Annotated in this window: 85 protein-coding genes and 1 other annotated feature; of the genes, 45 read left to right on the top strand and 40 right to left on the bottom strand. The window is 56.3% G+C overall.

The genetic code is table 11. The features are described 5' to 3' along the window. Positions 1-533 precede the first annotated feature (533 nt). The 9 genes from FQK12_RS03335 to FQK12_RS03295 all read left to right on the top strand — a co-directional run bounded on the left by FQK12_RS03335 (position 534) and on the right by FQK12_RS03295 (position 9,186). Entirely contained in the window at positions 534-1,034 is a 501-nt protein-coding gene (locus tag FQK12_RS03335) for a helix-turn-helix transcriptional regulator (protein WP_014229988.1), read from the top strand. Between the two features lie 39 nt (positions 1,035-1,073). After that, positions 1,074-1,616: a type 1 fimbrial major subunit FimA gene (gene fimA / locus FQK12_RS03330; RefSeq protein ID WP_014229989.1), complete on the top strand. Its 543-nt coding sequence runs from the start codon at positions 1,074-1,076 to the stop codon at positions 1,614-1,616. Positions 1,617-1,688: 72 nt separating this feature from the next. Further along, positions 1,689-2,228 carry a fimbrial protein gene (locus tag FQK12_RS03325; protein ID WP_014838896.1) on the top strand — a complete coding sequence of 180 codons (540 nt, stop codon included), beginning with the start codon at positions 1,689-1,691 and terminating at the stop codon, positions 2,226-2,228. A gap of 46 nt (positions 2,229-2,274) precedes the next feature. Then, positions 2,275-2,985, top strand: a complete 711-nt coding sequence (locus FQK12_RS03320) for a fimbria/pilus periplasmic chaperone (protein ID WP_014229991.1) — start codon at positions 2,275-2,277, stop codon at positions 2,983-2,985. Between the two features lie 74 nt (positions 2,986-3,059). Beyond that, complete coding sequence (locus tag FQK12_RS03315; protein WP_038423095.1) at positions 3,060-5,687, top strand: fimbrial biogenesis usher protein; 2,628 nt, start codon at positions 3,060-3,062, stop codon at positions 5,685-5,687. A 10-nt stretch (positions 5,688-5,697) separates the two neighbouring features. Next, positions 5,698-6,225: a fimbrial protein gene (locus FQK12_RS03310; RefSeq protein ID WP_014229993.1), complete on the top strand. Its 528-nt coding sequence runs from the start codon at positions 5,698-5,700 to the stop codon at positions 6,223-6,225. Positions 6,226-6,237: 12 nt separating this feature from the next. Further along, a complete protein-coding gene (locus tag FQK12_RS03305) occupies positions 6,238-6,741 on the top strand; it encodes a fimbrial protein (RefSeq protein WP_014229994.1) in 504 nt (167 codons plus the stop codon). 17 nt (positions 6,742-6,758) lie between these two features. Then, positions 6,759-7,664 (top strand): fimbrial protein, encoded by a 906-nt coding sequence (locus tag FQK12_RS03300; protein ID WP_014229995.1) that lies wholly within the window; start codon positions 6,759-6,761, stop codon positions 7,662-7,664. Further along, the gene (locus FQK12_RS03295) at positions 7,651-9,186 is read left to right on the top strand and encodes an EAL domain-containing protein (protein ID WP_171817011.1); all 1,536 of its coding nucleotides are present in this window, start codon (positions 7,651-7,653) and stop codon (positions 9,184-9,186) included. Before FQK12_RS03300 ends, FQK12_RS03295 begins: the two co-directional genes overlap by 14 nt. Here FQK12_RS03295 and FQK12_RS03290 read toward each other — a convergent pair. Both FQK12_RS03290 and FQK12_RS03285 read right to left on the bottom strand, forming a co-directional pair. Continuing rightward, the gene (locus tag FQK12_RS03290) at positions 9,165-10,493 is read right to left on the bottom strand and encodes a 6-phospho-alpha-glucosidase (protein WP_004852346.1); all 1,329 of its coding nucleotides are present in this window, start codon (positions 10,491-10,493) and stop codon (positions 9,165-9,167) included. The two genes, FQK12_RS03295 and FQK12_RS03290, sit on opposite strands and share 22 nt — an antisense overlap. Positions 10,494-10,504: 11 nt before the next feature. Continuing rightward, positions 10,505-12,037, bottom strand: coding sequence for a PTS transporter subunit EIIC (locus FQK12_RS03285; RefSeq protein ID WP_014229997.1), 1,533 nt, complete (start codon positions 12,035-12,037; stop codon positions 10,505-10,507). 259 nt (positions 12,038-12,296) lie between these two features. Here FQK12_RS03285 and FQK12_RS03280 point away from each other — a divergent pair, with 259 nt between their 5' ends. After that, the gene (locus FQK12_RS03280) at positions 12,297-12,995 is read left to right on the top strand and encodes a GntR family transcriptional regulator (protein WP_014229998.1); all 699 of its coding nucleotides are present in this window, start codon (positions 12,297-12,299) and stop codon (positions 12,993-12,995) included. Positions 12,996-13,087: 92 nt separating this feature from the next. On the opposite strand, the gene FQK12_RS03275 is transcribed toward FQK12_RS03280, so the two are convergent. From FQK12_RS03275 to FQK12_RS03260, 4 genes are all read right to left on the bottom strand, one after another. Beyond that, positions 13,088-13,426 carry a DUF1869 domain-containing protein gene (locus tag FQK12_RS03275; protein ID WP_014229999.1) on the bottom strand — a complete coding sequence of 113 codons (339 nt, stop codon included), beginning with the start codon at positions 13,424-13,426 and terminating at the stop codon, positions 13,088-13,090. 8 nt (positions 13,427-13,434) lie between these two features. Next, a complete protein-coding gene (locus FQK12_RS03270) occupies positions 13,435-13,767 on the bottom strand; it encodes a DUF1971 domain-containing protein (RefSeq protein ID WP_014230000.1) in 333 nt (110 codons plus the stop codon). 205 nt (positions 13,768-13,972) lie between these two features. Then, on the bottom strand, positions 13,973-15,898 hold the full coding sequence (locus FQK12_RS03265; protein ID WP_014838905.1) for a putative bifunctional diguanylate cyclase/phosphodiesterase: 1,926 nt from the start codon (positions 15,896-15,898) through the stop codon (positions 13,973-13,975). A 10-nt stretch (positions 15,899-15,908) separates the two neighbouring features. Continuing rightward, on the bottom strand, positions 15,909-16,406 hold the full coding sequence (locus FQK12_RS03260) for a molybdopterin-dependent oxidoreductase (protein WP_014230002.1): 498 nt from the start codon (positions 16,404-16,406) through the stop codon (positions 15,909-15,911). Positions 16,407-16,709: 303 nt separating this feature from the next. On the opposite strand from FQK12_RS03260, the gene shiA reads away from it, so the two are divergent. Together shiA and FQK12_RS03250 are read left to right on the top strand one after the other, a co-directional pair. Continuing rightward, positions 16,710-18,035 carry a shikimate transporter gene (shiA, locus tag FQK12_RS03255; RefSeq protein ID WP_014230003.1) on the top strand — a complete coding sequence of 442 codons (1,326 nt, stop codon included), beginning with the start codon at positions 16,710-16,712 and terminating at the stop codon, positions 18,033-18,035. Between the two features lie 18 nt (positions 18,036-18,053). Beyond that, positions 18,054-18,785, top strand: a complete 732-nt coding sequence (locus FQK12_RS03250) for a lipoyl protein ligase domain-containing protein (RefSeq protein WP_014230004.1) — start codon at positions 18,054-18,056, stop codon at positions 18,783-18,785. Here FQK12_RS03250 and FQK12_RS03245 read toward each other — a convergent pair. After that, positions 18,778-19,695 carry a LysR family transcriptional regulator gene (locus FQK12_RS03245; RefSeq protein WP_004852363.1) on the bottom strand — a complete coding sequence of 306 codons (918 nt, stop codon included), beginning with the start codon at positions 19,693-19,695 and terminating at the stop codon, positions 18,778-18,780. The two genes, FQK12_RS03250 and FQK12_RS03245, sit on opposite strands and share 8 nt — an antisense overlap. Positions 19,696-19,807: 112 nt before the next feature. On the opposite strand from FQK12_RS03245, the gene FQK12_RS03240 reads away from it, so the two are divergent. Beyond that, positions 19,808-20,197 carry a tautomerase family protein gene (locus FQK12_RS03240; RefSeq protein WP_014230005.1) on the top strand — a complete coding sequence of 130 codons (390 nt, stop codon included), beginning with the start codon at positions 19,808-19,810 and terminating at the stop codon, positions 20,195-20,197. On the opposite strand, the gene FQK12_RS03235 is transcribed toward FQK12_RS03240, so the two are convergent. From FQK12_RS03235 to FQK12_RS03210, 6 genes are all read right to left on the bottom strand, one after another. Further along, positions 20,194-21,198 (bottom strand): LacI family DNA-binding transcriptional regulator, encoded by a 1,005-nt coding sequence (locus FQK12_RS03235; protein WP_014230006.1) that lies wholly within the window; start codon positions 21,196-21,198, stop codon positions 20,194-20,196. The genes FQK12_RS03240 and FQK12_RS03235 overlap by 4 nt on opposite strands. A 123-nt stretch (positions 21,199-21,321) precedes the next feature. After that, the gene (locus FQK12_RS03230; RefSeq protein ID WP_014230007.1) at positions 21,322-22,263 is read right to left on the bottom strand and encodes a sugar phosphate isomerase/epimerase family protein; all 942 of its coding nucleotides are present in this window, start codon (positions 22,261-22,263) and stop codon (positions 21,322-21,324) included. Further along, on the bottom strand, positions 22,260-22,709 hold the full coding sequence (locus FQK12_RS03225; RefSeq protein WP_014230008.1) for a PTS sugar transporter subunit IIA: 450 nt from the start codon (positions 22,707-22,709) through the stop codon (positions 22,260-22,262). Before FQK12_RS03225 ends, FQK12_RS03230 begins: the two co-directional genes overlap by 4 nt. 23 nt (positions 22,710-22,732) lie before the next feature. After that, positions 22,733-23,743, bottom strand: coding sequence for a Gfo/Idh/MocA family protein (locus tag FQK12_RS03220; protein ID WP_014230009.1), 1,011 nt, complete (start codon positions 23,741-23,743; stop codon positions 22,733-22,735). A gap of 21 nt (positions 23,744-23,764) precedes the next feature. Next, complete coding sequence (locus FQK12_RS03215; protein WP_014230010.1) at positions 23,765-25,189, bottom strand: sugar porter family MFS transporter; 1,425 nt, start codon at positions 25,187-25,189, stop codon at positions 23,765-23,767. Between the two features lie 380 nt (positions 25,190-25,569). Further along, entirely contained in the window at positions 25,570-26,301 is a 732-nt protein-coding gene (locus tag FQK12_RS03210; protein ID WP_014230011.1) for an HPP family protein, read from the bottom strand. Positions 26,302-26,486: 185 nt separating this feature from the next. On the opposite strand from FQK12_RS03210, the gene FQK12_RS03205 reads away from it, so the two are divergent. Next, a complete protein-coding gene (locus FQK12_RS03205) occupies positions 26,487-27,596 on the top strand; it encodes an adenosylhomocysteinase (protein ID WP_014230012.1) in 1,110 nt (369 codons plus the stop codon). A gap of 487 nt (positions 27,597-28,083) precedes the next feature. Here FQK12_RS03205 and cobS read toward each other — a convergent pair whose 3' ends face one another. From cobS to dacD, 7 genes are all read right to left on the bottom strand, one after another. Beyond that, positions 28,084-28,824: an adenosylcobinamide-GDP ribazoletransferase gene (cobS, locus tag FQK12_RS03200; RefSeq protein WP_014230013.1), complete on the bottom strand. Its 741-nt coding sequence runs from the start codon at positions 28,822-28,824 to the stop codon at positions 28,084-28,086. Positions 28,825-28,894: 70 nt separating this feature from the next. Beyond that, positions 28,895-29,107, bottom strand: coding sequence for a bifunctional adenosylcobinamide kinase/adenosylcobinamide-phosphate guanylyltransferase (locus tag FQK12_RS03195; RefSeq protein ID WP_014230014.1), 213 nt, complete (start codon positions 29,105-29,107; stop codon positions 28,895-28,897). Positions 29,108-29,300: 193 nt separating this feature from the next. After that, complete coding sequence (locus tag FQK12_RS03190; protein WP_004103624.1) at positions 29,301-29,636, bottom strand: DUF496 family protein; 336 nt, start codon at positions 29,634-29,636, stop codon at positions 29,301-29,303. Between the two features lie 168 nt (positions 29,637-29,804). Then, a complete protein-coding gene (locus FQK12_RS03185) occupies positions 29,805-30,863 on the bottom strand; it encodes an FUSC family protein (RefSeq protein WP_004103626.1) in 1,059 nt (352 codons plus the stop codon). Positions 30,864-30,961: 98 nt separating this feature from the next. Then, entirely contained in the window at positions 30,962-31,435 is a 474-nt protein-coding gene (gene sbmC, locus FQK12_RS03180) for a DNA gyrase inhibitor SbmC (protein ID WP_014230015.1), read from the bottom strand. A gap of 126 nt (positions 31,436-31,561) precedes the next feature. Beyond that, positions 31,562-32,998, bottom strand: a complete 1,437-nt coding sequence (locus tag FQK12_RS03175; RefSeq protein WP_014230016.1) for a capsule assembly Wzi family protein — start codon at positions 32,996-32,998, stop codon at positions 31,562-31,564. 153 nt (positions 32,999-33,151) lie between these two features. Continuing rightward, on the bottom strand, positions 33,152-34,318 hold the full coding sequence (dacD, locus tag FQK12_RS03170; protein ID WP_014230017.1) for a serine-type D-Ala-D-Ala carboxypeptidase DacD: 1,167 nt from the start codon (positions 34,316-34,318) through the stop codon (positions 33,152-33,154). Positions 34,319-34,498: 180 nt separating this feature from the next. Between dacD and sbcB the strand changes: the two genes are divergently transcribed. Then, complete coding sequence (sbcB, locus tag FQK12_RS03165) at positions 34,499-35,923, top strand: exodeoxyribonuclease I (RefSeq protein ID WP_014230018.1); 1,425 nt, start codon at positions 34,499-34,501, stop codon at positions 35,921-35,923. A 105-nt stretch (positions 35,924-36,028) separates the two neighbouring features. On the opposite strand, the gene fusA is transcribed toward sbcB, so the two are convergent. After that, the gene (fusA, locus tag FQK12_RS03160) at positions 36,029-38,131 is read right to left on the bottom strand and encodes an elongation factor G (RefSeq protein WP_014230019.1); all 2,103 of its coding nucleotides are present in this window, start codon (positions 38,129-38,131) and stop codon (positions 36,029-36,031) included. Positions 38,132-38,369: 238 nt separating this feature from the next. On the opposite strand from fusA, the gene FQK12_RS03155 reads away from it, so the two are divergent. After that, positions 38,370-38,681: an ArsR/SmtB family transcription factor gene (locus tag FQK12_RS03155; protein WP_014230020.1), complete on the top strand. Its 312-nt coding sequence runs from the start codon at positions 38,370-38,372 to the stop codon at positions 38,679-38,681. Between the two features lie 17 nt (positions 38,682-38,698). Here the strand turns inward: FQK12_RS03155 and nifJ are convergent, their stop codons facing one another. Continuing rightward, positions 38,699-42,214, bottom strand: coding sequence for a pyruvate:ferredoxin (flavodoxin) oxidoreductase (gene nifJ, locus FQK12_RS03150; protein ID WP_014230021.1), 3,516 nt, complete (start codon positions 42,212-42,214; stop codon positions 38,699-38,701). Between the two features lie 404 nt (positions 42,215-42,618). Here nifJ and nifH point away from each other — a divergent pair, with 404 nt between their 5' ends. From nifH to nifM, 14 genes are all read left to right on the top strand, one after another. After that, positions 42,619-43,500: a nitrogenase iron protein gene (nifH, locus tag FQK12_RS03145; protein WP_004852391.1), complete on the top strand. Its 882-nt coding sequence runs from the start codon at positions 42,619-42,621 to the stop codon at positions 43,498-43,500. 16 nt (positions 43,501-43,516) lie between these two features. Continuing rightward, positions 43,517-44,965, top strand: coding sequence for a nitrogenase molybdenum-iron protein alpha chain (gene nifD, locus FQK12_RS03140; protein WP_014230022.1), 1,449 nt, complete (start codon positions 43,517-43,519; stop codon positions 44,963-44,965). 55 nt (positions 44,966-45,020) lie between these two features. Continuing rightward, positions 45,021-46,583: a nitrogenase molybdenum-iron protein subunit beta gene (gene nifK, locus FQK12_RS03135; RefSeq protein WP_014230023.1), complete on the top strand. Its 1,563-nt coding sequence runs from the start codon at positions 45,021-45,023 to the stop codon at positions 46,581-46,583. A gap of 39 nt (positions 46,584-46,622) precedes the next feature. Then, positions 46,623-46,841 (top strand): putative nitrogen fixation protein NifT, encoded by a 219-nt coding sequence (gene nifT, locus FQK12_RS03130; protein ID WP_014230024.1) that lies wholly within the window; start codon positions 46,623-46,625, stop codon positions 46,839-46,841. A gap of 10 nt (positions 46,842-46,851) precedes the next feature. Beyond that, positions 46,852-47,514, top strand: coding sequence for a NifB/NifX family molybdenum-iron cluster-binding protein (locus FQK12_RS03125; RefSeq protein ID WP_014230025.1), 663 nt, complete (start codon positions 46,852-46,854; stop codon positions 47,512-47,514). A gap of 337 nt (positions 47,515-47,851) precedes the next feature. Continuing rightward, positions 47,852-49,225 carry a nitrogenase iron-molybdenum cofactor biosynthesis protein NifE gene (nifE, locus tag FQK12_RS03120; protein WP_014230026.1) on the top strand — a complete coding sequence of 458 codons (1,374 nt, stop codon included), beginning with the start codon at positions 47,852-47,854 and terminating at the stop codon, positions 49,223-49,225. A gap of 10 nt (positions 49,226-49,235) precedes the next feature. Beyond that, entirely contained in the window at positions 49,236-50,621 is a 1,386-nt protein-coding gene (nifN, locus tag FQK12_RS03115) for a nitrogenase iron-molybdenum cofactor biosynthesis protein NifN (protein ID WP_014230027.1), read from the top strand. Beyond that, the gene (locus FQK12_RS03110; RefSeq protein WP_014230028.1) at positions 50,608-51,078 is read left to right on the top strand and encodes a NifB/NifX family molybdenum-iron cluster-binding protein; all 471 of its coding nucleotides are present in this window, start codon (positions 50,608-50,610) and stop codon (positions 51,076-51,078) included. The genes nifN and FQK12_RS03110 overlap by 14 nt, the downstream gene beginning before the upstream one ends. Before the next feature lie 194 nt (positions 51,079-51,272). Then, on the top strand, positions 51,273-52,097 hold the full coding sequence (gene nifU / locus FQK12_RS03105; protein WP_014230029.1) for a Fe-S cluster assembly protein NifU: 825 nt from the start codon (positions 51,273-51,275) through the stop codon (positions 52,095-52,097). A 30-nt stretch (positions 52,098-52,127) separates the two neighbouring features. Then, complete coding sequence (gene nifS, locus FQK12_RS03100) at positions 52,128-53,330, top strand: cysteine desulfurase NifS (RefSeq protein ID WP_014230030.1); 1,203 nt, start codon at positions 52,128-52,130, stop codon at positions 53,328-53,330. A gap of 14 nt (positions 53,331-53,344) precedes the next feature. Next, positions 53,345-54,487, top strand: a complete 1,143-nt coding sequence (gene nifV, locus FQK12_RS03095; protein ID WP_014230031.1) for a homocitrate synthase — start codon at positions 53,345-53,347, stop codon at positions 54,485-54,487. Continuing rightward, positions 54,487-54,747 carry a nitrogenase-stabilizing/protective protein NifW gene (locus FQK12_RS03090; RefSeq protein ID WP_014230032.1) on the top strand — a complete coding sequence of 87 codons (261 nt, stop codon included), beginning with the start codon at positions 54,487-54,489 and terminating at the stop codon, positions 54,745-54,747. The genes nifV and FQK12_RS03090 overlap by 1 nt, the downstream gene beginning before the upstream one ends. Then, positions 54,744-55,190: a nitrogen fixation protein NifZ gene (locus FQK12_RS03085; RefSeq protein ID WP_014230033.1), complete on the top strand. Its 447-nt coding sequence runs from the start codon at positions 54,744-54,746 to the stop codon at positions 55,188-55,190. The genes FQK12_RS03090 and FQK12_RS03085 overlap by 4 nt, the downstream gene beginning before the upstream one ends. Continuing rightward, a complete protein-coding gene (gene nifM / locus FQK12_RS03080) occupies positions 55,187-55,987 on the top strand; it encodes a nitrogen fixation protein NifM (RefSeq protein WP_014230034.1) in 801 nt (266 codons plus the stop codon). The genes FQK12_RS03085 and nifM overlap by 4 nt, the downstream gene beginning before the upstream one ends. A 22-nt stretch (positions 55,988-56,009) precedes the next feature. Here nifM and FQK12_RS03075 read toward each other — a convergent pair whose 3' ends face one another. After that, complete coding sequence (locus FQK12_RS03075; protein ID WP_014230035.1) at positions 56,010-56,540, bottom strand: flavodoxin; 531 nt, start codon at positions 56,538-56,540, stop codon at positions 56,010-56,012. 320 nt (positions 56,541-56,860) lie between these two features. Here FQK12_RS03075 and nifL point away from each other — a divergent pair, with 320 nt between their 5' ends. From nifL to FQK12_RS03055, 4 genes are all read left to right on the top strand, one after another. Then, positions 56,861-58,348 carry a nitrogen fixation negative regulator NifL gene (gene nifL / locus FQK12_RS03070; protein ID WP_014230036.1) on the top strand — a complete coding sequence of 496 codons (1,488 nt, stop codon included), beginning with the start codon at positions 56,861-56,863 and terminating at the stop codon, positions 58,346-58,348. Next, the gene (gene nifA / locus FQK12_RS03065) at positions 58,345-59,919 is read left to right on the top strand and encodes a nif-specific transcriptional activator NifA (RefSeq protein WP_014230037.1); all 1,575 of its coding nucleotides are present in this window, start codon (positions 58,345-58,347) and stop codon (positions 59,917-59,919) included. The genes nifL and nifA overlap by 4 nt, the downstream gene beginning before the upstream one ends. A 164-nt stretch (positions 59,920-60,083) precedes the next feature. Beyond that, on the top strand, positions 60,084-61,490 hold the full coding sequence (nifB, locus tag FQK12_RS03060) for a nitrogenase cofactor biosynthesis protein NifB (RefSeq protein WP_014230038.1): 1,407 nt from the start codon (positions 60,084-60,086) through the stop codon (positions 61,488-61,490). After that, complete coding sequence (locus FQK12_RS03055; protein ID WP_014230039.1) at positions 61,490-61,993, top strand: nitrogen fixation protein NifQ; 504 nt, start codon at positions 61,490-61,492, stop codon at positions 61,991-61,993. The genes nifB and FQK12_RS03055 overlap by 1 nt, the downstream gene beginning before the upstream one ends. Positions 61,994-62,082: 89 nt before the next feature. On the opposite strand, the gene FQK12_RS03050 is transcribed toward FQK12_RS03055, so the two are convergent. From FQK12_RS03050 to FQK12_RS03035, 4 genes are all read right to left on the bottom strand, one after another. Beyond that, positions 62,083-63,441, bottom strand: a complete 1,359-nt coding sequence (locus FQK12_RS03050; protein WP_004103635.1) for an APC family permease — start codon at positions 63,439-63,441, stop codon at positions 62,083-62,085. Continuing rightward, entirely contained in the window at positions 63,431-63,493 is a 63-nt protein-coding gene (yoeI, locus tag FQK12_RS27965) for a membrane protein YoeI (protein WP_096335043.1), read from the bottom strand. Before yoeI ends, FQK12_RS03050 begins: the two co-directional genes overlap by 11 nt. 235 nt (positions 63,494-63,728) lie before the next feature. Continuing rightward, positions 63,729-64,619, bottom strand: coding sequence for a LysR family transcriptional regulator (locus FQK12_RS03040; protein WP_014230040.1), 891 nt, complete (start codon positions 64,617-64,619; stop codon positions 63,729-63,731). A gap of 38 nt (positions 64,620-64,657) precedes the next feature. Further along, complete coding sequence (locus FQK12_RS03035; protein ID WP_014230041.1) at positions 64,658-65,482, bottom strand: SDR family oxidoreductase; 825 nt, start codon at positions 65,480-65,482, stop codon at positions 64,658-64,660. Between the two features lie 175 nt (positions 65,483-65,657). Between FQK12_RS03035 and hisL the strand changes: the two genes are divergently transcribed. The 9 genes from hisL (at position 65,658) to hisIE (ending at position 72,897) form a co-directional block, all read left to right on the top strand. Then, positions 65,658-65,708 carry a his operon leader peptide gene (gene hisL, locus FQK12_RS03030; protein WP_009654477.1) on the top strand — a complete coding sequence of 17 codons (51 nt, stop codon included), beginning with the start codon at positions 65,658-65,660 and terminating at the stop codon, positions 65,706-65,708. Beyond that, positions 65,684-65,806: a sequence feature (His leader region), on the top strand. Its footprint overlaps the gene before it by 25 nt. Before the next feature lie 47 nt (positions 65,807-65,853). Beyond that, positions 65,854-66,753: an ATP phosphoribosyltransferase gene (gene hisG, locus FQK12_RS03025; RefSeq protein ID WP_014230042.1), complete on the top strand. Its 900-nt coding sequence runs from the start codon at positions 65,854-65,856 to the stop codon at positions 66,751-66,753. Positions 66,754-66,792: 39 nt separating this feature from the next. Next, entirely contained in the window at positions 66,793-68,097 is a 1,305-nt protein-coding gene (gene hisD, locus FQK12_RS03020) for a histidinol dehydrogenase (protein ID WP_014230043.1), read from the top strand. Beyond that, positions 68,094-69,155 carry a histidinol-phosphate transaminase gene (gene hisC / locus FQK12_RS03015; protein ID WP_014230044.1) on the top strand — a complete coding sequence of 354 codons (1,062 nt, stop codon included), beginning with the start codon at positions 68,094-68,096 and terminating at the stop codon, positions 69,153-69,155. The genes hisD and hisC overlap by 4 nt, the downstream gene beginning before the upstream one ends. Further along, positions 69,152-70,219, top strand: coding sequence for a bifunctional histidinol-phosphatase/imidazoleglycerol-phosphate dehydratase HisB (hisB, locus tag FQK12_RS03010; protein ID WP_014230045.1), 1,068 nt, complete (start codon positions 69,152-69,154; stop codon positions 70,217-70,219). Before hisC ends, hisB begins: the two co-directional genes overlap by 4 nt. Further along, entirely contained in the window at positions 70,219-70,809 is a 591-nt protein-coding gene (gene hisH, locus FQK12_RS03005) for an imidazole glycerol phosphate synthase subunit HisH (RefSeq protein ID WP_014230046.1), read from the top strand. The genes hisB and hisH overlap by 1 nt, the downstream gene beginning before the upstream one ends. Continuing rightward, entirely contained in the window at positions 70,809-71,546 is a 738-nt protein-coding gene (gene hisA, locus FQK12_RS03000) for a 1-(5-phosphoribosyl)-5-[(5-phosphoribosylamino)methylideneamino]imidazole-4-carboxamide isomerase (protein WP_014230047.1), read from the top strand. The genes hisH and hisA overlap by 1 nt, the downstream gene beginning before the upstream one ends. Then, a complete protein-coding gene (gene hisF, locus FQK12_RS02995) occupies positions 71,528-72,304 on the top strand; it encodes an imidazole glycerol phosphate synthase subunit HisF (protein WP_014230048.1) in 777 nt (258 codons plus the stop codon). The genes hisA and hisF overlap by 19 nt, the downstream gene beginning before the upstream one ends. Next, positions 72,298-72,897 (top strand): bifunctional phosphoribosyl-AMP cyclohydrolase/phosphoribosyl-ATP diphosphatase HisIE, encoded by a 600-nt coding sequence (gene hisIE, locus FQK12_RS02990; RefSeq protein WP_004122447.1) that lies wholly within the window; start codon positions 72,298-72,300, stop codon positions 72,895-72,897. The genes hisF and hisIE overlap by 7 nt, the downstream gene beginning before the upstream one ends. 83 nt (positions 72,898-72,980) lie before the next feature. On the opposite strand, the gene FQK12_RS02985 is transcribed toward hisIE, so the two are convergent. From FQK12_RS02985 to FQK12_RS02955, 7 genes are all read right to left on the bottom strand, one after another. Beyond that, positions 72,981-74,300 carry a glycosyltransferase family 2 protein gene (locus FQK12_RS02985; protein WP_014230049.1) on the bottom strand — a complete coding sequence of 440 codons (1,320 nt, stop codon included), beginning with the start codon at positions 74,298-74,300 and terminating at the stop codon, positions 72,981-72,983. Positions 74,301-74,431: 131 nt separating this feature from the next. After that, positions 74,432-75,577, bottom strand: a complete 1,146-nt coding sequence (locus FQK12_RS02980; protein ID WP_162097176.1) for a glycosyltransferase family 4 protein — start codon at positions 75,575-75,577, stop codon at positions 74,432-74,434. Further along, on the bottom strand, positions 75,578-76,471 hold the full coding sequence (locus tag FQK12_RS02975) for a glycosyltransferase (protein ID WP_014230051.1): 894 nt from the start codon (positions 76,469-76,471) through the stop codon (positions 75,578-75,580). It abuts the gene before it with no gap. Beyond that, entirely contained in the window at positions 76,468-77,622 is a 1,155-nt protein-coding gene (glf, locus tag FQK12_RS02970) for a UDP-galactopyranose mutase (protein ID WP_004852435.1), read from the bottom strand. The genes FQK12_RS02975 and glf overlap by 4 nt, the downstream gene beginning before the upstream one ends. 18 nt (positions 77,623-77,640) lie before the next feature. After that, positions 77,641-79,533: a DUF4422 domain-containing protein gene (locus tag FQK12_RS02965; RefSeq protein ID WP_014230052.1), complete on the bottom strand. Its 1,893-nt coding sequence runs from the start codon at positions 79,531-79,533 to the stop codon at positions 77,641-77,643. 13 nt (positions 79,534-79,546) lie between these two features. Beyond that, positions 79,547-80,287, bottom strand: a complete 741-nt coding sequence (locus tag FQK12_RS02960; protein WP_014230053.1) for an ABC transporter ATP-binding protein — start codon at positions 80,285-80,287, stop codon at positions 79,547-79,549. Beyond that, entirely contained in the window at positions 80,287-81,054 is a 768-nt protein-coding gene (locus FQK12_RS02955; RefSeq protein ID WP_004138730.1) for an ABC transporter permease, read from the bottom strand. The genes FQK12_RS02960 and FQK12_RS02955 overlap by 1 nt, the downstream gene beginning before the upstream one ends. Positions 81,055-82,359: 1,305 nt before the next feature. On the opposite strand from FQK12_RS02955, the gene FQK12_RS02950 reads away from it, so the two are divergent. Both FQK12_RS02950 and FQK12_RS02945 read left to right on the top strand, forming a co-directional pair. After that, a complete protein-coding gene (locus tag FQK12_RS02950; RefSeq protein ID WP_014230054.1) occupies positions 82,360-83,364 on the top strand; it encodes an NAD-dependent epimerase in 1,005 nt (334 codons plus the stop codon). Positions 83,365-83,837: 473 nt separating this feature from the next. Continuing rightward, complete coding sequence (locus tag FQK12_RS02945; RefSeq protein ID WP_004138729.1) at positions 83,838-83,960, top strand: small membrane protein; 123 nt, start codon at positions 83,838-83,840, stop codon at positions 83,958-83,960. Positions 83,961-84,533: 573 nt separating this feature from the next. Here the strand turns inward: FQK12_RS02945 and ugd are convergent. The 6 genes from ugd to gndA form a co-directional block, all read right to left on the bottom strand. Further along, positions 84,534-85,700, bottom strand: coding sequence for a UDP-glucose 6-dehydrogenase (ugd, locus tag FQK12_RS02940; protein ID WP_014230056.1), 1,167 nt, complete (start codon positions 85,698-85,700; stop codon positions 84,534-84,536). 173 nt (positions 85,701-85,873) lie between these two features. Next, positions 85,874-86,428, bottom strand: coding sequence for a dTDP-4-dehydrorhamnose 3,5-epimerase (rfbC, locus tag FQK12_RS02935; protein WP_014230057.1), 555 nt, complete (start codon positions 86,426-86,428; stop codon positions 85,874-85,876). Positions 86,429-86,443: 15 nt separating this feature from the next. Then, a complete protein-coding gene (rfbD, locus tag FQK12_RS02930) occupies positions 86,444-87,334 on the bottom strand; it encodes a dTDP-4-dehydrorhamnose reductase (RefSeq protein WP_014230058.1) in 891 nt (296 codons plus the stop codon). A 31-nt stretch (positions 87,335-87,365) separates the two neighbouring features. Then, positions 87,366-88,235: a glucose-1-phosphate thymidylyltransferase RfbA gene (rfbA, locus tag FQK12_RS02925; protein WP_014230059.1), complete on the bottom strand. Its 870-nt coding sequence runs from the start codon at positions 88,233-88,235 to the stop codon at positions 87,366-87,368. Positions 88,236-88,248: 13 nt separating this feature from the next. After that, entirely contained in the window at positions 88,249-89,313 is a 1,065-nt protein-coding gene (gene rfbB, locus FQK12_RS02920) for a dTDP-glucose 4,6-dehydratase (RefSeq protein WP_014230060.1), read from the bottom strand. Positions 89,314-89,525: 212 nt separating this feature from the next. Next, entirely contained in the window at positions 89,526-90,932 is a 1,407-nt protein-coding gene (gene gndA / locus FQK12_RS02915; RefSeq protein WP_004122486.1) for an NADP-dependent phosphogluconate dehydrogenase, read from the bottom strand. Between the last annotated feature and the right edge of the window lie 149 nt (positions 90,933-91,081).

Below are 91,081 nucleotides of genomic sequence, written 5' to 3'. Positions count from 1 at the left end.
GTCCTGAAGCTGTGAGAACCGAGGAGATAAATGATGATTAAATAATACCATCACGCAATCAACTACCTGATACATGAAATGGCCAGGGATGATATTTTCACCGCCTGAATTAGCGTCCTGAAGGCAGCGTAAAAGCGAGAATCCGGACATCTCTATAATGGATATGCACAGGCAGATAAAAAGAAATCTGATTGGCTAAAGATAAAGATGTCAGACATTTATCAAGGAATGTTCCCTAAGAAAATTCCAATACAAAGAGTGTGCCTATTGTTCAGGGGTTAACGATAACTCAACCCTATCATTTTTAATTTACAAAAACCTATAAAAAAACAAATTATAAACCTTTAACGCCATTTATAATGAAAATCACAAACAAAACACCCACAAAATTATAACTTTGCAGTGGTTACATCTTTTAGAGCCTCAGCCGCATGCTTCATTGAGACGGGTGATGTTAGATTACTCTCAATTCGCTGAATGGTTTTATTAACGATGAGTTAAAGGTCAACCCAAGGATGAGATCGCGTTCAGATATGAATCTATCAACTAATATTTTATCTAAGGATAAATATTTTACTCTGGGCCTGATTGAACTGCTTGGAGAAGAATTTATTGACAATTTCTTTTTGATTATAGATTTGGACTCTAACGACCTTTCGGGTTCGGAGTGGATTTATTTTTCAAATAAAAACATTGTTGCCTTCGCCTCCAGCGACTTAGCTTTTTATAAGTCCGAGCTATTTGAAAAAATAACCGTACTGGACAAAAAAAGTAATACCAGAAGCATCCTGAATTTCTTTTTAAAGAAAGAAACCTCAGGAAATTATCATACAAAGTACCGGCTAAGCCTGCGTGAAAAGCAGATGTTAAGCATGTTAAGCAGAGGGGAAAGCAACCAGGAGATCGCAGAAGAGTTTGGCGTGAAACTTAAGACTATTTATACGCACCGCCGCAACCTGATGAATAAATTAGGTTGTAAAAACAGGATTACGTTTCAAAAGTTATTTTTCAACAATAAATGTTTTTTTAAGTGAAGCATAGCTTCAGGATTATTCATAAACAGGAGTTTTATCATGAACAAATTAGCACTTATCGTTATTTCAGCACTGTCCCTGAGTTCTGCTGCGGCTCTGGCCGATACCGTTACGGTGAACGGCGGTACGGTGCATTTTAAAGGGGAAGTGGTTAACGCGGCCTGCGCGGTTGATGCCGGTTCTATCGACCAGACCGTTCAGTTAGGCCAGGTTCGTTCTGCAAAGCTGGCGACCGCAGGCAACACCAGCACGGCTGTCGGCTTCAATATCCAGCTGAATGATTGTGATACCACCGTCGCCACCAAAGCCTCCGTCGCGTTTACCGGCACGGCGATTGACAGCGCCAACCCAACGGTACTGGCCCTGCAGAACTCCGCCGCGGGCGGCGCGACTAACGTCGGCGTACAGATCCTTGACCGTACCGGTACCCCGCTGGCGCTGGATGGTGCCGCCTTCGGCGCGCAAACCACGCTGAACGATGGCACCAACGTTATCCCGTTCCAGGCTCGCTACTACGCGACTGCCGCAGCCACTGCCGGTACCGCTAACGCTGACGCCACCTTTAAAGTGCAGTACGAGTAATTTTTTCATCAGGCAGGGAAGCGCGTCGGGCCAGGACGGCCCGTTATCCGAATAAGAGTAAGGGTGATAATGATGCAAAGAATGAAGTCTGGTCTGTTGATTTTATTGCTCCCACCGCTGGCGCTGGCAGGAAACCAGTGGGACACCATGCTGCCCGGCGGGAACATGCGCTTTCAGGGGATAGTCATTGCCGAGTCCTGCCGCGTTGAAGCGGGCGACCGGCAGATGACGGTCAAGATGGGGCAAATCAGCAGCAATCGGTTTCATTCGGCCGGGGAGGACACCAACCCCGTCCCCTTCGATATTCACCTGCAGGAGTGCAGTACCGCCGTGAGCCAGCGCGTTGGCGTGGCGTTTCACGGCGTCGCCGATGGTAAAAATCCGGACGTCCTCTCGGTTGGCGAGGGTCCGGGGATCGCGACCGGCATTGGCGTTGCCCTGTTTGATAAAACCGGCAGTCAGATCCCGCTCAATGCGCCCGCAGGGGCATGGACGCAGCTGCACACGGGGCCAACGACGCTGCATTTTGTCGCCAAATATCGTTCCACCGGGAATCAGGTCACCGGAGGAGCGGCAAATGCTCAGGCCTGGTTCTCCCTGACCTACCAGTAATCAGCGCCGGTAACAGGAATTCACCGTGAGAAAGAAAGAGATAAGCATGAAAAATAGACGGGCTACCACGCGCGGGATGCGCGGTTTACTGGCAGGACTCCTGCTGCTCTCCACCGCCGGTTTTACCGCTCAGGCGCAGGCCGGCGTGGCGCTGGGCGCGACCCGCGTGATTTATCCGGCCGGACAGAAACAGGCTCAGCTGGCGGTGACCAATAACGACGACAGCACCTATCTGATCCAGTCATGGGTAGAGAACGCCGATGGCGCGAAAGACGGGAGCTTTGTCATTACCCCGCCGCTGTTCGCCATGCAGGGGAAGAAAGAGAATACTCTGCGCATCCTCGATGCCACCAATGGCCGGCTGCCGCAGGACCGGGAAACGCTGTTCTGGATGAACGTCAAAGCAATTCCATCGATGGATAAATCAAAGCTCAGCGAAAACACGCTACAGCTGGCGATTATCAGCCGTATCAAGCTTTATTACCGCCCGGCCAAACTGGCGCTACCGCCGGATCAGGCCGCGGAAAAGCTGAAGTTCCGCCGCAGCGGAAGCTCACTCACGCTGATTAACCCAACCCCTTATTACCAGACGGTCACCGAGCTCAACGCCGGAACCCGGGTGCTGAAAAATGCGCTGGTCCCGCCGATGGGCGAAGCCAGCGTCAGTTTACCGTCCGATGCAGGTCGCGAGATTACATACCGGACGATTAACGACTACGGCGCACTCACCCCGCGTATGAAAGGCGTCATGCAGTAACTGACCGGGGAGCAGCGCTCTCCCCCTGAACGAAAAAAATAACGATGGCCGGGCGACTTTGGACCGGAGGGACTATGTCACATCTGAAATATGGACTCGACCACTTGGGCTCCCGGCGAATGACTCCAGGATCTGCTCGCGTATTCGCGCAGATCCCCCTTGCCCTTTTACTTTCCTCACCGGCTTTTTACGCGCAGGCGGAGCTCTATTTCAACCCACGCTTTCTGGCGGACGATCCCGCCGCCGTGGCGGATCTGTCCGGTTTTGAAAAGGGCCAGGAGCTGCCGCCGGGTACCTATCGCGCGGATATCTACCTGAATGACGGGTATATGACCACCCGCGATATCACCTTTAATGCCGCTGAAAAGGGCCACGGGCTGGCCCCCTGCCTGACCCGCGGACAGCTGGCCAGCATGGGCGTGAATACCGCGGCCATTGCCGGAATCGACGTGCTGGCGGCGGATGCCTGCGTACCGCTAACCGAGATGATCAAAGACGCCACCACCCGCTTTGATGCCGGGCAGCAGCGGCTGTATCTGACCGTGCCCCAGGCGTTTATGGGCAACCGCGCCCGCGGCTATATTCCGCCTGAGCTCTGGGACCACGGAATTAACGCCGGGCTACTGAACTACAACTTCACCGGCAACAACGTGCACAACGACGTCGGCGGCAGCAGCAACTACGCGTACCTGAACCTGCAGAGCGGGCTGAACCTCGGCGCCTGGCGCCTGCGCGACAACACCACCTGGAGCTACAGCAGCAGCGGCAGTTCGACGACCAATGAAAACAAATGGCAGCATATCAACTCGTGGCTTGAGCGTGATATTACGCTACTGCGTTCGCGCCTCACGCTGGGCGACAGCTACACCAACGGCGACGTCTTTGACGGCATTAACTTCCGCGGCGCGCAGCTAGCTTCCGACGACAATATGCTGCCGGACAGCCAGAAGGGTTTCGCCCCGGTCATTCACGGGATTGCCCGCGGCACGGCTCAGGTATCGGTCAAACAGAACGGCTATGAGATCTACCAGAGCACGGTGCCGCCCGGCCCGTTTACCATCAACGATCTCTACGCCGCGGGCAACGGCGGCGACCTGCAGGTGACCATCAAAGAGGCCGACGGCAGCAGCCAGGTGTTCACCGTCCCCTACTCGTCCGTTCCGGTGCTCCAGCGCGAGGGCCATACCCGCTATGCCGTTACCGCCGGTGAGTACCGCAGCGGCAGCAATCAGCAGGAAAAACCGAAGTTCTTCCAGGGCACCCTGCTGCACGGCCTTCCGGCGGGCTGGACGCTGTATGGCGGCACCCAGCTGGCGGACCGCTACCGCGCCTTTAACCTCGGCGTGGGGAAAAACATGGGTGACCTGGGCGCGCTGTCGCTGGATATCACCCAGGCTAACGCCACCCTGCCCGATGACAGCGAGCATCAGGGGCAGTCGGTGCGCTTCCTCTATAACAAGTCGCTGACGGATACCGGCACCAATATTCAGCTGGTGGGCTACCGCTACTCGACGCGCGGCTACTTCAGCTTCGCCGATACCACCTACAGCCGGATGAGCGGCTACAACGTCGAGACCCAGGACGGGGTGATTGAAGTGAAGCCAAAATTCACCGACTACTACAACCTCGCTTACAACAAGCGCGGCAAAGTGCAGCTTAGCGTCACCCAGCAGCTGGGGCGCACCGCCACGCTCTATCTGAGCGGCAGCCACCAGACCTACTGGGGCACCGGCAAGGCCGATCAGCAGCTCCAGGCAGGACTCAACGCCGCCATCGACGATATCAACTGGACGCTCAGCTACAGCCTGACCAAAAACGCCTGGCAGCAGGGGCGCGATCAGATGCTGGCGGTCAACGTCAATATTCCGTTCAGCCACTGGCTGCGTTCCGACAGCAAGTCGGCCTGGCGGCACGCCAGCGCCAGCTACAGCATGTCCAACGATCTGAACGGCAGAACCACCAGCCTCGCCGGGCTGTACGGCACGCTGCTGGAGGACAACAACCTGAGCTACAGCATGCAGACCGGCTACGCCGGCGGCGGTGAGGGCAACAGCGGCGGCACCGGCTACGCGGCGCTGAACTACCGCGGCGGCTACGGCAACGCCAACGTTGGCTACAGCCGCAGCGACGGCATCAAACAGCTGTACTACGGCCTGAGCGGCGGCGTGCTGGCTCACGCCGACGGCGTCACCCTGAGCCAGCCGATGAACGACACGGTGGTGCTGATCAAAGCCCCCGGCGCAGACAACGTCAAAGTGGAAAACCAGACCGGGGTTCAGACCGACTGGCGCGGCTACGCCGTGCTGCCCTACGCCACCGAATACCGGGAAAACCGGGTGGCGCTGGACACCAACAGCCTGGCCGATAACGTCGACCTGGACGATGCGGTGGCCAGCGTGGTGCCGACCCACGGCGCGATTGTCCGCGCGGAGTTTAAGGTCCACGTCGGGCTCAAGCTGCTGATGTCTCTCATCTACAACGGTAAGCCGGTTCCCTTCGGCGCGCTGGTGACTTCTGACGGCAGCCAGGCCAGCAGCATCGTCGCCGATAACGGCCAGGTCTACCTGAGCGGGATGCCCCTGGCGGGCAAAGTGCGGGCGAAATGGGGCGAAGGTCCGAACGCCAGCTGCGAGGCTGACTACAGCCTGCCGCCGGAAAAACAGAACCAGATGCTGATCCCGCTGTCCGCCGAGTGCCGCTAAGGAGACCATGATGAGAAAAACCCTGTATCTGCTGAGCGCCCTCGTATCGCTGGCGGTCAACAATGCCAGCGCGGCGGACAGCACCATCACCATCAGCGGCTACGTTCGGGATAACGCCTGCGCCGTGGCGGGTGAGTCGAAAGATTTTACCGTCGACCTGATGGATAACGCCGCGAAGCAGTTCCATGCGGTTGGGGCGACCACGCCGCTGGTGCCGTTTCGTATCGTGCTGTCGCCCTGCGGCAGCTCGGTTACCGCGGTGAAGGTCGGCTTTGTTGGCGTTGCCGACAGCATCAATACCGACCTGCTACAGCTCGACGGCGGCGCCTCAGCGGCGGCGGGGATGGGCGTGCAGATCCTTGACGCGCAGCAGACGGCGCTGCCGCTCAATGCCGCATCGTCAGCGATCCCCTGGACCACGCTGACCCCCGGCCAGACCAACACGCTGAACTTTTACGCCCGGCTGATGGCCACCCGGGTACCGGTGACCGCCGGACACGTTAATGCAACCGCAACATTCACGCTTGAATTTCAGTAACCGGAGGCGCTGATGAACCCGACCTATTCCGGATGGCTGCTGGCCGCGATGCTGGCGGCGTCCTCCCCGACGCTACAGGCCGCCGACGTCACCATTACCGTTAACGGTAAAGTGGTGGCCAAACCCTGTACCGTTTCCACCGTTAACGCCACCGTCGATCTCGGCGATCTCTATACCTTTAGCCTGGTCTCCGCCGGCGCCGCTTCGCCCTTGCACAGCGTGGCGCTCACCCTGAGCAACTGCCCGGTCGGCACGTCGCGGGTCACCGCCAGCTTCAGCGGTACGGCGGACGCCACCGGCTATTACAAGAACCAGGGTACCGCCGGCAACATCCAGCTTGAGCTGCAGGATGAGGGCGGCACCACGCTGAACACCGGCGCGAGAAAAGAGGTACAGGTCGACGACGCCACCCAGTCCGCCAGCTTCCCGCTACAGGTCAGAGCGCTGACGGTCAACGGCGGTGCGACGCAAGGAACTATTCAGGCGGTGATTAACGTCACCTATACCTACGCCTGAGCCAGGAGAACAGAGTAATGAAAAAGATAATCACCCTGCTGTTAACGCTGCTGCTGGCGGGCTGGTCGCTTAACGCCTGGTCGTTCGCCTGTAAAACCGCCGCCGGGGTGACAATCCCCATCGGCGGCGGATCGGCGAACGTTTACGTGAACCTCGCGCCGGCGGTCAGCGTCGGGCAGAACCTGGTGGTGGATCTCTCGACGCAGATTTTCTGTCATAACGACTTTCCGGATTCCATGATCGACTACGTAACGCTGCAGCGCGGCTCGGCCTACGGCGGGGTGCTGTCGAGCTTTTCCGGCACCGTCAGGTATAACGGCATCAGCTACCCGTTTCCAACCACCAGCGAAACGGCGCGTATGACCTATAGCTCCATTGTTGATAGCCCCTGGCCTACCGTCCTCTATCTGACGCCCGTCAGTAGCGCAGGCGGCGTCGCCATTTCCGCCGGGTCGTTGATCGCGGTCCTGATCCTGCGTCAGACCAACAATAAGGATAACGACGACTTCCAGTTCGTGTGGAACATTTACGCCAACAATAACGTCGTGGTGCCAACCGGCGGCTGCGACGTTTCTGCTCGCGATGTGACGGTGACGCTGCCGGAATATCCCGCATCCGCCGCCATTCCGCTGACGGTTTACTGCGCGCAAAACCAGAATCTCGGCTATTACCTCTCCGGCACCACGGAGAACGCGGGCAACTCGATATTTACCAATACCGCCTCAGCGTCCCCTGCCCAGGGGGTGGGCGTTCAGCTGACGCGTAACGGTAGCGTCGTACCCGCCAACAGTACGGTGTCGTTAGGCAACGTAGGCACCTCGGCGGTCAGCCTCGGATTAACCGCCAACTACGCGCGCACCAGCGGGCAGGTGACCGCGGGTAACGTGCAGTCGATTATCGGAGTGACTTTTGTTTACGAATAATCTCCCGCCCCCCGGCGGCGGGCAGCCGCTCGTCGCTATCCTGTCGCCCTGTTCGCTGGCTGCCGAGGGGCTGAGGGGGATAATAGCGAAGGGAGGAGCCCGGCCCGTTGTGCTGCCCACGGAGACGCCGCCCCTGCCTGCCGGCGTTCGCCGCGTGGTGGTTTTTCTCCCGGAAGGCCCCGCCGGGCTACTGGCAACCCTGAAGCGGGCCGCCGCGCTGCTGGCGCGGTCCACCACGCCGCTGCCCATGCTGTTCCTGAGCCGCAGCCCGGCAAGCTGGCTGTGGCCCACCCTGGTGCATCAGGTCGCAGACCGGCGTTTGCTTACCGCCGTACGGGCCGCCGCTTCCGATTTGCCGGTCCCCTGCCTGGCGGCGCTGCTGCGCGACGCCGTGCTCGAAGAATACCCCTCTCTTGAGCAGCTGGCAGAGGATGAAACGCGAGCGCTCGGCAAGCGCCCCGCCGGGATCACCCGGCCAGAGCTGGACGCTATCCTCGGTTTACTCTGCGGCTACCGCGCCAGCGCTCAGGCTCAACGCCGCGGCATCAGCCACAAGACGCTCTACAATCAAAGAACCGCAGGATTAAAAAAAATGGTGGAACACCACCCTGAAATGGCCGCCCGCTTTCCCGGCAGCCAGATAAGAGACCAGAAAAGCGAGAGCATCGCCGCCCTTTCCGCTTTCGAGCGTGAACTTGTGCATGCGATCCACAGCCGCCAGATTTTTCCGGTATTTCAGCCCATTACCGATGAACACCATCAGGTAAAGGGAATGGAGATCCTCTCCCGCTGGAACCGAAACGGCAGCGTGCTGGCTGCCGGCGATTTTTTACCGCAAATACGCTCGGAATATGCCTGGCTGGTGCTCACCGCGTTTGTCCTTCAGGAAGCGGTGCAGAATATTAATCAGCATTCCGGCGAGTGTTATTTCGCCGTGAATATTCCCGCCGCCGTCGCCGGCAACGAGAACCTGCTTCGCATGATGGAAACCGCGCGCCAGCAGCTGCGTCAGCCGCACAGGTCGCAGAGGCTGGTGCTGGAGTTTGCTGAAAATACCGACCTCAACGGTCACGGCAAAATCGCCGAAAATATCGCCCGCCTGCAAAAGCGCGGCTTCCCTATCATGCTTGATGATTGCTTCTCGCAAAGCAGCGTGATGTTTCCGGTGCGCACGATGAGATTCAGCGCTTACAAGCTGGATATGAGCATCGTCAACGATATGCAGCGCGATCCGCACGCGCTGGCGCTGATCAGAAGCCTTATCTTCTACTGCCAGCTGACCGGCAGCCGCTGTATTGCCGAAGGCGTAGATAGCCTTGAGAAATTCAACAAACTGCAGGCGTTGGGAGTCGACCGCTTTCAGGGCAGCTACCTCTCGGCGCCGGTAGGCAGGGAGAACGTGGCGGAGCTTCTTCTGCCGCTTTCGGGCGAGGCGGAGCATCGCGCCGGCATCGCGATACCGGTAACGCCCGATGGACAACATCGGGCATTGGCGACACTTCAGCGCAGCTCCGGCCAGTAGCCACGGTTGGCGACGATCAGTTCATCAAGGATAGCTTTTGCGACCGAAGCGCTGGGTACCGTTTTGGACAGGGTCATCGCCTGCCAGAGCTTCTGATAGCTTCCTTCAACCCAGGCATCGACCACCAGTTTTTCAACCGCCACCTGCTGCTCCATCATCCCCTTTTGAAACAGCGGGATCTTACCCATCGCCAGCGGCTCGGGGCCATTAACGCCCACCAGGCAAGGCACTTCAACCATCGCGGTATCGTCAAAATTCGCGATAGCGCCGTTGTTTTCCACAATCAGCAGCATTCTCTCCTGGGTGTTAAAGGCGATGGCGCAGGCGAGGTCGACAATAAAGGTCGCATGCGCCCCGGCATGGAAATGCGCCTCTTTGGCACTTTGCCGGGCGACGATCTCTCTGGCCATATCAAACACCTCCTTCTCTCTCCCCGCCATCACTTCATTGGCGCGAGTAAAGTCAGGGTCTGAATGGGCAACCTCATAGTCGGCATAAAAATAGTACTTCAGATAGGTATTGGGTAACGTATCGGTATCCAGCGCAAAAACGTCCTTCACCTTTTTGAAGGTCTCAATCCAGCTCGGCGCTTTATGCTGAAAATCCTCTTTCGGACTGCAATAGCCCAGCTCGGCAACGTGGTTTTTTAACGCCGGCATTAAATCGTTGCCGGCCTTATCGGTAATGCTGGTCCACCAGCCGAAATGGTTGAGGCCAAAATAACGGACGTTCATCTCTTTACGCGATTTCAGCCCGAGAATATCGGCGAATAACCCTTCAATAGCCACCGGCATATCGCAGATATTAATAATTTTGGCCGTCGGGCGTAGCCGACGCGTGGCCTCGGCAACGATCGCCGCCGGATTGGAATAGTTGAGCATCCACGCGCCCGGCGAATACGTTTCCATGTAGTCAACCAGCTCAAGGACGCCGGCGATAGAGCGCATACCATAAGCGATACCGCCCGGGCCGCAGGTTTCCTGGCCAATCACGCCATGTTTAAGCGGAATTTTCTCGTCTTTCTCGCGCATCTCATAGAGGCCGACGCGAATATGCGCCATTACGAAATCGACGCCCGTAAAGGCTTCCTGCGGGTCGGTGGTGAAGCTAAAAGCAACGTGCGGATAATGTTCAGCCACCAGAATCGCACAGGCTTCGCCAATCACTCGCTGGCGATCGTGATGATTATCATAGAGACGAATTTCGCTTAACGGAAACCTGTCCATATTTTCCAGCAGCATCATAACAATCCCTGGGGTATACGTACTGCCGCCGCCGGCTATGGTCACAACGAATTTATTTTTCATCTTCCACCTCATTATTCATGTACATCTAAATAGCGATTCACGGCATTACGGATTTTATTAACCCCTAAACCATAAATAACCTGAACGTGATTGCCTTTGATAATGACGCTGGTACCGCCGCTGGTCTTCAGAATGTGTTCCTGAATTAATGCGGGGTCCCGCACGTCAACCCGAAGCCGCGTAAAACAGTTCTCGACCGAACAGACATTTTCTTTGCCGCCAAGGCCAAGAATGACCTGCTCGCCGGAAGCCTTGTCAGGCGCGCTTACGCTTGCCGGTTGGTTAGCCCCCTCCCCCTGCTGCTCCTGGCCCGGCGTACGCATTTTGAAACGCAGAATCAGAAACTTACCGATATAAAACATCGTCGCGGTTTCCATTAACCCCAGCGCGACAAACACAGGCCAGCGCGTGAGGTGCGCTCCCGCCGGAATGTTGTAAACAATAAAATCGATAATGCCGTTGGTGGCGCAGACCCGCACATCCAGCAGCCACGCCAGCATCTGGAAAAAACCGTCCAGTAATGAATAAACCAGCCATAGCAACGGTGCGGTAAAGATAAATAAGAACTCAAAAGGTTCGGTGATCCCCACCAGGAATGAAGTCACAATCAAAGGAATCAGCGTGATTTTCAACTTTTGCTTATTTTCCGGCCTGGCGGTTGTATAAAAGGCCAGGGCCATTCCGGCGGTACCGAAAATTTTCACCATGCCGTAGGTGAGAAATCGCGCCGAGTCGCTTAACGGCCCAGCGCTATGAGCAATTTCAGCGAGGAAAATCGGTTTTGCCCCCACCACCGTCTGACCATCAATCAACAGCTGTCCGCCAATGGAGGTAAAGACAAAGGGCGACCAAATCAGGTGGTGTAGCCCGGTCGGGATAAGAAAACGATTGAGAAAACCGTACAGAAAAACGCCGGCGGCGCCGAAGGTTTTCATCACCCCGGTCAGCGCCGATATGCCGTGTTCAACAATCGGCCAGACGTACACCGTGGCGATGGCAAACACGCCGACCAGCGGGATCATCATCATCAGCACCAGCTTGCTGTTGCCGTAGATAGAGAAGGCGCCGCGAAACTCAATGTCGACAAACCGGTTGTGAATGCAGGCGACCGCGCAGCCAAGGATAATGCCAAGAAACACGCCCATATCAATGACCTGGAAGCCAAAAATAAAGGTTTGTCCGCTGCCGTAGAGCTGCGCGTTGCTGCTGCCGGCGGCCAGGCGCTGCGTCAGGGTTAGCCAACTATTATTCGCCGCCAGGTACATAAACCAGGTCATTGCGGCAACAAAAGCCGCTTCCGCTTTTCGGGTTTTTGCCAGCCCGCTGGCCAGCCCGAGGCAAAAGAAGAAGCCAAGATTGTTCATGATGGCCCAGAGCATGCTGGAAACGTATTTCCCCAGCAGATAAAGCGAGCTCTCTTCTGCGACCCAGATTTTATTGGTTGTCATACTAAACAACGCAATCAGCAGACCAATAACCGGCAGATACAAAACCGGCCCAATCATGGCCTTCGAAAAATCCTGTAATTTTTTTACCCCGATCATCCTCACCCCCTGTCCCGCACATCGGCCGTCAGCGCCCGATACATGCGTTTCAGCCTATGCGCCGGCAGACATAATTCAGAGCGGTGAAATCGTCATCTGTGATGAAAGTCATATCTCTCTTGCGGCAACAGATATATAAGTAAAAGCAGATAAATAGATGACAGAGACAAAACAACGCCCCGCAATGATAAAAATACGTTAATTATTAAAAAGATAAAATTATAATCCGCTGACAGAACACACCACGAGAAATCTATAAGTGATATATAAAACAATCGCAGACAGGCTAAAAAATCGCATCAATAGCGATGAATTCGAGGTGGGAGATGCGCTACCGAGTGAAAAAGCGCTGGCCGGGGAGCTACAGGTCTCCGTCATGACCCTGCGCAAGGCGCTCACGCTGCTGGAAAGTGAGAAGCTGATCGTCAAACGCCACGGCAGCGGTTCATACGTGGCGCGTAAGAGCAATTATCGCGGCGGGGAACTTGACGGCTTCAACTACCAGATGCACATCGGCGGCGTCACCAACTATCGCAATAAGGTCATTGAGTTCACGATGCTTGATGCGCCTTTGGCTATCGCACAACAGTTGAAAATTGAGCCGGGAGAGAAGGTCTATTACGTCAGACGCATTCGGATGATTGACGACGTACCTATTCTGATTGAGAACAGCTATATACCGGTGGCGATTTTTCCCTGGCTAAGCGTTGGAAATCTGGAAAGATCGAAATTTAACTATTTCAAGAAAGAGTGCAATATCACCATCCTGGAGAGCCACCGCAGCTATACCCCGGTTCTGGCCACCCGGGAGCAAGCAGAGCTCTTACAGGTTCCACAAAACAGCCTGCTGCTACGGGTGCAGTCGATCAGCTATGCCCATAACAATACCATTGTTGATTTATCCGATATTTACCAGAATACCAACAAATACAATGTTAAACATATTACGCGCCGCTAAATACCGCGGGATACGGCTGACGCAGGCCACCGAGAGCCGTCCAGCGTCAGCTGACGATAGACGACAGCTGACGATTCTGCGTCGGCAAACGACTACCAGCCGCAGACGTTAGTCTCTTCGTCGGACTCGTAGCCGCGGACAATATTAATCAGATCTTTTACCGCATCGGCCGCCGTCTGCGGATCCTGCAGCTCAGCCAGAGAAGCAAACTCGCTATCGACCGAGACGCCGTTATTATTGTTGGTCACCGTCAATATAAATCCCTTTCCTCCGGCGTTTTCCACCGACAGCGTGGAAATAAGCTCAGCCACGGCCTGGGTGGCGATATCAGGGACATAAAGGGCCATCGGTTTAAGATACACTTTTTCTTTTTTATCTTTATTATTCCCGTTGATCGCCGCTAACGAATAGCCTTTATTTTCACTGTTCATCATATTACCTATCCCTCAATCAGAATGTCAGGGTCAACGTAAAAATCGACGTTAAAAACGGTATCCTCGGTTAACGCCTCGATGCGGTGCCACTTTTCGGGCGGAAAAACGCCAAATTCACCTTCGGCAATGGTCAGGGTTTCCACCGGTTCCGCGCTGGTTTCATCGGCATATCCGAAATAGCGTATCGCCCCTCGCATCACCGACAGGCGCGGATAGACGCCCTGCCGGGTACCGGCATCCAGATGCCGCTTCCAGATTGAGGCCGGCGCCGTCCGCTTCGTCCACAGCGGCGTGCTCCGGGTATGCACATAGTGGGTAGGAATAATGATTCGCTGCATGATTTTGCCTCTCTTAACGCACCACATATACGGTCGAAAATGGGAAAATATGTTGCATATGATATACCCCTTTTAATCATTACGGGTATTATTTTTTACCGATGCGCTTTCCTACCCCTTATTGTACTCATTAGGGATTAGATCTATTCAAAAATAAATATGGGCGATTTTAGATAAACTAAAACCGCCCATATTAAAAGGCAAATTACTTATTTTCAGGTGAACTGAGCGGTCCTGGTTTACCGATTAAATACCCCTGGACCAGGTCACAGCCTAATTTGCGTAAGGACTGCAGCTGCTCTTCTGTTTCGACACCCTCGGCCACGATGCGCATATGCAGGCTTTTACCCATGCTGATAATCAGCCGCACGATATCGAGGTCATCTTTCTGATCGGGAATGTTAATCACAAAAGAGCGATCGATTTTTATCTTATCGAACGGGAAGTAGCTTAGCCGCGATAGCGAAGAATAGCCGGTGCCAAAATCATCAATGGAGATCTGCACCCCGAGCTCGCGCAGCTGGCTCAGGATCTCGAGAGAACGGGTATTTTCGTTAAAGACGTCAGACTCGGTAATTTCCAAATCCAGCCGATACGGATCCAGCCCGGTTGTTCTTAAGATGGTTACCACGGTATCGGTCAGTGAATTGTTCATTAACTGAACCGGCGACACGTTAACCGACACTTTGAGCGGCGACGACCAGCTGGCGGCCGCTTCGCAGGCGGTTCTCAGCACCCATTCGCCCAATTGATTAATCAGGCCAATCTTTTCCGCTACCGGAATAAATTCGGTCGGCGGGACGCTGCCGCGCAGCGGATGAAACCAGCGCACCAGCGCTTCGTAGCCGTAGATTTCACCGTTCATGGTGTCGGCTATCGGCTGGTAGTAAACCCTGAACTCACCTTTGTTCAGCGCCTGCATCAGGTCATCTTCAAAGGATTTATTCTCCTGCTGGCGCTGAAGCAGTCCGGGACGGAATACCTGAACGTTGCCGGAACCCTCTTTTTTCGCTTCATACAGCGCCAGGTCGGCACATTTGTATAAATAGTCGGTACGGCTTTCCCCGTCAGAGATGACAATCCCGATACAGGCGCCAATCTGGATCAGCGAGTCGTAAATCTGATACGGCTGGCTGATCTTTTCCCGGATCACCTTCGCCCGCTCCAGCGCCATCTCTTCGGTTAAATCATGGGAAACCAGGGCAAACTCGTCCCCTCCCAGCCGGTAGAGCGTTTCTGACGTTTTGCGAAAAAAGGAGAGACGGCTGGCCAAATCCTGCAGCAGCTTATCCCCGGCATCGTGACCCTGGGTATCGTTGACGTCCTTGAAATTATCCAGGTCAAACAGCATCACGACCGCCGAGCCGTTATAGGGCCGCACCTGATTGACGACCTCCTGCAGACGTTGCCAGAAAGAGAGACGGTTGGGCATCCCGGTCAGCGAATCATGATAGGCATCGTACTGCAGACGGCGGTTCTGCACCTGAAGCTTTTCTTTTGAGGCCTGCAGGTCGGTCGCCAGTAATTTCATCCGCACGTGGGCGCGACGCAGGGTGTTATTCTGCTTCAGCATCAACAGCCCGAGCGTGATACAGAGAACAATCAGCAGAATGGAAATCGCCGAATAGATGTAATAGAGATTTTGTATTTTATCGTGGGTCAGATTAACCAGATTAAAATCCTGGGCGAGCGAGGTGGACGCGAGCGAGGTCAACGGCCCGTCCAGGGTACTCATCTCCTGCAGCATCAGCTTCAGCTGCGCTGTCGTCATGGTGTCCAGCTGCTTATCCAGCCGGCCCAGAAGATCAATCAGGCTGTTAACTATCGCCTTACGGTGAGGATCTTTGCCGATAAACTTTCCCAAATCACCCTGCTGCAGCAGCGCAATCTGGCTCATCATAATTTCCAGACGCAGGCGCACCTCATCGTGGTCGCTTCCCTTCACCCCCAGCCCCATCGCGCTGAGTCGCGCCTCGAGGCGCATGTACTCGGAGACTATCTGGGAAACGGACCACGAATCAGTATAACGGGTTAATTTTTGCAGCTCACTTTGCCGCTCATGCACCAGATAAGTTATGTAACCGGTCACAATGAAGAGCGACAAAATAATGGCAGTGAGTATTCGATTCAAGATCAAACCCTTACTCAATTATAATCTTCGAAACCTGCCATGCCGAACGGGAATAATAAATCTGATTCTGCAATTCCGGGCTACTGTCGTAAGGATAAACAATAAATAAGGGCCCTTTATCACGAATGCGCATATATTCGCCGTTCATTTTTAAAGCCAAAATTACCGGAAATTTATGAAAGTCGTCCAGGGGGACAATGGTGGTGTAATCGTTGAGCGCCAGCACCCGGGCCGACTTGCCTTTGGCGCCGACTAAATCCATGAGTTTACTGAGGGAAATGCCGTCAAAGCGGACCTTTCCCGAATACCATGGCGTGGTCGTCACCAGCGTTTCCATCCCCAGCTTTTCTAATGCGGCGACATCAAAAACGGCGGTATCGCCCTCATTCGTATTAGTAATCAGGCCGGAAATAGTTAAAACGGGTTTGCCGACAGGCGCTGGCAGTTTTTCTGCAAAAGCGGAAGGCGAAACCATGACACAAAATAAAGCTGCAAAAATTAAACGCATTTAACTCACCCTTCCGAAATTGGAGACTTGTTAATTGTAAACCATTTAAGTCATTTCTTAAAAGGTGTCCCCGTTGGGTTCAAAAATTAAAATTAAAAACAATAAGCGAAGTCCTAAGCTCGCATTCTGAACGGGCTACAAGGGCGTTCATCCCCTGGCGAAGCAAACGCTTTATGCCTTTAAACGCCCAGAGCAGGTAAAAATCTTTTCACATGCCCTTCTGCGCGGTAGTCTCAGGACAGGCGCGAATTCGGAAAGCGTCTCATTCCAATAATTAAAAACTCAGCAACAGACAGGACAGGTATGGACTCAACGTTAATTTCTCAGCGCCCCGGCAAGGAGGCATGTTCACTCAACCGCGCCCGCAGAGCGGCCTGGGGCAGCTTCGCCGGGGCCGTGGTCGACTGGTACGACTTTCTTCTCTATGGCATCACCGCCGCGCTGGTATTTAACCGGGAATTTTTCCCGCAAATCAGCCCGGCGATGGGTACCCTCGCCGCCTTTGCCACCTTCGGCGTCGGCTTCCTCTTCCGCCCGCTGGGCGGCATTATCTTCGGCCATTTCGGCGATCGCCTCGGGCGCAAACGCATGCTGATGCTGACGGTATGGATGATGGGGATCGCCACCGCCTGTATCGGTCTGCTGCCCTCCTTCAACCAGATTGGCTGGTGGGCGCCGGTTCTGCTGGTCCTGCTGCGCGCCGTCCAGGGCTTTGCGGTGGGCGGCGAATGGGGCGGCGCGGCGCTGCTGGCGGTAGAGAGTGCGCCGAAAAATAAGAAGGCGTTCTACAGCAGCGGCGTGCAGGTGGGCTACGGCGTCGGATTGCTGCTCTCTACAGGGCTGGTGTCGCTGATAAGCTCCTGCACCACCGATGAACAGTTCCTCAGCTGGGGCTGGCGTCTGCCGTTCCTGTTTAGCGTCGTGCTGGTGCTGGCGGCGCTCTGGATCCGCAACGGCATGGCGGAATCTGCCGAATTTGAACAGCAGCAGCGCGAACAGCAGCTGCAGCCGAAGAAAAAGCGGCTGCCGGTCGTGGAAGCGCTGTTCCGCCATCCGGGCGCGTTCTTAATGATTATCGGCCTGCGCCTGTGCGAGCTGCTGACGATGTATATCGTCACCGCCTTCGCGCTTAACTATTCCACGCAGAATCTCGGCCTGCCGCGCGAGCTGTTTCTTAACATTGGCCTGCTTGTCGGCGCCATCAGCTGCCTGACGATCCCCTGCTTCGCCTGGATGGCGGACCGCTTTGGCCGTCGCCGCGTCTATATCACCGGGGCGCTGATCGGCACCCTCAGCGGCTTCCCGTTCTTTATGGCGCTCGAAAGCCAGTCATACTTCTGGATCCTGTTTTTCGCGCTTATGCTGGCAAATATTGCGCACGATATGGTGGTTTGCGTTCAGCAGCCGATGTTTACCGAAATGTTTGGCGCCAGCTATCGCTACAGCGGGGCCGGCGTGGGGTATCAGGTTGCCAGCGTTGTCGGCGGCGGTTTCACGCCGTTTATCGCCGCCGCCCTGGTCACCTTATCCGGCGGCGCCTGGCATAGCGTCGCTATCTACTTGACCGCAGGCTGCCTGCTCTCCGCCCTTACGGCGATGCTGATGAAACCCAGCCGCCATGGCGAATAGCGTCGATAAGGAGAAATCATGATTCAGGAACCCTGCTGGCCGCTGCGCTTTAGCCACCAGCAGCTACCGGTTGGTTACTTTGCCGATCCCACCCTTGCCGAGCAGCCGCTGTTTGCCCGGGCGGGCGACGGTGAGGCGGTGGCTCAGCTCTGGCAGGCCCCGCAGGGGTTTGTGGTGCCCGGAAGCTACCGGAAATTTGCCGAACTCCCGGCGGTGAGCGAGCAGTTCGCCGGCCAGGGATGGCCGGTCTGGCAGCGCCGCTCCGGCGGCGGGCTGGTGCCGCAGGGGCCGGGAATTGTTAATCTCAGCCTGGCCTGGCCGGTCTATCACTCGCTGGGCGAAGCCGCAGAGCCGATTTATCTTTTCCTCTGCGGCCTGTTGCAGCGCACGCTGGCGACCTTTGGCGTGGCCAGCCACTGCCGGGCGGTCAGCGGTTCATTTTGCGATGGTCGCTATAATCTGGCCTGCGGCGAGGGCGAGCATGTGCGAAAAATAGCCGGCACGGCCCAGTACTGGCGACCAATGGCGGAAGGCCAGGGCCATGTGGTTCTCGCGCACGCGGTGGTATTGCTGGATGCCGACCTGGCGGCGGCTCACCGGGCGGCCAATGATTTCGAAGCCCGGCTTGGCAGCGGGCGGGAATACCGCGCCGATAAAACCGTGACCCTGGCGGAGCTGGTTTCAGAAGGCGCCGATTTGATGCCCCGCTTTCGCGAGGCGCTGACGCAGCAGCTGGAAAATATCAGCTGAAGGTCGCCTTCAGATAGCGGCTAAACGTCTCTACCGCCCGCGATACGCGCGGCGTGTAGGGGCGAATGACGTACAGACTTTCCGCAAACGCATCCACCGGCCGCCATCCCGGCAGCAGCTCCTGAACCAGCCCGCGGCCAATCGCCTCCCTGGCGCTAAAATCCGGCAGTAAGGCAACGCCCAGCCCCGCCAGCACCGCGTCGCGCAGGGATTCGCTGTTATTGGTGGCAAACGGCCCCTGCACCTTCACGCTCACCCGCTCGTCGTCGCGCTCAAAGGTCCAGTGCGGGCTTTGCGGCCCGCGCGGGTAGGTCAGGCATTGATGCTGACGCAACGCGTCAGGCGAATCGGGGCGGCCAAAGCGGCGAATATAGTCCGCCGAGGCGACCACCAGGGTAGCCGTACGGCACAGCGGCCAGGCCACGTGGGTCTCCGGCAGCAGCTCGCGGCGACAGTGGCGAATAGCAAGGTCGAACCCCTCGCTGGCGAGCGACACCAGTCGGTCGGTCACCTCCAGCTGGAGATGAAGCTGCGGATGCTGGTGCAGAAAAGGGGTGATGGCCGGAACCAGCTGCTGTCGAGAGAACGCCACCGGCGCGGTCAGGCGCAGCGTACCGCGCAGGGGGCCGCCTTCCTCGTCGCAGGTGCCGGTAAAGATCTCGCGAATCTGCCCAAACGGCTCGTTCAGCTCCGCCACCAGCCGCAGACCATCTTCGCTTAAGGTCACGCTGCGGGTGGTTCGGTGCACCAGAGTTTTACCGGTAACCCGCTCCAGCTCGCTAATTTTCTGGCTGATGGCGGATTTGCTGACCGCCAGCTTTTCCGCGGCGCGGGTATAGCTTTTTTGCTCCTCCAGCACCGTAAGCCAGTACAGGTGGGTCCAGTAAATTTCCGGGCGGATCTCGCGCATAGTAATTGTTCACAGGTAAAAACAATGAGTTCAAATATAGCGGTTTTTGCCGGCTTCAGCACGGGTTAGCATCTCTCTCACTAAGGTAACCCGACAATAAGGACCATCTGCTATGCCATTACTGACGTTTGATATCATTGAAGGACGCAGCGAAAACGAGATCAAAACCCTGCTGGATGCGGCACATCGCGCCGTGGTGCAGGCGTTCAAGGTGCCAGAGCGCGATCGCTACCAGATTGTTCACGAAAACAAAGCTCATCATATGATTATTGAAGATACCGGGCTGGGGCTGACGCGAAGCCGGGACGTGGTGGTGGTGAGGGTATATACCAGCCCGCGCAGCGAAGCGCAGAAGCAGCTTTTTTATGCCACCCTGCAGGCTGAGCTCCGGGAGCACTGCGGGCTGAGCGGCGATGACCTGATGATCTCGGTAATCAGCAACCACAAAGGGGACTGGAGTTTTGGCTGCGGCGTGGCGCAGTACATCACCGGCGAACTTTAGCCCTGGCGGCGATGGGACTGGCGCACGATGGGTTCCCCGGTGCGCCAGGTCGCCGTCGGCCCTTCAGCTGCATCGATGAGCCGATTCAACGCCTCTTCCACCAGCCGCTCGCGCCGCTGATCGTAAGTAGTAAGCTGCCATTCTGGCGCCGCCGCTTCATCGATATTATCGAAACCGACAATACCCATCGTTAAATCGCGCTCGCGCAGCGCCTGAAGCGCGCCTATCGCCAGAATATCGTTTTCACAGAACAGGGCATCCACTCTTTCGCCTGCGGACGTCGCGTCCAGATACTCGCTCATCGCCGCATATCCCCGGGTACGTAAATACTGTCCGGCAACCAGCAGAGTATCAAGCCGGCAACCTGCCTGCTCCAGCGCCGCTTCGTACCCTTCCATCCTCATTAAATGGTGCGAGGCGGTATCCGGCCCTTTCATATAGCCAAAAGTGCGATGCCCCTGCGCCAGCAGCAGTTCGGCAAGCTGTTTTCCGGCAATCCAGCCGTCAATATTGACCACCTGGATTTCCGGATGATCGGTATTACGGCCAATCTGCACCAGCGGAACGCGATGAATTTCAGTGGCAATCGCGATGAGTTCCGGCGTCAGGACCGTGGCCATAAACAAGATACCATCAACCTGGAGCTGGTAAGCCAGCGCCATCGCCGTGCGGGTGTTTTCTTCGTCGGTAACGTTAATCACCAGCGCCATGTAGCCGCGATTCTGCAGCTGGCGGGTCACTTCGTTAAGCAGTAGCACCATATTGGGATTGCGCAGCTCGTCTACCGCCACGCCGATAATATGCGTTTTCTTTTGCGTCAGGCTACGCGCCAGTAAATTTGGTCGATATCCCAGAATATTAGCGGCTTTCATCACCTCTTCCCGGGTTTTGGGCTGGATAGAAGCCCCGGGGGTAAATGCCCGGGAAACCGTCCATTTGGAGACGCCAGCCAGTAACGCAACGTCGCTGGCGGTCGCTTTTTGTCGTTTAGGGGCGCTCATACTCGGTTTTAACGTTCCTGATAAAAAACATCCAATAGAACGTAAAATACAGCAAGATAAAATCCGCTCAACAAAAAACGCGCCGCGTTCTCCCGCCCCCCGGAGGGAAAACGCGGCCCGTTATCACTGACTTAATGTGGCGTTGAGGGCATCAATAGACGTCCGTAGCCCTGCTTCAACGCTCATCGTCAGGTCCTCCATCTCCAGCGACACATAACCGTTATATCCGGTCATGCGCAGCACCGAGAAGAACTCTTTCCACCACTTCAAATCCTGTCCACAGCCAACCGCCACGTAGTTCCAGGTGCGGGTTTTGGTCTGCGTAACCGGCTGGTATTCCAGTAAGCCGTCGACATCCGCCAGCCCGCGTTCAATACGCGCGTCTTTGCCGTGGACGTGATAAATCACCCCTTCAAGCTTACGGGCTGCGGCAATCGGGTCTGCCCCCATGGCGATCAGATGCGACGGATCGAGATTCATGCCGATGATGTCGCCAACCGCCTCACGCAGGCGCAGCAGCGTGCTCGGGTTGTAAACCAGCTGGCTGGGGAATTCCTCGAGGGCAATCTGTTCGATGCCGTATTCAGCCGCATGGCGGGTAAAAGCCTGCCACCAGGGAATAGCAACCTCGTTCCACTGGTAATCGATCACGCCTGGCATATAGTCCGGCCAGGAAACCGTCGAGGTGATCCAGTTAGGGATTTTATCGTCCGGCCCGCCGCCCGGCAGGCCGCTCATCATGACTATCTTTTTCACTCCCAGCTTCGCCGCCAGCTCGACGGTACGGTAGCTGCTGGCGGTGTGCTTCTCGCCAAGGGCGCCGGGGGCCAGCGGGTTACCCGAACAGTTCAGCGCGACGATCTCCATTCCGCGCTTTTCCAGCTCGCCGCGAAACGCCGCCAGCGCTGCCGGAGAAGCCAGCAGTTCTTCAGTTTTAACATGCGGACAAGGCGACCAGCCGCCTGCGGTCATCTCCACGCCCTCAATGCCGTACTGCTTGACGCGATCGAGCATTTCCGGGAACGCCAGGCCGGCGAGAACATCGGTACAGAGTGCCAGTTTCATATTCTATCCTTCTTAAATGAGTGTCCTTCGAGGATCTGCATAAACGCGTCTTTGCTGTCGGCGCTGGCCAGCAGCGTGGTTTTCACTTCGTCATCAAGCAGGTCTGCCAGATCCGCTATAACATCAATGTGTTCATTGTTTTTTGCCGCCACGGCGACCACAAGGAAGGCCACTTTACCCTCCCCCCAGCCCACGCCATCCGGAAACTGAAGCAGCTGGAAACCGGTTTGCCGCACCAGATCAATACCCTCCTTGCTGCAGTGGGGCATGGCGACCCCCGCCCCGAGCCAGGTAGAGAGCGCCTTTTCGCGCTCCACCATTGATTCAAAAAAACCCTCGCTGACGTAGCCGCTGGCCTGCAGGGAATCCGCGGCAATACGCAGCGCCTTTTTCTTTGAATTCGCCCGACAGCCAATAAAAATATCTTCTGGTTTCAGAGTTAACATGCGCCTCTCCCTTCGTTAATGGGTCAGCGGTAGAGCGCCGGACACTCCGGCAGAGAGACGGCGTGCTTTTCGCCATCCTTCAGCGACGCCAGGCCGGCATCGCATACCATCGCCACGACAAATCCGTCCCACGATGATGGCCCGCTCATCTCCGCCCCCAGGTTTACCCGGTCAACGAAATTCTGCACCTCGCGATCGTAGGCGGTGGCGAAACGTTCCATACAGGTTTTGGGGATAGCGCGGCTATAACCCTGCGCCGAACGGACGGTGGTAAGTGCCTGTTCGGTCAACGCGCTGATGGCATTTTCGCCAATCACTTCACAGCGAATGTCATAGCCGTAATCGCAGTTAACAAACAGCTCATCATCAATACGTACGCCGGATTCAGTTTCAAAAATCACAATCAACGGATCCTGCAGATGCGCGCAGGCTCTGCGCGTTTTCTTCTGCGGTTTATCGACGCGCACCGAAACGATATTTTCGTTAAGCAGATAGCGGATAATATCGATTTCATGGGTCGCCGAATCGTTAATCGCCATCTCCAGGGTGTAGCTCTCCGGCACGGAGGCGTTGCGATGGGCGCAGTGGATGAGCAATATTTCCCCCAGTTCACCGCTATCCAGAGTGGCTTTTAGCTGGTTGTACCCCGGGTCGAAACGGCGCATAAAGCCCAGCTGCAGCATACGTTTGCCGTAGGCTACTTCAGCATCAATAATCGCTTTGGCTTCATTGGCGGTCGGGGTTAGCGGCTTTTCGCAAAACACCGGTTTACCTGCTTTAATGGCCGCCAGAATTTGTTCTTTATGTACCGGGCCAATAGAGCAAATAAAGATCGCATCCACGTCGTCTGATTGAATCATCTCGACTGCATCGTAATAGGGCTGAGCGCCATATTCGCGGGCAATAGCGTCGGTCACATTACGATTGATATCGCAGACGGCGCTGACCCTGGCGTTCTGGATAACCGTCTGGAAACGCTGGAGATGGTCGCGCCCAATCATACCCAAACCAATTAAACCGATATTAACTGTCATATATTCCTCCACGTTGCTAAATCAGAATCTGAATTTTTGTTCAATTTGTTCGAGGGTTAACCCGCGGGTTTCCGGCAGGAACTTCACCAGCAGAATCAGCATTATGACGTTGGTAGCCGCGAAGAAGCCGAAGGTCATTCCACCGCCGTAGCTGTTGAGTAAAATCGGGAAAATAGACTGAATGATGAAGTCAAATATCCATAAACCGAATACCGCAAAACCCATTCCCAGACCGCGCATCCGCAGCGGGTAGATTTCCGCGAGCATCAGCCAGAACACCGGTGCGATCCAACCCTGCATAAAGGTCAGGAACACCAGCATCAGGGCGAGAATGATGTAGCTGGCACCGGTAAAGTTGGCGTGCAAGCCGCTGACGCCATCGACGGTTTCCATATGGAAGAAGAGCTTGAACGAGAGGCCAATCAACACCAGGCTAAGGGTGACGCCGATCTGTCCGGTAAAGAACATTTTCCGTCGGGAATGCCTGCCAATTAACAGCATCCCCAGTAGCGTGGCCAGAATAGAGACGACGCCATTAGCCACGGCGCCGGTCACCGCCGCCGCATCGCCAAGTCCGGTGGCTTTCAGCACCGTCGGCGCGTAGTACATAATGGTATTCACGCCGGTTACGCGCGTTGCCAGCACAATCATCAGGCCGATCAAAATCAGCTGCAGTACCCATTTTCTCTTCAGCTCGTCAACAAATCGGCCATGGTTGATGCCAATCTGGCTCACCTGCTGGATATCGCGGATCTCCTGCTCCACCTCTTCGGGCCGACGAATCGTTTTCAGCACCGCAACCGCTTTGTCTATTTGCCCCTTACGCACGAAGAAGCGCGGAGACTCCGGCATTACCAGCATACCAATCCACAGCAGCGCGCCGGGTAGCGCCGGAATGGCCAACATCAGCCGCCAGTTGTGCGACATGTCGGGATAGAAATTGACAATGGAAGCGTTGACGGAGTAAGCGAGAAACTGCCCGGTGACGATCATCAGTTCGTTGACCGTCACCAGCCGTTCACGCTGCGCGGGTCGCGCCAGTTCGGAAATATAAATCGGCACCGTCACTGACGCACAGCCAACCGCCAGGCCAAGAATAAAGCGGGCGATTATCATCGACGACATATCCCAGGCGACGGCGGTACCGAGGGCGCCAAAGATAAAAATCACCGCCACCCACAGAATATTTTTCCGCCGTCCCTGTCGGTCGGACAGCCAGCCGCCGCCGACAGAGCCGATTGCCGCGCCGAATAATAAAAACGATGTCACCAGCCCTTCCTGCAGAGGAGTGAGGCCAAGATCGTTTTTCATGAAAATCAGCGCGCCGGAAATAACCCCGGTGTCGTAGCCAAAGCACAGTCCACCGATGGTTGAGACGAGGGTTATTAATCTGATTTTCTTATCATTATCTGTTTTACGACTTTCAGTTATCACATGATCGGTCATTTTGTTGTCCTGTCAGGGATGAGCGTTCTATCGTTTTGTTTTTATGAATAAAAAGATCACATTGCCGATCCAGATACGGCAGATTCTGGCATCAGGAATACATTTGCACCTTTTTGCACCCGGGTGCATTATTTAACAACTTGTTATACTCCACCGGATTAAAAAATCCATAACAAGTTATTTTGAAATATTCATTTCGTTAAGGGCGTCAACTTTTTGCTCATTGAATGGCCAATTTTGTCGATCGCAGTCACGATCCGCAGAGCTTGTTGCTTTCGGGGGGAGAAAAATGCCTGGTTCAGGCTAATGGCCGGGGAGGAAGGCAATAAAAAGGGGAACACGTGGGTTAATCCGCGTTCCCCAGAGAGCCGAAAAGCTCATCAGGATTGCCGGGCGCTGGCGATACGCTGTCTGGCTTTATGTTCAATATTTTCCAGCAGCTCCTGCACGTCGTCTTCATCGATATCGAGAAACTGGCCGTCCAGCAGGGCCGCATGAATATCATCGCGGGTCACCGACAGGCCCAGCGGTACGGCTTTGGCCTTTACCTCTTCCGCGGCCAGCGGGTGCGGGTAGCGTCGTCCCACCAGGTTGTTGAAGACGATGGCCAGCAGCGCCAGCATCAGGGAATTGAGCAATACCGGCGTCAGAACAAAGTGGTAGCCTTCACTCTGCACCCCCGCCCCGCCGAGGATCGCCGTTAACGCCACCGCCCCACCCGGCGGATGCAGGCAGCGCAGGAAATACATACCGGCGATCGCCAGCCCCGCCGCCACGCCGCAGGCCAGCGCCAGGTTCGGGATCGCCATTCCCACGGTCACGCCAATCAGCGCCGAGAGCACGTTGCCGCCGACAATCGACCACGGCTGGGCCAGCGGACTGCTCGGGACGCCAAACAGCAGCACTGCCGATGCGCCCATTGGCGCGATAAACCAGATATTGACCTCGCCTAACAGCCAGTGGCTGAACATGCTGGTCACCGCCAGTCCCGTCCCGGCGCCGAGAGAGGCCAGAACAATATGTTTTCTGGCAACCGGCAGGGCGTGCGGCTTGAGGCGACCGAGGAAAATGCGGATCCGCGAAAAGAGCGATCCGGGTAAAACGCTTAACATCGTGTAGCTCGCTTACGTCATAATAAGAACTTATGTTTCATTTTCTTTTTTTAACCTTATTTTAACAACCATGTCTTTGTCGTGGCTTTTCGTCATTCATTTTGTGAATGTAAAAACGGCGCGCGCTACGTTAAAATCCCCTCACCTCTGGGTATCAGCATTCTATGGATTGAAGGTCAAACACGTTGAATAACAAGATAAAATTAGAGAAAGAGATCGCATGGGCCAGTCAGAATATGCCGCGCACCCTGCGTCAGGTCGCCGCCCTGCCGGATCTCAGCCAGGTGCGTCTCGCCTGCTGTATGCACCTCGATATGAAAATGATCCCCCTGGTGCAGGGAATTCTGGAGAAAGGGGCGAAGGTTTTTCTTACCACCTGTAACCCAACGACGGTGCAGGATGACGTGGTCGCCTGGCTGGTGGAGCGCGGCGCGGAAGCCTGCGCCTGGCGGGATATGAGCGACGCCGACTGGCAGCAATCCTGGGAAAAAGCGATTGCCTGGCAGCCGACGCATCTGTGCGAAATGGGCGCGGATATTACCACCCTACTGCATCAGCGCGGGGAGTTTGGCAATATCGTCGCGGGCCTTGAGGCGACCGGCTCTGGCGTTAGCCGCCTGGGCGATATTCGCCCCGGCTACCCGATTTTTAACTGGGATGATTTGCCGGTAAAAGAGGGCCTGCACAACCGTCATATGGTCGGCCTGACCGCCTGGCACACCTTTTTCCAGACGACCCACCTGACCCTGCATGAGAAAAAAGTGCTGGTCATCGGCTATGGTCTGGTTGGCCAGGGCGTAGCGGCGGCGGCGAAGGCCTTCGGCGGCCAGGTGATGGTAGCGGAAATCGACCCGGCGCGGAGACTACAGGCGGCCTACGATGGCTGGCACGTCGTTGAATTACAGGAGGCGATTGCCTCCGCGGACGTGGTGGCCACGGCGACCGGCGGTAAAAAAGTCGTTAACCGCCAGGCGCTGGATAAGTCCAAAGACGGGGTGTTTATTCTCAACGTGGGTCACGTGGCGGAAGAGATTGACTGTGAGTACCTGCGCCAGTTCCGTCATGAAGAGGTCATGCCCTGTATCAACGCTTACCGGATGGGTGATAAAACCGTTTATCTGATGGCGAACGGTTCAATGCTCAACCTGACCGCGGGCTTTGGCGATAGCCTGAACGCCTTTGACGTGACCCTGGCGGTAATGGCCAGCGGCATTCAGCATATCGTGACCGACGGCATGACGGCACCGGCGGACGTTTACCTCCTGCCACAGAGCGTATGGCAAAAAGCGCTGTAAGCACGTGCGCTGAATAATTTTCCCGGAGGCGGCGCGCTGCGCCTGTCCGGGCTACCGGCCCGCAGACAGCGGTGGACTTGTAGCCCGGCTAAGCGCAGCGCCATCGGGAAGAAACCACGCCAATCCATCACTCCGGCACATTCCCCGCAGGCGGCGCGCTGCGCCTGTTCGGACTACCGGCCCGCAGACAGCGGTGGACTTGTAGCCCGGCTAAGCGCAGCGCGAGCCGGGGAGAAACCACGCCTATTCATCACTCCGGCACATTCCCCGCAGGCGGCGCGCTGCGCCTTGTCCGGGCACCGGCCCGCAGACAGCGGTGGACTTGTAGCCCGGCTAAGCGCAGCGCGAGCCGGGGAGAAACCACGCCTATTCATCACTCCGGCACATTCCCCGCAGGCGGCGCGCTGCGCCTGTCCGGGCACCGGCCCGCAGACAGCGGTGGACTGGTAGCCCGGTCAGCGCAGCGCCACCGGGAAGAAAGCAATGCCTACAGCAGGGCCAGCAGAAATATGACTTCGCCCAGCTCAATCGCCGCGCCTAATGTGTCACCGGTTTGCCCGCCCAGGGTACGCTTCAGCGCCTGACCCAGCGCCCAAACCAGCACCAGAGTGATAAGCGCCGCCCGCAGACCGTTGACCCCGAGCAGCAGCGTCGCCAGCGCCAGCGCGATCCCCATGGTAATCAGCATCTGCCGCAGCGTGATTTTGCCGATAAATAAGTTGCCCAGCCCCTCTTCCCGGGCGTAGCGCTGACGATACATCAGCAGCACCGCCATACCGCGGCCGACGGCGCAGGCGGCAGCCAGCGCGGCAAGCGCCGACGTGCCGCGCAGCGCCACTTCGCTGACCACCAGCACTTTGGCAACCAGCACAAAAATCAGCGCCAGCCCGCCGTGAGTGCCCAGCCGACTGTCGCGCATGATTTCCAGCATCCGCTCGCGGCGGCGGGCGGAAAAGATGCCATCGCAGGTATCCGCCAGCCCATCAAGATGGAACCCGCCGGTCAACAGCGCCAGCGCCAGCACGCCGAGCAGCGCGGCGAGCGGGCCGCCGCACCACGGCTGCAGCAGCATCACAACGGCGCCAGCAATCGCCCCCAGCAGCAGCCCCACCAGGGGAAATGTAATGATACTGCGTTGATATTGTTCAATTTCCAGCCCCTGGGATAAACGCGCCGGGACCGGCAGGCGGCTGATAAATGATAATGCGGTAAAAAAAGACTTAATCATTGAGTGATGACTCCTGTCGATAAACCCCGCGGCAGCGGTTATTCACGCCCGCCACCGACCGTGACCTGACTTATCCGCGCGGCTGCCGCGCGGAGAAAGCCTGCCCGCGTTCTTCCAGCCGCCAGTGGGCAAGCCGGGTATCACGGTGGTGTTGAATGCGCACGGCCATTTGGTTGTCGGAGAGCCGGGAGGTAGCGATGAAGATCGCCGAAACGAAAGAGTTGAGTAAAGATTCGGCATCGCGGCGTTGGCCGCTAAGCGCGTCGCCGGTCATCAGTATCATCGCGGCGGCACCTGTTGCAGGGACAGCATGAGATAAACCCTTCCGATATCAATATGTTTACGGCGGAAGTATACCAAATTCCTGGGTAAAGGTTCAGCGTCGCGCGGGCGTTTTTGCTAAGGAACTGTGAGGTCACGCAAGAGGAAGAAGAGGAACTCCGGCGGCGAGCGCCGCCGGAGCGCATTAACGGGGCTTACTCGGCAGATTTATCTTCGACTTTCGCTTCGCCCATCGCTTTCAGCTTTTTAGAGATATCGCGACGTTCTTTGGAGATCTCGGCGTTTTTGATGATGTAATCGTCAACGCGATCTTCGTAATCGCTCTTCATGCTGGCGATGATGCCCTGAATAGCTTCAACGCTCATGCCCGGCTTGATGTAGTCGCTCAGGTTGTCCAGCAGCAGTACGCGCTTCTGGTTATCACGGATCTTTTTCTCAACGTCCTGAATTTCACGCTGCAGTTTGTTCTTACGACGGTACAGGCGAACAAACTCCAGTACGTCCTGGAAAGAAGGCTTAGTTGTTTCCATTTTTATACCCCTAATATTTGAGATTCGGATTCGCTAAAGCGACTGCTACATAGGGCTAACATAACTGTTAGCAGCCGCTGATGACAATGTTTTTTCCTTTGCCGTTATCATAACCCTAAACGCTGCTGAATCGAAGCAAGCGATGGAAAAACCACGTGAGTCTGGTCTTTATTTACGCAACGCACGGCAGATTAAATGCGACAGCAGTTCGAGCTGGCGCGCCAGCTCGATAGTTAACCAGACATAACCGTGAATGGGCGTTTCGGAGAAATTGTCGTCCTGCTGCTCTTTGATGAGCTGGCGCAGTTCGGCAACGATTTCGTTGAGCTTTTCATTGTTGGCAAGAATCGGCTGCGGATTGCCCTCATACAATGCGTGGGCGATAGTCAGCAATGTTTGCTGGGTCATTTGCTGAGTTTCGCGCAGCGTATGAGCGTTAAGCATCACGAAGTGGCCGGGACGCGACGCCCAGTAGGCGTTGATTTGCAGCTCCAGCATGCACACCAGGTTACGGCTAACGGTCTGGATCGCCTCAAAGATGGCCTTCTGGATATGCGTCTCTTTGCTGGCAGGAGTAATTAATCCGCGCATTTTCACCACGTCGTTAAGCACCTTCTGCATATGCTTTTCCAGACGCGGACGCTCAACGAGGTTCGGCGAGAAGCCCGCCTGATACAGACGGTTGAAGGCGGTGACGTAGCTGGCCATCTGGATGCGCCAGTGCAGGAAAGCCCGCTGCGGCCAGATACCGGTAAACAGCATCGCCAGCAGGGAGCCGAAGATAACGTCGCCGCTTCGCCACAGCGCGGTGGTCATGTCGCCCGGCGGCGCGCCGACCACTACCGCCAGGGTGATGCCGATCAGCAGCGCCTGGTAGGGCTTTTTGCCCAGCGCCAGCCAGCCGCAGAGGAACATCGCCACCGCGCACCACAGCAGCATAATGGGCAGAGAGATAAGCTCCAGCTTGAGCGCCACCAGCCCGAGCGCCGAGCCGAGGATCGTGCCGCCGATACGTTCAAACGCGCGCGGTACGACGTTTCCCCAGAAGGAGATAGGCCCCATAACCACCACCAGGGTGATGAGGGGCCAGGTGCCTTCAGGAACGTTAAGCAGGCGCACCAGCACAAAGGTGAGCACAAAGGCCAATGCTATTCGCACGCCATGGACGATGCGGTAATGGCGATACAGCCGAATTTCAAATGGCTTAAGTGATTTATCCGCGCGCACAACCTACTCCGACACAACGAAAAGGCCAATTGTAACTGCTTTTTCGCCGCAAGCATCACGCGAATGTAATAAACCTTGTCAAACGAAGGGACAATGTTCTACTTCACGGCCGGCTCGACCGCGACATACATATCAATATCCCAGTAGCCGTCCTGGTTACCATCGTTAAGATAGACTTCAAAACAGGGCTTCATCGCCATCTGATGGGTTTTGCTTTCCATCAGGCTCTCGAAGAACTGGTACCACGGCGTCGCAAAGTCAAAATTCTCGACTCTGGCACGGGCAACCGCATAATCCCCGCCGGCGATTTCGGTCATCATCACGCCTTCGCTACCCTCAGGAATCTGGTAGTCGTCCGCCACCGTGACGGCGGTATCGCAGCGCAGCTTTTCCGCCGGGACTTCGTCCGGGTTGTCGTAGTAAACGGCCACCCACTCCTGCGCCGGCACCTGGCTGTTATCGACCCACATCATCAGCTGTTCAAACCCCTGTTTTACCGTCTGCTCCCAGGGACCGACCAGATGAAAACCAGCAATTTTCTTCTTGCCTACGGATTTAACGTTATAGTCCATGCTGCCTCCACTGTTGATAAAATACTGTATGTATATACACATAAATTAGCAGTGCTATCACCCACAGTATGTGCGGCAATTCACAAATCCGCGCGGCAAGAAGATGAAAAAATCGCCGCCATACGATTATAAACTGAACGGTAGCTCAACGCCGATGCTGGCCCCAACATCGTCGCTGGCGCTGTGGTTAGCGTCGGTGTACCACAGGGAGGTATTCAGGCGTACCGTTGGCATAACATCGCCGCTCCAGCCCAGCTGTACGCCCTTCAGCGTATCGGCGCGCGGGAAGGCTTTATTGATTCGCTGGTTTTTTGGATTGACCTCAGCGTAGACCAACCGCGCGCTCCAGCGCTGATTATCTTCGGTTACCAGCTCCACCTTACCGGCATATAAACGCCCGTCGCCGCCCATCGCATCGCCCAGCGGATAGCCCTGCTGGTAGTAGCCGTCTTTATAGATAAAGTGGTTATAGATGTAGTTAGTACGGCCCATGTTCGAGCGGGTATCGTGGGCTTCCAGATACCAGTTAACCGCATTGCTGTTCCACTGGTGATGCCCTTCCACACCGCCAAGATAGAGGTGCGCCGAGGGTAAATATCCGGCTTCGTCCTCGCCGATCATCTGGCCGTAAATGCTCACCGGCCAGCCGAGGGTGGGCGCCAGCTTCAGCTTGAAATCAAAACCGGCCAGCTGGTTGCCGGGATCGTCGGCCGAGTCGCCGGTGTTATCATTGCCGGTGAGGCCGTCCCAGAAGCTGCTGAATGAGGAAGGCCGCCCTTCGCCGCCCCACTGCATAACGCGCGAGGCTCCCAGCTCCAGCGAGGTGAGCGGTGAAAAAGTCAGGCGGCCGCCGAAGATTTTGGTATGCGGTACGGCGGCGTACTGGTTCATCTGGCTGGCGGAAAGCTGGTACTGCCAGGGGCCAATCCAGCTTAGCCATGAGGTTTCCGGCGCCCGCTGTTCGGCGCGCTGCAGCAGAAAACCGGTCATGGGACGCGCGGCATCGGAGCGGATCAGGCTACCTTCATAGCCCGGCCCCCACCACTGGGGGATTTGCCCGAACGCCAGCCACTGGTTCCACAGCTTAACCGCGCCGTACGCGCCGTTGGCGTTCACGCTCGAACCGTTACTGATGCGCTTGTCGCCTTCAACATTGCCCTGCAGGTGCAGATCCCACCATTCGCCGCTGTTGTTCAGGGCGAGAGAAAGCGACTGGTCGGCGGGGTAAGATTGGGCAAACCCCTGCGGCGTGCCCGGCTTATCAGTGGAGCTGTAGCCGGTAACGCGCACGTCAGCTTTCAGCGCGCTTAATCGCTGATTTACCCGACCCAGTACCACCCGCTCTGCGGACGTTGTCGGATGGGCATTGGCCAGCGCGCGCTTAATCTCCTCTTCGCTCAGAGGCCAGGTCGACAGGCTCAACGAGAGGGTTCCACGGTCGGATAACCAGGCTAAATCATTGCGGAATTCGTTATCGGCCAGAACGAGGCCGGAGGCAAAACCAGAAGTGCTAAAAACGGCGAACAGTCCCAGAGAAAGCGCACTACGCGCAAAGTATTTCATTTTCCCAGCTCCATTTATGGCGCACAAGCGCCAGGCTTTTTCCTGAAGGGTGACCGGGTAAGGTAATGGAGTGAAAGTAAACGAAGCGCCAACCGAAGCGGCATAATAATCAAACAGCTACGAGATGCCGCTCCGGGCGGAGCGGCGGAGAAGTTACAGTTTTTGATGCAGATAATCGCTAAAGCGCGACAGCACGCCGCCCTTGCCAACGCTTTCCAGCGTCACCAGCGGCCAGTGGGCCACCACTTTATCACCATCGTAAAGGGAGATTTCGCCAACCCGCTGATGGGCGGCGATCGGCGCTTCCAGCACTTTGTTATCCAGCACGTATTTGGCCTTAATGCGCGAGACTTCCGACTTCGGCAGCGCTAACCAGAAGTCCTGATCGGTCCCCAGCTTAATCTGCTCTTTATCGCCATACCAGATACGCTCAACGCCGACCTGCTTGCCGTCCTGCAGAACCTGGACGGTATCGAAGTTTTGCTGCCCCCAGTGCAGCAGCTTCGCCGCCTGCTGTTCACGCCCTTTCGGGCTGTCGGCTCCCATCACCACCGCAATCAGCCGGCGCTGGCCGTCCACCGCGGAGGCAATCAGGTTGAAACCGGCGCCCGAGGTGTGGCCGGTCTTCAGACCATCGACGTTCATGGTCTTATCCCACAGCAGACCGTTGCGGTTCTGCTGGGTAATGCCGTTCCAGGTCAGGCTCTTCTGGCTGTACATATGGTAGACGTCCGGCTCGCCGTGAATAATCGCCCGCGAGAGCACCGCCAGATCGTAGGCCGAACTGTGCTGACCCGGCGCGTCCAGACCGTGGACGGTTTCAAAATGGGTATCCTGCAAATGCAGTTTTTCCACGTAGCTGTTCATCAGCGCGACGAACTGCGGCTGGCCGCCGGCGACGTAGTCCGCCAGCGCCACGCAGGCATCGTTGCCGGAGTCAACGATCAGCCCGCGGCTTAAATCGCGTACGCTGACCCGATCGCCGGGCTTAAGGAACATCAGCGAAGAACCATTAAAGACCGGGTTACCCTGCGCCCAGGCGTCTTTCCCGACGGTGACGATGTCGTCAAAGGTGATGCGGTGGCTGTCGATAGCGCGATCGACCACGTAGCCGGTCATCAGTTTGGTCAGGCTGGCGGGATTGCGCTGCTGATGCTCGTTACCGGCGGTCAGGATCTGGCCGGTGGTGTAATCCATCAGCACCCAGGAACCGGCCTGAATAGAAGGAGGCGTCACGTTGACGGGAAAATCATTGGCGGCAAATGCGCAGGAAACGCTCGCAGCGAGCAAAGATACAGCAATAAAAAAACGGCCTTTCAACGGCATATCCTCTAAATTGACAGATTCGCCGTCCTTTTTACGGAACTTCTCGTTTCAAATCAGGGTTTAATTGCAAGAAAATATGACATCGCCGACGCGGGACAAAGGGGATACCCTTCTGATGGCCCGGCAAATCGTTTACCATGAAGGCTGCTCGCCACCAGGAATAATGAACAGATTATGCAAGATAGCGCCAGCCAGCCCGGATTTTTATTTCATGATTACGAGACCTTCGGCACCAGTCCCTCGCTCGACCGACCGTCGCAGTTTGCCGCCATTCGCACCGATGAAGACCTGAATATCGTCGGCGAACCCGAAGTCTTCTACTGCAGACTCGCCGATGACTATCTGCCGCAGCCGCAGGCGGTCATGGTCACCGGGATAACGCCGCAGGAGGCCAATGCCAAAGGCGACAACGAAGCCGCTTTCGCCCGCCGCGTTCACGATCTGTTCACGGTGCCGAAAACCTGCATCGTCGGCTACAACAACGTGCGCTTCGATGACGAAGTGACGCGCAACATTCTCTATCGTAATTTTTACGATCCCTACGCCTGGAGCTGGCAGCACGACAACTCCCGCTGGGATCTGCTGGACGTGATGCGCGCCTGCTATGCGCTGCGCCCCGAAGGGATCAACTGGCCGGAAAACGAAGAGGGCTTACCGAGCTTCCGGCTGGAGCATCTGACCGTCGCTAACGGCATCGAACACAGCAACGCCCACGACGCGATGGCCGACGTTTACGCCACTATCGCCATGGCGAAGCTGGTGAAAACCCAGCAGCCGCGCCTGTTCGACTATCTTTACGCCCACCGCAACAAGCGCAAGCTGGCGACGCTGATTGACGTGCCGCAAATCAAACCGCTGGTGCATGTTTCCGGCATGTTCGGCGCGGCGCGCGGCAACACCAGCCTGGTCGCCCCGCTGGCGTGGCACCCGGACAACCGTAACGCGGTGATTATGGTCGACCTGGCCGGAGACATCGCCCCCCTGCTGGAGCTCGATGCCGACACCCTGCGCGAGCGGCTGTATACGCCGAAAAGCGAGCTGGGCGACCTGCCCGCGGTGCCGATTAAGCTGGTCCACCTGAATAAATGCCCGGTGCTGGCGCAGCAAAACACCCTGCGTCCGCAGGATGCCGACCGGCTGGGCATCAATATCCAGCGCTGTCTGGAGAACGCCCAGCTGCTGCGGGCTAATCCGCAGGTACGCGAGAAAGCGGTGGCGATTTTTGCCGAAGCGGAGCCGTTTGTGCCGTCCGATAACGTCGATACGCAGCTGTATAACGGCTTTTTCAGCGATGCCGACCGCGCGGCGATGAAAATCGTGCTCGAAACCGAGCCGCGCAACCTGCCGGCGCTGGATATCACCTTCGCCGATAAGCGTATCGAGCGCCTGCTGTTCAACTATCGCGCGCGCAACTATCCCGGCACGCTGGATGAAGCCGAGCAGCAGCGCTGGTTAGAGCACCGTCGCCAGGTCTTTACGCCTGAGTTTTTGCAGGCCTACGCCGATGAGCTGCAGATGCTGTACCAGCAGTATGCGGACGATAAAGAGAAGCTGGCGCAGCTGAAGGCGCTGTGGCAGTACGCGCAGGATATTGTTTGATTGGCAGAAATTCCCGGGTTGCGGCTAACGCCTTACCCGGGCTACAAACAATGGCAGGACTCGTAGCCCGGGCAAGACGCCTCGCGTCGCACCCGGGAACGTTGCTTAGCCTTTGGCGCGGCTGGCGATAATCGCCTCAGCCACGTTGCGCGGGGCTTCCGCGTAGTGGTGGAACTCCATGCTGTAGGTCGCCCGGCCCTGGGACATGGAACGCAGCGTGGTGGAATAGCCAAACATCTCGGCCAGCGGCACGTCGGCGCGGATAATCTGGCTGCCGAACCGCTCCTCCATCCCCTGCACCATTCCGCGACGGGAAGAGAGATCGCCCATGATATTCCCGGCGTACTCTTCCGGGGTCTCCACTTCCACCTGCATCACCGGTTCAAGAATAACCGGGTCGGCCCTGCGCGCCCCTTCCTTGAAGCCAAATATCGCCGCCATCCGGAAAGCCATCTCCGACGAGTCGACGTCGTGATACGAACCAAACGTCAGGGTCGCCTTGATATCCACCACCGGATAGCCCGCCAGCACGCCGGTGCCCATCGCTTCGCGCAGCCCTTTTTCCACTGAAGGGATGTACTCGCGCGGCACCACGCCGCCTTTGGTCGCGTCCTCAAACACGAAACCGCTTCCCGGCTCCAGCGGTTCAAGGGTCAGCACCACGTGACCGTACTGCCCTTTACCGCCGGACTGGCGGACAAATTTGCCTTCCACCTCTTTGACCGTTTTGCGGATCGTCTCGCGATAGGTCACCTGCGGACGCCCGATATTCGCCTCGACGCCAAACTCACGCTTCATGCGGTCGACGATAATCTCCAGATGCAGTTCGCCCATCCCGGAAACGATCGTCTGGCCGGACTCCTCGTCAGTATGCAGACGAAACGACGGATCTTCCGCCGCCAGCCGCTGCAGGGCGATACCCATTTTCTCCTGATCGGCTTTGGTTTTCGGTTCAATCGCCAGCGAAATCACCGGCTCCGGAAACTCCATCCGTTCGAGGGTAATCACCGCATCCGGGTCGCACAGCGTGTCGCCGGTGGTGACATCCTTCAGGCCGACGCAGGCGGCAATGTCCCCGGCGTGCAGTTCGTCCACCTCATGGCGATCGTTGGCCTGCATCAGCACGATGCGTCCGATGCGCTCTTTCTTACCTTTCACCGGATTCCACACCGCATCGCCTTTTTTCAACGTCCCGGAATAGACGCGGATAAAGGTCAGCTGTCCGACGTAGGGATCGGTCATCAGCTTGAAGGCCAGCGCCGAGAACGGCTCGTCGTCGCCCGGATGACGTTCAGCGGCCTGCCCTTTTTCATCCACGCCCTGAATCGCCGGGATATCCAGCGGCGACGGCATCAGCTCAACCACCGCATCGAGCATCCGCTGCACGCCTTTGTTTTTAAACGCGCTGCCGCACAGCACCGCCTGGATTTCCCCCTTCACCGTGCGCTGGCGCAGACCGGCGACGATCTCCGCCTCGTCCAGCTCACCGGTTTCGAGATATTTGTCCATCAGTTCGTCGCTGGCTTCCGCCGCCGCCGAGACCATTTTCTCCCGCCACAGACGGGCGGTTTCCACGAGGTCGTCAGGCACCGGCGCATAGCTGAAGGTCATCCCCTGGGTGGCGTCATCCCACAAAATGGCGCGCATTTTGATGAGATCCACCACCCCGGTGAAGTGCTCTTCGGCGCCAACCGGGATCGCAATCGGCACCGGATTGGCCTTCAGGCGATCGATCATCATCTGCACCACGCGGAAAAAATCCGCGCCGGGGCGGTCCATCTTGTTGACGAAGGCCAGCCGCGGAACGTGGTATTTATTCGCCTGCCGCCAGACGGTTTCCGACTGCGGCTGCACGCCGCCGACGGAGTCGTAAACCATCACCGCGCCGTCCAGGACGCGCATGGAGCGTTCCACTTCGATGGTGAAATCCACGTGCCCGGGGGTATCGATGATATTAATCCGGTGCGGCTCGAAGCTGCGGTCCATGCCGGGCCAGAAGCAGCTCACCGCCGCGGAGGTAATGGTGATCCCGCGCTCCTGCTCCTGCGCCATCCAGTCGGTGGTTGCCGCGCCATCGTGTACTTCCCCCAGCTTGTGGCTCATCCCGGTATAAAACAGGATGCGCTCGGTGGTGGTGGTTTTACCGGCATCGATATGCGCGGAGATACCGATGTTGCGATAACGTTCGAGGGGGATGGGTCGGGGCATGATGCGTCCTTAGTCATTGTGACTGTTAACAGGCGGCCGGAATTGGCCGCCGTTCATATAACGGCATCTATCATAGTACAACTGTACGAGTATATTCGAACTATTTTTGCTATCGTTACTATTGGTGAAGCTGCGACGACCCGCGTGGCTTTAGAAAAGCAGTTTCGGTATATTACCGGCCAGCCGCCGATACAGGCTGCTGCTCACGGAGCTGCGCCGCCGCCGACACAGGAATATTATGATCGCCAATCACCCCGAACGTGAACAAATTCGCCTCGAAAATGTCCTTTTCGCTCTCGGCAACCCGCTGCGGCTTGAGATTATCCGTATCCTTGCCGACGGCAGCGAGCAGAGCTGTAACGCCCTGCGTCATGAAGATGTGGCGAAGTCGACCATGACCCACCACTGGCGCGTCCTGCGCGACAGCGGTGTGATCTGGCAGCGGCCTCAGGGGCGGGAGAATTTGATTTCGCTGCGCCGGGAAGATTTAGACGCGCGCTTTCCCGGCCTGCTGGATACGCTGCTTAAGGTCATGCAGCACGATAGCTAAAGCCTGCGCGCCGGCCCCTACTCCTCACCGGCCAGCCGCCGATACTGGGCAAAGCGGGCGCGCGCATCCTCCTCGGTTCTGCTAAAAAGCGCATCCGCGAGATGCGGCGTCGTTTTGTGCAGCGAGGCGTAGCGCACTTCGCCAAGCAAAAAGTCGCGGAAGCTCTCCTCCGGCTCTTCGGAATCGAGCATAAACGGCGTCTTGCCCTCCGCTTCCCGCTGCGGATGATAGCGCCACAGGTGCCAGTATCCCGCTTCAACCGCCCGTTTCGCCTCGCGCTGGCTGCAGCGCATACCGGCTTTCAGCCCGTGGTTAATGCAGGCGGCGTAGGCAATCACCAGCGACGGTCCCGGCCAGGCTTCGGCCTCGGCGATCGCCCGTAAGGTCTGATCTTTATCGGCGCCCATGGCGACCTGGGCCACGTACACATTGCCGTAGCTCATCGCCATCATGCCGAGATCTTTTTTCCGCGTGCGTTTGCCCTGCGCGGCAAACTTCGCGATGGCCGCCACCGGGGTCGATTTAGACGACTGCCCGCCGGTATTGGAGTAAACCTCGGTATCAAACACCAGAATATTCACGTCTTCCCCGCTCGCCAGCACGTGATCGAGACCGCCGAAGCCGATATCGTAGGCCCAGCCGTCGCCGCCGAAAATCCACTGCGACCGGCGCACAAAATAGTCGCGGTTCTGCCATAGCTGCTCCAGCAGCGGCACGCCCTCTTTTTCCGCCGCCAGCCGTTCGCTGAGCCGGTCCGCGCGCTCGCGGGTACCCTCGCCTTCATCCTGCTTCGCCAGCCACTGGCGCATTGCGTCGCTAAGTTCGTCGCTGACTGGTAGCGCCAGCGCGGCGGTCATCTCCTCGGCGATTTGTTGACGCACCGCCTGGCCGCCGAGCATCATGCCGAGGCCAAACTCCGCGTTATCCTCAAACAGCGAGTTCGCCCATGCCGGGCCGTGGCCGCGGTGGTTGGTGGTATAGGGAATCGACGGCGCGCTGGCTCCCCAGATTGAAGAGCAGCCGGTGGCGTTAGCGATTAGCATCCGGTCGCCAAACAGCTGGGTTATCAGGCGGGCATAAGGCGTTTCGCCGCATCCCGCGCAGGCGCCGGAAAACTCCAGCAGCGGGGTTTCAAACTGGCTGCCTTTGACCGTCGTCTTCCGGAACGGATTGCTCTTCGGCGTCAGCGCCAGCGCATAGTCCCAGACCGGCGCCATCTGGCGCTGGCTATCAAGTGACTGCATTTTTAACGCCTTGCCGCGCGAAGGACAGATATCCACACAGTTGCCGCAGCCGGAGCAATCCAGCGGCGAAATAGCCAGATGGTAGTGGTACGCCTTCGCTCCCTGAGCGGGTTTGCTCAGCAGCTCAGCCGGCGCGGCGTCCTGCTCTTCGCCGTTGAGCAGCGCCGGGCGGATCGCCGCGTGGGGGCAAATAAAGGCGCACTGGTTACACTGCGTGCAGCCCTCCGGCTGCCAGACCGGCACTTCCAGCGCGATCCCGCGTTTCTCCCAGGCGGCGGTGCCCGAGGGAAAAGTGCCGTCTTCCATGCCGACAAACGCGCTTACCGGCAGCTGGTCGCCGCACTGGCGGTTCATCGGCTGCAGAATATCGCGGATGAAATCCGGCATCATGGCTGAAGCCTGCGCCACGGGCTCATCCAGCGTCGCCCAGTGTGCCGGAATGGTTACCTGATGCAGCGAGGCCATGCCCAGCTCGATCGCCCGCTGGTTCATCTCGATCACCGCCGCCCCTTTGCTGCCGTAGCTTTTTTCAACCGCCTGCTTGAGGTAATCCGCCGCGGTCTGCGGGTCGATAATCGCCGCCAGCTTAAAGAACGCCGCCTGCATCAGCATATTAAAGCGCCCGCCCAGCCCGAGCTCGCGGGCGATATCCACGGCGTTCAGGGTATAAAAATGGATATTTTCCCGCGCCAGATAGCGTTTAAAGCCGACCGGCAGATGCTGCTCCAGCTCCGCATCGGACCAGCTGCAGTTGAGTAAAAAGGTCCCGCCCGGCTTTAACCCATCCAGCAGGTCATAGCGCTCAACGTAGGACTGCTGCGAACAGGAGATAAAATCGGCCCGATGGATCAGGTAGGGCGAATTGATCGGCCGGTCGCCGAAGCGCAAATGCGAAACGGTAATGCCACCGGATTTTTTCGAGTCATAGGAAAAGTAGGCCTGCGCGTAGAGCGGCGTTTTGTCGCCGATGATTTTGATCGCGCTTTTATTGGCCCCGACGGTGCCGTCCGAGCCCATGCCCCAAAATTTACAGGCGGTGATGCCATCATGCGAGACCGCCAGCGTCTGCTGGCGCGAGGGCAACGAGGTAAAGGTGACATCATCGACAATGCCGAGGGTAAAGCCGTCCATCGGCAGCGGTTTATTGAGGTTGTCAAAGACCGCCGCGATATCGTTGGGCAGAACGTCCTTACCGCCAAGCGCGTAGCGGCCGCCGACAATCAGCGGCGCATCGTCGTGGTGGTAGAAGGCGTTTTTCACATCCAGGCACAGCGGTTCGGCCTGAGCGCCGGGCTCTTTGGTGCGGTCAAGCACGGCAATGCGCTGTACGGTTTTCGGCAGCTGAGCGAAAAAGTGGGCCAGCGAAAAAGGGCGAAACAGATGCACGCTGAGCAGCCCGACCTTCTCTCCCGCCGCGTTCAGCGTATCCACCACTTCCTGAACGGTGTCGCAGACCGACCCCATGGCGATAATCACCCGTTCGGCATCCGCCGCGCCGGTGTAGTTAAACAGATGGTACTCCCGGCCGGTGAGCGCGCTGATTTGCGCCATATAGCTTTCGACAATGTCGGGCAGCGCCTGATAAAAACGGTTACCCGCCTCTCTTTCCTGGAAGTAGATATCCGGGTTTTGCGCCGTTCCGCGGATGACCGGATGATCCGGATGCAGCGCGTTACGGCGGAAGCTGTCGAGCGCGGCCCGGTCCAGCAGCGTCGCCAGCTGGTCATATTCCAGCACCTCGATTTTTTGAATTTCGTGCGAGGTGCGGAAACCATCGAAGAAGTTAACAAACGGGATGCGTCCCTTAATCGCCGCCAGATGCGCCACCGCCGACAAATCCATCACCTGCTGCACGTTGTTCTCCGCCAGCATCGCGCAGCCGGTCTGGCGAACCGCCATCACGTCCTGGTGATCGCCAAAAATATTCAGCGAATTGGTCGCCAGCGCCCGGGCGCTGACGTGAAAGACGCCCGGCAGCAGTTCACCGGCGATTTTGTACATGTTGGGGATCATCAGCAGCAGCCCCTGGGAGGCCGTATAGGTGGTGGTGAGCGCCCCGGCCTGCAGCGCGCCGTGTACCGCGCCTGCCGCGCCGGCTTCCGACTGCATCTCCATTAAGCGCACCGGCTGGCCAAAAAGGTTCTTTTTCCCCTGCGCCGCCCACTCGTCGACGTTTTCCGCCATCGGCGTGGAAGGGGTAATGGGGTAAATCGCCGCGACCTCGGTAAAGGCATAAGAGATCCAGGCCGCCGCGGCGTTGCCATCCATTGTTTTCATTTTTCCGGACATTGTTCAATCCTCGAAGGTGAGAGGCATCTTCGCCGCCTCGAATAAGCGGCAAACCCAGTTGTTGCCTCAAGCACAGCCTGTGCCAGCTCGCGGGTGACCGAAGAGTTAGCGCGAATTCAACGCGTTATGAAGATAAAGGCAACGCAGCGCGCCGAGAGATTGCGTGGAACAAGACACAGGGGACGACAAGCTGTTGAACAGACGACAAACCGCCACAATGGCCCCGGCAGGCGGAATTGTTCTGTTTCCCACATTTGGTCGCCTTATTGTGCCGTTTTGTTTTACGCCCTGCGCGGCAATGAATTAATAAATTCATAAAAATCAGATAAATAAATAAACAGGCACGGCTGGTATGTTCCCTGCACTTCTCTGCTGGCAAACACTCAACCACAGGAGAAGTCACCATGACCATGCGTCAATGCGCTATTTACGGTAAAGGCGGTATCGGCAAATCCACCACTACGCAGAACCTCGTCGCCGCGCTGGCGGAGATGGGTAAGAAAGTGATGATCGTCGGCTGCGATCCGAAGGCGGACTCCACCCGCCTGATCCTGCACGCTAAAGCACAGAACACCATTATGGAGATGGCCGCGGAAGTCGGCTCGGTCGAGGATCTCGAGCTCGAAGACGTGCTGCAAATTGGCTACGGCGACGTGCGCTGCGCGGAATCCGGCGGCCCGGAGCCAGGCGTCGGCTGCGCGGGGCGCGGCGTGATCACGGCGATCAACTTTCTTGAAGAAGAAGGCGCCTACGAGGACGATCTCGATTTTGTCTTCTATGACGTGCTCGGCGACGTGGTCTGCGGCGGCTTCGCCATGCCTATCCGTGAAAACAAAGCCCAGGAGATCTACATCGTCTGCTCCGGCGAAATGATGGCGATGTACGCCGCCAACAATATCTCCAAAGGGATCGTTAAATACGCTAAATCCGGCAAGGTGCGCCTCGGCGGCCTGATCTGTAACTCACGCCAGACCGACCGTGAAGACGAACTGATCATGGCCCTGGCGGAAAAGCTCGGGACCCAGATGATCCACTTTGTCCCCCGCGACAATATCGTGCAGCGCGCGGAGATCCGCCGAATGACGGTGATCGAGTACGACCCCGCCTGCCAGCAGGCCAACGAATACCGCACCCTGGCGCAGAAGATCGTCAACAACACCATGAAAGTGGTGCCGACACCCTGCACCATGGATGAACTGGAGTCGCTGCTGATGGAGTTCGGCATCATGGAAGAAGAAGACACCAGCATCATTGGTAAAACCGCCGCCGAAGAAAGCGCGGCCTGAGCACAGGACAATAATGATGACCAACGCAACGGGCGAACGTAATCTGGCGCTGATCCAGGAAGTCCTGGAGGTGTTCCCGGAAACCGCGCGAAAAGAGCGCAGAAAGCACATGATGGTCAGCGATCCGCAAATGGAGAGCGTCGGCAAGTGCATTATCTCTAACCGCAAATCACAACCCGGCGTGATGACCGTGCGCGGCTGCGCCTACGCCGGCTCGAAAGGGGTGGTATTCGGGCCAATCAAGGATATGGCCCACATCTCGCACGGGCCGGTCGGCTGCGGCCAGTATTCCCGCGCCGGACGACGCAACTACTACACCGGGGTCAGCGGCGTCGATAGCTTCGGCACGCTGAACTTCACCTCTGATTTTCAGGAGCGCGACATCGTCTTCGGCGGCGATAAAAAGCTCAGCAAGCTGATTGAAGAGATGGAGCTGCTGTTCCCGCTCACCAAAGGGATCACCATACAGTCGGAATGCCCGGTGGGGCTGATCGGCGATGATATCAGCGCGGTGGCCAACGCCAGCAGCAAAGCGCTGGATAAACCGGTGATCCCGGTACGCTGCGAAGGCTTTCGCGGCGTGTCGCAGTCGCTAGGGCACCATATCGCCAACGACGTGGTGCGCGACTGGATCCTTAACAATCGCGAAGGACAGCCGTTTGAAACCACCCCTTACGATGTGGCGATCATCGGCGACTACAACATCGGCGGCGACGCCTGGGCCTCGCGCATCCTGCTTGAAGAGATGGGGCTACGGGTGGTCGCGCAGTGGTCCGGCGACGGCACGCTGGTGGAGATGGAGAACACCCCATTCGTCAAGCTGAACCTGGTTCACTGCTACCGTTCGATGAACTATATCGCCCGCCATATGGAGGAGAAACATCAGATTCCGTGGATGGAGTACAACTTCTTCGGGCCGACCAAAATCGCCGAATCGCTGCGCAAAATCGCCGACCAGTTTGACGATACCATTCGCGCGAACGCCGAAGCGGTGATCGCCCGGTATGAGGGGCAGATGGCGGCGATTATCGCCAAATATCGCCCGCGCCTGGAGGGGCGTAAGGTGCTGCTCTATATGGGCGGCCTGCGGCCACGCCACGTCATCGGCGCCTACGAGGATCTCGGCATGGAGATCATCGCCGCCGGGTACGAGTTTGCCCATAACGATGACTACGACCGCACCCTGCCGGATCTCAAAGAGGGCACGCTGCTGTTCGATGACGCCAGCAGCTATGAGCTGGAAGCGTTCGTTAAGGCGCTGAAGCCCGACCTTATCGGCTCCGGCATCAAGGAAAAATATATCTTCCAGAAAATGGGCGTGCCGTTCCGCCAGATGCACTCGTGGGACTATTCCGGCCCGTACCACGGCTACGATGGTTTCGCCATTTTCGCCCGCGATATGGATATGACCCTGAACAACCCGGCGTGGAACGAACTCACCGCGCCGTGGCTGAAGTCTGCGTGATTGCCCACTCACTGTCCCGTCTGTTCACCGATTTGTGGCGCGGGAGGAGAACACCATGAGCCAAACGATTGATAAAATTAATAGCTGCTATCCGCTATTCGAACAGGATGAATACCAGGAGCTGTTCCGCAATAAGCGGCAGCTGGAGGAAGCGCACGATGCCCAGCGCGTGCAGGAGGTCTTTACCTGGACCACCACCGCCGAGTATGAAGCGCTGAATTTCCAGCGCGAGGCGCTGACCGTTGACCCGGCGAAAGCCTGCCAGCCGCTTGGCGCGGTGCTTTGCTCGCTGGGATTTGCCAATACCCTGCCGTACGTCCACGGCTCACAGGGGTGCGTGGCCTACTTTCGCACCTATTTTAACCGCCATTTCAAAGAGCCGATCGCCTGCGTCTCCGACTCGATGACCGAAGACGCGGCGGTCTTCGGCGGCAACAACAACATGAATCTGGGTCTGCAAAACGCCAGCGCGCTGTACAAGCCGGAGATCATCGCGGTTTCCACCACCTGCATGGCGGAAGTCATCGGCGATGACCTGCAGGCGTTTATCGCCAACGCCAAAAAGGATGGCTTCGTCGATAGCAGCATCGCCGTGCCCCATGCCCATACGCCAAGCTTTATCGGCAGCCACGTCACCGGCTGGGACAACATGTTTGAAGGCTTCGCCAAAACCTTCACCGCGGACTACCAGGGGCAGCCGGGCAAACTGCAGAAGCTCAATCTGGTGACCGGCTTTGAAACCTATCTCGGCAACTTCCGCGTATTAAAGCGGATGATGGAACAGATGGCGGTGCCGTGCAGCCTGCTCTCCGATCCGTCAGAAGTTCTCGACACGCCCGCCGACGGCCATTATCGGATGTATTCCGGCGGCACCACGCAGCAGGAGATGAAAGAGGCTCCTGACGCCATCGATACGCTGCTTCTGCAGCCGTGGCAGCTGCTGAAGAGCAAAAAAGTGGTGCAGGAGATGTGGAACCAGCCCGCCACCGAGGTCGCGATTCCTCTGGGGCTGGCCGCTACCGATGAACTGCTGATGACCGTCAGCCAGCTTAGCGGCAAGCCGATCGCCGACGCCCTCACCCTTGAGCGCGGCCGGCTGGTTGACATGATGCTCGATTCCCACACCTGGCTGCACGGCAAGAAATTTGGCCTGTACGGCGACCCGGACTTCGTGATGGGCCTCACCCGCTTCCTGCTGGAGCTGGGCTGCGAGCCGACGGTGATCCTGAGCCATAACGCCAACAAACGCTGGCAAAAAGCGATGAAGAAAATGCTTGATGCCTCGCCGTACGGGCGCGATAGCGAAGTGTTTATCAACTGCGATTTGTGGCACTTCCGTTCGCTGATGTTCACCCGTCAGCCGGACTTTATGATCGGCAACTCCTACGGCAAGTTTATCCAGCGCGATACCCTGGCGAAGGGCAAAGCCTTTGAAGTACCGCTTATCCGCCTCGGCTTTCCGCTGTTCGACCGCCACCATCTGCACCGCCAGACAACCTGGGGTTATGAAGGGGCGATGAACATTGTGACGACGCTGGTAAACGCCGTACTGGAGAAACTGGATAGCGATACCAGCCAGCTGGGCAAAACCGATTACAGTTTCGATCTCGTCCGTTAACCATCAGGCGCCCCGCGTCACGCGGGGCCAGGAGGGAGTATGCCCATCGTGATTTTCCGTGAACGCGGCGCGGACCTGTACGCCTATATCGCGAAACAGGATCTGGAGGCGCGAGTGCTGCAGATTGAGCATAACGACGCTGAACGCTGGGGCGGCGCGATTTCGCTGGAAGGGGGACGCCGCTACTACGTCAATCCGCAGCCGGGGCGCCCCGCCTTTCCGATAAGCCTGCGCGCGACGCGCGGCGCGTTGATATAAGGAGCTGGAGATGTCCGACAACGATACCCTTTTCTGGCGCATGCTGGCGCTGTTTCAGTCCCTGCCGGACCTGCAGCCGGCGCAAATTGTCGACTGGCTGGCGCAGGAGTGCGGCGAGACGCTGACCCCGGCGCGGCTGGCGACCCTGGCCCAGCCGCAGCTGGCCGCCAGCTTCCCCTCCGCGACGGCGGTGATGTCCCCCGCTCGCTGGTCGCGGGTGATGGCGAGCCTGCAGGGCGCGCTGCCCATCCATTTACGCATCGTTCGCCCTGCCCAGCGAACGCCGCAGCTGCTGGCGGCGTTTTGCTCCCAGGATGGCCTGATGATTAACGGCCATTTCGGCCAGGGGCGACTGTTTTTTATCTACGCGTTCGATGAGCAAGGCGGCTGGCTGCACGATCTGCGCCGCTATCCCTCCGCGCCCACCCAGCAGGAAGCCAGCGAAGTGCGCGCCCGGCTGATTGAAGACTGCCAGCTGCTGTTTTGTCAGGAGATCGGCGGGCCCGCCGCCGCCCGGCTGATCCGCCACCGGATCCACCCGATGAAAGCGCAGCCCGGGACGACGATTCATGCCCAGTGCAAGGCGATCAATACGCTGCTGGCCGGCCGTTTGCCGCCGTGGCTGGCGAAGCGGCTTAACCAGGAGAACCCTCTGGAGGCGCGCGTTTTTTAATTCCTGTTTTGTGCTTGTTGCCCGCTGACCCCGCGGGCTTTTTTTCGCGTATGGACGCTCTTCCCGCGTGAGGGTCAGGCATTATTCCGTTCAGGGGAATATTCCGTTCACGGTTGTTCCGGGCTTCTTGATGCGCCTAACCCCCTCGCTGCCAGCCTTCCAGCAACAAATAGCCATGCCAGCGAGATAGGCCATAAAGGATCACTTACCGCCATCCCTTGTCCGATTGTTGGCTTTGTCGCAAAGCCAACAACCCTTTTTCTTTAAATATCAAGGCGCCGCTTATGGAGCGCGAATTGCATCTTCCCCCTCATCCCCCACCGTCAACGAGGTCACTATGAAGGGAAATGAAATTCTGGCGCTGCTGGATGAACCGGCCTGTGAACACAACCATAAACAAAAATCCGGCTGCAGCGCGCCCAAACCCGGCGCCACCGCCGGCGGCTGCGCGTTCGACGGCGCGCAGATAACCCTGCTGCCCATTGCCGACGTGGCGCATCTGGTCCATGGCCCCATCGGCTGCGCCGGAAGCTCCTGGGATAACCGCGGCAGCGCCAGCTCCGGCCCCACCCTGAATCGGCTCGGGTTCACCACCGATCTCAACGAACAGGACGTGATTATGGGCCGCGGCGAACGTCGCCTGTTTCACGCCGTTCGCCATATCGTCGCCCGCTATCACCCGGCGGCGGTCTTTATCTACAACACCTGCGTACCGGCCATGGAGGGCGATGACCTGGAAGCGGTATGCCAGGCCGCGCAGACCGCCACCGGCGTACCGGTTATCGCCATGGACGCCGCCGGTTTTTACGGCAGTAAAAATCTCGGTAACCGGCTGGCCGGCGAGGTCATGGTGAAACGGGTAATCGGTCAGCGCGAGCCCGCGCCCTGGCCGGAGAGCACGCCCTTTGCCCCGGAGCAGCGTCACGATATTGGCCTGATTGGCGAATTCAATATTGCCGGCGAGTTCTGGCATATTCAGCCGCTGCTCGACGAACTGGGGATCCGCGTGCTCGGCAGCCTCTCCGGCGATGGCCGTTTCGCCGAGATCCAGACCATGCATCGGGCGCAGGCCAATATGCTGGTCTGCTCGCGGGCGCTAATTAACGTCGCCAGAGCCCTGGAGCAGCGCTACGGCACGCCGTGGTTCGAAGGCAGCTTCTACGGGATCCGCGCCACCTCCGACGCCCTGCGTCAGCTGGCGGCGCTGCTGGACGATGACGACCTTAGCCAGCGCACCGAAGCGCTGATTGCGCGGGAGGAACAGACGGCGGAACTGGCGCTACAACCGTGGCGCGAACGGCTGCGCGGCCGCAAAGCGCTGCTCTATACCGGCGGGGTGAAATCCTGGTCGGTGGTCTCGGCGCTTCAGGATTTGGGCATGACCGTGGTGGCAACCGGCACGCGTAAATCCACCGAAGAGGATAAACAGCGGATCCGCGAGCTGATGGGCGAAGAGGCGGTAATGCTGGAAGAAGGCAACGCCCGCACGCTGCTGGATGTGGTCTATCGCTATCAGGCCGACCTGATGATTGCCGGCGGACGCAATATGTACACCGCCTATAAAGCCAGGCTGCCGTTTCTCGATATCAATCAGGAGCGCGAACACGCCTTCGCCGGCTACAAGGGGATCGTCACCCTCGCCCGCCAGCTGTGTCAGACCATCGACAGTCCCATCTGGCCGCAAACCCATGCCCGCGCCCCGTGGCACTAAGGAGTTCACCATGGCAGACATTTTCCGCACCGATAAACCGCTGGCGGTCAGCCCGATCAAGACCGGCCAGCCGCTCGGCGCAATCCTCGCCAGCCTCGGGATTGAACACAGCATCCCTCTGGTCCACGGCGCGCAGGGATGCAGCGCCTTCGCCAAAGTCTTTTTTATTCAACACTTCCACGACCCGGTTCCCCTGCAGTCGACGGCGATGGACCCCACGTCGACGATTATGGGCGCGGACGGCAATATTTTCACCGCCCTGGACACCCTCTGCCAGCGCAACGCGCCGCAGGCTATCGTGCTGCTCAGCACCGGGCTGTCTGAGGCTCAGGGCAGCGACATTTCCCGCGTGGTTCGCCAGTTTCGCGAAGAGTATCCCCGGCACAAGGGCGTGGCGATATTAACCGTTAACACGCCGGATTTTTATGGTTCCATGGAAAACGGCTTCAGCGCGGTGCTCGAGAGCGTCATTGAGCAGTGGGTTGCGCCGACGCCGCGCCCGGCTCAGCGCAATCGCCGGGTCAACCTGCTGGTCAGCCACCTCTGCTCGCCGGGCGATATCGAGTGGCTGCGCCGATGCGTCGAAGCCTTTGGTCTGCAGCCGATAATCCTGCCGGACCTGGCGCAATCGATGGATGGGCACCTGGCGCAGGGCGATTTCTCGCCGCTGACCCAGGGCGGGACGCCGCTGCGCCAGATAGAACAGATGGGACAAAGCCTGTGCAGCTTCGCCATTGGCGTCTCCCTCCACCGCGCGTCATCGCTGCTGGCCCCGCGCTGCCGGGGCGAGGTTATCGCCCTGCCGCACCTGATGACCCTCGATCGCTGCGACGCTTTTATTCATCAACTGGCGAAAATTTCCGGACGCGCCGTTCCCGCGTGGCTGGAGCGCCAGCGCGGCCAGCTGCAGGATGCGATGATCGACTGTCATATGTGGCTTCAGGGCCAGCGCATGGCGATAGCGGCGGAAGGCGATCTGCTGGCGGCGTGGTGTGATTTCGCCAACAGCCAGGGGATGCAGCCCGGCCCGCTGGTGGCTCCTACCGGCCATCCCAGCCTGCGCCAGCTGCCGGTGGAACGCGTGGTGCCGGGAGATCTGGAGGATCTGCAAACGCTGCTGTGCGCCCAACCCGCCGACCTGCTGGTGGCCAACTCCCACGCCTGCGACCTGGCGGAGCAGTTTGCGCTGCCGCTGGTACGCGCGGGTTTTCCGATCTTTGACAAGCTCGGTGAATTCCGCCGGGTGCGTCAGGGGTACTGCGGAATGCGCGATACGCTGTTCGAGCTGGCAAACCTGATGCGCGAGCGCCATCACCACCTCGCCCGCTACCGATCGCCGCTTCGCCAGAACACCGAATCTTCACTCTCCACAGGAGGCGCCTATGCCGCCGATTAACCGTCAGTTTGATATGGTCCACTCCGATGAGTGGTCTATGAAGGTCGCCTTCGCCAGTTCCGACTATCGTCATGTCGATCAGCATTTTGGCGCCACGCCGCGGCTGGTGGTATACGGCGTCAAGGCGGATCGGGTCACCCTGATCCGGGTGGTTGATTTCTCCGTTGAGAACGGCCACCAGACGGAGAAGATCGCCAGGCGGATCCACGCCCTTGAGGATTGCGTCACGCTGTTCTGCGTGGCGATTGGCGACGCGGTTTTTCGTCAGCTGTTGCAGGTCGGCGTCCGCGCCGAACGCGTTCCCGCCGATACCACCATCGTCGGCTTACTGCAGGAGATCCAGCTTTACTGGTACGACAAAGGGCAGCGCAAAAATGCGCGCCAGCGCGACCCGGAGCGCTTTACCCGTCTGCTGCAGGAACAGGAGTGGCATGAGGAACCGGACCCGCGCCGCTAGCCGTGTCGTTTGTGTGACAAAGCCCACAAAACATCCCGACACTGTCGGGCGCGTCTTGTCAGGGAAAAATATAACAAATTGAAAATATTGCATTTTATTCTCTGGTATCGCATTTGCTAGTTCGTTAACGCCACCGCACTCCTGCGGTGAACCGCGCCCCGGCGTTTTCCGTCATCATCCCTGGAGCTGACAGCATGTGGAATTACTCCGAGAAAGTGAAAGACCATTTTTTTAATCCCCGCAACGCGCGCGTGGTGGACAACGCCAACGCGGTAGGCGATGTGGGGTCATTAAGCTGCGGCGACGCGCTGCGCCTGATGCTGCGCGTTGACCCGCAAAGCGAAATTATCCAGGAAGCGGGCTTCCAGACCTTCGGCTGCGGTAGCGCCATCGCCTCCTCCTCCGCGCTGACGGAGCTGATTATCGGCCATACCCTGGCCGAAGCCGGGCAGATAACCAATCAGCAGATTGCCGATTATCTCGACGGGCTACCGCCGGAGAAAATGCACTGCTCGGTGATGGGCCAGGAGGCCCTGCGCGCGGCCATCGCCAACTTTCGCGGCGAAAGCCTGGAGGAGGAGCATGAGGAGGGCAAGCTGATCTGCAAATGCTTCGGCGTCGATGAAGGACACATTCGCCGCGCGGTGCAGAACAACGGCCTGACCACCCTTGAAGAGGTGATCAACTACACCAAAGCGGGCGGCGGCTGCACCGCCTGCCACGAAAAAATCGAGCTGGCGCTGGCGGAGATCCTCGCGCAGCCGCCGCAGACGCCGCCCGCTGCGGCCAGCGGCAAAGATCCGCACTGGCAGAGCGTCGTCGAGACCATCGCTGAACTGCGCCCGCATATTCAGGCCGACGGCGGCGATATGTCGCTGCTCAGCGTCGCCAACCACCAGGTGACCGTCAGCCTCTCCGGCAGCTGTAGCGGCTGCATGATGACCGATATGACCCTGGCCTGGCTGCAGCAAAAACTGATGGAACGTACCGGCTGTTATATGGAAGTGGTGGCGGCCTGAGCCGCGGTTAACTGACCCTAGGGGGACAAGATGAAACAGGTTTATCTCGATAACAACGCCACCACCCGTCTGGACCCAATGGTTCTGGAAGCGATGATGCCCTTTTTGACCGACTTTTACGGCAACCCCTCGTCGATACACGATTTTGGCCTACCGGCCCAGGCGGCTCTGGAGCGCGCGCATCAACAGACCGCGGCGCTGCTGGGCGCGGAGTATCCCAGCGAGATCATCTTTACCTCCTGCGCCACCGAAGCCACCGCCACCGCCATCGCCTCGGCCATCGCCCTGCTGCCGGAGCGGCGCGAAATTATCACCAGCGCGGTCGAACATCCGGCGACGCTGGCGGCCTGCGAGCACCTGGAGCGCCAGGGCTACCTGATCCATCGCATCGCGGTGGATAGCGAGGGGGCGCTGGACATGGCGCAGTTCCGCGCCGCGCTCAGCCCGCGCGTCGCGCTGGTCAGCGTGATGTGGGCGAATAACGAAACCGGGGTGCTTTTCCCGATCGCCGAAATGGCGGAGCTGGCCCATGAACAAGGGGCGCTGTTTCACTGCGATGCGGTACAGGTGGTGGGCAAAATGCCGATTGCCGTGGGCGAGACCCGCATCGACATGCTCTCCTGCTCGGCGCATAAGTTTCACGGACCAAAAGGCGTAGGCTGCCTCTATCTGCGCCGGGGAACGCGCTTTCGCCCGCTGCTGCGCGGCGGTCATCAGGAGTACGGTCGGCGCGCCGGGACGGAAAATATCTGCGGAATCGTCGGCATGGGCGCGGCCTGCGAGCTGGCGAATATTCATCTGCCGGGAATGGCGCATATCGGCCAGCTGCGCGACAGGCTGGAGCATCGCCTGCTGGCCAGCGTGCCGTCGGTCATGGTGATGGGCGGTAGCCAGCCGCGGGTGCCCGGCACGGCGAATCTGGCCTTTGAGTTTATTGAGGGTGAGGCCATTCTGCTGCTGCTCAACCAGGCCGGGATCGCCGCCTCCAGCGGCAGCGCCTGCACGTCAGGCTCGCTGGAACCCTCCCACGTGATGCGGGCGATGAATATCCCCTATACCGCCGCCCACGGCACCATCCGCTTTTCCCTCTCGCGCTACACCCGGGAGAAAGAGATCGATTACGTCGTCACCGCGCTGCCGCCGATTATCGACCGGCTGCGCGCGCTGTCGCCCTACTGGCACAACGGCAAGCCGCGCCCGGCGGACGCCGTCTTCACGCCGGTTTACGGCTAAGGCGGAGGTGGCTGATGGGACGCGTGCTGATTAACGATACCACCCTCCGCGACGGCGAACAGAGCCCCGGCGTCGCCTTTCGCACCAGCGAAAAGGTCGCCATTGCCGAGGCGCTTTATGCCGCAGGGATTACGGCGATGGAGGTCGGCACCCCGGCGATGGGGGACGAGGAGATCGCGCGGATCCAGCTGGTGCGTCGCCAGCTGCCCGACGCGACGCTGATGACCTGGTGCCGGATGAACGCGCTGGAAATCCGCCAGAGCGCCGATCTGGGCGTTGACTGGGTGAATATTTCGATTCCGGCTTCAGATAAGCTGCGGCAGTACAAACTACGCGAGCCGCTAACGGTGCTGCTGGAGCGGCTGGCGATGTTTATCCGCCTTGCGCATACGCTCGGTCTGCGGGTATGCATCGGCTGCGAGGACGCCTCGCGCGCCGGCGTCCAGGCCCTGCGCGCTATCGCCGAGGTCGCGCAGCAGTGCGGCGCCGCCCGCCTGCGCTATGCCGATACGGTCGGCCTGCTCGACCCCCTCACTACCGCGGCGCAAATCTCGGCCCTGCGCGAAGTCTGGTCCGGGGAAATCGAAATGCACGCCCACAACGACCTGGGTATGGCCACCGCCAATACGCTGGCGGCGGTAAGCGCCGGGGCCACCAGCGTGAATACGACGATCCTCGGCCTCGGCGAGCGGGCGGGCAACGCGGCGCTGGAAACCGTCGCGCTGGGCCTGGAGCGCTGCCTCGGCGTGAAGACCGGCGTGCATTTTCCGGCGCTGCCCGCGCTCTGTCAGAGGGTCGCCGAAGCCGCCCAGCGCGCCATCGACCCGCAGCAGCCGCTGGTCGGCGAGCTGGTGTTTACCCATGAATCAGGGGTCCACGTGGCGGCGCTGCTGCGCGACAGCGAGAGCTATCAGTCGATCGCCCCTTCCCTGATGGGCCGCAGCTACCGGCTGGTGCTGGGTAAACACTCCGGGCGTCAGGCGGTCAACGGCGTATTTGACCAGATGGGCTATCACCTTAACGCCGCGCAAATTAACCAGCTGCTGCCCGCCATCCGCCGCTTCGCCGAGAACTGGAAGCGCAGCCCGAAAGATTATGAGCTGGTGGCTATCTACGACGAGCTGTGCGGTGAATCCGCCCTGCGGGCGAGGGGGTAATGATGGAGTGGTTTTATCAAATTCCCGGCGTGGACGAACTTCGCTCCGCCGAATCCTTTTTCCAGTTTTTCGCCGTCCCCTACCAGCCCGAGCTGCTTGGCCGCTGCTGCCTGCCGGTGCTGGCAACCTTTCACCGCAAACTGCGCGCCGAGGTGCCGCTGCAAAACCGGCTGGAGGAAAACGCCCGCGCTCACTGGCTGCTGGCGCGACGACTGCTCGCGGAGAGCTATCAGCAACAGTTTCAGGAGAGCGGAACATGAGACCAAAATTCACCTTTAGCGAAGAGGTCCGCGTCGTACGCGCGATTCGTAACGACGGCACCGTGGCGGGCTTCGCCCCCGGCGCGCTGCTGGTCAGGCGCGGCAGCACCGGCTTTGTGCGCGACTGGGGCGTTTTTTTGCAGGATCAAATTATCTACCAGATCCACTTTCCGGAAACCGATCGGATCATCGGCTGCCGCGAACAGGAGCTGATCCCCATCACCCAGCCGTGGCTGGCCGGAAACTTGCAATACGGTGATAACGTCGCCTGCCGGATGGCGCTTGCGGTCAACGGCGATGTGGTCGTGAGCGCCGGCCAGCGGGGACGCATCGAGGCGACCGATCGCGGAGAGACCGGCGACAGCTACACCGTGGACTTTAGCGGCCGCTGGTTCAGGGTTCCGGCGCGGGCCATCACCCTTATAGAGGAGAGAGAAGAATGAACGCATGGCAACGTTTTGCCCGGCAGCGGCTGGCGCGCAGCCGCTGGAATAGCGACCCCACGGCCCTGGAGCCGGCCGATACGCCGGCTTTTGAACAGGCCTGGCAACGTCAGTGCCGCATGGAGCAGGCGATCGTCGCGCGGGTCCCGGAAAGCGATATTCCGGCGGCGCTGCTGGAGAATATCGCCGCCTCCCTTGCCGTCTGGCTCGACGAGGGGGAATTTACGCCGCCGGAGCGCGCAGCCATCGTGCTGCATCACGCCCGACTGGAGGTCGGCTTTACCGATATCGCCCGCCAGGCGCCGCAGCCGGATCTCTCCACGGTGCAGGCCTGGTACCTGCGCCACCAGACGCAGTTTATGCGCCCGGAGCAGCGTCTGACCCGCCACCTGCTGCTGACGGTCGATGGCGACCGCGAAGCCGTACACCAGCGGATCCTCGGCCTGTATCGGCAAATCAACGCCTCCCGGGACGCGTTTGCTCCGCTGGCTCGCCGCCATTCCCACTGCCCAAGCGCCCTGGAAGAGGGCCGTCTGGGCTGGATTAGCCGCGGGCTGCTCTATCCCCAGCTTGAGACGGCGCTGTTTTCACTGGCGGAAAACGCCCTGAGCCTCCCCGTCGCCAGCGAGCTGGGGTGGCATCTTTTATGGTGTGAAGCAATTCGTCCCGCCGCGCCCATGGAGCCGCAGCAGGCGCTGGAGAGCGCGCGAGATTATCTTTGGCAGCAGAGCCAGCAGCGCCATCAGCGCCAGTGGCTGGAACAAACGATTTCCCGTCAGCCGGGCCTGTGCGGGTAGCCTCGCGGCTACCCGTTAACGCCTACAGCACCGCGCGTTTAATCTCCTCAAGCCAGCTCGCCAGACGCGCTTCGGTCTGGTCGAACTGGTTATCCTGATCCAGCACCAGCCCAATAAAGCGTTCGCCTTCCAGCGCCGCAGAGGCGCTGAATTCATAGCCCTCATTTGGCCAGCTGCCGATTATCTGCGCGCCGCGCGCGCGCAGAGCGTCGTACAGCGGACGCATCCCGCTAACGAAGTTGTCCGGGTAGCCTTTCTGGTCGCCGAGGCCGAACAGCGCCACGGTTTTCCCGCTCAGGCTGGCGTCGTCGAGGTCGCTAATGAATTCGCTCCATGATTCGCCTTCGCATCCGGCCTCAAGCCCCGGCAGCTGGCCGTCGCCGAGCGTCGGCGTGCCCAGCAGCAGCACCGGATAGGCCATAAAGTCGTCCAGCGTCGTGCGGTTAATGTTGACCGGGGCATCCGCCAGCTCGCCCAGCTGTTTGTGGATCATTTTCGCGATTTTGCGGGTTTTACCGGTATCGGTGCCAAAGAAAATACCAATGTTCGCCATATTGCGCTCCTGTCGGAAAGGGGGTTGAAAACACGCGTTCTCGCAGAGGTATTGCGAAGGCTGTGCCAGGTTTCTTTGCACTATCGCGGCTCACCCCTGCCCCAAAACGATCGCTTCCGCGCCCGCCCGCCGCCCGCAGCGGGGCCGGCGGGCCGCTTAAAATGAAAAAAGCGCTGGGTTTTCCCCTACCGGATCAATGTTTCTGCTTATCTCGCCGATAAGGGCGCACGCTTTGCATGGTTATCGAAATTCGACAAACGCCGCGGCGTTCTCGTCACGGTGTCGGACAAATTGTCATAACTGCGACACAGGAGTTTGCGATGACCCTGAATATGATGCTCGATAACGCCGTACCCGAGGCGATTGCCGGTGCGCTGACTCAACAACATCCGGGGCTATTTTTTACGATGGTCGAACAGGCATCGGTAGCCATTTCCCTCACCGATGCCCGGGCGAATATTATCTACGCCAACCCGGCGTTTTGCCGCCAGAGCGGATATTCGCTGGCGCAACTGCTCAATCAAAACCCGCGCCTGCTGGCCAGCAGCCAGACGCCGCGAGAAATCTACCAGCAGATGTGGCAAACCCTGCTTCAGCGCCAGCCGTGGCGCGGCCAGCTGATTAATCAGCGCCGCGACGGCGGCCTGTATCTGGTGGATATCGACATCACGCCGGTGCTGAATCCCCAGGGCGAGCTGGAGCATTATCTGGCGATGCAGCGGGATATCAGCGTCAGCTATACCCTGGAACAGCGGCTGCGCAATCATATGACGCTGATGGAGGCGGTGCTCAACAACATCCCCGCCGCCGTGGTCGTGGTGGATGAGCAGGATCGGGTGGTGATGGATAATCTCGCCTACAAAACGTACTGTGCGGACTGCGGTGGAAAAGAGCTGCTGGTCGAGCTCCAGATTTCACCGCGCAAAATGGGGCCCGGCGCGGAGCAAATCCTGCCGGTGGTGGTTCGCGGCGCGGTCCGCTGGCTGTCGGTGACCTGCTGGGCGCTGCCCGGCGTAAGCGAAGAAGCCAGCCGCTATTTTGTCGACAGCGCCCCGGCGCGCACGCTGGTGGTGATCGCCGACTGCACCCAGCAGCGCCAGCAGCAGGAGCAGGGCCGTCTCGACCGTCTGAAGCAGCAGATGACCGCCGGAAAGCTGCTGGCCGCCATTCGCGAGTCGCTGGACGCGGCGCTGATTCAGCTTAATTGCCCGATCAATATGCTGGCGGCGGCCCGTCGGCTGAACGGCGAAGGCAGCGGCAACGTGGCGCTGGACGCGGCGTGGCGCGAAGGCGAAGAGGCCATGGCGCGACTGCAGCGCTGCCGCCCTTCTCTCGAGCTGGAAAGCAGCGCCGTCTGGCCGCTTCAGCCCTTCTTTGACGACCTGTACGCCCTCTACCGCACCCGCTTTGACGACCGCGCGCGGCTGCGGGTTGACATGGCATCGCCGCATCTGGTCGGCTTCGGCCAGCGTACCCAGATGCTGGCCTGCTTAAGTTTATGGCTCGATCGGACGCTGGCCCTCGCCGCTGAACTGCCCTCCGTACCGCTGGAGATCGAGCTTTATGCCGAAGAGGACGAGGGCTGGCTCTCGCTGTATCTCAACGACAATGTACCGCTGCTGCAGGTGCGCTACGCCCACTCACCCGATGCCTTAAACTCTCCCGGCAAAGGGATGGAGCTGCGGCTGATCCAAACGCTGGTCGCCTACCACCGCGGCGCGATTGAACTGGCTTCGCGCCCGCAGGGAGGCACCAGCCTCGTTCTGCGATTCCCGCTCTTTGATACCCTGACCGGAGGTGAGCAATGATCCATAAATCCGATTCGGACACCACCGTCAGGCGCTTCGATCTCTCCCAGCAGTTTACCGCCATGCAGCGGATAAGCGTGGTGCTGAGCCGCGCCACCGAAGCGAGCAAAACCCTGCAGGAGGTGCTGAGCGTTTTACATAACGATGCGTTTATGCAGCACGGGATGATTTGCCTGTACGACAGCCAGCAGGAGATCCTGAGCATCGAGGCGCTGCAGCAAACGGAAAACCAGACGCTGCCCGGCAGTACGCAAATTCGCTACCGGCCGGGAGAAGGACTGGTCGGTACCGTGCTGGCGCAGGGCCAGTCGCTGGTGCTGCCGCGCGTCGCCGATGACCAGCGCTTTCTCGATCGTCTGAGCCTGTACGACTACGACCTGCCGTTTATCGCCGTTCCGCTGATGGGCCCCCATTCCCGGCCCATCGGCGTACTGGCGGCGCAGCCGATGGCGCGTCAGGAAGAGCGGCTACCCGCCTGCACGCGCTTTCTCGAAACCGTCGCCAATCTGGTGGCCCAGACGATTCGCCTGATGATTCTGCCGACCTCCGCCCCGCAGCCGCCGCAGCAGAGCCCCCGAGTTGAGCGCCCGCGCGCCTGTACCCCTTCACGCGGTTTCGGCCTGGAGAATATGGTCGGCAAAAGCCCGGCGATGCGGCAGATTATGGACATTATCCGTCAGGTCTCCCGCTGGGATACCACGGTGCTGGTGCGCGGCGAGAGCGGCACCGGGAAAGAGCTGATCGCCAACGCCATTCATCATAATTCCCCGCGCGCCGCCGCCGCATTCGTCAAATTTAACTGCGCGGCACTGCCGGACAATCTGCTGGAGAGCGAGCTGTTCGGCCATGAGAAAGGCGCGTTTACCGGCGCGGTGCGCCAGCGGAAAGGCCGCTTTGAGCTGGCGGACGGCGGCACCCTATTCCTGGATGAAATCGGTGAAAGCAGCGCCTCGTTTCAGGCCAAGCTGCTGCGAATTCTGCAAGAAGGAGAGATGGAGCGCGTCGGCGGCGATGAAACCCTGCGCGTCAACGTACGCATCATCGCGGCGACCAACCGCCATCTGGAAGAGGAGGTGCGGCTGGGGCATTTCCGCGAAGACCTTTACTACCGCCTGAACGTAATGCCTATCGCGCTGCCGCCGCTGCGCGAGCGCCAGGAGGATATCGCCGAACTGGCGCATTTTCTGGTACGTAAAATCGCCCACAGCCAGGGGCGAACGCTGCGCATCAGCGATGGGGCAATTCGCCTGCTGATGGAGTACAGCTGGCCGGGAAACGTCCGCGAACTGGAAAACTGTCTCGAACGTTCGGCGGTGATGTCGGAAAGCGGCCTGATCGACCGGGACGTGATTCTGTTCAACCATCGCGATAACCCGCCGAAAGCGCTACCCAACGGCGGCCAGACTGAAGACGGCTGGCTCGACAACAGCCTCGACGAGCGCCAGCGGCTGATTGCCGCCCTGGAGAAGGCGGGCTGGGTGCAGGCCAAAGCGGCGCGGCTGCTCGGGATGACGCCGCGTCAGGTAGCGTATCGCATTCAGATCATGGATATCACCATGCCGCGGCTGTGAAGCGTTATGTGAGATTCAGGACATTGTCGCCAGCGCGGCGGAATTGCGACAATTTTACCTGGCCGGCCGTCAGTTAAAGCGTTTATTTTTCATATGGTTGTAAAAATCCCCTCTGGTATAGCATTTGCAGCAGGAAGGTATCGCCCAACCACGAAGGTATGACCATGACTTCCTGCTCCTCTTTTTCTGGCGGCCCAGCCTGCCGCCCGGCGGATGACAGCGCCCTGACGCCGCTTGTGGCCGATAAAGCTGCCGCGCACCCCTGCTACTCTCGTAATGGGCATCACCGTTTTGCGCGAATGCATCTGCCCGTCGCGCCCGCCTGCAATTTGCAGTGCAATTACTGTAATCGCAAATTCGATTGCAGCAATGAGTCCCGCCCCGGCGTATCGTCAACGCTGCTCACGCCTGAACAGGCGGTCGTCAAAGTGCGTCAGGTCGCACAGGCGATCCCGCAGCTTTCGGTGGTCGGCATCGCCGGCCCCGGCGATCCGCTCGCCAATATTGCCCGCACCTTCCGTACCCTGGAGCTGATCCGCGAACAGCTGCCGGACCTGAAGTTATGCCTGTCGACCAACGGGCTGATGCTGCCTGACGCCGTGGATCGCCTGCTGGACGTCGGGGTTGACCACGTCACGGTCACCATTAATACCCTCGACGCGGAGATTGCCGCGCAAATCTACGCCTGGCTATGGCTGGACGGCGAGCGCTACAGCGGACGCGAAGCGGGAGAGATTCTGATTGCTCGTCAGCTGGAGGGCGTGCGCAGGCTGACCGCCCAGGGCGTGCTGGTGAAAATAAATTCGGTGCTGATCCCCGGCATCAACGATAGCGGCATGGCCGACGTGAGCCGCGCGCTGCGGGCCAGCGGCGCGTTTATCCATAATATTATGCCGCTGATCGCCAGGCCGGAGCACGGCACGGTGTTTGGCCTCAACGGCCAGCCGGAGCCGGACGCAGAGACGCTCGCCGCCACCCGCAGCCGGTGCGGAGAAGTGATGCCGCAGATGACCCACTGCCACCAGTGCCGCGCCGACGCCATCGGGATGCTTGGCGAAGACCGCAGCCAGCAGTTTACCCAGCTTCCGGCCCCGGAGAGCCTCCCGGCCTGGCTGCCAATCCTCCACCAGCGCGCGCAGCTGCACGCCAGCATTGCCACCCGCGGCGAATCTGAAGCCGATGACGCCTGCCTGGTCGCCGTGGCGTCAAGCCGCGGGGACGTGATTGATTGCCACTTTGGCCACACCGACCGGTTCTCTATCTACAGTCTCTCGGCCGCCGGCATGGTGCTGGTCAACGAACGGTTTACGCCTAAATATTGTCAGGGGCGCGAAGAGTGCGAGCCGCAGGATAACGCGGCCCGGTTCGCGGCGATCCTCGAACTGCTGGCGGACGTTAAAGCCGTATTCTGCGTGCGTATCGGCCATACGCCGTGGCAAATGCTGGAACAGGAAGGCATTGAACCGTGCGTTGACGGCGCGTGGCGGCCGGTCTCCGAAGTGCTGCCCGCGTGGTGGCAGCAGCGCCGGGGGAGCTGGCCTGCCGCGCTACCGCATAAGGGGGTCGCCTGATGCCGCCGCTCGACTGGCTGCGGCGCTTATGGCTACTGTACCACGCGGGGAAAGGCAGCTTTCCGCTGCGCATGGGGCTTAGCCCGCGCGACTGGCAGGCGCTGCGGCGACGCCTGGGCGAGGCGGAGACGCCGCTGGACGGCGAGGCGCTAACCCGCCGCCGCCTGATGAGCGAACTCAACGCTACCCGCGAAGAGGAGCGCCAGCAGCTGGGCGCGTGGCTGGCGGGCTGGATGCAGCAGGAGGCCGGGCCGATGGCGCAGATTATCGCCGAGGTTTCGCTGGCGTTTAACCATCTCTGGCAGGATCTGGGCCTTGCGTCGCGCGCCGAACTGCGCCTGCTGATGATCGACTGCTTTCCGCAGCTGGTGGCGATGAACGAACACAATATGCGCTGGAAAAAGTTCTTTTACCGTCAGCGCTGTTTGCTCCAGCAGGGGGAAGTTATCTGCCGGTCGCCAAGCTGCGACGAGTGCCGGGAGCGCAGCGCCTGCTTTGAGTAGCGGTTACCCGAGCTCCTGCCCGGCCTGCGGAACGCCAGAAACAAAAAAGCCGGAGGTCTCCCTCCGGCTTTTCACATCACCAAACGCGATCAGGCAACGTCTTCGTACTGCGGTACCGGGTTGCGGAAGCTTTTGGTCACGCAGGCCAGGTAGACCAGACCAATACCGCCCCAGATCAGGCCGAGAACCATGGAGCTCTCTTCCAGATTGATCCACAGTGCGCCAACGGTCAGCGCGCCGCACACCGGCAGAACCAGATAGTTGAAGTGGTCTTTCAGCGTTTTGTTGCGCTTTTCACGGATCCAGAACTGGGAGATCACCGACAGGTTAACGAAGGTGAACGCCACCAGCGCGCCGAAGTTAATCAGCGCCGTCGCCGTGACGAGGTCGAATTTAATCGCCAGCAGCGCAATCGCGCCAACCAGCAGTACGTTCCACGCCGGAGTCCGCCATTTCGGATGCACGTAGCCGAAGAAGCGCGTCGGGAACACGCCGTCGCGGCCCATCACGTACATCAGACGGGAAACGCCCGCGTGCGCGGCCATGCCGGACGCCAGTACGGTGACGCTGGAGAAAATCAGCACGCCCCACTGGAAGGTTTTGCCCGCCACGTACAGCATGATTTCAGGCTGCGATGCGTCCGGATCCTTAAAGCGCGAGATATCCGGGAAGTACAGCTGCAGGAAGTAGGAAGCGCCGATAAAGATCAGGCCGCCAATCAGCGCGGTCAGGAAGATAGCCTTCGGGATCACGCGCTCTGCGTCTTTGGTCTCTTCAGACAGCGAAGAGATACCGTCGAAGCCGAGGAACGAGAAGCACAGGATGGTCGCGCCGGTAATCATCGGCACCACGTGCGCGCCTTCAGACCAGAACGGACGGGTGCTGGTCAGCGTGCCCGCGCCTTCGCCGTGCATAACGCCGTAGATAATCAGGCCAACAATCACCGCCACGATGCCCATCTGCAGGATAACGATTAGGGTGTTGAAGTTCGCCACGGTCTTGATGCTGCGCAGGTTGGAGATGGTCATAAAGGCCACCAGCGCGACAACGAAGATCCACGATGGAATAGAAGGCACCAGCGCTTCAAAGTAAATTTTCGCCAGCAGAATGTTGATCATCGGCATGAACAGGTAGTCCAGCAGCGATGACCAGCCAACCATAAAGCCAACGGCCGGGCTAATGGATTTCTGCGCGTAGGTATAAGCGGAACCCGCCGAAGGGAAACGGCGAACCAGTTTACCGTAGCTCAGCGCCGTGAAAAGAATGGCGATCAGCGCGAAGGCGTAAGCCGTCGCAACGTGACCATCAGTCAATCCAGAGACGATACCAAACGTATCGAACAGCGTCATCGGCTGCATATAGGCCAGGCCCATCATGACAACCGGAATCAACGTAAGCGTTTTACGTAATTCCACGCGAGAGGTTTTTGGAGTAGCGTTATGCGACATAGTTATCCCCTTTTACGGTGAACGCCAGCGCGTAAGCAAAAAATTGCCCCATTTCTTTGTATTCCTCAGCGACAACCACTGTCGGTTTTTAGTAAATATCTATCCGGTACGAAGCCCGGCCTCTTGGTATTGAATGATGTGTCTTTCAACCAAAAAAATAACCGACACTTTAAAAAAGCGTCGGCCAGTTTCTGATTTTCAGGACGCGTATTTTGCAACAACTACTGGCACGATGACAAGATGTTACAAGGCTTAATAATTACGGCGATTCTCTAACAGATTAATATTCATACGATTTTAGTATTATAGACCTGATGGATAGCACTATTTGCTAATATCTCCTTTCGCCACCACTCGCCCGCCTGGCCGCAAATATCTTCATTCCAGCCTATCCACGCGCGATTGACCGGTTCAGGCACCGTCGTTTTTAATATTTGTAGCTCGCCGCGGGCGATGAAAGGCTGTACCTGAAATAGCGGCAAATAGCCCCATCCCAGTCCGGCGCACAGCAGCGTCAGCCGGGCGGAAAGATCGAATACCGCCAGGCTATCCTGAGCGTCAATCTGCGGCCACGCGCCGTCGGCTACAATCGCCCGATGACGGCGCAACGTCCGCCAGCCCAGCGGGCCGGCAATCTGCGCAAGCGGATGCCGGGGCGCAACAACAAACGCCTGCGCCACCTCTCCCAGCAGAACAGAGCCGCAGCCGCTGAGCGCCGGCGGGTCGCCCAGCACGCCGAGCAGAAGATCCGCCCGCCCTTCCATCAGCATCTGCCAGTTTGCGCCAGGGGTATCGCGGCGGAATTCAAGGCGGGTGGCGTGATGCTGGTGATAAAACGCCGCGATCGCGGGAGCCAGCAGCGGGAACGGAAAGGTGGCGTCGACGTTGAGTATCAGCGCATTTTCCCAGCCCTGCTGCAGCCTGACGGCCTGCTTTTCCAGTTCTCGGGCGGTGTGCAGCACGTCGCGCCCCTTTTCCAGCAGCATCTGCCCGGTACGGGTAAAGCGCGCCCGGTGGCCGCTGCGGTCAAGCAGTTGAATATTGAGATCGCTTTCCAGCTTATGAATGGTGTAGCTCAGCGCCGACGGCGTTTTATAGAGCTTCGCCGAGGCGGCGGCAAAACTGCCCTCTTTGTCGAGGGCATCAAGAATGACGAGCACATCCAGCAGTGGTTTCATCGCTACCCCCTTACGGTACGCGATTCACCGCTGGCGCATTACTCCATCGGCATGACCAGCGGGTCGGGGTACTGGTACTCAAACCCCAGTTCGTTGCAAATACGGCTGCCATCTACGATCTTACCGCTACCGTTCTCCGGGTTATCAGAGAATACGGGGACGGGAAGCCCAAGCTCGCGGGCCATCTGCGGATAAAAGACGCCGCGCGCGGGATGCTTAGGCGCACATATATTATAGATGCGCCCGCCTTTCGGAGCCTGCAGTAACAGTTCGATCGCGGCAATCACATCCTGAAGATGCACCAGATTGACGCCGTGCTGGCCGTCCGGCGCGGATTTTCCGGCAAAAAAGCGCCCCGGATGACGGGACGGCCCCACCAGCCCGGCGAGGCGCAGAATGTCCACCGAGGTGCCGGGAAGATTATGCAGCCAGTCCTCCAGCTCTTTCAGCACCCGCCCGCTGGCGGTTTGCGGGTTGCGGGGCGAGTTCTCTTTCAGCGTGCCGCTGGCGTTGCCGTAAACCGACGTTGAGCTGGTGAATATGATGCGCGGCACGTGATGCGCCAGCGCGGTATCGACGATCTCCTGTACCGCCTGAAGATAAAAGTCCTCTCCCGGTCCGGTTCGCCGCGCCGGTAAGGTAATGACCAGCGCGTCAACGTTCATTAAGGCATCCAGATCTTCGGCGTCGCAGACCAGCTGCGGCTCCAGACGCAGCGGATAGCCGTCGATGCCGCACATCCGCGCCGCCTCGACGCCATCCTGCGTGGTCTTACTGCCGGTCACCTGCCATCCCCGCGACATCAACGACAGCGCAAGCGGCATACCCAGCCATCCTAAACCTACAATTGCGACCTTTTTCATCCCCTTGCTCCTGAATTTTCGCTGTGCTGACTTAAGGCTACGCCAGCCGGCGGCAGCTGACAATTTCTAAGGTCAATATGAAATCAATTAATGATAGAAAAAAGTCCTTGCTTTATGCGAGTGAAGTGGTTTAGGTTAAAAGGCATCAAATGCATAGTCATTCACAGAGAATTTTATGAACAGCGTTCAATTTAAAAACCACCATCATCACCATCATCCTGACTAGTCTTTCAGGCGATGTGTGCTGGAAGACGTTTGGATCTTCCAGTGGTGCATGAACGCAAAGAGAGCCCCCGGAAGATTCACTTCCGGGGGCTTTTTTTTGGACCGAATTCGGACAGATTCAGACAGGGTTACAGAGGAAAATAAGAATGTTAGACAACAGCCGTTTACGCATAGCTATTCAGAAATCAGGGCGTTTAAGCGAAGATTCACGCGAATTACTCAGCCGCTGCGGCATCAAAGTGAATCTGCACACCCAGCGCCTGATCGCGCTGGCGGAAAATATGCCCATCGATATTCTGCGCGTGCGTGATGACGATATTCCGGGCCTTATCATGGACGGCGTGGTCGATTTGGGGATTATCGGCGAAAACGTGCTGGAGGAAGAGCTGCTGAGCCGCCGCGCTCAGGGCGAAGACCCGCGCTACTTCACCCTGCGCCGTCTCGACTTCGGCGGCTGCCGCCTGTCGCTGGCGACCCCGGCGGATGAACCCTGGGACGGCCCGGCAGCGCTGGACGGCAAACGCATCGCCACCTCCTACCCGCACCTGCTGAAGCGCTACCTTGACCAGAAAGGGATCTCGTTCAAATCCTGCCTGCTGAACGGCTCGGTTGAAGTGGCCCCGCGCGCCGGTCTGGCCGACGCGATTTGCGACCTGGTATCAACCGGCGCGACTCTCGAAGCAAACGGCCTGCGCGAAGTGGAAGTGATGTTCCGCTCCAAAGCCTGCCTGATCCAGCGCGACGGCGAGATGGCCGATAGCAAACAGCAGCTGATCGACCGCCTGCTGACCCGTATTCAGGGAGTGATTCAGGCCCGCGAATCAAAATACATCATGATGCACGCGCCGACCGAGCGCCTGGAAGAAGTGGTCGCCCTGCTGCCCGGCGCCGAGCGCCCGACCATTCTGCCGCTGGCGGGTGACAAGCAGCGCGTGGCGATGCACATGGTGAGCAGCGAAACCCTGTTCTGGGAAACCATGGAAAAACTGAAAGCGCTGGGCGCCAGCTCCATTCTGGTCCTGCCGATTGAGAAGATGATGGAGTAAACCGGCGGGTCGGTCACGGGATAAACAGGGGAAACAACCATGAGCTTCAACACAATTATCTACTGGAACGGCTGTAGCGCAGAACAACAGCAACAGCTCTTAACGCGCCCGGCCATTTCCGCCTCCGAGAGCATCAGCAAGACGGTGTCGGAGATCCTGAATAACGTTAAAGACAACGGCGATGCGGCCCTGCGCGAATACGGCGCGAAGTTCGATAAAACCGACGTCAAGGCGCTGAAGGTCAGCGATGAAGAGATTGCCGCCGCCGGCGCGCGCCTGAGCGACGAGCTCAAGCAGGCGATGGCCGTGGCGGTCAAAAATATCGAAACCTTCCACAACGCGCAGCGGCTGCAGGCCGTCGATGTGGAAACCCTGCCGGGCGTACGCTGCCAGCAGGTGACCCGCCCTATCGCCTCCGTCGGCTTATATATTCCCGGCGGCTCGGCGCCGCTGTTCTCCACGGTGCTGATGCTCGCCACGCCGGCGCGCATCGCGGGCTGCCAGCAGGTGGTGCTGTGTTCGCCGCCGCCGATTGCCGATGAAATCCTCTATGCCGCCCAGCTGTGCGGCGTGCGCAATATCTTTAACGTCGGCGGCGCGCAGGCGATTGCCGCCCTGGCGTTCGGCACCGAATCGGTAGCGAAGGTCGATAAAATCTTTGGCCCGGGCAACGCCTTCGTGACCGAAGCCAAGCGCCAGGTCAGCCAGCGTCTTGACGGCGCGGCTATCGATATGCCCGCCGGGCCGTCGGAAGTGCTGGTGATCGCCGACAGCGGTGCCACCCCGGATTTCGTCGCCTCTGACCTGCTTTCCCAGGCGGAGCACGGCCCGGATTCGCAGGTGATCCTGCTGACGCCGGATAGCGAGATGGCCACCCGCGTCGCGCAAGCCGTTGAGCGCCAGCTGGCCGCGCTATCCCGTGCGGAAACGGCCCGCGGGGCGCTCTCCGCCAGCCGCATCATCGTGGCGCGCGATATCGCCCAGTGCGTGGAGATTTCCAACCAGTACGGTCCCGAGCACCTGATTATTCAGACCCGCAACGCCCGCGAACTGGTCGACGGCATTACCAGCGCCGGTTCGGTATTTCTCGGCGACTGGTCGCCGGAATCCGCCGGCGATTACGCCTCCGGCACCAACCACGTGCTGCCGACCTACGGCTACACCGCCACCTGCTCCAGCCTCGGCCTGGCGGATTTTCAGAAACGTATGACCGTGCAGGAGCTGTCGCGCGACGGGTTTGCCGCCCTCGCCTCAACGATTGAGATTCTGGCCGCCGCCGAGCGTCTGGACGCCCACAAAAACGCCGTTACGCTGCGCGTCGCAGCCCTTAAGGAGCAAGCATGAGCATCGAAGATTTAGCCCGCGCCAACGTCCGCGCGCTGACGCCGTATCAATCTGCTCGCCGTCTGGGCGGTAAAGGCGACGTCTGGCTGAACGCCAACGAATTCCCGACCGCGGTCGCGTTTCAGCTGACCGAGCAGACGATGAACCGCTATCCGGAACCGCAGCCGAAAGCGGTCATTGAACGCTACGCGCAGTATGCGGGCGTCAAGCCGGAGCAGGTGCTGGTCAGCCGCGGCGCCGATGAAGGCATTGAACTGCTGATCCGCGCCTTCTGCGAGCCGGGCCAGGACGCGGTGCTCTACTGTCCGCCGACCTACGGCATGTACAGCGTCAGCGCCGAAACCATCGGCGTGACCTGCCGTACGGTGCCCACCCTCGCCGACTGGCAGCTGGATCTGCCGGGTATCGCGGCCAATCTTGACGGCGTGAAAGTGGTGTTCGTCTGCAGCCCGAATAACCCGACCGGGCAGATTATCAACCCGAAAGATTTTCGCACCCTGCTGGAGATGGCGCGCGGTAAAGCCATCGTGGTCGCGGATGAGGCCTATATTGAGTTCTGCCCGCAGGCCACGCTGGCGACCTGGCTCAACGAGTATCCGCACCTGGTGATTCTGCGTACCCTCTCCAAGGCCTTCGCCCTGGCCGGACTGCGCTGCGGCTTTACCCTCGCCAACGCCGAGGTGATTAACGTGTTGATGAAGGTTATCGCACCTTATCCGCTCTCGACGCCGGTCGCCGACATCGCCGCCCAGGCGCTCAGCGCGGAAGGCATTGCCGCCATGCGGGCGCGCGTGGCGCAGATCCTCGGCGAACGCGATTATCTGGTCAGCCAGCTGCGCAGCATTGCCTGTGTTGAAGAGGTGTTCGATTCCGAGAGCAACTACGTTCTGGCGCGGATCACCGCCTCCAGCGCGGTATTTAAATCTTTGTGGGATCAGGGCATTATCTTACGTGACCAGAATAAACAACCTTCATTAAGCGGCTGTTTGCGTATCACTATCGGTACCCGTGCAGAGAGCCAGCGCGTCATTGACGCTTTGACTGCGGAGAATGTATGACCCAGAAGTTTCTCTTTATTGACCGTGACGGTACGCTGATTTCCGAGCCACCGGTTGATTTTCAGGTAGACCGCTTCGATAAGCTGGCGTTTGAGCCGCAGGTGATCCCGGCCCTGCTGAAGCTGCAGCAGGAAGGGTACAAGCTGGTGATGATCACCAATCAGGACGGGCTGGGAACCGCCAGCCTGCCGCAGGACGAGTTCGACGGCCCGCACAACCTGATGATGCAGATCTTCTCCTCACAGGGCGTCAACTTTGACGAGGTGCTGATTTGCCCGCATCTCCCGGCGGATAACTGCGACTGCCGCAAGCCGAAAACCAAACTGGTGCTACCGTGGCTGGAGCAAGGGGTGATGGACACCGCCAACAGCTACGTGATTGGCGACCGCGCGACCGATATCCAGCTGGCGGATAACATGGGCATTACCGGCCTGCGCTATGACCGCGAAAAGCTGGACTGGCCAACCATTTGTGAACAGCTAACCCGCCGCGACCGCTACGCCCACGTTGAGCGCATCACCAAAGAGACCCAGGTGGATGTGAAAGTGTGGCTGGACCGCGAAGGCGGCAGCAAAATCTCCACCGGCGTCGGCTTCTTCGATCATATGCTTGACCAAATCGCCACCCACGGCGGCTTCCGCCTGGAGATTAACGTCGGCGGCGATCTTTATATCGACGATCACCACACCGTGGAAGATACTGGGCTTGCGCTGGGCGAAGCGCTGAAGCTGGCCCTCGGCGACAAACGCGGTATCGGCCGTTTCGGCTTTGTGCTGCCGATGGACGAATGCCTGGCCCGCTGCGCGCTGGATATCTCCGGCCGTCCGCACCTCGAATACAAAGCCGACTTTACCTATCAGCGCGTTGGCGATCTGAGCACCGAGATGGTGGAACACTTCTTCCGCTCGCTCTCCTATACCATGGCGATCACTCTGCACCTGAAAACCAAGGGCAAAAACGACCACCACCGCGTAGAGAGCCTGTTTAAGGCCTTCGGCCGCACGCTACGCCAGGCGATTCGCGTCCAGGGCGACACGCTGCCGTCTTCGAAAGGGGTACTCTGATGAACGTGGTGATCCTCGATACCGGCTGCGCCAACCTCAATTCGGTGAAATCCGCGGTGAGCCGCCACGGCTACGAGCCACAGGTCAGCCGCGACCCGGATGTGGTGCTACGCGCCGATAAACTGTTTCTGCCGGGAGTGGGCACGGCTCAGGCGGCGATGGACCAGCTGCGCGAGCGCGATTTGATCGAACTGATTAAAGCCTGTACCCAGCCGGTGCTGGGCATTTGCCTCGGTATGCAGCTGCTGGGAAAACGCAGCGAGGAGAATAACGGCGTTGACCTGCTGGGCATTATCGACCAGGACGTGCCGAAAATGACCGACCACGGCCTGCCGCTGCCGCATATGGGCTGGAACCGGGTATACGCCAAAGCGGGCGATCGTCTGTTTCGCGGCATTGAAGACGGGGCATATTTTTACTTCGTCCACAGCTACGCGATGCCGGTCAACGTCAATACCATCGCCCAGTGCAGCTACGGCGAGGCCTTCACCGCGGCGGTGCAGAAAGATAACTTCTTTGGCGTCCAGTTCCACCCTGAACGCTCCGGCAGCGCCGGGGCGCAGCTGCTGAAAAACTTCCTGGAGATGTGATGATCATTCCTGCTTTAGATTTAATTGACGGCACGGTCGTCCGCCTCCATCAGGGCGATTACGGTCAGCAGCGCGACTACGGTAACGACCCGCTGCCGCGCCTGCAATCCTATGCCGCCCAGGGGGCCGAAGTGCTGCACCTGGTCGACCTGACCGGGGCGAAAGATCCGGCGAAGCGCCAGATCCCGCTGCTGAAAACCCTGGTTGCCGGCGTGAACGTGCCGGTGCAGGTTGGCGGCGGCGTGCGGACGGAAGAAGACGTGGCCGCCCTGCTTGATGCAGGCGTGGCGCGCGTGGTGGTGGGTTCAACGGCGGTGAAGTCGCCGGAAGTGGTGAAAGGCTGGTTTACGCGTTTTGGCCCGCAGCATCTGGTGCTGGCGCTTGACGTGCGGATCGACGCGGAAGGCAACAAGCAGGTGGCGGTCAGCGGCTGGCAGGAGAACTCCGGCGTAACCCTGGAGGAGCTGGTGGAGAGCTATCAGTCCGTCGGCCTGCAGCACGTGCTGTGCACCGATATTTCCCGCGACGGGACGCTGGCCGGGTCTAACGTCTCGCTGTATGAAGAAGTCTGCGCCCGCTATCCGCAGGTCGCGTTTCAGTCTTCCGGCGGCATTGGCGATCTGCATGATATCGCCGCGCTGCGCGGAACCGGAGTGCGCGGGGTGATTGTCGGCCGGGCGCTGCTGGAAGGTAAATTTAACGTAACGGAGGCCATTCAATGCTGGCAAAACGGATAATCCCCTGTCTCGACGTTCGCGACGGCCAGGTAGTGAAAGGCGTGCAGTTCCGTAATCACGAAATCATCGGTGATATCGTCCCGCTGGCAAAACGCTATGCCGACGAAGGCGCGGATGAGCTGGTGTTCTACGATATCACCGCCTCCAGCGACGGCCGCGTGGTGGACAAAAGCTGGGTGTCGCGGGTCGCGGAAGTGATCGACATTCCGTTCTGCGTCGCCGGCGGCATTAAGTCGCTGGACGATGCGGCGCAAATTCTCTCCTTCGGCGCGGATAAAATCTCCATCAACTCCCCTGCCCTGGCGGATCCGACGCTGATTACCCGCCTTGCCGACCGTTTCGGCGTGCAGTGTATTGTGGTGGGCATCGATACCTGGTTTGACGCCGCGAGCGGTAAGTATCACGTCAACCAGTATACCGGCGATGAGAGCCGGACGCGGGTGACGCAGTGGGAAACCCTGGACTGGGTGCAGGAAGTGCAAAAGCGCGGGGCCGGCGAGATCGTCCTCAATATGATGAACCAGGACGGCGTGCGTAACGGCTACGATCTGGCGCAGTTAAGCAAGGTCCGCGCCGTGTGCCACGTGCCGCTGATTGCTTCCGGCGGCGCGGGCACCATGGAGCACTTCCTGGAAGCCTTCCGCGACGCCAACGTCGACGGCGCGCTGGCCGCCTCGGTGTTCCACAAGCAAATTATCAACATTGGTGAACTGAAAACGTACCTGGCAGCACAGGGCGTGGAGATTAGGGTATGTTAAGTGAACAGCTGGATTGGCAAAAAACCGACGGTCTGATGCCGGTCATCGTGCAGCACGCCGTTTCTGGTGAAGTGCTGATGCTGGGCTATATGAATCAGGATGCGCTGGCGAAAACCGAAGAGACCGGCAAGGTGACCTTTTATTCGCGGACCAAACAGCGTCTGTGGACCAAGGGGGAAACGTCGGGCAATTTCCTCAACGTGGTGAGCATCACCCCGGATTGCGATAACGATACCCTGCTGGCGCTGGTTAATCCGATTGGCCCAACCTGCCATAAAGGCACCTCAAGCTGCTTTGGCGAAACCGGCCATCAGTGGCTGTTCTTATATCAGCTGGAGCAGCTGCTGGCGGAACGCAAACACGCCGATCCGGAAAGCTCCTATACCGCGAAGCTGTACGCCAGCGGCACCAAACGTATTGCGCAGAAGGTGGGGGAAGAAGGCGTTGAGACCGCGCTGGCCGCGACGGTGCATGACCAGTTCGAACTGAAGAATGAAGCGTCGGATTTGATGTATCACCTGCTGGTGCTGCTGCAGGATCAGGGGCTGAATTTAACGGATGTGGTGGAAAACCTGCGGAGCAGGCATAAGTAAATCATCAAAGGGAGGCGGCATGACGCCTCCCTTGCAATATCAACATTGCCAGCGCGCTGGTTGATATCACCTGTTTATCATCGTCATGACTTTTTTCGTGCGGTTATTTCTTTAACTAGTCTCAATGGTTTCGTCATTTTCCATGATAAAGATGAAACCAAATCTGTATAGCGCTGAGTCAGCTCCTGGTACGCATTTTCAATGCTGAGCAATTTCTGTTGCTGAGTTTGATACTCGTCCTCTAAATGCGCATTCCGCTGTTCAAGCTCGTGGATAATGGTGGTTTTATCGCCAACCTGCGCCTTCAGAACATCAATTTCACTTCGCTGAGATACCGCCGACTGTTTAAGAGAAGTCATTTCTTCCTGCAGCGTTGAGTTCATCATTTGTGCATGTTCAAGCTCGCGTAACGCTCTGTCTTTCAGCGAAAAAATATACTCTTCCGCTGACTGATTAACGATCCGGGCATACGCAGCTTTGATAAAGTCATCATAAAAATCATCACGATCGATTTCTAAAGATAAGATGAACGACTTTACTTCATTAAACAACGGGTTAAACGTACCGCCAGAAATCGTATTGAGATGCCACTCAAGAAAAACAACGGCGTAATTATTAAAATCACGACTTCTGGACGCCAGTAAATCACGATCTTGCATAAACAAACGTAGCGAAGTTAATGCCTCCAGCGCGCAGTGCCACGAATCTTCTCTGGTGGAGGAAAGCGACTCAGCGCGGTGGATAGTATGAGAGATTAAGATCTCATCAACCAGAGAGATGCGATTTGCTAACAGCATGAAACAACTCACAAAGTACAGGTCGTTTGTGGTTCTCAGCGGTTGAAACTCCAGGCCCATTGCCAGGATAGCCTCGCGTCTGAAGAGCTTATCCCATGGCCACCATATAAAGGCTCTGAAAAAATCGTCAGCAATTTCCCGTGAAGAGAAGACCTCTTTTTCAGGCAGTAAATCCTCACGCGCCGACAAAGGCATGGGAGAACGGGTATTGGTTTGCAAATCGACTGACTGGCACCGGCAGATAACAACATCCGTTTGCAGGGCCGTAGCCCGGTCGGACATTCTCTTTAACATCTCTTTATCGGCGTAATCGTCATCGTCGAGGAAAATGATGTATTCGCCGGTCGCTACTCGTAAGCCGATATTTCGCGATTCGCCGCCACCGACGTTGCTCGGATTGGTGATAACCCGGACTCGCGAATCTTCACTGGCTATTTTAGTGACAATATCCAGAGTATTATCCGTTGAGCTATCGTTAACAAGGATAATCTCAATCTCTTTTAAAGACTGGGCTAACACCGTAGTAAGCGTCTCAGCAATATACTCCGCGGCGTTATGGACAGGGATAATAACGGATACAATAACGTTACTTGATTCATCAGACATTCAATCACCTTCAAAATAAGAGGCACGCAATCATTAAACTCATCATGCGTTTGCTGAGCAGTTACATAGCTTAAAATGCAACCGCTTCGGAGGTGTTTGATTTACATGAAGCTGTAATCTCTTGCGTTACATCATCCCTGAACCACATCATGATAAGTCTTTAAGGTCTTGCTAATGATCATACCGCTAGAAAACTTATCCTGAACGCGTTGCCGTCCTTTGATACCCATCTCTACTCGTGCTTTGGGATTGGCTAACAAGAATTCAAGCTTATCGGCCAGCTCCTGCGGAGAGTTACTTTTCACGATAATGCCGTTATCGTTATTAACGATCAGGCTATCGCAGCCGCCAACATCGTAGGCAATGCAGGCCCGGCCAACCGAGGAAGCCTCAAGCAGAATACGCGGCACGCCTTCGGAATAGATCGAAGGTAATGCCACAATGTTCGACTCCTCGATCAAGTCGCAGACGTTAGAGCTGTGCCCCAACCAGTTAATCAGACCTTCTTTATGCCATTGCTGGATCACCGCAAGGGATATAGCATCCTTATCGTTTTCAACGAGTATCCCGGCAACGTTTAGCGTAAAATGAATATTTCTTGCTTCGAGGATTTTCTTGGCTTCAATTAAATCCCCGAGCCCTTTACTCCAGAGCATTCTGCTGGCAAACAGCACAACCGGAACGTCACGCTCCTGCTCCAGAGAATATTTATAGATCTCCGGATTGATACCCGCGCCATCGATGACAATAGTCTGCTGATAGTCAATCCCGACAAAACCCGCCAGTTTTTTACGATCTTTATCGTGCTCAAACATAAATATACTGCGCTTATTACTGGCAATATATTTGTAGGCCATGATGGTGATATTGCGCAATAGCTTAAGCAACCCCGTATCACCTGAAAATACACGACCCAGACCGACAAAACTCACGATGACGGGACGGTTGTTTGTCCTGGACAGGAGCCCACCGATCAGACAGGGTTTAATAGTAATACAGTGTAAAAGGTCGGGATTAATTTCTTTAATGAGCTTTCGGGAGGCAAAAAAGGCCCGAAAGAAAGTTAATGCATTAAATGATTGAGCATCAAGTGGGACATTATGACACTTAAAACCGAATGTTTTAAATTTATTCAGCACTTTACCGTCGACAAAATGACTGATGATGTGAATCTCATAACCAGCATCTCGGGCGGCGATCGCACGATCAATCCAGTGCAAATCAAAATACCAATCCGAGTTTATGAAATAACACAGTTTTTTCATTGCTATATCCACTTAATGATTCTTACCGCTGATTCCTTTTACACCATGGATAATTCCACGACGCAAGTATTTAAAATATAACAATTTATTGCGTTGCCATGGCAATATTGATACATATTTAATCAACCGTAAAAGAATTGAGAGACGGCTAAAAATGGCAACTCGCGGAAAAATTCTCTTCGCCAAAATAAGATTTCGACAAAGATAATAAACCTTCCATTCGGGAACAATACATTTCCCCTGGATACTCACATCGTGGGTAAAGATGACCTCGGGAGAATAGCGAATAGCTTCGCCATCTAATGTCAGCTGATAGCCAAAATAGAGATCGTCAAAATATAAAAATAACTCGTCGTGAATACTGTGGAGATGCTTTTGCAGCACATCTCGCTGAATAATCATACCGACAAAGGAAACCGTCTGTACCGCACACGCCCGGGAAACCGACGGAAGAAACTCCGCAGGATTTCTGATGTAGCGTAATGTGTCCATAAACGATGACGGAACTTTGGCAAAAGGCATGTTCATCGGACAGGGTTGCCCCTGAAGATCCTTGACCAAAGCGGTGAACACCCGACAGTTAGCCTTTTCTAGCTGGGAAAATTTTTCCAGCGCATCGCTCTCGGGCCAGGCGTCATCATCGTAAAAGAAAACCCAGTCGCTATCGACGTTGTCGCATAAATATTGACTCCCGGCCTTAAAGCCACCCGCGCCACCGCTGTTGGATGGCAGATTAAGAACAATCACTCGCGGGTCGCTAAGGGTGGCTAACCAGGCCTGGGTTCCATCCGTGGACCCGTTATTGACAACAACGATCGCTGTAAAATTTAATTTCACCGTGTTGGCAATAGTCAGCTTTAACTTCTCTAAACGATTATACGTGACTATTAATGCGGAGCAATTCATCGCACAGAAACCGTAAATACTGGCATAGACTCATTACTGCTAAGGGAGGACAAGTACTTATCGGCTGTATTTAATGCTTCTGCGATAGTGACATCCATATCCAGATATCGATAGGTTCCAAGGCGGCCAACAAACGTCATATTCTTTTCATTTTCCGCGAGGGACAAATATTTATCGAGTAAAGCCATCTCTCCCATCTGACGAATCGGATAATAAGGGATATCCTTTTCACCACATTCGCGGCTGTATTCCTTGTAACAGACCGATCCCTCATGGGATTCCCAGGGCGAAAAGTACTTATGTTCAGTGATACGGGTATAAGGAACATCCAGCGAGCAGTAATTCATTACCGCGCAGCCCTGATAATCGCCCTGCCAGGTGAATTTTTCAAAATCCAGAGTACGATAGCCCAGTCGACCATATTGATAGGAATAAAAAGCATCCAGCGGCCCGCTATAGAACACGTGATCGTACTGTTCTCTCTCTTCAGCGTTAAACGATTGCTGAAGTTCGATGGTAATATTTTCATGATTGGCGATTGACTCAATCATTTTCGTATAACCCAGTTTCGGCATGCCCTGAAATCTGTGGTTAAAGTAATTATCATCGTAGTTAAAACGAACCGGCAGACGCTTAAGAATTGACGCAGGAAGCTGCGAAGGCTCCATCCCCCACTGTTTGATGGTATAGCCCTTGAAGAACGCCTCATAGAGCTCTTTGCCGATAAAACGCAGAGCCTGTTCTTCAAAGGTCTTCGGTTCCAGGATCGAACTGTCCCCTTTTTCGGCAATAAGCGCCCGGGCCTCATCTGGCGAACAGGTCTTCGCAAAAAACTGGTTGATGGTATGCAGGTTGATCGGCAGAGAGAACACCTGGCCATTCACGGTTGCTTTGACACGGTTCACATACGGCATCATCTCAGCGTGCTGAGTCACATAATTCCACACTGTTTCATTATCGGTGTGAAAGATATGCGGGCCATAAACGTGAACCATAACGTCGGTTTGCGGATCGCGCGCATCATAGGAGTTACCGCCTATGTGGTCACGCTGGTCAATAATTCTGATGTGATGACCTTGTTCAGCGAGTTGGCGTGCGATAACCACACCGGAAAAACCCGCTCCGACGATGAGAATATTTTTACTGTTCATAATATAACTCCAGCAGCCTTAACCAAGAATTGAGCGTCTAACTTTATAGTAGTATTTTGTTATCGTGTTTCGCCTCGGTGAACCAACAGGAGCATATTTATTGAGGAAAGGCATCAACGCTTTTTTGATCTTAGTCTGAAGCAGAACTGGCGTTTGCACTGCAGTTTGCGCAGGACTTGATGAATTTACCGGAGATAACTGACGGAAATAGGTCTCTTTTTCCCATGGCGTATTGATGACGTTTTCCAGGAAATCGTCATAAAAGTCAACCTTGTCCGTATTCCACGGTTTATTCTCCCCGGCATAGTGAATCATATTCGGGTTCTTTCTGGCTTTTAAAAAGCGCATATATGTTGCGAACTGGAGATTGGGGAAAAAGTCATCCGTATTGCCATTACCGTGATAGACATTCCACTCCAGCGGTAAAAACTCAACCCGGCCATAGAAGACTTTGTTCATGATGTCCTGGTCGAGGAACCAGTACTTCTTCTCTTTGAGCGTTTTAATCAGCGCGGAGAAGGTATCTTCCTGCACCATCTGGGCAACGTTAAAAACGATAATTCCCGCCTGGAAATACTCATCCGGATTGGTCATTTTAAGCGTTTTTTGCAGATACTCGCCGGCGGGCATCACGCCATCTGCCGACTCCGACATCGCACCAAACTTGACGAAGCCTTCCATCACGATATCTTTAACGGCGGCAACAAGGTTTGTGCCGAGGTCGACATTAAGCAAAGTCGCAAGATCGGCCTTCACCACAGTATCGGAATCGATAAAAATGACCTTCTCATATTCACGGAAAAGCTGCGGAATAAACAAGCGAGCGTAGGTTGATGCGCTAAAGTGTGCGCGGGTATGTACGCCATTCAATTCAGTAAAGGCATTCACATCAAAGAAACGCAGTGAAAAGTTTTGCTGTCCCGAGACCAGTTTTAGTAAGCGCTGTTTGTTAAGGTTACTCACCTTATTTTCCAGCACAACAATATCGTAATGGGTGTTTTTATCAGAATGGCGAACAATGGAGTTGATTAAGGCTCCACCGCTGATGGCATAGTTGTCATCAAAACTGATGACTATCGGCGCAGCGTGAGGAAAAACCGGTTCCAGCTTGCCGTTGAATGTCTCATTCGTCACGAAAGTGCGCTGAAGTTCTTTAACTTTCAGGGCCCGGTCTTGCTGCTGCTTAATAATATAAATGTTAAAAAGACGCTCAGCAATATGTCCAATAACACGCTTTTCTTGCGCGTTATAATTATTCATAGAGATGCGGCTTTCAAGATTAGTCAAAATCGCGAAGAGCCATTCTGAATAATCTACGAACATATCTTTGTGCATCACAAACATGTTCGTATAATAGCCATCTGTGGCATTGTTAAACTGCTGAATAGCCGCTTTATAATCCGGATAAAGCTCTTCGACAACCTCCAGGGCAGCCAGATAGTCCTTTATATGTAAAAACTCACCTTTCTCATAATGATCGAGGTTATTTTTACTGCCGGCAGAGGTCACAGACCACTTCTTTGGTAACAGCAGGTCAAACCCTGAAATACAATCCTGGATTGCCGTGTCGGTTAAACCAAACTGCTTTTCATACTCTGCATCAATAACGGGTGAATTAACGACGCCCCAATTATCTTCGGGAAAGCTCTGCTCTGAGGAAAAGTTCAGATGTCGGCGATAATGCATAAAGCCGACATAATCAGAAAGAGATTCATTTTTCCAAACCCAATAATGTGCTGTTAACTCACAGTAAAAGGGGTTTTTAAAAGAAATATTATCACCGGTATCATCGCCAATACAGCCGATATCATTATAGGAGTTGGCTTTACCCACATGTAATGGTTTGATAATCGATGCATTAAGGAATGCACTCGGCTTATGATGACAGGTATAGATCTTAATACTATTCATTTAATTACCAGATTTAGGCCATTGCTTGTTTATAAAGTTCGATGATTCTTTCAGCGGAACCGATTTCCCGCATACGGTGATTTTCGATCCAGACAACCCGATCGCATATCTTTTCCACATCACTCATGTTGTGGCTAACAAACAATATTGTCACGCCACGATTTTTGAACTCTTTAATCGTCTTGATACATTTGGCCTGAAAAGAAATATCGCCAACGGCAAGCACTTCATCGATAATCAAAATATCAGGCTCAACTTGACTGATAACAGAAAAACCAAGCTTCGCTAGCATACCGCTAGAATAGACGCGGATCGGCTCATCGATAAATTCCCCTAATTCGGAAAATTCAATGATGCGCTCCATTCGCTGCTGCACCTCTTTACGGCGTAACCCAAGAAGTGTGGCATTAAGAAAAATGTTCTCGCGCCCCGTCAATTCTGGATGAAAGCCGCCGCCCAGCTCAAGCATTGAAGCGACTCGCCCACGGGTGGTGACCGATCCTTTTGTGGGTTTTATCACGCCGGCAACCAGCCCCAAAGATGTGCTTTTGCCTGCGCCATTTCGCCCGATGAGCGCAACGGCCTCTCCTTTACCGACCGTAAAAGAAACATCCTGAATAGCAAGATATTTGCGGCCCTTCAGTAATTGAAATGCTCTTTTGGGATGAAATATTAAATCTTTAATACCTGAGCCAATATGATGGTAAAGTGGATACTCTTTTGTCACATTATTAAAATCAATTACTGGTTCCATCACAAGATCTCTGCAAAGCGATATTTTAATTTATTAAAAATACTCAGACCGATAACCGTCAGCACTATACCCGTCAAATATAATACTGAAATATGCTCATAGTTTAAAACCCCATCCATAAATAAGTTGCGCCAGCTTAAAATCATACTCGCCAGAGGGTTATAGTCAATAACCCAGCTATATTTTGCTGGAATCATATCGGATGCGTATAAAATTGGCGTACAGTAGAACATTAACATAATACCGAGAGTCACAAATCTTTCCAGATCTCTAAAAAATAGATTCAACGTTGAAAAGATTATAGATATGCCAAAGGTGAATATCACCTGCCCGATAGCAATGAGCGGTATTCCCCACAGCCACGAAAGCGAAGGACGCATACCGTATACAAAAAGAAAAGCGACGATGACAGGAATGGTACACAAGAAGTGTAACCCTTCCATCATGACATTACTGAGCGGGATAACTGAGCGCGGAAATACAGTTTTTTTAATAATTTGCGCATTAGCAATAAATGAAAAAAGTGAATTTGTTGCTGAGCTTGCAAACCACTGCCAGGGAAACAGCCCCGTTATTAGAAAAAGGGTATAATTAGGTATCTGAACACGCATGATCAGTTTGAAAATAAAATAGTAGATCATCGCAAAAAGCAAAGGATTGGCAATTGACCATAAATAACCAAACACGCTACTTTTATACCGTACCTTTAGATCTTTATTAGTGATAACAACAAGCAGGTCAAATAAATACCCTAGATTATACTTCATTTTTATACTCATAAATTATTCTACGAAATTTTAAGCATTTTGTTATGCACTTTAGATTTCGCGCTGTAGCTGACTAAACCCCCGTCAGCTGCGATAGCTCTAACGCCCGAACTTATAGATTGCCGCTAGATACCGTGACTTGAGCATACGAGCTGAAAACCTAAGCACATAGATTAAAGCAAGATTTTCCCGAGTTTTGTCTCCGCTTTAATGCATTGGCAGCAGCCGACCATTGTAGATCTTGCATACCGAACTGGGACAAGTGAGATGCTGACCTGGAGATGACCAGTTAATGTGCTGTTTCATGGCAAACAGTAAAAACTGCTATTTTTCAGTCAGATACCCCCTCCCCTTAATGTTATGAGATAGCTTTAAATCACGCTACCGCCCTTGGCTGTCGCAACCAAACTGCGTAATGATTCATCTATCTTGTCTGTCAAAACCTCCAGCGCCTGTTATCACAACCACAGCGCACTGGCTCAACGCCGTCCTGACGTTAAACAGCGGCTGTCGAAAAAGTGGCCGCCCGTGACACCGGGTGTTGCTCGCTTGAAAACGATAAAGATTCAAGCAGGGGCACACTCTCGCTGTTTGCTTTCGCCTCATCCATCAGGAATTTCTCAATTCGCTCATCCGACAAGCCTGTTTTCCATGCGTCAGAGGGCTCTGTCTCCGTTATCTACCCATTCATCTTCTGATGAATCAGCGCAAACTGTGCTCCAATATTGATTGAAATGACGCCAACAATCAGTTTAGTGTCATATTTAATGCTGCGCACAGGATAGCTGATTAAGCTGACAACACAATGGTCATGCAAATGAGCAGCAGCATTATAGCGCTGGTCTATAGGAATAAAAATGAAAATACGTTGCCAATCAATTCATATTGCAAATGATTCAGCAGGTAAACATAATTTAAACAAAATTTAGAAAAGAAAACAACTCTTTGATTTAAAAAGAAAAATCTTAAAAACCCGCCTTCAATGTGAAATAATTGTAAACTCAAACATAAAATCAATTTTAATCTGCGTTATTTCTCCGGGGCATAAACCATCCGGGCAGAACAGGGAATCCTGAGTACGCGATCAAACCATACGCAATCATTACCTTGCTAATCATAAAGCACAGATAATGAATTTCATTCAAACTACAGAACGCCAGTACAAACCCATTGATATCCGGACGCCAGCGCTTCCCCAACGAACACATGAACATAATCAGCAACGGTAAAGCAGGTGATCCACACGGCAAGCCAGTGTAAAATCAATGAATATATAGCGGGACACAGTCACCCCAGAGGATGAATATGAAATTTTTAGTAACTGGAGCCGCAGGATTCATCGGCTTTCATACCTGCAAGCGCCTTCTGGAGGCGGGTCATGAGGTTGTCGGCCTCGACAACATGAACGACTATTATGACGTCAATCTTAAGCAGGCCCGTCTGGATTTACTGCAATCTCCCCTGTTCAGTTTTCACAAAATCGATCTCGCGGATCGTGAAGGTATTGCCCGGCTTTTTGCTAACGAGAAATTTAACCGAGTGATCCATCTCGCCGCGCAGGCAGGAGTTCGCTACTCCCTGGAAAACCCGTTCGCTTATGCTGACGCTAACCTGATTGGTTATCTGAACATTCTTGAAGGCTGCAGACACAACAACGTTGAGCATTTGCTCTATGCCTCATCCAGTTCGGTCTATGGTCTGAACCGTAAAATGCCGTTCTCTACGGAGGATTCGGTTGATCATCCGGTTTCGCTGTATGCCGCCACCAAGAAAGCGAATGAACTGATGGCGCACACCTACTCGCATCTTTATGGCATTCCAACCACCGGACTGAGATTCTTCACCGTCTACGGCCCGTGGGGCCGTCCGGATATGGCGCTGTTCAAATTTACGAAAGCCATGCTTGAGGGTAAGAGTATTGATGTCTACAACTACGGCAAGATGAAGCGCGACTTCACCTACATTGACGATATCGTTGAGGCGGTTGTAAGGATGCTGGACATTATCCCGCAGCCTAATCCGGAATGGACCGTTGAAACGGGTTCACCAGCGGATAGCTCAGCGCCGTACCGGGTGTATAACATCGGGAATAGCTCACCGGTTGAGCTCATGGATTACATCACTGCTCTGGAAGAGGCTCTGGGGATGGTGGCGGTGAAAAATATGATGCCGATACAGCCCGGCGATGTGCTGGAAACCAGCGCAGATACCAGGCCGCTGTATGATGCGGTGGGATTCAGGCCGCAAACGACGGTCAGGCAGGGGGTGAAGAACTTCGTTGACTGGTATAAAGCCTATTACAAGGCGTAGTCATATCAGGCATTGTGGATTTAGCCGCAGCAGAACGCTACTGCGGCTTTTTTATATCTGAAATGGTCATTGGATAAACTTATCCATCCCTGCTGCGAGTTGAGATACGTCATTTATTCATGACCTGCCGCTGAAAACCACACAATACATAAACGCAGATTTAACACGAAGCAAACAAAACCTTCAACAAACTCTCATCTAAGCCACTTCCATTACCCTCACTGAAGAGCATTACCTTATAAAGCAAACAATCCCCAGCTCATCAGTCTGCCAGCAAAGTCGGCCACAGCGCTATTGTTCAACGTAACGGTAATGAAAAAGTTTTTTCCACTTTTCTCAAAAAAAAACCACAAACACCATATAGGAACTTTCTTAAATTCAGGCTATGTTAAGCAGGCAAAGGCATGCTTTTGCAGAGATATTAGTTCGCAGGCAAATGGATTTATAACATTCCTTTCATTCTGGTACGCATTATGGCAAACATAATTTTCTTAGCAGTTGCTGCCATCCTGTTGATTGTTTCAGTCTATTTTCTGATTTCTTATATCAAAGATCAGAAAAAGACCAAGCTGACTTTTAACAAACGAAAGTGGTGAAAAGAAAACTTAATATAATTATAATACAGGCATAGGAAATCATAATATAAAAATAAAACACTGCCAGCGGTGGGGATACGCATAGTCTTTACAGCTGGCATTGGATATCTTTTTAAAATAAAAATGTCATATTAAACTGATACTATATCCTTAGCATCAGCACGCTATTCTCACGGCCATGAATGGCTTGCGTTTGCTATGCCTGCGCCCTTCCCTTGAAAGATCCCGCCCCTCCCCGTTTAAATATCAATCAGCGCCTCACCGCAACGCAGTACGCCTGAGAGCCCGGGATCCAGAAACAACAAAAGCCTGCAAGCAGGCTCTGTTTTACCTTCCGGCGCTTATCTCCAGCGTCTACATCACAGTGACGGTAGCTCTTCACAAGGTGAATTTAACATATCCGACCTCAATGGTTGGGACAAGATGATCGATTGAAGAATTTAAGCGAGGTCACGTTTTTTAATGAGTTGAGTCGGGAAAGAGGAGCAAAACGATTTGTCGGGCGAATAGCTGAACCCTTCAGGAGAGAGGAGAACTCTGGCCGACAGCGCATCTCCCGGCCAGAGGGGGGATTTAGTCACTACCGAACAAATCGCGGGTATATACTTTGTCAGCGACATCCGACAGCTCTTCAGCCATTCGGTTTGAGACAATCACGTCAGCTTCTTGTTTGAACGCGTCGAAATCGCGAACTACGCGGGAATTAAAGAACTCATCTTCCTGCATAACCGGTTCGTAGATAATGACCGGGATACCTTTGGCCTTGATACGCTTCATGATGCCCTGAATTGAGGAAGCGCGGAAGTTATCGGAGCCACTCTTCATGATCAGGCGATAGATACCAACAACTTTAGGCTTGCGCGCCAGGATAGAGTCAGCGATAAAATCTTTACGCGTGCGGTTAGCATCGACGATGGCACCGATGATGTTATTCGGTACAGATTCGTAGTTTGCCAGCAGCTGCTTGGTATCTTTCGGCAGGCAGTAGCCGCCGTAGCCAAAGGATGGGTTGTTATAGTGATTACCGATTCGCGGATCGAGACACACGCCTTCGATGATCTGTTTACTGTTCAGACCCTGGCTTTCAGCGTAGCTGTCCAGTTCATTAAAGTAGGCTACGCGCAGCGCCAGGTAGGTATTGGCAAATAACTTAATCGCCTCAGCTTCGGTGGAGTCAGTAAACAGCGTCGGGATATCCTGCTTAATCGCGCCTTCTTTCAGCAGATTAGCAAAACGCTCCGCGCGTTCTGAACGTTCGCCAATGACAATACGAGACGGGTGCAGGTTGTCGTAAAGCGCGCGGCCTTCACGCAGAAACTCAGGAGAGAAAATGACGTTATCAATGCCCAGGCGCTCTTTAATATCACGCGTAAAACCAACGGGAATGGTGGATTTAATAATCATTACCGCGTCTGGGTTAATCTCGGTGACATCACGAATAACGGCTTCAACGGTCGAAGTATTGAAGTAGTTCGTTTTCGGATCGTAGTCAGTGGGCGTAGCGATAATGACATAATCTGCATCACGATAGGCATCATGCTTGTCAGTTGTCGCGCGAAAATTCAACGGTTTTTCCGCCAGATATTCCTGGATCTCTTTATCGACAATCGGAGAAACCTTTTGGTTAATCATATCAACTTTGGATTGAATGATATCCAGCGCCACCACTTCGTGGTTTTGCGCAATCAGGATGCCATTCGATAAACCAACATAACCGGTACCGGAAATAGTAATTTTCATTCGATCACACTTTAATCAGTTAACTGGACGGCGGCAGATGGCCGCAAATTAAGCAAAACTGTTGATGTTTCTACTCTCAGGAACAATGTAAGTCAAGCAAGACACCAACGCTCTCTGAAATACTGTATAGGCCTATAAAGGGCCTATACAGTAAATGAAGCTATATTTTATGCTTATTTATATACTTCAGCTGTCTTTAAGGTATGAGCCTGCAAATCCTTATCAGATAAAGAGAGCGTACAGTCTGCAATCTCCGGCCACTGAATATTAATCTCAGGGTCGTTCCAGATAATGCTCCGCTCAGACTGCGGCGCATAATAGTTCGTAGCCTTGTACACAAACTGAACCGTTTCGCTCAACGCCATGAAGCCATGGGCAAACCCTTCCGGGATCCACAATTGACGCTTGTTTTCCGCGCTCAGTACCGCCCCCACCCATTTACCAAACGTTGGCGATGAACGGCGGATATCGACCGCCACATCAAACACCTCGCCTTCAATGCAGCGAACCAGTTTGCCCTGGGCATGCGGGTCAAGCTGGTAGTGCAGCCCGCGCAGCACGCCCTTCTGCGACTGGGAGTGGTTATCCTGCACAAACTCCACTTTCCGCCCCACTGCTTCATCAAATACTTTACTGCTGAAGCTCTCAAAGAAAAAACCGCGCGCATCGCCGAAGACACGAGGTTCAAAAATCAGCACTTCAGGGATATCTGTCTTAATAATATTCATAATATTTCTGCCCGTTTACTTGCCCAGAACTTCTGTTACCACGCGCGCCACGCCCTGGCGCCAGTCCGGCAGCGTTACGCCAAATACACGCTGGAATTTCTCATTCGACAGCCGCGAGTTCAGCGGACGTTTTGCCGGCGTTGGGTAGGCCGTGGTCGGGATACCGCTTACTGCTTTGATTGCCAGCTCTGCGCCGTGCGACCGCGCCACCTCAAAAACAAATTCCGCGTACTCCGCCCAGCTGGTTTCCCCGCTGGCCACCAGATGATAGGTCCCGGCTACAGCACGGTTGCGCTGTTCTTCACGAATGGCGATTGCCGTACAGTCCGCCAGCAGCTCTGCGCCGGTTGGCGCACCGTGCTGATCGTTAATAATCGACAGCGCCTCTTTCTCACCTGCCAGACGCAGCATCGTTTTAGCGAAGTTTGCTCCGCGGGTGGCATATACCCAACTGGTACGGAAAATAAGATGGCGCGGATTCGCCTGCTCCAGCGCGATTTCCCCGGCTCGTTTGGTTTCGCCGTACACGTTCAGCGGCCCGGTCGCCTCATCTTCCAGACGATAGTGGCTTCCCTGACCGTCAAACACATAGTCCGTTGAGTAGTGCACCATCAGAGCTCCCAGCTTCGCTGACTCTTCTGCCAGCACCGCCACGCCCCGATCGTTCAGCAGATCGGAAAGCTCGCGCTCGCTTTCCGCTTTGTCCACCGCAGTATGGGCAGCCGCGTTCACCACTACATCCGGTTTTACCGTACGGACCGTCTGCGCGATCCCTTCCAGGTTGGTCAGATCACCGCACAGCGTTTTATCAAAAAAGTCCACGGCAACCACTTCGCCCAGCGTGGACAACGCACGCTGCAGCTCCCAGCCCACCTGACCATTTTTGCCAATCAGTAAAATTTTCATACGTTAATATCCCAATGATGACCGGCAGCCATTAATGCTCATTCAGCAGACGTTTCAGGTAAGCACCGTACTCGGTTTTCTTCAACCGTTCGGCCTGTGCCGCCACCCCTTCCGCGCTCAGCCACTGCTTGCGATAAGCAATTTCTTCCAGGCAGGCTACTTTCATCCCCTGACGCTTCTCGATGGTATGGATAAACTGAGAGGCCTCAATCAGGCTGTCGTGGGTTCCCGTATCCAGCCAGGCAAAACCACGGCCCAGCAGTTCAACCTGCAGGTCACCCCGATCCAGATACATCTGGTTCAGCGTGGTGATCTCAAGCTCCCCACGCGCGGAGGGTTTAACTTCCTTCGCCATTGCCACCACATCGGTGTCATAAAAATAGAGTCCGGTCACCGCCCAGTCAGATTTCGGCTTCAACGGCTTCTCTTCAATCGACAGCGCTTTAAAGTTCTCATCAAACTCCACCACACCGAAACGTTCCGGATCGAGAACCTGGTAGCCGAATACCGTAGCTCCGGATGTTTTGCTGGCCGCCGCATCCAGTTTGCGGCCAAAGCTCTGACCAAAGTAGATGTTATCGCCCAGGACTAATGCACAGGCATCATTACCGATAAACTTCTCGCCGATGATAAAGGCCTGCGCCAGACCGTCCGGCGACGGCTGAATCGCATAGCTGAAATTCACGCCAAACTGAGAACCGTCACCCAACAGACGCTGAAATGCGGGCATATCCTCCGGCGTGGTAATAATCAGGATATCCTTGATTCCCGCCAGCATCAGAACAGAAACCGGGTAGTAAATCATCGGTTTGTCATAAATGGGCAGTAGCTGCTTGGAAACACCCTGGGTGATCGGATATAAACGCGTGCCGGAGCCGCCGGCCAGTACAATACCTTTCATACTTCTTTCCTTTTTAGTTGTTCAGGCCAAGACGTTCACCGGCATAGGAGCCATCCAGCACGCGCTGCCACCAGGTCGTGTTGTTCAGGTACCAGTGGACCGTTTTTTCAATTCCGCTTTCAAACGTCTCTTCGGGCACCCAGCCCAGATCGCGTTGAATTTTCGCCGCATCAATGGCATAACGCAGGTCATGACCCGGACGGTCTTTCACAAACGTAATCAGATCGGCAAACTGGCTGATATTGCCCGGCTTCTGTTCAACCACTTTATCGAGAATGGCGCAAATGGTGCGCACGACATCAATATTTTTACGCTCGTTGTGACCGCCGATGTTGTACGTTTCACCACTGCGGCCTTCCGTCGCCACTTTGTATAGCGCCCGGGCGTGATCTTCCACGTACAGCCAATCGCGGATCTGTTCTCCGTTGCCGTACACTGGCAGCGGTTTGCCGGCGAGGGCATTGAGGATGGTCAGCGGAATAAGTTTTTCCGGGAAGTGATACGGGCCGTAGTTGTTGGAGCAGTTGGTCACCACCACCGGCAGGCCATAAGTGCGGTTCCAGGCGCGGACAAGATGGTCGCTGCCGGCCTTGGAGGCAGAGTACGGGCTGCTTGGCGCGTACGGGGTCTCTTCGGTGAACAGATCATCGGTACCGTGCAGGTCGCCGTAGACTTCATCGGTCGAAATATGGTGGAAGCGGAAAGTCTGCTTCTGCGCCGTATCGAGAGCTGACCAGTACTGGCGGGCCGCTTCCAGCAGGGTGAAAGTTCCAATCAGGTTGGTCTGAATAAAGGCAGCAGGCCCATCGATAGAGCGGTCCACGTGACTCTCTGCGGCCAGGTGCATCACAATATCCGGACGGAAATCGCTGAACTGCTCTGCCACAGATTTGGCATCAGTGATATCTGTCTGAGAAAACGAGTAGCGTTTATTACCGGCAACCGGCGCCAGGGACTCCAGGTTACCGGCGTAGGTGAGGCAATCTATTACGCGTACTTCGTCGGAGGTGTTTTCAATGATATGACGAACAACTGCAGAACCAATAAAACCTGCACCGCCAGTGACAAGGATCTTCATATTTAACTTACCTTTTATTACCAGAGCCTAATAAAATTCGAAATATATTCCTTAGGATATGAGTATCATATTAAATGATTTCCTTTAGAAAAACATTTGCAAATTACGTTTTTAAAAAATTAGGATAAGGGAGTACTAATTAGAGGAGAGGAATTCTATTTTTTGAAAATTTATGCCCGGGTTAATACCCCGGGCAAATGACACTATAAAGTTTATTCCATCCACTCAGTGTGGAACACACCCTCTTTATCGGTACGCTTATAGGTATGCGCACCGAAATAGTCACGCTGCGCCTGAATCAGGTTAGCAGGCAAGACTGCGGAACGATAGCTATCGTAGTAGGCGATGGCCGCAGAGAATGTCGGAACCGGAATACCATTCTGCACAGCATATGCGACAACATCGCGCAGGGCTTGCTGATAATCATCGGCGATCTGCTTGAAGTATGGTGCCAGCAGCAGGTTGGCAATGCCGGCATTCTGCTCATAGGCATCAGTAATCTTTTGCAGGAACTGAGCACGAATGATACAGCCGGCACGGAAGATTTTCGCGATCTCACCGTAGTTCAGATCCCAATGGTATTCATCAGAAGCAGCGCGCAGTTGGGAGAAACCTTGAGCGTAAGAGACGATTTTGCCCAGATACAGAGCACGGCGAACTTTCTCAACGAACTCCGCTTTATCGCCTGCACTCTTCGCCTGCGGTCCGGTAAGGACTTTCGAAGCAGCCACACGCTGATCTTTAAGCGAAGAGATGTAGCGTGCGAATACAGATTCAGTGATAAGTGACAGCGGTTCGCCGAGGTCAAGAGAGCTCTGGCTGGTCCATTTACCGGTACCTTTGTTTGCCGCCTCATCGAGGATCACGTCGACCAGGTATTTGCCTTCTTCATCTTTTTTGGTGAAGATGTCTTTAGTGATGTCAATGAGATAGCTGCTAAGCTCACCTTCATTCCATTCGGTAAAGGTTTGCGCCAGCTCTTCATTAGAAAGCGCCAGACCACCTTTCAGTAAAGCGTAGGCTTCTGCAATAAGCTGCATATCGCCGTATTCAATACCGTTGTGAACCATTTTGACATAATGACCAGCACCATCAGCACCGATATAAGTTACGCACGGCTCACCGTCTTCAGCGACAGCTGCAATCTGCTTAAGAATGGGAGCAACCAGTTCATAAGCTTCCTTCTGACCGCCAGGCATGATTGAAGGTCCTTTAAGCGCGCCCTCTTCACCGCCGGACACGCCGGTGCCAATGAAGTTAAAACCATCAGCAGAAAGCTCACGATTACGACGAATCGTATCCTGGAAGAAGGTATTACCACCATCGATGATGATGTCACCCTTGTCCAGGTAAGGCTTCAGAGAGTCGATGGCACTATCAGTGCCTGCGCCCGCCTTCACCATTAACAGGATACGGCGTGGAGTTTCGAGCGACTCAACAAACTCTTGCACTGTATAATGTGGGACCAGCTTCTTGCCGGGATTCTCGGCAATCACTTCTTCGGTCTTTTCACGGGAGCGGTTGAAAACGGAGACGGTATAACCACGGCTCTCGATGTTGAGCGCAAGGTTACGCCCCATCACTGCCATACCGACAACCCCGATCTGTTGCTTGGACATTACATACTCCTGTCAGGTGTGGTCACTGCGACAAGCTCGCAGCTTAAATGTGACTACTATGTTAGCTTAAAGCTTCTCAACCGTATAGACTAAATATTTATTCTAGAGAACGAGTTAAAAATGAAATAATAAATAGCATGTAAAAGCCT

Source organism: Klebsiella sp. ME-303 (assembly GCF_007910085.1).
GTDB classification, from domain to species: Bacteria; Pseudomonadota; Gammaproteobacteria; order Enterobacterales; family Enterobacteriaceae; genus Klebsiella; species Klebsiella michiganensis.
The sequence above is the reverse complement of the archived record's forward strand: the minus strand, read 5'-3'. Positions and strand labels throughout refer to the sequence as shown.

What these genes read in the sequence shown, in the direction of transcription:
- FQK12_RS03270 (WP_014230000.1), bottom strand. Translation starts at nt 13,767, where the DNA reads ATGCAGCGAATCATTATTCCTACCCACTATGTGCATACCCGGAGCACG.
- hisA (WP_014230047.1), top strand. Translation starts at nt 70,809, where the DNA reads ATGATCATTCCTGCTTTAGATTTAATTGACGGCACGGTCGTCCGCCTC.
- FQK12_RS02960 (WP_014230053.1), bottom strand. Translation starts at nt 80,287, where the DNA reads ATGGAACCAGTAATTGATTTTAATAATGTGACAAAAGAGTATCCACTT.
- FQK12_RS03285 (WP_014229997.1), bottom strand. Translation starts at nt 12,037, where the DNA reads ATGATCGGGGTAAAAAAATTACAGGATTTTTCGAAGGCCATGATTGGG.
- rfbB (WP_014230060.1), bottom strand. Translation starts at nt 89,313, where the DNA reads ATGAAGATCCTTGTCACTGGCGGTGCAGGTTTTATTGGTTCTGCAGTT.
- FQK12_RS03210 (WP_014230011.1), bottom strand. Translation starts at nt 26,301, where the DNA reads ATGTTAAGCGTTTTACCCGGATCGCTCTTTTCGCGGATCCGCATTTTC.
- nifM (WP_014230034.1), top strand. Translation starts at nt 55,187, where the DNA reads ATGAACGCATGGCAACGTTTTGCCCGGCAGCGGCTGGCGCGCAGCCGC.
- nifB (WP_014230038.1), top strand. Translation starts at nt 60,084, where the DNA reads ATGACTTCCTGCTCCTCTTTTTCTGGCGGCCCAGCCTGCCGCCCGGCG.
- FQK12_RS03085 (WP_014230033.1), top strand. Translation starts at nt 54,744, where the DNA reads ATGAGACCAAAATTCACCTTTAGCGAAGAGGTCCGCGTCGTACGCGCG.
- FQK12_RS02950 (WP_014230054.1), top strand. Translation starts at nt 82,360, where the DNA reads ATGAAATTTTTAGTAACTGGAGCCGCAGGATTCATCGGCTTTCATACC.
- FQK12_RS03215 (WP_014230010.1), bottom strand. Translation starts at nt 25,189, where the DNA reads ATGACCGATCATGTGATAACTGAAAGTCGTAAAACAGATAATGATAAG.
- FQK12_RS03320 (WP_014229991.1), top strand. Translation starts at nt 2,275, where the DNA reads ATGAAAAATAGACGGGCTACCACGCGCGGGATGCGCGGTTTACTGGCA.
- FQK12_RS03275 (WP_014229999.1), bottom strand. Translation starts at nt 13,426, where the DNA reads ATGAACAGTGAAAATAAAGGCTATTCGTTAGCGGCGATCAACGGGAAT.
- nifU (WP_014230029.1), top strand. Translation starts at nt 51,273, where the DNA reads ATGTGGAATTACTCCGAGAAAGTGAAAGACCATTTTTTTAATCCCCGC.
- nifT (WP_014230024.1), top strand. Translation starts at nt 46,623, where the DNA reads ATGCCCATCGTGATTTTCCGTGAACGCGGCGCGGACCTGTACGCCTAT.
- FQK12_RS03195 (WP_014230014.1), bottom strand. Translation starts at nt 29,107, where the DNA reads ATGATACTGATGACCGGCGACGCGCTTAGCGGCCAACGCCGCGATGCC.
- FQK12_RS03220 (WP_014230009.1), bottom strand. Translation starts at nt 23,743, where the DNA reads ATGACAGTTAATATCGGTTTAATTGGTTTGGGTATGATTGGGCGCGAC.
- FQK12_RS03175 (WP_014230016.1), bottom strand. Translation starts at nt 32,998, where the DNA reads ATGAAATACTTTGCGCGTAGTGCGCTTTCTCTGGGACTGTTCGCCGTT.
- nifN (WP_014230027.1), top strand. Translation starts at nt 49,236, where the DNA reads ATGGCAGACATTTTCCGCACCGATAAACCGCTGGCGGTCAGCCCGATC.
- FQK12_RS03075 (WP_014230035.1), bottom strand. Translation starts at nt 56,540, where the DNA reads ATGGCGAACATTGGTATTTTCTTTGGCACCGATACCGGTAAAACCCGC.
- nifJ (WP_014230021.1), bottom strand. Translation starts at nt 42,214, where the DNA reads ATGTCCGGAAAAATGAAAACAATGGATGGCAACGCCGCGGCGGCCTGG.
- nifK (WP_014230023.1), top strand. Translation starts at nt 45,021, where the DNA reads ATGAGCCAAACGATTGATAAAATTAATAGCTGCTATCCGCTATTCGAA.
- nifA (WP_014230037.1), top strand. Translation starts at nt 58,345, where the DNA reads ATGATCCATAAATCCGATTCGGACACCACCGTCAGGCGCTTCGATCTC.
- FQK12_RS03230 (WP_014230007.1), bottom strand. Translation starts at nt 22,263, where the DNA reads ATGAAACTGGCACTCTGTACCGATGTTCTCGCCGGCCTGGCGTTCCCG.
- hisG (WP_014230042.1), top strand. Translation starts at nt 65,854, where the DNA reads ATGTTAGACAACAGCCGTTTACGCATAGCTATTCAGAAATCAGGGCGT.
- FQK12_RS03035 (WP_014230041.1), bottom strand. Translation starts at nt 65,482, where the DNA reads ATGAAAAAGGTCGCAATTGTAGGTTTAGGATGGCTGGGTATGCCGCTT.
- rfbA (WP_014230059.1), bottom strand. Translation starts at nt 88,235, where the DNA reads ATGAAAGGTATTGTACTGGCCGGCGGCTCCGGCACGCGTTTATATCCG.
- ugd (WP_014230056.1), bottom strand. Translation starts at nt 85,700, where the DNA reads ATGAAAATTACTATTTCCGGTACCGGTTATGTTGGTTTATCGAATGGC.
- nifD (WP_014230022.1), top strand. Translation starts at nt 43,517, where the DNA reads ATGACCAACGCAACGGGCGAACGTAATCTGGCGCTGATCCAGGAAGTC.
- nifE (WP_014230026.1), top strand. Translation starts at nt 47,852, where the DNA reads ATGAAGGGAAATGAAATTCTGGCGCTGCTGGATGAACCGGCCTGTGAA.
- FQK12_RS03245 (WP_004852363.1), bottom strand. Translation starts at nt 19,695, where the DNA reads ATGCGCGAGATCCGCCCGGAAATTTACTGGACCCACCTGTACTGGCTT.
- nifV (WP_014230031.1), top strand. Translation starts at nt 53,345, where the DNA reads ATGGGACGCGTGCTGATTAACGATACCACCCTCCGCGACGGCGAACAG.
- hisH (WP_014230046.1), top strand. Translation starts at nt 70,219, where the DNA reads ATGAACGTGGTGATCCTCGATACCGGCTGCGCCAACCTCAATTCGGTG.
- FQK12_RS03315 (WP_038423095.1), top strand. Translation starts at nt 3,060, where the DNA reads ATGTCACATCTGAAATATGGACTCGACCACTTGGGCTCCCGGCGAATG.
- hisIE (WP_004122447.1), top strand. Translation starts at nt 72,298, where the DNA reads ATGTTAAGTGAACAGCTGGATTGGCAAAAAACCGACGGTCTGATGCCG.
- FQK12_RS03260 (WP_014230002.1), bottom strand. Translation starts at nt 16,406, where the DNA reads ATGCGTTTAATTTTTGCAGCTTTATTTTGTGTCATGGTTTCGCCTTCC.
- FQK12_RS03055 (WP_014230039.1), top strand. Translation starts at nt 61,490, where the DNA reads ATGCCGCCGCTCGACTGGCTGCGGCGCTTATGGCTACTGTACCACGCG.
- nifS (WP_014230030.1), top strand. Translation starts at nt 52,128, where the DNA reads ATGAAACAGGTTTATCTCGATAACAACGCCACCACCCGTCTGGACCCA.
- FQK12_RS03190 (WP_004103624.1), bottom strand. Translation starts at nt 29,636, where the DNA reads ATGGAAACAACTAAGCCTTCTTTCCAGGACGTACTGGAGTTTGTTCGC.
- sbcB (WP_014230018.1), top strand. Translation starts at nt 34,499, where the DNA reads ATGCAAGATAGCGCCAGCCAGCCCGGATTTTTATTTCATGATTACGAG.
- FQK12_RS03225 (WP_014230008.1), bottom strand. Translation starts at nt 22,709, where the DNA reads ATGTTAACTCTGAAACCAGAAGATATTTTTATTGGCTGTCGGGCGAAT.
- FQK12_RS02975 (WP_014230051.1), bottom strand. Translation starts at nt 76,471, where the DNA reads ATGAATTGCTCCGCATTAATAGTCACGTATAATCGTTTAGAGAAGTTA.
- FQK12_RS03250 (WP_014230004.1), top strand. Translation starts at nt 18,054, where the DNA reads ATGATTCAGGAACCCTGCTGGCCGCTGCGCTTTAGCCACCAGCAGCTA.
- FQK12_RS03090 (WP_014230032.1), top strand. Translation starts at nt 54,487, where the DNA reads ATGATGGAGTGGTTTTATCAAATTCCCGGCGTGGACGAACTTCGCTCC.
- hisD (WP_014230043.1), top strand. Translation starts at nt 66,793, where the DNA reads ATGAGCTTCAACACAATTATCTACTGGAACGGCTGTAGCGCAGAACAA.
- hisF (WP_014230048.1), top strand. Translation starts at nt 71,528, where the DNA reads ATGCTGGCAAAACGGATAATCCCCTGTCTCGACGTTCGCGACGGCCAG.
- rfbC (WP_014230057.1), bottom strand. Translation starts at nt 86,428, where the DNA reads ATGAATATTATTAAGACAGATATCCCTGAAGTGCTGATTTTTGAACCT.
- sbmC (WP_014230015.1), bottom strand. Translation starts at nt 31,435, where the DNA reads ATGGACTATAACGTTAAATCCGTAGGCAAGAAGAAAATTGCTGGTTTT.
- FQK12_RS03300 (WP_014229995.1), top strand. Translation starts at nt 6,759, where the DNA reads ATGAAAAAGATAATCACCCTGCTGTTAACGCTGCTGCTGGCGGGCTGG.
- FQK12_RS03305 (WP_014229994.1), top strand. Translation starts at nt 6,238, where the DNA reads ATGAACCCGACCTATTCCGGATGGCTGCTGGCCGCGATGCTGGCGGCG.
- FQK12_RS03325 (WP_014838896.1), top strand. Translation starts at nt 1,689, where the DNA reads ATGCAAAGAATGAAGTCTGGTCTGTTGATTTTATTGCTCCCACCGCTG.
- hisC (WP_014230044.1), top strand. Translation starts at nt 68,094, where the DNA reads ATGAGCATCGAAGATTTAGCCCGCGCCAACGTCCGCGCGCTGACGCCG.
- FQK12_RS02945 (WP_004138729.1), top strand. Translation starts at nt 83,838, where the DNA reads ATGGCAAACATAATTTTCTTAGCAGTTGCTGCCATCCTGTTGATTGTT.
- shiA (WP_014230003.1), top strand. Translation starts at nt 16,710, where the DNA reads ATGGACTCAACGTTAATTTCTCAGCGCCCCGGCAAGGAGGCATGTTCA.
- fimA (WP_014229989.1), top strand. Translation starts at nt 1,074, where the DNA reads ATGAACAAATTAGCACTTATCGTTATTTCAGCACTGTCCCTGAGTTCT.
- fusA (WP_014230019.1), bottom strand. Translation starts at nt 38,131, where the DNA reads ATGCCCCGACCCATCCCCCTCGAACGTTATCGCAACATCGGTATCTCC.
- FQK12_RS03235 (WP_014230006.1), bottom strand. Translation starts at nt 21,198, where the DNA reads ATGAGCGCCCCTAAACGACAAAAAGCGACCGCCAGCGACGTTGCGTTA.
- hisB (WP_014230045.1), top strand. Translation starts at nt 69,152, where the DNA reads ATGACCCAGAAGTTTCTCTTTATTGACCGTGACGGTACGCTGATTTCC.
- FQK12_RS03110 (WP_014230028.1), top strand. Translation starts at nt 50,608, where the DNA reads ATGCCGCCGATTAACCGTCAGTTTGATATGGTCCACTCCGATGAGTGG.
- FQK12_RS03050 (WP_004103635.1), bottom strand. Translation starts at nt 63,441, where the DNA reads ATGTCGCATAACGCTACTCCAAAAACCTCTCGCGTGGAATTACGTAAA.
- FQK12_RS02985 (WP_014230049.1), bottom strand. Translation starts at nt 74,300, where the DNA reads ATGTCTGATGAATCAAGTAACGTTATTGTATCCGTTATTATCCCTGTC.
- FQK12_RS03240 (WP_014230005.1), top strand. Translation starts at nt 19,808, where the DNA reads ATGCCATTACTGACGTTTGATATCATTGAAGGACGCAGCGAAAACGAG.
- FQK12_RS03290 (WP_004852346.1), bottom strand. Translation starts at nt 10,493, where the DNA reads ATGAAAAATAAATTCGTTGTGACCATAGCCGGCGGCGGCAGTACGTAT.
- FQK12_RS03040 (WP_014230040.1), bottom strand. Translation starts at nt 64,619, where the DNA reads ATGAAACCACTGCTGGATGTGCTCGTCATTCTTGATGCCCTCGACAAA.
- FQK12_RS02955 (WP_004138730.1), bottom strand. Translation starts at nt 81,054, where the DNA reads ATGAAGTATAATCTAGGGTATTTATTTGACCTGCTTGTTGTTATCACT.
- rfbD (WP_014230058.1), bottom strand. Translation starts at nt 87,334, where the DNA reads ATGAAAATTTTACTGATTGGCAAAAATGGTCAGGTGGGCTGGGAGCTG.
- FQK12_RS03335 (WP_014229988.1), top strand. Translation starts at nt 534, where the DNA reads ATGAATCTATCAACTAATATTTTATCTAAGGATAAATATTTTACTCTG.
- glf (WP_004852435.1), bottom strand. Translation starts at nt 77,622, where the DNA reads ATGAACAGTAAAAATATTCTCATCGTCGGAGCGGGTTTTTCCGGTGTG.
- nifH (WP_004852391.1), top strand. Translation starts at nt 42,619, where the DNA reads ATGACCATGCGTCAATGCGCTATTTACGGTAAAGGCGGTATCGGCAAA.
- FQK12_RS03155 (WP_014230020.1), top strand. Translation starts at nt 38,370, where the DNA reads ATGATCGCCAATCACCCCGAACGTGAACAAATTCGCCTCGAAAATGTC.
- FQK12_RS03310 (WP_014229993.1), top strand. Translation starts at nt 5,698, where the DNA reads ATGAGAAAAACCCTGTATCTGCTGAGCGCCCTCGTATCGCTGGCGGTC.
- FQK12_RS02965 (WP_014230052.1), bottom strand. Translation starts at nt 79,533, where the DNA reads ATGAATAGTATTAAGATCTATACCTGTCATCATAAGCCGAGTGCATTC.
- nifL (WP_014230036.1), top strand. Translation starts at nt 56,861, where the DNA reads ATGACCCTGAATATGATGCTCGATAACGCCGTACCCGAGGCGATTGCC.
- gndA (WP_004122486.1), bottom strand. Translation starts at nt 90,932, where the DNA reads ATGTCCAAGCAACAGATCGGGGTTGTCGGTATGGCAGTGATGGGGCGT.
- FQK12_RS03125 (WP_014230025.1), top strand. Translation starts at nt 46,852, where the DNA reads ATGTCCGACAACGATACCCTTTTCTGGCGCATGCTGGCGCTGTTTCAG.
- cobS (WP_014230013.1), bottom strand. Translation starts at nt 28,824, where the DNA reads ATGATTAAGTCTTTTTTTACCGCATTATCATTTATCAGCCGCCTGCCG.